We start from the raw sequence: 110,161 nt of genomic DNA, 5'->3' as shown, positions 1-110,161 counted from the left end.
CATGGGCCGGGACGTGCGGCCTGTCAAGCAGGTGCAGTTTGGCACCAAAGCCGGGCAGAATCGCGCCGGTAACCGCCTAGCGCCGGGGTGAGTCGGCAGCGAAGCGCGTTGCGGCAGGCTCTATTCGGCGGCTCAGCGGCGGGTGCGGAGGTAGTCGACGACCATCTGCACGGCCTGCGCTTCGCGATCCTGGATCAGCGCGAACTGGCTGAGGTCCTTGCCGAAAACCACCGACAGCGTCTGCATGTTCGAGACATAGAAATAGCACAGCGAGATAATCGAGATGTAGAGCTGCATCGGGTCCACATCGGTGCGGAACGTGCCCTCGGCATGGCCCCGCTTCACGATCTCCTGCAGCTCGCCGACGATGGGCGAGCGGATCTCGTCGAGATTCTTGATCTGCTTGACGAATTTGGCGTTCTGCAGGTTTTCCACAGACAGCAGCCGCGGGAACCACGGGTTGGCGAGGAAGTGCCGGAATGTAAACCGGATAACCCGGTCGATAGCTTCTACCGGATCATACTGGCTGATGCGCAGCTCGCGCTCGCCGCGGCGGATTTCCTGGTAGGCGTCGAGCAGAACGGCCTGATACAGAGCCTCTTTATTCCCGAAATAGTGGTAGAGCAGCCGCTTATTGGCCTTGGCGCGGTCGGCAATGGCATCGACCCGGGCGCCGTTGAAGCCTTCTTCGCAGAACTCGTCGCGCGCCGCCTTGAGGATCGAGGCCTTGGTCTTTTCGGCATCGCGCGGACGCACCGGTGCCGGCGTGGCGGCGCGCCGCCGAACCTTCACCGCTGCCACCTCGCTCGCCATCGATCCTACTCCCCGCGCCGTTGCGGTTGTGCTGTCCAGTGTAACAGGACGGTTCATCAGCCGCGTTGGGCCGAGACGAAAATCATGCTTTCGTTCAAGCTCCGACGGCCGCTCTTGACGGTCCATCCTAGCGACGTGTATCTAAGTAACCAAGCAGTTACAAACATAGCGAATTGCGGCAAGCAGGAGGAGCGAGGGATGGCCGAGCGTCGGCTGGGACTGATCATGCACGGCGTGACGGGCCGTATGGGGTATAACCAGCACCTGGTGCGCTCGATCCTCGCCATTCGCGAGCAGGGCGGGGTGGTGCTGTCGAACGGCGACCGGCTGGTGGTCGACCCGATCATCGTCGGGCGTGATCGCGAGAAGATCCAGCGGCTCGCCGAAAAGCACCACATCAAGCGCTGGTCGACCGACCTCGACGAGGTGCTTTCCGACACCGAGGACGAAGTGTTCTTCGATGCCGGCACGACCCAGATGCGAGCCGAGCTGTTGAGCCGGGCGATCGACGCGGGCAAGCACGTCTATTGCGAAAAGCCGGTCTCCGACGACCTCGAGTCCGCTGTCGCTTTGGCAAAGAAGGCGAAGGCCTCGGGCGTCAAGCATGGCGTGGTGCAGGACAAGCTGTTCCTGCCGGGGCTGCTGAAGCTCAAGATGCTGAAGGACGCCGGGTTCTTCGGCCGGATCCTCTCGGTGCGCGGCGAGTTCGGCTATTGGGTGTTCGAGGGCGATTGGGGCCAGCCGGCGCAGCGCCCGAGCTGGAACTACCGCAAAGCCGATGGCGGCGGCATCATCCTCGATATGCTGTGCCACTGGCGCTATGTGCTGGATAACCTGTTCGGCGAAGTCGAGGCGGTAAGCTGCCTTGGCGCCACGCATATTCCGTCCCGAGTAGATGAGCGCGGCAACACCTACACCGCCGATGCGGACGACGCGGCCTATGCGACGTTCCAGCTCAAGGGCGGCGTCGTCGCCCACATCAATTCGAGCTGGGACGTGCGGGTGCGCCGCGACGATCTCGTCACCTTCCAGGTCGATGGCACGCACGGCTCGGCCGTCGCGGGCCTCCACAAATGCTTCAGCCAGCACCGGGTGAATACGCCCAAGCCGGTGTGGAACCCCGACCAGCCGCAGACCATCGATTTCTTCCAGAACTGGGAAGAGGTGCCCGACAATTGGCCGGCGCAGAACGGCTTCAAGGCGCAGTGGGAAATGTTCCTGAAGCACGTCGCCGAAGACGCCCCCTGGCCCTATGGCCTCGAGGCTGGCGCCAAGGGCGTGCAGCTGGCCATGCTCGGGCTGCAAAGCTGGAAAGAACGGCGCTGGCTGGATGTGCCGGCGCTGGGGATTTGAGGGATGAGCATCGCGTTTGCCGCGCCCCCCTCCCCAACCCTCCCCGCGAGGGGGAAGGTGCCGATCGAGCTTGTGGCACGAATCCGGCCGAGTGAACTGCTGGGCACCTCCCCCCTTGCGGGGGAGGTTGGGAGGGGGGTAGCCCCACGAGCCGAGTTTGAAGGAGGCGAGCGTGCCTGAGCTCATTCTTCCGATGTCCACCCGTACGCTCGAAACCTACCGCCTGACCGGCACGCCGATCCCGTTCGAAAAACACGCTGCCAGTGATTTTCCGCGCATCGCCTATGCCGCGGCGCATGTGGTGGCCGATCCGCTGGCCGCGAACGATCCCTGGCTGACGCCGGCCATCGACTGGGACACGACGCTGAAATTCCGCCACCGGCTGTGGGATCTCGGGCTCGGCGTGGCCGAAGCCATGGATACGGCGCAGCGCGGCATGGGGCTCACCTGGAGCGATGCGCAGGAGTTGATCCGCCGGGCTCAGGCCGAGGCGCGCGGCCGGTCCGACGCGCTGATCGCCTATGGCGCCGGCACCGATCACCTGGCGCCAGGTCCCGATGTCACCATCGACGACGTGATCCGCGCCTATGAGGAGCAGGTGGGGTTCGTCGAAGCCGAGGGCGGCCGGATCATCCTGATGGCGTCGCGCGCCCTCAAGGTGGCGGCGAAATCGCCCGATGACTATGCCCGGGTCTATGGTCGGATCCTCGGCCAGGTGAAGCAGCCGGTGATCCTCCACTGGCTGGGCGAAATGTTCGACCCGGCTCTCGAGGGCTATTGGGGCAAGGCCGACCACAACGCGGCGATGGATGTCTGCCTCGAGGTGATCGCCGCACATGCCGACAAGGTTGATGGCATCAAGATCTCGCTCTTGAGCAAAGAGAAAGAGATCGCCATGCGCCGCCGGCTGCCTGCGGGCGTGCGGATGTATACCGGCGACGATTTCAACTATGCCGAGCTGATCGCCGGCGACGAGCTAGGCCATTCCGACGCGCTGCTTGGCATTTTCGACGCCATCGCTCCGGCCGCCTCGGCGGCGCTGGCGGCATTGGGGCGCGGCAGCGACAACGAGTTCTTCGAGCTCCTCGAGCCCACCGTGCCGCTCAGCCGGCACATCTTTGCGGCGCCGACCCGCTTCTACAAGACCGGCGTGGTGTTCCTCGCCTATCTCAACGGGCTGCAGGAACATTTCGCCATGATCGGCGGCCAGCAATCGACCCGCTCGCTGCAGCATTTGAGTGAGCTGTTCCGGCTGGCCGACAAGGCACGGGTGCTGGCTGACCCTGGGTTGGCGGTAGAACGGATGAAGCGGGTGCTGGCTGTGCATGGGGTGGTTTGAGGTGGTGCTGACTGAGAGAGACGGCGCCCTCCCAACCTCCCCCACAAGGGGGGAGGTGCCGCCCTGTGGGTTTGGCGCGATCGTGCCCCAGCCTCGACTCTTCACCTCCCCCTTCATGGGGGAGGCCGGGAGGGGGCCGTCTCTATCGGCTTTGCCCTTCTGATGGCCCAGCAACTCTCCATGAACCTCGCGACCCTGCGCAACGGTTCAAGCTTTGCGCAGATGGTCGACGATTGTCTCCGGCATGGCGTCACCGCCATTTCGCCGTGGCGCGATCAGGTGGCCGCTGTCGGGCTCACTGAGGCCGCCAGCATCGTCAGGGCCAATGGCCTGCGCGTCACCGGGCTCTGTCGCGGTGGTATGTTTCCGGCGGAAACCGCCGCGGGGCGGCAGGCCAATATCGACGACAACCTCCGCGCCATCGACGAGGCGGCGGCGCTCGGCGCCGATTGCCTGGTGCTGGTGGTGGGCGGCTTGCCCGGCTCGTCGCGCGACCTGCCGGGGGCCCGGCAGATGGTGACGGACGGCATCGCGGCGATGCTGCCGCATGCTCGCGCCGCCGGCGTGCCGCTCGCCATCGAGCCGCTGCACCCGATGTATGCGGCCGACCGGGCGTGCGTGAACACCATCGACCAGGCGCTCGACATCGCGGCCGAACTGGGTGAGGGGGTCGGCGTCGCCATCGACGTCTATCACGTCTGGTGGGACCCCAACCTTGCCGCCGCCATCGCCCGGGCCGGACGCGAAGGGCGAATCTTTGCCCACCACATCTGCGACTGGCTGGTGCGGACCACCGACATGCTGCTCGATCGCGGCATGATGGGCGACGGCGTCATCGATCTCCCCGCTATCCGCGCCATGATCGAGGCCGCCGGCTACCACGGTCCGCAGGAAGTCGAGATCTTCAGCCGCGACAACTGGTGGAAGCGGCCGGGAGACGAGGTGGTGCGGGTGTGTGTGGAGCGGCTGAATACCGTGTGTTGAGGGGCCGGGGCTTGTGGCCCACCCCACCCAGCTCCGCTACGGCTCCGCCTAGCTGCGCTACCCTCCCCTCGGGGCGACCACTTGTCGTCCCCATGATGGGGAGGGATTAAGGGTGGGGTGGGGCAGCCCGCTCGAAAGGATGCTTCCACCCAAAGCATCGCTTGCACCTCGCGGCTCAGCCGCTAATCTCCCGGCAAAAATCCGAGGAGACTCCATGCATATCCTGATCATCGGGGCGGCCGGCATGATCGGCCGCAAGCTTACGTCTGCGCTGCTCAAGTCGGGGCAGGTGGGCGGCAAGGCCATCAGCAAGTTCACGCTCACCGACGTGGTCGAGCCGGCGAAGATCGATTTCAACGGCGACGTGGCGACGGTGGTCTCCGACGTCTCCTTGCCGGGTGAAGCGAGCAAGCTGATCGCCTCGCGTCCCGACCTGATCTTCCACCTCGCGGCGATCGTTTCGGGCGAGGCCGAGGCGGATTTCGACAAGGGCTATCGCATCAACATGGATGGCATGCGGTTCCTGCTCGAAGCCATCCGCCAGGAAGGGCTCAAGGCGCCATACCTGCCGCGCCTCGTCTTCACCTCGTCGATCGCAGTGTTCGGCGCGCCGTTCCCGGAAGCCATCGGCGACGAGTTCTTCAACACCCCGCTCACCAGCTACGGCACGCAGAAGGCGATCTGCGAACTCCTGCTCAACGACTATTCCCGCAAGGGCTTTGTCGACGGCGTCGGCATTCGGCTGCCCACCATCACCATCCGGCCGGGTAAGCCCAATGCGGCAGCCTCGGGGTTCTTCTCCAATATCCTGCGCGAGCCGCTGGTTGGGCAGGAGGCGGTGCTGCCGGTGTCGAAGGACGTGCGCCACTGGTTCGCCAGCCCACGCGCCGCGATCGGTTTCCTGACCCATGCCGCCGAGCTCGATACGACGAAGCTCGGCTGGCGCCGGACCCTTTCGGTGCCGGGGCTCTCGACCACGGTGGGCGAGGAGATCGAGGCGCTGCGCCGGGTGGCCGGCGACAAGGCGGTGAACCTGATCAAGGATGTGCCGGACCCCAAGATCATCTCGATGGTGGCGGGCTGGCCGCGCAATTTCGACGCCAAGCGGGCGATTGGGTTGGGGTTCAAGGCCGAGCAGAGCTTTGACGAGATCATCCGGATCCACATTGAGGATGAGCTGGGCGGCAAGATCGGGGGGTAGGGGAGCTGGGCCTACCCCCAACCCAGCTTCGCTACGGGGCCGTTGGCCCTAGCTACGCTACCCTCCCCACAAGGGGGAGGGAGGGGTTTTGTGTCCGCTGAACTCTCAGTCGGCAGCCACTTGCCTCAGCCGGGTACCTTGAGCGGTTTCGGGGTCAGGCCGCGATAGCGGGCGGTGCGCAGCTCATTGATGTAGTACTCGAGGTCGGGCATGCCCGAGATCTCGGCCTGCCGGATGGAGGCCTCGATATCGTAGGGCAGGCGAGCGAGGCTGACCGTCCAAGGCGCCGGCTCGGCGCCGTCGAAGCGACCCTCGAGAATGGCGTAGCAGGCAAGAGGGACGTCGAGCGGGTTGCCGACGCTGCCGGCGTTGAACAGGCATTTATGCGCGAAGGTCTTCACATAGGCAGTGTGGACGTCGCCATAGCCGACGATGTCGGGCAGCGGCCCGTGGCCGGTGAAGTCGGTGTTGTCGAACATCTGGAGGTGGTCGTCGCGGCTGTCATACTGGCGCACCCGATGGTTGATGCCGCGCGCCGAGGCGTGGAACAGCCGCACACTTCGGCCGCTGAGGCGAAAATCGAGCGTTTCCGGCAGGTCGCGGAGGTAAGCGAGTCGCTCGGGGCCCAATTGCCGGCGATGCCAGATGGAGATGGCATCTGCGTCACCATCGGCCAGCCCGGCATCCCAGTTGCCCTTGACGGTTGTGACGCAGACCCGGCGCGAAATGTCGATCACTTCGGCGCCGCTGGGCCCCTTGCCGGCGAGGTCGCCGAGCCCGTAGATCCGCGTGATGCCGCGCGCCTCGATGTCGGCCAGCACCGCCCCGAGCGCCGGCAGGTTGCCGTGGATATCGGAGATGATGGCGATACGGTCGAGCGCCGGCGCTTTCATGCCTCGGGCTTCACCTTGCCGGCGGCGAGATAGGCGGCTTCCACCAGAGCGAAGGTCTTGAGGTTGTCCTCGGCGCTGGTAGCGGCTGGGCGGCCGGCGCGCAGGGCTTCGAGCATATGGCGGTTGGTGGCGAGCACGCTTTCCTGCGCCACATGCCAGGGTCGCTCGGCCCAGGGCAGCACTTCCGGGCCCTCGTCGAGCACTTCCATCCGGCCATTGATGGTGACTTCGACCTTGTTGCCGATGCGCGAGACGATGGCGCCTTTGTCGCCCTCCACCTCGATCAGCGTTTCGGGGAAACTGTCGGGCAGGCGGCGCGAGCCATAGGTGCACTCGACCACCGAGACGCCGCCGGAGCTGTGGCGCAGCAGCATGGTGGCGGTGTCCTCGCCCTTGGCCTTGGGGTTGCGACGCTGCAACTCGGCGGTCGAATGCTCGACCTCGCCGAGCAGCACCCGCGCCACATCGAGCACGTGGACGCCCAGGTCGATCAGTACGAAACGCTGCTGTTCGGCGAGATAGGGCTGGCCGGCATAGATGTCGTAGCCGGTACGGAAGCTGACGCGCGCCCAGGTCGGCGTGCCGATGGCGCCGGAGCGGACGATTTCGGCGATACGGCGCAGCGGCTTCTGGAAGCGGAAGTTCTCGTGTACGGCGAGGAAGATGTTGGCGGCCTTCGCAGCCGCCACCATTTCACGCACCTCAGCAATATCCTGGCCGAACGGCTTCTGGATGACGGTCGGCACCTGGTGGCTCAGCGCCAGTTTCACCAGCGGCAGGTGGCTCTGCATCTGCGTTGCGATATCGACCAGCCCGAGCTGCTCGGCGCGGAACATCACAGCAGCATCGGTGTACCAGCGGGGCACGCCGAAGCGCTCGGCGGCGGCGCGGGCCCGCTCGGCATCGACATCGCAGACGGCGACGATATCGACGCCTTCGGGTTTGAGGTCCTGCCAGGCATGGAGATGGTTCTGCGCGAAGAAGCCGCAGCCGATCATTCCCAGCGCGATGCGCTCAGCCATTGCCGCCTCCAGCGGTTACTTGGGCGGCAGCCACTGCTTGGGGATCTTGCACACCATGGTGTAGGCGGGGTCGTAGACGTTGCCGACCTCGTAGCGCACCACCTGGCCCATCAGGTGGCTGGCGGCGGTCTTACTGAGCCCGTACTCGGTGCAGAGCCAGTTGAACATGTCATTGGTGGCGTGCTGCAGCGCCTGGTCGAGCGGCCGGGCATTGCCGACCGAGAAGATTTCGGTAGCGCTCTCGCCGCGCGGCCACACCAGCTTCCGGCCCTTTTCGACGGTCAGCCGCACTTCGACCTCGTAGCTGGTCTCGATGCCGGTGCCGACGATCTCGCCATCGCCCTGCACGGCGTGGCAATCGCCGAGAAAGAACAGCGCGCCGTCGACCGCCACCGGGAACCAAACCGTCGCGCCCGGGCCGAAGCCGCGATAATCCATGTTGCCGCCATTCTCGGCGCTGGTGGCGGTGGAAAAGGCCTGGCCGAGGCTCGGCGCCACGCCGAAGCAGCCGATCATCGGCTCGAGCGGCAGCACGAAATGCTCGAGCCCCTTGACCGGCGGCTGCAGCTGGGCGGTGCCGGCCTGCCGGTCGATCGACCAGGTGACGGTCTCGCGCGAGGGCAGGTCGCGCACCGATTCCGGATCGACGACGTTCCCCGCCAGCGACGAGCGGGTCCAACCGGTGGCGCGGTTCGGTGTCATGCGGAGGATTTCGACCTTCAGCGCGTCACCCGGCGCGGCGCCCTCGATGAAGATCGGCCCATTCATCGGGTTCGGCCCGGGCTGGCGCTGCACCCCATCCTTATCGAAGCCCCAGGCATCGAGCGTCTCGGTGATCACGATATCGCCCGAGGCGATGGTGAAGGCAGGGGGGCGCGTGCCCAGCACATTGTGCCACTCGGTGGCAACAAAGCGATGCGTGGTCATTGGGGTGGTTCCTCCTCGGCGCATAGGGGTAGCGGGAGCGGGGAGGGTTGTCACTTACCCATCAGCAGGATCGGGCATGACCCACCGGCCGTCATCCCGGCGAACGCCGGGACCCACCGCTCGGAGGGTGGGGCGAGCACGGACCGCTCCGGTCTTTCACGGCAAGGTCGGAGGGATCGCGCGCGTTGAGAAGTCGGAGCACTGGGTCCCGGCATTCGCCGGGATGACGGCCGGGGGAGGAGGAGGGTTCGAGAATCTCCGGATAAATTCCCCCGTAAGGGGGGCGATGTGGCCCCGCCGGTGATCCCTCACAACCCCGCCAGCCACTCCGCATATTCGGCCTCGTGCCGCCCCTCGAAATTCGCCATCCCCGGCTTGGTCAGCACGCCGCGACGGGGTGGGATGAAGGAGTGGATGCGGCGCTTGGGGTGTTCGCGCCAGTTGACGTTGACCGCGGCGAATTTGGGGAAGAACTCGAGTTCGTCATAGGGCAGGTGGTCGTGGATCCACCAGCCGAGCGCTTCCCAGCGGCCGGTGGCCTCGTAGTATGGGATCAGCGCATGGACGATGATGCAGGCGGTGGCGCCGATGCCGCCCAGGGCGTCGCGGCGGTCCCAGATATGGCCGCCGAAATTGGTCTCGTTGCGCCCGCAATTGAGGTCATGCTCGTTGCCGAACTGGTTGACCGCGGGCGAGCGATAGGCCGAGCGGATCGAGATGCGGCCGAAGCGCGCCAGCAGCGGTTCGAGGCACGCCTCGCAGAGGCGTTTGCCGGCTGCGATGGCGAGGTCGGGATCATCGGGAATATTGGGGATACCATAGAAACTGGCGATCTCCGAATAGAGGAAGTCGCGCATGAAGAAGTTCTGGCTGAGCCGCACCCGGCCCAGTTCCTCGAGGCCCTTCATGCTCTGGGGTTTTCGCATCCTCAATATCCTGCGGTCTGTTCGACTGATGATACTGTGCGCTATCAATGGTTTGGCGGACCACCCGTTTCCAACAGGAGTTACGAGAATGCTGAAGCTAGTCGCCGCTGCCCTGTTCGCCGGCTTGCTCGGGGCGCTGCCCGCCATGGCGCAGACCGGGGCCGAAGTCGATGACGCCATCACCACCGACCTCGGCGATGCGGCGCCCTATCACACCGCGTTCGACGCCATTCACCAGGCGGTCGCCGACGACAACGCCGCCGGGGTGGCCGAGTGGGTGTCCTACCCGATTACCGTCAGCGTCGGCGGCAAGGCGCTGACCATCAACGATGCCGCTCAGTTCGAGACCGAGTACGAGACGATCATCACTGGCGACATCAAGGACGCGATCCTGACGCAGCAGTGGGAAGCGCTGTTCGTCAATGCCGATGGTGTCATGTACGGCAATGGGCAGGTCTGGCTGAACGGCATCTGCAAGGATGACGCCTGCGCCGAATTCGACGTGAAGATCATCACCATCCAGTCAACCGCCGATCTCACCCCGAAGGCCAACTAGCCCACGGGGCGATTCGTCTGCTCTAGTGTCCTCCGTGGGAAGCCCTTCAGGGCAACCGCGGGGGACGTCATGCTGCTGCAGATCATCTTTTATGTCGCGATCACCGCTGAAGCGATGACCGCCGCGCTGGCGGCGGGGCGCCGCAAGATGGATTGGTTCGGCGTCTGCGTGCTGGCCTGCGTCACGGCGCTGGGCGGCGGCACGGCGCGCGACCTGGTGCTGGGGCATTACCCGCTGATCTGGGTCGAGAACCCGTATCTGCTGATCATCTGCTGCGCCGCGGCGTTTATCACCATTGCGCTGGCCCGTTACATGGCGGCGCTGCGCTGGCCGTTCCTGCTGCTCGATGCGCTGGGGCTCGCCGCCTTCACCATCATCGGCTGCAATGTGGCGCTGGAAATGGGCCAGCAGCCGATCATCGTGGTGGTGGCGGGGATGATCACCGGCATTGCCGGCGGCATCATGCGCGATATCCTCTGCAACGAGGTGCCGCTGGTGTTCTCGTCCGAGCTCTACGCCACCGTCGCCATCATTTCGGGTACGCTCTACTATCTGGGCCGCGCCATGGAGGTGCCACACGATATGCTGGTGCTGGGTACCATCGCCATCGGCTTTGCGGTGCGCGTCGCGGCGATCGTGTGGAAGCTCGAAATGCCGAAATTCGTCTACGACAAGGAGCTACGCTGATGGCTCGCCCACAACGCCTGCAGCTGTCGCGCCAGGCCGGCTTCAACCTCCAGGTGATTTCGCAGGCGCTCAACGGCTTGCCGGCGAAGCTGATCACCCGGCCGGGGCGGTGGGGCAACCCGTTCACCATCGACGACACGGCGAAGCGCTATGGGCTCGACCATGCGGCAGCGCAGGCCAAGGCGGTGGAGCTTTGCGGGCAGTGGCTCACTGGCACGCTCGATCCGGCTTTGTCGCCGGGGGCGCCGCCGGAGCGGGCTGTCATCCGGGCTGAACTCAGGGGATATAACCTTGCCTGCTGGTGCAAGGCGGGGACGCCCTGTCACGCAGACACATTGATCGAACTGGCGAACGGATAGGCTGATGGCACGGATAAACTACCTCACGAGCATCGAGTTCGGCGCGGGCGCCCTCTCAACCCTTGCCGAAACGGTGGAGGAGTTCCGGCTCAACCGGCCGCTGCTGGTCGCCGATCGCGGCATCCTCGCGGCGGGGCTGGTGGCCGAGGCGCTGGCGCGTCTGCCGGCCGAGACACCGGTGTTCCTCGATACCCCACCCAACCCCACCGAGGGGGCGGTGATCGCGGCGCTCGAACAATATCGGGGCGAAGGCTGCGACGGGATCGTCGCCATCGGCGGCGGCTCGCCGATCGATCTCGCCAAGGGGGTGGCACTGCTCGCCACCCACCCCGGGCCGCTCGAACAATATGCGATGATCTATGGCGGGCTCGAACGGATCGGCGCCAAGGTGGCGCCGCTGATCGCGGTGCCGACCACGGCGGGCACCGGTGCCGAAGTCGGGCGGGCGGCGCTGCTGACGCTCGACGATGGGCGAAAGCTCGGTTTCATCTCGCCGTACTTGATCCCGAAGCGGGCGATCTGCGACCCGGCGCTGACCTATGGCCTGCCGGCGGTCCTGACCGCCGCCACCGGGCTCGATGCGCTCAGCCATTGCATCGAGACGCTCTGCTCGCCGCGGGTCAACCCGCCGGCCGAGGCGATTGCACTGGATGGGGCAGGGCGGATCTGGCGGCATCTCGAAACCGCCTGTCGCGATGGTCGCAACGCCACGGCCCGCTCGGAGATGATGATGGGCGCCCTGATGGGCGGGCTCGCCTTCCAGAAGGGGCTGGGCGCGGTGCATGCGCTGAGCCACGCGCTGGGCGGCCTCAAGGATGTTTCCCTGCACCACGGCACGCTCAACGCCATCCTGATGCCGCCGGTGCTGCGCTTCAACGGCCCGGAGATCGGCGAGAAGCTGGGGCGGCTGAAGGCCGCGATGGGCTTCCCGCCGGCCGCGGACCTGGCGCGCGAACTCGATACGCTCAACCGCCGTCTCGGCATCCCCGAGGGGCTACGCGGGCTCGGGGTGCGCGAAGATCACTTCGACTGGGTGATCGAGCGGGCGCTGGCTGACCACAGCCACGCGACCAACCCGCGCCTGGCGACGGCCGAGGACTATCGGCAGCTGCTGGAAGCGGCGATGGATTGAGGGGGAGGGGAGCGAGAGCAGCGGTCTGGGTGATCAGCGAACGCTCCACCAACTCGGTGTCATCCCAGCGAAAGCTGGGAACCATCTATCAGCTGGTGCGGGCGGTGAGTTGGGTCCCAGCTTTCGCTGGGATGACACCGGATGAGGGGGCACGTTAGTGCCCTCCACGGTCCTCTAACACACCGTCCAAGCCCTCACTCGTCCGCAAACAGATCCGCGTGTTCTTCCGCCAGCTTGGGCAGTGACGGCGCCAGTTCGTTGAGATGCAGGCGCATCATGCTCACGGCGCCGTCTACGTCGTTGCGCTCGAGCGCGTCGACCACGGCGGTGTGCTGGGCGATCACCTGCGGGCGCGGGGTGGCCTGGGGGAAGCCGAGGAAGCGGACGCGGTCGAGCTGCGCCTTGAGGCTGACGATGTGGCGCCAGGCGTGCTCGACCCCGCCATGCGCGGCGATGGCGCAGTGGAAATCGTCGTCGAGCCGCATGAAATCGATCAGCTTGCCGGCGAGCGCCACCCGCTGCTCGGCCACCAGCTCGCGCAGTTCGGCGATGCCCGACGGCTTGATCCGTTCGGCGGCCTTGCGGATTACCGCCAGCTCGATAGCTTCGCGGATGAAGCGGGAGTTCTGCACCTCGCGGATCGAGATCAGCTTAACGAAAGTGCCGCGCTGCGGCCGCACCTCGACGAGGCCGGCTTCCGCCAGCTTGATGAAGGCCTCACGCACCGGTTGGCGCGACACGCCCATATAGCGGGCGAGCTCGGCCTCCGAGAGCAGGTGCCCGGGCCTGAGCTGCAGCTGCACGATGGCATTGCGGACCGTATCGTAGACCCGCTGGCTCATCGAAAGCTGCCGCGTTCCGGCGATGACGGGCTGGTTTACCAGCTCCAGTTCAATGGTCATGTTGACTCCCCCAACGCTGCCATACTAGCACCGGTTGGCGCGGTTGGAAGCGCTAGAGCATTTCGCCGTTTCATTGAACGGCGAAATGTTCGAAGCCGGTAAGTAATCGCGCTTTCGAGGCGGAAAAGTCGCAGAACTTTCCCCCTCCTGGCGCTGTTGGAGAAGCCAAATGAGGCAGACGTGGCGCTGGTTCGGTCCGGCGGACCTGGCAAGCATCGATGACATCGTGCAGGCCGGCGCTGAGGGGGTGGTGACGGCGCTGCACCACGTGCCCAACGGGGTGGTGTGGAGCGCCGAGGAAATCGGCAAGCGCCAGCAGCAGATCAGGCAGCGCAAGGACGGCACGCCCTCCGGCATCGCCTGGGACGTGATCGAAAGCCTGCCGGTGTCCGAGGACATCAAGAAGCAGAAGGGCGCCTGGCGCGAGCATATCGCCAACTACCAGCAGAGCCTCCGTCACGTCGCGGCGGCGGGCCTCAGGACCGTCTGCTACAATTTCATGCCGGTGCTCGACTGGACCCGCACGGACCTGCGCTACCAGGTGGCGCATGGCGGCACCTGCATGCGCTTCGACATCAACGATTTCGCGGTGTTCGAAATCCACATCCTCAAGCGAGCCGGGGCGACCGAGAGCTTTGCACCCGAGGTGGTCGCCGAGGCAGCGCGCCGGTTTGCCGGGATGGATGACGCGGCGCAGCAGCAGCTGTCGCGCAACGTGACGATGGGCCTGCCCGGTTCGACCGAAAGCATGACGCTCGATGATGTCAGGGCGCACCTCGCCGAATATCAGGGGATCTCGCCCGATCAGCTCCGCCGGCACTTCGTCGATTTCCTTTCGGAAGTCGTGCCGGTGGCCGAGGAGGTCGGGGTGCGGCTCTGCTGCCACCCGGACGATCCGCCGTTCCCGCTGCTCGGCCTGCCGCGCATCATGTCGACGGCCGCCGACTACCGGCACATTCTCGATGCGGTCGACAGCCCGGCCAATGGCATGACCTTCTGCTCGGGGTCGCTCGGGGCGCGCCCCGACAACGACCTGCCGGCGATGATGCAGGAGTTCGGGCCGAAGGTGCATTTCCTGCATCTCAGGAACGTGCGCCGCGAGAGCGACGCCATTTCGGGGTCGTTCTACGAGGACGAGCACCTGGCCGGGAGTACCGACATGGTGCCGCTGATCGCCGCGATCCTCACCGAGGAAGCACGGCGCAAGCGCGAGGGCCGCGAGGACGCGCAGATTCCGATGCGCCCCGACCACGGGCAGGACATTCTCGATGATCTCGGCCGCCGGGCCCAGCCGGGCTACCCGACCATCGGCCGGCTGAAGGGCCTCGCGGAGCTGCGCGGCGTGATGACGGCGCTGGCACATCGCGAGTTCGGGCTCGGCCTCTGATGGCGCCGATCCGCTTCGGTCTCGTCGGCGGCGGCTGGCGCGCCGAATTCTTCACGCGCATCGCCCGCGAACTGCCGGAGCGGTTCCAACTGGTCGGCGTGGTGCAGCGCGACCCCGCCAAGGCGGCGGCATTCGGGGCGCAATGGGGCGCGCCGGCCTTCGCGAGCTATGCGGAGCTGGCGGCGGCGGGCCCGGACTTCGTGGTGCTGTCAGTCAAGGCGGAGGCGCATCTCGCCATCCTCACCGAGCTGCACCGGCTTGGCCTCGCGGTGCTGTGCGAAACGCCGGCGGCGCTCGACCTCGAGACCATGATCGCGATCTGGCGGCTGGTGGAGCAGGGCTTTCGGCTGCATATCGCCGAGCAATACCTGTTCCAGCCGCTGCACGCGGCGCGGCTGCAGGTGATCGCCAATGGCGGGCTCGGCCGGGTCAGCCTCGCCCGCGTTTCGGCGGCGCATGGCTATCATGGCGTCAGCCTGATGCGGCAGTTCCTCGGCATCGGTTTCGAGGAGGCGGTTATCCGGGGCAAGCTGTTCGAGGCGCGGGCGCTCGAAGGGCCGAACCGCTTCAGCTGGCCCGACAGCGAACGCTTCGTCACCACGAAGCAGACGTTGGGCGAGTTCGATTTTGGCGACAGGCTGGGGCTGTTCGATTTCACCGACGTGCAGTACCGCTCGCCCGTGCATTCGCATCGCGTCGTCATCCGCGGCGACCGTGGCGAGATCGCCGACCTCGAGGCGCGGGTGATGCCGGTCTATGGCCAGCCGCTGACCAAAATCTTCACCCGCAGTGAATCCGGCCGCTACGGGAACCTGTTCGGTTACGCGCTCGAAGCGATGCTGTGCGGCGACGAGGTGGTGTGGACCATGCCGTACCCCAATGCCCGGCTGATGGACGACGAGATCGCCATCGCCGTGGCGATGGAACGGATGGGGGCGTTGGCGCGCGGACGGGGTGAGGGGCCGTACCCCTATGCCGAGGGCGCGCAGGACCAGTATCTGTCGCTGCTGATGCATGAGGCAGCGAGGAGCGGCGAAACGGTGCGGAGCAGCCGGCAGCCCTGGGCGGGGTAGGGTACGGCCCGTGCAGAGTGCGTCCCCTCTCCCCCCTGGGGAGAGGGTCAGGGTGAGGGGCGCCAAGCACACCGAAAGAGCCACCGCTGGGTGACGGACCATGCTTGGTCTTGTGCGCTTGGCGCCCCTCACCCCAGCCCTCTCCCCAGAGGGGCGAGGGGGCGCAGACTGCGGGCCGCGGGGCTTACCCCTCAGGCAATCCCGTCTCGTTGCGAATGAACGCCGCCACCTTGCGGAGGTCCTGACCTTCGCCGCCCTCGGTGTATTGCCGCGACCTCAGCGCCAACTGAATCTTCCGCCCGTCGGTCAGCGTCAACCAAAGCACGTCGTGACGCGGCCGCTCGGCGTGGTCTTCGGCCACCTTGAGCGCCGCGACCTCCTCGAAGCCCAGCTCGAGCACGACATCCTTGCCGCGGTCGTGTTTCTGCTCGGAGCGGATGCGGCGGGTCTTGGGGTCGAAGGCGGTGACGATGCTGGTGGTATGAGGCCTCAGATACAGCACCGCTGCGGCAATGACGGGGGCGGCGATGCAGATGGCGGCCGAGACCAGGCGAAAGGTCGGATCGGGGATCTGCTGCTCGAGCATGAAATAGAGCAGCGCTGACACCACAACGGACCCCGCGAGCCACATGGCCCGCGGCGGTTGCTGGTGGGTGGCATAAAGGGTCAGCGCGCCGTTGTTGCGCCTCAGGTCGATCATCTAGTCCTCGAGCAGGTAGGCGCCCTTGCGGCCGCTGAGCGGTGTCTTGCCGACGATCTTCATGATGCCGGCGCCGCGCGGCGCATATTTGGCCATGGCGCGCGACAGCACCAGACCATCGGTGCCGGCAAGGATCGGGGTGCGGGCCATGAAGGCTTCGGGCCCGTCGAGCGCGATCAGGTCGGCGACCGGCTGGCCCTTCGTGACCCGTTCGCCGAGCTCGGCGCGATAGGCGACGAGGCCGGGGCGGTCGGCCCTGACGATCTCGGTAGCATCGAAGGGCGTCGCTTCCGAAAGCGGGGCAGGGCGCGCGCCCGGATCGGCGTCGATCAGGTTGCGCTCGCACAGAAAACCCCATAGCCGACGCGCATCGTCGGCGCCGAAGTGATCGAACACGTCGGCCTGGCCGCGATATTCGAGCGTCGCGGTGGCGCTCGCCATCGGCACGGGCTTGCCCGGATTGGCCAAAGCCACCTTGCGGTAGAGCTGCGGAAGCACCTCGTCGAAGGAGCCGCCGCCGCTGTCGGCGGCGGTCAGCGTCGCCGCGGCGCCAATCCAGTCGGCAAGATCCTGCAGTTCGGGCATCAGCTCGGGCGAGGTGAAGATGTGGACCAGCGAGTCGTCGTCGCAGTGGAGATCGAAGACGAACTCGGCATCGTGGGCCTCCTTCAACACCAGCAGGCGCAACTGCTCGTTGGCGCTGCGCGGCTGCTGCGCGTCGATCCAGTTGGCGACGGCCTTGCGGATCAGGTTGACGTTGAAGCGCTCGTCGTCGGACAGCCGGCCGTTCAGCTGCGAACGGATCGCGGCGAACAGGTCGGGCCAGCGGCGGTTGAAGTTGATGCCGGTATTGGCGTCGTAGCGGCCGATATGGCGCCGCAGCGAGAAACTCGCCATGCCGAGCGGGTTGACCAGCGGCATCACGGTGAAGCGGGCGCGCAGCAGCCCCTGGTCATCGGCCTGGCGCAGCATCGGCAACAGGTGATGCAGCACCATGGTGCCGGGGTGTTCGTCGGCGTGCAAAGCCGCCTGCAGGTGGACCTTCTCGGGCGCATCCCCGGGGCCGATGACGTAATAGGTGAACTCGGTCACCGCGCCGGGCGTATCGCCCCTGAGCGGTACGACCTTTCTCTCGAATGCCATAACTACCCCCGGATCCAGCGCGGCGAGAATCGGATCGCCGGCGCTTGCGGCAGGTGTCGCATGAGATGGCGATAGACGCGCCCGAAAACGAAGAAAATGATCATCGAGACGCCGAGGAAATAGAGCCCCGCCACCGGGAAGTGGAGGAAGGCGTTGTAGTCCTTTTCGAACAGCTCGCCGGCCTTGTTCATCAGGTCCTTCTGGTCGTTGATCACCGGCAGGGTGAAGTAGACCAGGGCGGTGGTGTGGAACAGCACCACCACTTCGTTGGTGTAGGCCGGCCAGGCGATGCGGATGACATTGGGCCAGGTGACGGCGCGGAACAGCTGCAGGCGGTTCATGCCGAAGGCGCGGGCCGCTTCGATCTCGCCCTTGGGCACGTTCTGCATGGCGCCGTGGAGGATGTTGGCGGTGTAGGCGGTGGTGTTGAGCACCAGCACGGCCGGCCCGAGGATCAGCGGGTTGAGCACGATCCAGTCGATGCCGAGCGGCTTCCACAGACTGAGGTTGAAGGCCAGCGCCAGCGAGTAGAACATGAACAGCTGGATGAAGAAGGGCGAGCCGCGAAAGGCGTAGATGAAACCGCGGCTGAGGCTCGAGACCAGCCCGCTGGACGAGCCCTTGCCGAGCGCTACGAAGATCGCCAGCACGAAGCCGATGGGGATCGAGGCCGCGGCGAAATAGATGTTGAACAGCGCCGGCTTGGCGAGGATCACCAGATCGTTGGCGATGGCGGTGATGAGCTCCATCAGCTTGCCCCCGCCGTGGCCATGCCGCGTCCGGCCCAGCGCTGCAGCGCGGTGAACAGCTTTTCCGAGAGGAAGGTCAGGAGGATGTAGAAGATCAGCAGCACGAGGTAATAGCCCCAGCGCCAGTCGGGGTGGACGAGCCCGGCCGAGCGGGTGAAGTTCGGCGATCCCAACCGATCGGCCCACAGCACGATGTCGGAGATCTGCAGCAGCGACAGCAGCGAGGTCGCCTTGATCAGCAGCATCCAGATGTTGGAGAGGCCGGGCAGGGCATAGGCCCACATCTGCCGGATATGGACCCGCAGCAGCACCTGCAGCGGGCTCATGCCATAGGCGCGAGCCGCCTCGAGCTGGCCACGTGGCACCGAGTTCATGGCGCCCGAGATGACGTTGCCGGCAAAGGCGCCATAAACGATGCCGAGCGAGACGCCGGCGAGGATCAGGTACTCGAAGCTGCCGAAGATCAGGTTGGCGTCCGGGCAGAGCGGCCAGCGGCCCAGCGCCAGCTCAGCCGGCGTGCACACCGCCTGGGCGCGGATCCATTCCACCGCCTGCTCGAAAGCCAGCGGGAAGAACAGGAAGAACAGCACGTCCGGGATGCCGGGCAGCGAGTTGGTATAGGCCTTGCCGAGCAGGCGGAAGCCGGCGAAGCGCGAGTTGCGGCCGGCGGCCGAGAGCACGCCGAGCCCCAGCGCCACGGCCGCGCCGATGGCGCCGGCGGCCAGCGTATACTGCACGCTCGCATACCAGCTCAGATGCTTGCCGTTGGTGAAGTAGCCCAGCCAGAACAGCACGTCCTGGCCGAGGACGTCCCGGAGCCATTGCGGCAGAAGATCGACCATAGGGGTCCTGTAAAGCAACAGGGGCGGGAAAACCCGCCCCCGCCGTTATGTGAGGGTTCAGCCGCCGGCGAAGATCGGGCCCGGCGCCTTGTCCGGGAACCACTTGATGATCAGCGCGTCGAGCGAGCCGTCCTGCTTCATTGCATCAATGACGCCGGTGACCTTGTCGCGCAGCTCGGTATCGGCCTTGCGCACGCCGGCGCCGACGCCGCCACCCAGCATCACTTCGGGACCCACCACCTCGATGGCGCCACCCGAACCGGCGACGATCTCGGAGATATAGGAGCTGTCGGCGAGCACCACGTCGACATTGCCGGCATTGAGGTCGGCCAGCGCCTGGTCGGCGGTCTCGAACGACTTGATGGTGTTGGTGCTGCCAAAGGTGGTCTCGGCGTAGCCGGCCTGGATGGTGCCGCCCTGCACGCCGATATTCTTGCCGCTGAGCGCGTCGAAATCGAGCTTGGTGCCGGTGCGCACCATGTAGTGCGACGGATCGGGCGGGAAGTAGTTGGCGGTGAAGTCGATAGACTGCTTGCGCTCATCGGTGATCGACATGCCGGCCATGATCAGGTCGTAGTTGCCGGCGACGAGGTTGGGGATGATCGAATCCCACTCGTTGACCTGGAAGGCGCATTCGAGCGCGGCGCGCTTGCAGATCTCGTTACCGAGATCGATTTCGAAGCCGGCGGGCTTGCCGGCTTCGTCGAGGAAGTTCCACGGCGCATAGGCGCCTTCGGTGGCAATGCGGATGGCCTGTGCATTGGCGCCGGTCGCGAACATGGCGAGGGCTGCCGCCGCTGCCGCCAGAACGAGCTTGTTCATAGTCTCTCCTGTCACACCGCCGGTCTTGGCCGGCGTTCTGGCCGGTCCCACCACCGGCTGATTGGGTTGTGCCGCCCGACGGGCGGCACATGAAGCGCAACGCTAGCGCTTTTTACCGTTCGGTCAATCGTTTGCGAATTGTTGCAATCGGGGGTGCGCACCGCACTCTCAGTGATCCTCCCCCGCCACGCGGGGGAGGATCATGGAGAGGCCGGCGAAAAGTCTCAGTCACCCGTGGCCGGCGGCGCTGAGGAACTGCTTGAGGCGGGGCGAGCGGGTGTTGCCGAACACCTCGGCCGCGGTGCCTTCTTCCTCGATCTTGCCCTGGTGCAGGAAGACGACGCGGTCGGCGATGGTCTTGGCGAACTGCATGTCGTGGGTGACGAGGATCATGGTGCGGCCTTCGTCGGCCAGCAGCTTGATGACCCGCAGCACTTCCACTTCGAGCTCGGGGTCGAGCGCCGAGGTCGGCTCGTCGAACAGCATGACCTTGGGGTTGATGCACAGCGCCCGGGCGATGGCGGCGCGCTGCTGCTGGCCGCCGGAGAGCTGGCTGGGGTAGCTGCCGGCTTTCTCGCGGATGCCGACCTTGGCCAGCATTTCCAGCGCCTCGGCCTGGACTTCGGCCTTGTCGCGCTTCTGCACCTTGAGCGGCGCCTCCATGACATTGCCCAGAATGGTCATGTGGCTCCACAGGTTGAACGACTGGAACACCATGCCGAGCTCGGAGCGGATGCGGCGGATCTGCTGCTCGTCGGCGGGCTTCCGATGCGGCGGCGTGCCGGTGAGCGCAATCTCCTCACCGCCGACCTTCACCGTACCGCTCTCGGGCACTTCGAGCATGTTGATGCAGCGGAGCAGGGTGGATTTGCCCGAGCCGGACGAGCCGATCAGCGCCACCACCTCGCCCTGGCGGGCGGTGAGCGAAACACCCTTCAGCACCTCGAGCGGACCGTAGGACTTATGGAGATCGGAGATTTCGACGACGGGCGGAGAGAGGGGGTTCTGCATCCGCCGCAACAAACCCAATGCCGCGCCTCGTGGCAAGAGTTTTGCGGAACCCCTCGTCCGAAGAGGCGTTAGTCCCGTAGCGGCCACCGGTTACGGCGGCTCGTTTCCTCAGTAAGCGAGAAGGAGATTGCAAATGAATTGGAACCAGATGGAAGGCAACTGGGAGCAGTTCAAGGGCAAGGTCCAGACCCAGTGGGGCAAGCTGACCGACAATGACCTCGACATCATCAAGGGCAACCGCAAACAGCTCAGCGGCAAGATCCAGGAACGCTATGGCAAGGCCCAGGAAGAGGCCGAGCGCGAAGTCGACGACTGGTTCGACCGCCTGCACTAAGCGGTTCGGACAGCTATGAAAACTGAGCCCCGCTTCGGCGGGGCTTTTTGATTGAGGGGAGGGAAGGAGGGAGGGGGTGGTGCGGTCAGCACCGAGCGTCCCTCACCACCCCCACCCCCAACCCCTCTCCTCCTAGCGGACGCGTAGCGCCGCGGGGGGAGGGGAGCTAGCGCCCCTTATCCCTCTCCTCAAGCGTGCCGAATGCCCGCACCTCGACCGGCGCCCGGCACGCAACCGCTGCCCGCTTGCCCCAATCCAGCGCGGCGTCCATGTCGGGCAGCTCCAGCACCCAGAAGCCGCCGATGTGTTCCTTGGTCTCGATATAGGGACCGTCCGTGACCAGCAGGCCGCCATCCGGCTTGCGGCGCACGGCCTTGGCATCCCTGGTGCGACCGAGACCGCCGACGAACCTCACGATGCCGGCCGCCTGCATGTCGACGTTGAGGTCGGCGATGTCGCGACGCGTTTCGTCGCTCTCGGAGTTCGGTTCGAAATCATCGGAATGGTGGATGGCGACGAGGTACTGGGTCATGGCTCTCTCCTCAGGCGGCGCGGACGTTCACCTCTAATCGAACCAGGCGGGCGGGATTCGACAGAGCCCCGCGAAATTGTCTGACGGTGCGCGCAAAAGCTAGCGGCCCCGCCCACTCGGACGGAGCCGCTGCCACCTCAGACCGCGGACCCGGCTAGGGACGGTCCGAGTTGCTCGCGCGGAGCGTAGGGCCGCTACGACGCGCGCCGGAACAGGCCGATGATCAGGGAGATCACCAGGAAGGCGAGGAACAGGAAGAACAGGATCTGCGCGATGCCCGATGCGGCGCCGGCAATACCGCCGAAGCCAAGGACGCCGGCGACCAGCGCGATGACCAGGAAGAGCAGTGCGTATTGCAACATTCTTGTTACTCCATTGATCTCTCGGAGGAGTAACGACCGGGCGTGGGATGGGTTCCCGGGTGTCCGGGATGGAACAACGCATACTTTGCTGCAAGCCCACGGAAGGCACCACATACTGGGTGTCATCCCAGCGAAAGCTGGGACCCAAGCATCCATTTGTGTAGAGGCGAGTTGGGTCCCAGCTTTCGCTGGGATGACACCGGGGTGGTGGGACCACCCTGCGCAACGCCTGCTCTTGGCGGACAAAAGGAGCTTTTTGCGAACAAAAAAGAGCCGGGCAGAGCCCGGCCCAAATCCGGAGGGGCGTCCGGAGTTCCGTCAGGCCGCGGCGCGCGAGCCTTCGTCGAAGAACAGCGCCTGGCTGATCAGCGCCCGCACCATGTCGGGATTGAACGGCTTGGTGACGAGGAAGGTCGGTTCCGGCCGCTCGCCGGTCAACAGCCGCTCCGGGAAGGCGGTGATGAAGATCACCGGGATCGGATGAGCATGCAGGATATCGTTGACCGCATCGATGCCGGAGGAGCCGTCGGCGAGCTGGATATCGGCGAGGATCATGCGCGGCTGGGTCTTGTGATAGAGCGCTACCGCTTCCTTGTGGGTGCGGGCGATACCGACGACGCGATGGCCGAGGCCTTCGACCATCTGCTCAATATCCATGGCGATCAGCGGTTCGTCCTCGATGATCAGGATATCGGTCGCCACCTGGCGCGAGATATCGGCCGAGGCCTGCGCGAGGAGATCTGCGAACTCGGCTGAGGAGACATCGAGGATTTCGGCGGCCTCATCGTGGCTGAAGCCCTCGACGGCTACCAGAAGGAAGGCCTGCCGCGGACGGGGAGCAAGGTTCGCGAGGTTGGCCGCGGCCCGCGTTTCCCAGGGGAAACTCGAGCTCGGCTCCGGCACGCGAATGGCCGAGCTGGAGAACAGCGCCGAATAGAGCCGGTAGAGCGCAATCCGGTCGTTGGTGGATTCGGGGAAGATGCTGAGATCGGCGATCAAAGCCTCGAGGGTTGCGGCGACATAGGCATCGCCAGAAGTCTGCGAGCCGGTGACGGCGCGCGAGAACCGGCGCAAATACGGTAGATGCGGTGCGATCCGCGTGGAAAGGGACATCGATAATCTACTCCCGTGACGCTATTAGAGCTTACCATGCTGAAGAACGGGGATGCGGAAAACTTGGTTCCAGCATGTTCGGAACTTTTTTTGCCACCGCGCATTTAGTTTGCCGCGGCTGGAGTATGGGGCGTCAGATCCTGCTGTGGGGCGAAGGGTTTATGCGAGACAAAACAACAATGAATGATTTGAGCATGCTACGGCGGCGCCGCGACGATGGACTGGGGCCAAATTCCGACATCGGTAACAAGCTTCGAGCGCTCTATGGAGCGGTACAGGGCGAAGAAATCCCATCCAAGCTGATCGACCTGCTCGAGCAGCTCGACGCGGTGGAAAAGCAGTCCAAGCCCGCGAAGGGTAAATAGCGCCATGGAAGCCGAGAAGCCGAGCTTCAAGCGAGAGCTGCTGTCTACACTCCCCAGTTTGCGCGCCTTTGCTGTGTCGCTCTCCGGGCGGCACGACAAGGCCGACGACCTGGTGCAGGACACGGTGATGAAAGCCTGGGCGAAGCAGGACAGCTTCGAAATGGGCACCAATATGAAGGCGTGGCTTTTCACCATCCTTCGCAACGAGTTCTACAGCCAGATGCGCAAGCGTGGCCGCGAGGTGCAGGACAGCGACGGCGCCTTCACCGAGCGCATGGCGGTGCATCCCTCGCAATATGGCATCATGGACCTGGGCGATTTCCGCCGGGCGCTCGACCAGCTGCCCGACGACCAGCGTGAGGCGATCATCCTGATTGGTGCGTCCGGCTTCTCTTACGAAGAGGCGGCCGAGATCTGCAAATGCGCCATCGGCACGATGAAGAGCCGGGTCAGCCGGGCTCGCACCAAGCTGCAGGAACTGCTCCAGGTGACCGGCGAAGGCGATTATGGGCCGGACGCGGTGTCGGCGCAGGTCACCACCATTCCCCGGTTCACCTAGAGCGCGTGGCGCTGCCTGGCGGCAGCGCAGGCCGCCAGCAAGGCGGTGGTGTCGAACGGTTTGGCGAGCGGGGTCGCGCCGGTGAACATTGCCTGGACCGCCTGGTCAGCTGAGGTCACCACCACCGGAACGCGCGCGGCGCGCAGTGCGGCGCAGAGCGCCACGGCGTCGGCGTGGCCGAACCGCGCCTCGATCACCGCCAGGGTAAAGCCGGAGAGGTCGAGAGCGCGCGCGGCGTCTGCGTCGCCCGTGATGGTGACGTGGGCGGCGCCGGCGGCGCGCAGCGTCTGTTCGATATCGGCGGCGACGAGATACTCCTCCTCAACGACGAGGGCATGCAATCCGTGCATTGGTGGTTCCATGACGCAGTGGTGGCCGACATCGATCATGGCCGGCTCGCCGCGGTCATTTAACAAAGACATGCGCCGGGGAAGTTTGGCCGGTTTCGGCAGTTGCGTTCCCACGGCGTTGCGGCATGCTGCCGGAACCATTCAGCCGTGAGCACCGCCCTGGCCACAGTTGCCCATGCCCGCCGTATCCCCTGTGAAGCATGCCCCCTTCGGGAGAACGAGCACTTTCGCGACTTCACGCCGGAGGAGCTGAAGTTCGTTTCGAGCTTCAAGCGCGGCGAACTGGTGAGCGAACCCGCTTCCGCCATCCTGTCCGAGGGCGCGCATAGCGCGCAGCTGTTCACGCTGCTGTCGGGCTGGGCCTTCCGTTTCAAGACGCTGGAGGACGGGCGCCGGCAGATCCTCAACTACCTGTTGCCCGGCGACCTTGTCGGGCTGCAGGGCTCGGTGATTGGCGAGATGGAGCACTCGGTCGAGTCACTATCGCCGGTGGTGCTGTGCGTGTTCCAGCGCGATACCCTGCCGACGCTGTTCGAGAACCATCCCGGCCTCGCCTTCGACATCACCTGGCTCGCCTCGCGCGAGGAGCGGATGCTCGATGAGAACCTGTTGAGCGTCGGGCGTCGCAGCGCCATGGAGCGGGCCGCCTACCTGATCGCCTTCCTCTACCAGCGTTCTGAGCAGGTAGGGCAGGGCAAGGCCTCGAAACACTTGATCCCGATCACCCAGCAGCACGTGGCCGACACGTTGGGGCTGTCGATCGTCCACACCAACAAGACGCTGCGCAAACTCGCCGAGCGCCAGCTGATCCGCTGGCATGACCGGGCTTGCGAGGTGCTCGACCCCGAGGCCTTGGCCGATATCGCCGGCTGGGGCGGCCTCACCGACCGGAAGCGGCCGCTGATATGACGGGGCCCAATTGTTGCCACCGCCCGGGGCTAGGCGTGCGACATCTCATCTGGTCCGGGGGGCAAAGCCGGACTGTCCAGCACCATCCCCGGATGAGGGCGGCGTCTTGATGCTTGATGTCAGCAGCCAGTCCGTCGACACGGCCCCGCCGCGGCGCGGCCTCGTGCGGCGGGTCGCCATCATGGCGTCGCTGACGCTGGTGCTGGTGGCGGTGGCAGCGTCGCTCTACATGGTGCGCACGGTCGATAGCCAGCTTGCCGATATCGCCAAGACCTACGAGATCCGGCGGCAGGCGCGCGAACTGATGCTGTCGGTGGTCGATGCCGAAACCGGGCAGCGCGGCTACCTGATCACCCGGGACGAGGCCTATCTCAACCCCTACAATACCGCCGTCGGCAACCTGAGCCAGACCTACCAGAACTTGTTGGCGCTGATCGGCGACAACCCGACACAGCTCCAGCGCATCGAAGCCCTGGTGCCCGATCTCGATGCCAAGCGCGCCGAGATGGCCCGCACCATCGAACTGATGTCGTCGGGCCAGAGTGCCGAGGCGCTGGCATTGCTCCGCTCCGATACCGGGCTCGAGCTGATGGAGCGGATCCGCAGCGTGGTGCGGCAGGTGATCGGCGAGGAAGACGACAAGCTGATCGAGCGCAACGGCCGGATGGAACTTTACCGGCAGTTGCTGATTGCCACCATTCTCGCCGCCCTCGCGGCCGCGGCCATCCTCACCTATTCACTGCTGTCGCGCACGCAGCGCAAGGTCGCGGCGCTGGCGCAGCAGCAGAACCGGCTGAGGACCGCGAACGAGGAGCTCGAGGCGCATGTGCGGGAGCGGACGGCCGAGGTCGAGGAGGCGCGCGGCCATGCTGAGCGCGAACGGGCCCGGCTCGAGACGCTGCTGCAGGATACCAACCACCGGATCGGCAACTCGTTGGCGACGGTATCGTCGCTGCTCGGCCTGCAACTGGCACGGACCTCGTCGGACGAGGTGCGCAATGCGCTGGAGGCGGCGCAGCTCAGGGTACAGGCGATCGCCTCGGGACACCGGCGACTGCGGCTCGGGCCCGACCTCGAGACCACCGATGCGGCTGAGTTCCTCGCCGATGTGATCGACGACCTCGCAGCTGCCATGCCGCCGGACAAGGCCGTAACGTTCGAAAAGCACCTTGAAGCAATGATCATCCCGGCGCGCGATGCGACGACGCTGGGCATCGTGGTCAGCGAGCTGGTCACCAATGCGCTGAAGCATGCCTTCGCCGAGGGCCAGGCGGGCACGGTGCATATTCGCTTCGAACGCGGCCAGGATGGGGTCACCGCGCTCACCGTCGAAGATGACGGGCGCGGCATCGGCGCCAATAGCGGGCAGGACGGGCTGGGCGCGCTGATCGTCAAGCAGCTGGCGCGGCAGTTCGGCGGGACAGAGCCAGAATACCGGGCGCGCGAGGGTGGCGGCACGGCGATCACGGTGAAGCTGCCGCGGCTGGACAGGTCGGCGGGGTAGGGTACTGGCGGTGCGAGGATCCTCCCCCGCCACGCTGGGGAGATCACGGAGAGTACGGTGCACCAGCGGCGGAACCCGCTGCCCCGTCGCGCCGTTCCGCTCGTCACGGGTTAATCCCAGGGGGGCTGCATGCATTTCGTCGGGGTGTTCAACAAAGACGGCGGCACCTTCCGCACCATGGACATGGTGGCGTTCGCCGCCACTGCGGAGCGGATCTTTGCCGAGCACAGCCAATCGATCGAATGCCGGGTGGTCGATGGCGACCAGCTGAGCGCGGAACTCGAGCGCGCCGCGGCCGACCCCACCTCCGAGGTGGTGCTGGCGGGCGGCGGCGACGGCACCATTTCGGCGGCCGCGGGCATCTGTTTTGCCCACGAGATGGCGCTGGCGGTGCTGCCGGCAGGCACGATGAACCTGTTTGCCCGCTCGCTCGGCGTGCCGCTGCAGCTCGAAGCGGCGCTCGGGGCCATCGCTCGGGGGCAGGTTGCGGCGGTCGATATCGCCACCGCCAATGGCCGGCCGTTCGTCCACCAGTTCTCGGTCGGGCTCCACTCGCGGCTGGTCCGGATCCGCAACGAGCTCACCTATCACAGCCGCTGGGGCAAGATGCTGGCGAGCCTTCGCGCGATCGGGCTGGCGCTGTCGCGCCCACTGGTGTTCGAGGCCGAGATCAGCACCCGGCAGGGCACGGACCGGCGTAAGGCGACGGCGATCGCCGTCTCCAACAATGTGCTGGGGGAGGGCCATGTGCCCTATGCCGAGGCGGTCGATCGCGGCGTGCTCGGGGTCTATGTGGTCAAGCCCATGCCGCCGGCCGAGCTGGCGCGGCTGGCTTTGTCGCTGGCCTTCGGCAACTGGAAGGCGCATCCGCTGGTCTCGGAGCGCGAGGTGGCGCAGGTGAGCCTCCGCTTCCCCCACCGCAAGGCCTCGGCGCTGGCGGTGATCGATGGCGAGCTGATCCCGCTCGAACGGCAGGTGGATTTGCGGATCCATGCCGGCGGGCTGAAGGTGGTGCTGCCGGTGGTGGAGGTAGCGGGGGAGCGGGAGGATCCGCAGATCGAGGCGGTTTAGCTCACCGGCGGTGCCACATCGCCCCCTCGCCCCTCCTGGGGGCGCGAGAGGCGCCCCCGGGGGGAGAGGGCGGCAGTGAGGCCGACGGCCTCGTTGCGGGGTGAGGGGTGCCAGGCGCCCTGAAACAAGCCTCCACATCGCAGCCGCTCACCCGGTGTGCTTGGCTACCCCTCACCCTGACCCTCTCCCCAGAGGGGAGAGGGGACGCGCGCTGCACCCACAGTGTCAAAACGCAATCACCCCGCCGCGGAAACCCGGGCGGGGTGAGCAATCTACTCAAACTGTTGCAGTCAGAGGCTAGCCGCCCCTGCTTCCACCGGTTCCTGGCCGAGCTTGCGCAGGGCGTTCTCGATGGTTTTCAGGTCTTCGCCGTCGTCGCCGTCGACCGGGGTCATGCCCTCTGTGGCGCTGCGCTCCTTGGAGAGCGAGTCCGCTTCGAGCTGACGCAGGATGGTGATCTTCTCAGCATCCGCGATGTGGTCGTCGGTCAGAATGGTCACGATCTTCCGTTTGATGTGGGTCATAGCTCACACTCCTGGAAATCTTCTTTGGCCCACCTGCAGAAACTACAGGTGCATCAGATAACGCGGCCCGTCAGACGGGGTTCCCGACAAATGTGGCGATGTGATCAGTCCGGATCATGGCCATTACTATGGCCGTGCGAACTGCCGGACTTGCTCAGCAGATAGGCCGCGGCGAGTGCGCCGCCGATGGGGATGCCGACCTTCTTCATCAGGTCGGATTTCAGCACCAGCGGCAGGGCGGTGAGCGCCGCGGTGGTGACCAGAGCGGTCTTTTCGGCAGCATTGCGCCGTTGCGCGGCGTGCTTTTTGGCGACGCTGTCGGTGATGACGATGGCCGCATAGAGCCCGAGCGCGATAACCGATGCGCCGGCGGCGATCAGCAGCGGCGCGACGATGGGGCCCCACATCAGGGTGAACCAGGCATTGAGCGCCACCAGCCCGAAGACCAGCGCGATCAAGGCAAAGAGCGCCACGGCCGACCAGGCCATGGCGTTGTTCTTGAAATGCTCGAGCAACTCGTCGACCTCGATCCCGAGGACCGACGCCGCCAAAGCGAGGAGGTGCATAGGGGCTACCTCGAAACGACGGCGAGAACGAAGCCCAGCGCAATTGCGCCGGCGACAGCGGTCAGCGGCTTTTCGCGGATGGTGTCCTTGATCTGCTTTTCGAGCTGGCCGAACTCGTCCTGCACGTCCTCGATAGCGCTCTGGCCAGAGTTGGCCAGGTTTTTCACCTCGCGCTTGGCAAGTTTCTGCGCGTCGTGAACCTTGTCCTCGGCGAGGCTGGCCAGCGTTGCGGCAATCGACTTGAGGTCGGATTGCAACTGCTGCACCTGGGCCGAGAGATCGTCCTCGCGGCTCTGGCTCTGGCGCGCCGCAGCGCGGCGCGGGCCATTGGCGGCGCGGCGCGCCGGTGCCTTGGCGGCTGCGGCGGTACGATTGGGGGCCATGTCGGTGGTGGATGCCATGATGGTCGCTCCTCATGTGATGGGGGTTCAACGCGCGGTTGGCGCTTGAGTTCCGAACCCCTTGATTTCTGGGGCTATCGGGCGATTGGTGCCCACAAAGAGTGCACCCCAGTCCGGGGGCGAACTGGGGTGCGATGGCGAGCCGCAAGGGGGCGACCTTGGCTCGCGAAGCTCGTCAGAATACGCGCATCAACACGAGGATGATGACGATGACGAGCACGACGCCAAGAATACCGGAGGGGTAAGCTCCCCAGGAGCGGGAGTAGGGCCAGGCCGGTATGGCGCCGATCAACAGCAGGATCAGCAGAATGATGATGATCGTGCTCAAGGTCATAGGCTGGGTCTCCTAGAGGACTGACAGGAGGAGGGTGGCGGCTACGGCGAGAATACCTGCAGCAGGGACGATCGCTGCGAGGACTGCTCCGTAGTGCGTACGCCCATCATATCCTTCGGGGATCCAAACGACGGCCGTGCGGGCGGCATGTTCGAGGTTGGCGATCTCAAGTCGGGTCATCGCTCTCGTTCCTTTTTCATGGTGCTACCGGAGGGAGGGCCGGTAGACACGCCGCCTCGTTGGCGCGTCAGCCAAATAACGAGGGCCCCCAGAATTGGTTCCGGGGCGGGGTGAAAAGTGTGGGAAGGGGCGTTGGTGGTGCAGCATCCTCCCCCGCGTGGCGGGGGAGGGGGACCGCCGAAGGCGGTGGAGGGGGCGGCCAAACCAACCGGCGACTCTTGCCCCCCGCGTGGCGGGGGAGGGGGACCGCCGAAGGCGGTGGAGGGGGAAGCAAGAGTCGCCGGTTGGTTTGGCCGCCCCCTCCACCAGCTTCGCTGGTCCCCCTCCCCCGCCACGCGGGGGAGGATTGCGGAGAGCCCGGTGCCTAAAGCGCTACTCCACCCGCACCACGTCCACGGATTGCTTGGCCGTATGGCCGCCGCTGGTGCGCAGCACGCCGACGATCGGGGAGATGTCGGAATAGTCGCGGCCGTGGCCGATGGTGATGTGGTCGGGGCCGGCCAGCATGGCGTTGGTGGGGTCGAACTCGAGCCAGCCCGAATGCTGGCCGCACCAGACGCGTACCCAGGCATGCATGGCGTCGGCGCCCTCGAGACGCGGCTTGCCCTTGGGCGGAATGGTGCGCAGGAACCCCGAGACATAGCCGGCGGGGATGCCGAGGCCACGCAGCCCCGCGATCATCACATGGGCGAAATCCTGGCAGACGCCGCGCTTCAGCGCAAACGCCTCGACCGGGCCGGTATCGACCTTGGTGGCGTCCTTGTCGTAGCTGAAGTCACGATGGATGCGCAGGCAAAGATCCATGGCCGTGGCGTAGACCGATTGGTCGCCGGCAGCCGAACTTCGGGCATAATCGGTGATCTCAAGGGCGAGCGGGATACGCGGCGAGGCGGAAAGAAAATGCTGCGGCGAATCCGGCGCCACCGACCAGAGCGTCGCCAGTTCCTGCTTCAATCCGCCGAGGGTAGGGGAGAGATCGACCGGGCGCGCCAGATCCTCGACCTGCACCCTGGCGCTCAGCCGCACATCGAGATGATCGTGCCGGCCGGCATAGGCGATGGTGGTGACGAGGTTGCCGAAATAGTCGGCGAAGGTGGTTTCCTGCTCGGGCCTGGGTTCGAACGACAGCGATGAGGCGATGACCCGCTGCGCATTGGGTATGGAGATCGGGGCGACGCGGACCAGGTGGCGGTCGCCATGCACCGAGGCCTTGTAGTCGTAGTGCAGTTCGAGCCGGACGTCGTAGAGCACGGCCCGCCTCCTCAGACGAAATAGGCGTCGGCAATGAGCCCGGCGAGATTGCCGATCTCGATGCCCAGCCGGTTGATTTTCGACGTCGTCATGTCCTCGGGCTCGGTGACGCGGAGCTCGGTATCGAGCGTCAATGCTGCCTTCGCCGCCATCGACAAATGCCCGTCCTCGAGGCCGCCGGGCAGTTGCTCGAGCTGCTGGTAGAGTTCGGCGATCTGGAAGCGCACCGAGCGCGGGTTGAGCGGATCGAGCACCAGGAGATCGACATAGGAGTTGACCCCGGCGCTCACCGCATAGCGGCGGCGATGCGTCATGACACTGTCGCCGACTTCGAGCAGCAAGTCGAGCGCCCCCTCGGGCGCGCCCTTGCGCGTACACCAGGCGACGCTGTGGGCGATCTGGATGCCGCGCTCGAGCCGGCGGCCGATCTCGAGGAAGCGCCAGCCGGCAAAGCGGTACATGTTTTCATGCACGAGGCCGGAAAAGCCGGCGAGCTTGCGCAGCAGCACCGTCATGGCGCGGGTCGCATCGTCGCCGGGCAGCACGCGCTGCGAGAAGCTTCTGGCGGTCTTGCGTAAATCGGTCAGAGCCAGCCAACCATCGGGCGAGAAGCGGTCGCGGATCTGGCTGGCGCTGTGCACGGCGCTGTCGATGGCGGCGAGCAGGCCCGGTGGCAGCGGCACCTCGGCATCGACGCCGATGCCATCGAGATAGGCCCGGGTATCTTTGAGGATCGCCTGGTCGGTGTTGGAGATCTCGGCCAGCCGTGCGTTGTAGGCGCGAAGTATCCGCACCATGGCCTCGCAGCGTTCGGCATAGCGGCCGAGCCAGATCAGGTTGTCGGCAGCCCGGCTCGGCAGGCTCCCCGAGGACATGCGGACCAGCTTTTCGCCTTCGGTCGGCAGCAGCGTGACGCGCTCGACGGGTTGCTTGCTGACCACCCAGACGTCGGCCGCCTGGCCGCCGCGCTGCATGGCGATGGCGGTTGAATCCTGGGTCGAGCCGACCCGGGCGAAGCCGCCGGGCATCACCGTCCAGCCATCGCGGGTGCGGGCAGCATAGACGCGCAGCGTCATCGGCCGCGGCTCAAGCTTGCCGCCGACATAGACCGGGGCAGTGGAGAGCTGCACCTGCTCCTGGCCGACAAAGCGGCCGCCTTCGGCCTCGAGCCGGGCGCGCAGCGCCTGCCGCTCGGCCTCGGGCAACGCGCCGCCGACCACGGTGCCGCGCTGATCCTCGATGGCGAGGCCGGTGGCAAAGGCCGAGCCGACCATCATGGTGTCGAAATTGTCGATGACGTGCTGCCGTTCGGCCGCACCGCCGCACCACCAGGTGGCGATCGAGGGCAGCTCGAGCTCGCGCCCGGTCAGCGCCCGGCAGAGGTTGGGCATGAAGGCCGAAAAGGCGCGGGTCTCGAGGATGCCGGTGCCCAGCGCGTTGACCATCGAGATGGTGCCCTGGCGCAGCGCTTCAGTGAGGCCGGGCGTGCCGATATGGCTGTCGTAGCGCAACTCCAGCGGATCGACGAAGCTCGCATCCATGCGCCGCCACAGGACGCTGATCGGCTGCAGGCCGGAGACGGTGCGCACCATCACCTGGCCGTTGTCGACCACCAGGTCCTCGCCCTCGAGCAGGGTGAAGCCGAGATAGCGGGCGATATAGGCGTGCTCGAAATAGGTCTCGTTGTGCTGGCCCGGCGTCAGGATGCCGACCCTGCCATCGGTGGCGATGCCGGTCAGCGCATCGCGGAAGCCGCGAAAGAACCCGGCGAGCCGATGCACATGCATCTCGCCATAGATATCGGAGAGGGCGCGGGTGGTGGCGACGCGGTTCTCGACGGCAAAGCCGGCGCCTGACGGCGCCTGGGTGCGATCGCCCAGCACCCACCAGCCGCCATCCGGGCCGCGGCCGAGCTCAAAGGCGCAGAAATGCAGGAAATGGCCGCTGGCCGGCCGCACCCCGACCATCGGCCGCAAGAACTCGTCGTTGCGAGCGATCAGTTCGGGCGGCAGCAGGCCACGTTGCACCAACGTGTTGGTGCCGTAGATGTCGGCAACGATGGTTTCGAGCAGCTCGGCGCGCTGCGTCAGGCCGTGCGTGATGGTGAGCCACTCGCTCTCATCGAGGATCAGCGGCACATGCGCCAGCGGCCAGGCGCGCTCCTTGCCCTCGGCGCCATCATATTTGCGATAGTAGACGCCGGCATCGCGCAGATACTGGTCGGCGCGCTCGAAGCGCCCGCCGAGTTCCTCATGCCCGAGCTCTTCGAGCGCCGAAATCAGCGGCGCCCAGCTCGGGCGGATCTGCCCCGCGGCGTCGATCATTTCGTCCGGAACACCCGGCAACAGCTTGTAGTCGGCAACAAGGCTCGGCGCCCCGCGCTTCCTGACCTGCCGTTGATTCCGCTTATCCATGGGGAAATAGCGCTAGCGGATGCGGGTGGAATGGCAAGGGGGAATTGGCGGGAATGGGTAAGATTGGGGGAGAGTGTGCTGACTGAAGCAGACGGCCCCCTCCCGGCCTCCCCCATGAAGGGGGAGGTGAAGAGTCGAGGCTGTCGCTCGATCGTGCCATGTGAACCGGCGAGGCACCTCCCCCTTCATGGGGGAGGATGGGAGGGGGCCGTCTCTCTCAGTCAGCGCCTACACCGGCACCCGCAAATCCAGCGTCAGCGGGAATTCCGCCGAGCGTTCCTCGGTCGGCGGCACGAACGCCCCCGGTGTATGGCCGCTCGGTACGAACCGAGCGAGGCGCCGTGCCTCCGCTTCGTTGCCGTTGACCGGGAACGTCTCGTAATTGCGGCCGCCCGGGTGGGCCGTATGGTAGGTGCAGCCGCCGATCGAGCGGGCTGACCAGGTGTCGTAGATATCGAAATGCAGCGGCGCGTTGACCGGCAGCACCGGGTGCATGCCCGAGGCGGGGTGCCAGGCCTTGTAGCGAACGCCGGCCACGGCGACGCCGGCATCGCCGGTTGGGGTCAGCGGCACGGCGCGGCCATTAGCCGTGACCTGATAGCGGCCGGGGTTGAGGCCTTCGAGCTTTACTTGAAGGCGTTCAACCGATGAATCAACGAAGCGTACGGTGCCGCCGATGGCGCCTTGCTCGCCCATCACATGCCAGGGCTCGAGCGCCTGGTTGAGGGTGAGCTTCATGCCCTCAACCTCCACCTCGCCGCAGAACGGGAAGCGGAATTCGAGCTGCGCCGCGAACCATTCGGGGTCGAGGTCGAAGCCGTTGTCCCTGAGGTCGCCGAGCACATCGAGGAAATCGGCCCAGACGAAGTGCGGCAGCATGAAGCGATCATGCAGCGTCGTGCCCCAGCGGGTGAACTTACCCTGCTTGGGCGCCTTCCAGAAGCGGGCGATCAGGGCGCGGACCAGCAATTGCTGCGCGAGGTTCATCCTGGCATTGGGCGGCATCTCGAAGCCGCGGAACTCGACCAGCCCGAGCCGGCCGGTCGGGCCATCGGGCGAATAGAGCTTGTCGATGCAGATTTCCGAGCGGTGCGTGTTGCCGGTGACATCGACGAGCAGGTTGCGGAACAGCCGGTCGACCAGCCAGGGGCGCGGCGCCGGGCCGTCGTCCGGCGCCGGTACCTGCTTCATGGCGATTTCGAGCTCATAGAGGCTGTCGTGCCGGGCCTCGTCGAGGCGCGGCGCCTGCGAGGTGGGGCCGATGAACAGCCCGGAGAACAGGTAGCTCAGCGCCGGATGCTGCTGCCAGTGGAGGATCAGGCTCTTGAGGAGATCGGGGCGGCGGAGGAACGGCGAATCCCCCGGGGTCGAACCGCCGACCACCACGTGGTTGCCGCCGCCGGTGCCGGTATGCTTGCCGTCGATCATGAACTTGTCGGCGCCGAGCCGGGCCTGCCGCGCTTCTTCGTAGACGGCGGTGGTGGTGGCGACGCACTCCTCCCAGCTCGAAGCCGGGTGGATGTTCACTTCGATGACGCCGGGGTCGGGCGCGACGCGGATGACGTTGAGGCGGGGGTCGTAAGGCGGCGCATAACCCTCGACATGGATGGGGAGGCCGAGGGTTTTCGCCGCTTCCTCGGAGGCGGCGATCAGCTCGAGATAATCCTCGACTGTCGAAACCGGCGGCAGGAAGACGCAGAGCCGGCCTTCGCGCAGCTCCACGGTGATGGCGGTGCGCACGGTCGAGTCGATCTCGTCCAGCACCTGCTCGGTGATCTCCTGGGAGATCGTCGGGTCGGCAGTGAAGGTCGAAGGCTGGGCGTGGTGGCCGATGCGGACCTCTACAGGCTGCTGTAGCAGCTCCTCGACGTCGGGCAGCTCGAGCACCGCGATCAGCGGATCACGCGGCACCACATGCGGATAGGCGGTGGGCGCCACATGCTTCAGCGAACTCAGCGGCAGGCGGTAGCCGACCGGCGAGTCGCCGGCGGCGAGGAACAGTTTTCCACGACGCGTCCGCCATTTCTCGGTAATCCAGCGGTTGTTGCGGTCGGGCAGGGCGTTCCAGCGCTGCACCGGCAGCACATAGCCGGTGGGGTTGTTCAGCCCGTTGTCGAACACCCGCGCCATGCGGGCCCGCGCCTCGGGGTCGGCGAGCTCGGAATTGGCCGGGTCGACATTGGGCGGCAGGCGAGCTTCCTTCACCAGCCAATCGCCCGGATCCTCATAGGCGGCGTCGATGGTTTCGGTGCCGACACCGAGATTGGCGGCGATTTCGGCGAGCAGGCGCTGGTCGTCGCCGGGCTTGGCTTCGGTGGGCACACCCTCATGGGCGAACAGTGTCTCGTCGCGCCACACCGGCTGGTTGTCGCGGCGCCAGTAGAGCGAGAAGGTCCAGCGCGGCAGTGTTTCGCCCGGGTACCACTTGCCCTGGCCGTAATGCAGCAGACCGCCGGGCGCGAAGCGTTCACGCAGCCGCCGGATCAGCGCATCGGCCTTGGCCCGCTTGGTCGGGCCGACCGCATCGGCATTCCACTCGCCGGCCTCGAAATCGTCGATCGAGACGAACGTCGGCTCGCCCCCCATGGTGAGGCGGACATCGCTCGCCACCAGCTCTTCGTCGACCCTTTTGCCGACCGCGTTGAGCCGATCCCAGCTCTGGTCGGAGAACGGCATGGTGATGCGCGGGTGCTCGGCGACGCGGCTCACCTTCATGTCGAAGGCGAATTCGACATTGGCGAAGCTGGTGAAGCCGGAGATCGGCGCGGCGTTGCGATAATGCGGGGTGGCAGCGAGCGGCACGTGGCTCTCGCCGGCCAGGAGCCCGGAGGTGGGGTCGAGCCCGACCCAGCCGGCGCCGGGCAGATAGACTTCGCACCAGGCGTGGAGGTCGGTGAAATCGTGGTCGGTGCCCGCCGGCCCGTCGAGCGAGACGAGATCGGGCTTCAGCTGGATCAGGTAGCCCGAGACGAAGCGCGCGGCGAGGCCGAGATGGCGCAGCGCCTGCACCAGCAGCCAACTTGAATCGCGGCACGAGCCCTGGGCGCGGGTCAGCGTTTCCTCGGGTTCGAGCACGCCGGTTTCGAGCCGGACGATGTAGCCGATCTCGCGCTGCACCCGGGCATTGAGCGCGGTGATGAAATTGACCGTGTTCATCGGCGTGCGGTCGACGCCGCGCAGGAACTCGGTGAGCAGCGGGCCCGCCGGCTGCGGCTTCATGTAGATGGAGAGATCGTCGCGCAGCTCTTCGGGATATTCGAACGGCCAGGTCTCGGCCCGCTCCTCGACGAAGAAATCGAACGGGTTGTAGACCGTCATGTCGGCGACGAGATCGACCTCGATCTTCAGCTCGGTGACCGGCTCCGGGAAAACGTGGCGGCTGAGGTAATTGCCGTAGGGGTCCTGCTGCAGGTTGACGAAGTGGTTCGCCGGCGAGACCCGCAGCGAATGGCTCAGCACCTTGGTCTTTGATTGCGGGGCGGGCTGGAGCCGGATGATCTGGGGCTGGAGGACGACCGGACGGTCGTATTTGTAGTGCGTCAGGTGATAGATCGCGGCTTTGATCGACATACGGTCGGACGCTCGCTACTGAGGCACAGAAACTTCCCGACACGACGATAGCATAGAAGCGCGGCGCGGCTAGCCTTCGTAACAGGCAGGGGAAAACATGACGGAGCAGAGCGCGTGATCCGGGCGTTCGGGCGGGCGGTGGTGACGGTAGCGGTGGTGATCTACACGCTGCTCGATGAGCTGCTGTTCCCGCTGTTTCGGCCGCTGATCGCGTGGCTCAGCGCGTTGCGGCTGTTCCAGCGGCTCGGCGAATGGCTCGGCCGGCTGCCGCCCTATGCGGCGCTGGTGGCGCTGGGCGTGCCGTTCGTGGTGATCGAGCCGATGAAGGTGGTCGCCATCTGGTGGGCCGGCACCGGCCACGTCATCACCGGTACCATCGGGCTATTGCTGGCGCATGCGCTGTCGCTGCTGGTGGTCGAGCGGATCTTTCATGCGGTGTACCAGCCGCTGATGCGGATCGAGTGGTTCGCGCGGCTGCTGGGCTGGATGTTCAAGCTGCGTGACCGGGCCATCGCGTGGGCGAAATCGACCGCGGCCTGGCAGGCGGCGGCGGGTTGGGTGCGCGGCGTGCGGGAGTGGGTGCGGGGGGTATTCAAGTCGTTCAGGTGATGGCTGCCACCGCGCCTTCACCAAACTCGGTGTCATCCCAGCGAAAGCTGGGACCCATCCATCAGCTGGCACGGGAGGCGAGTTGGGTCCCAGCTTTCGCTGGGATGACAGCGGTGGGGTGGGGAGTTAAGTGGTCTTCCGACCTGAACCTACCGCTTCTTCTTGCCCTTGATCTCCTCGCGCATGGCGGTGCGCGATTCCAACAGGAACTCTTCGATTTCCTCGAGGCTGGCGGAGAAATCGTAGCCGGCATTGCCGAAGACGATCTCGAAGGTGTCGTCGTCGCGCAGCATGTAGCCGCCATGCGCCTCGATCTTGGGGTTGCGCTTTTCTGCCACCAGCAGGCTCACGCCGAACGGCCGGCCGATGCGGCGGACGCGGCGTTCGATGGCGGCGAGGGTGTTGGCGCGGCTGCCCATGATTTTGCCTCCGAAGCTCGAGTTTTGCCCACCCATAGCGATTGAGCGGCCCCGCTGCCAATGCTTTAGTGCGACATGGCTTTCACCCTGAGGCAGCTACAGTATTTCATCTCGGTCGCCGAGGAGGGGACAGTGTCGGGGGCGGCGCAATCGCTGTCGATCAGCCAGTCGGCGGTGACCGATGCGATCAAGGAGCTGGAATCCGATCTCGGGGTGACGTTGTTCGAGCGGCATCGGCGCGGGCTGACCATTACCCATAAGGGGCACCAGTTCTACCGCCACGCGGCCCGCATCCTCGCCAGCGTCTCGGATGCGCGGCGCAGTTTCGGCGAGGCAGAGGCGCCGGCCGGCGGCAACTTGCAGCTGGGGGTGACGTCACTGGTGGCCGGCTATGTGCTGTCGGATCTCCTCGCGCGCTACCGGCGGGCCTATCCCAACGTCAATGTCACGGCGATCGAGGATAATGGTGACTATCTCGAACACCTGCTGATCGGCGGCGAGCTCGACGTGGCGGTGATGGTGATCTCCAACCTACGCGACCGCGTGGCGCTGCAGGCCGAGATCTTCGAGACCTCGCCCTATCGGCTGTGGCTGCCGCTCGGGCACCGACTGGCCGGCGCCGACATCATCTCGGTTTCCGATATCGTGCCGGAGCCCCTGATCATGCTGACGGTGGATGAGACCGAGGAGAATACCGGAAAGCTCCTCGCCGCCTTCAGCGCCCGGCCCAATGTGGCGTTCCGCACTCGCTCGGTCGAGGCAGTGCGCAGCCTCGTCGCCACCGGCGCCGGCATCGCGCTGCTGCCGGACCTGGTCTATCGACCGTGGTCGCTGGAAGGCGACCGGATCGAAAGCCGCGACATCTCGGGGGCGCTGCCGGTGGTGCAGGTGGGGATGGTCTGGCGCCGCGGCAGCCAGCTGACCCAGGCGGCGCGCGATTTCATCGGGCTGGCGCAGCAGCAGCACCCATCGCGGGGCAGGGCGGCGCAGGAGCGGTGAGGTGATGGCGCCACCCGCAGCCTGGAGCTGGCAACCTCGTCCCTTCTCCCCTCAGGGGAGAAGGTGGCCGAAGGCCGGTTGAGGGGTGAAGCGGCGCCAAACGCGCTCGTTGAGAAGCTGAACCCCTCACCCTAGTTCCGCTGCGGACCTCACGGTCCTAGCTGCACTACCCTCTCCCCTGAGGGAGAGGGGTGGGCACGTCCGGTGGCAGAGCTATCGGAAAATCCGATAACTCCCCCCGGACGAATACATTTGCGCATAGCAAAGCGCTCGATAAGCTCCCAATCAAGGGCATGATGCGCATTTGGGAGCGCTGCCCGAGCAGGGAGAAATCGATGAAATCCATCCTCAAGACGTGTACGGCCTTGACCATGGTTGCGACCTTCACCGGTCAGGTGGCTGCGCAGGAGATGCTGCAGTCGCTCGGCGCGGGGGAGGGCGAAGTTTCGATCGTCGCCTGGGCCGGTTACATCGAGCGCGGTGAGACCGACCCGAACTATGACTGGGTCACCAAGTTCGAAGCCGATAGCGGCTGCAAGGTGACGGTGAAGACCGCCAACACCTCGGACGAAATGGTGGCGCTGATGAACGAAGGCGGCTTCGACCTCGTCACCGCCTCGGGCGATGCCTCACTGCGGCTGATCGCCGGCAAGCGCGTACAACCGATCAACACGGCGCTGATCCCGTCATGGTCGACGATCGATCCGCGCATCGAGAGCGCCGCCTGGCATACCGTCGATGGCACCCATTACGGCACGCCCTATGTCTGGGGCGCCAACGTGCTGATGTACAATACCGAGGTGTTTGGCGATAAGCCGCCGACCAGCTGGAACGTGGTGTTCGAAGAGACGACGCTGCCCGACGGCAAGTCGAACAAGGGGCGCGTCCAGGCTTATGACGGCCCGATCTACGTGGCCGACGCGGCGCTTTACCTGATGAAGCACAAGCCGGAGCTGGGGATCACCGACCCCTATGCGCTGAACGAGGATCAGTACAAGGCGGCGCTCGACCTGCTGCGGGTGCAGCGCACCTTGGTCGGCCGCTACTGGCACGATGCGTTCATCCAGATGGACGACTTCAAGAACGAAGGCGTCGTTGCCTCCTCGTCCTGGCCGTTCATGGTCAACGTGCTGAAGGCCGAAGGCGCCAAGGTGGCGTCGACCTTCCCGGAAGAAGGCATCACCGGCTGGGCCGATACGACGATGCTGCACGCCGAGAGCGCGCATCCCAACTGCGCCTATATGTGGATGGAGCATTCGCTCTCGCCCAAGGTGCAGGGCGATGTGTCGGCCTGGTTCGGCACGGTGCCGTCGGTGCCGGCCGCCTGCAAGGGCAATGAGCTCCTCACCGATGAGGGCTGCGCCACCAACGGCTACGAGAACTTCGACAAGATCCGCTTCTGGCGGACCCCGACCGCCAAGTGCGAGGCGGGTGAGTGCGTGCCGTATTACCGCTGGGTCAGCGACTACGTCGGGGTTATCGGCGGCCGCTAGGGGGCTCTAGTCGGCCCGGGGGAAAAGCGCGCTGCGCTGTTCCCTCATCCCGCGACGGTCACTCCCGCGACGGCGGAGCCCAGCGCAACCTCGCGTCCACAGCGAGTGGGTTTCCGCCGTTGCGGGGGTGACACCAAGGGGATTTGCCGTGAGGCAAATCCTCCGATCCCGGCGATTTGCCAACGGCAAATCGCCGGCCCTAGGGGAATTTTTGCCGCTCGCGGCAAAATTCTCCCGACATCCCGGGGATTTGCCTTTGCAAATCCTCCGGTTGATCCCCGCGGATCTTTCGCCGTTATCTGAGACGGTGAAGCTCCCCGGTTGACGCAAAGGCTCCCTGACGCATGACCTCGGCCGTGTCCCTGCAAACCGTTTCCCGCCATTTCGGCGCGGTGAGAGCTCTCGACGAGGTCGATCTCGAGGTCGGGGAAGGGGAGTTCTTCGCCATGCTCGGCCCCTCGGGCTCGGGCAAGACCACCTGCTTGCGGTTGATCGCCGGCTTCGAGCAGCCGACGCTGGGGCAGATCCGGATTTTCGGCGACGCGGTGGAGGGCGTGCCGCCCTATCGGCGCAACGTCAACACGGTGTTCCAGGATTACGCGCTGTTCCCGCACATGAACGTGCGCGAGAATGTTGAATTCTCGCTGATGCTGAAGAGGGTCGACAAGGCGACGCGGGCTCGCGAGGCCGAGGCGGCGCTGGAGCTGGTGAAGCTCGGCGGCTATGGCGACCGGCGGCCCGGCCAGCTCTCGGGCGGTCAGCGACAACGGGTGGCGCTGGCCCGCGCCATCGTCAACCGGCCCAAGGTGCTGCTGCTCGACGAGCCGCTCGGGGCGCTCGATCTGAAGCTGCGCGAGCAGATGCAGGAAGAGCTGAAGGCGCTGCAGAAGACGCTCGGCATCACCTTCATCTTCGTCACCCACGACCAGGGCGAAGCGCTGTCGATGGCCGACCGAGTGGCGGTGTTCGATTTCGGCAAGCTGGTGCAGGTGGGGACGCCCGAAGAAATCTATACCAAGCCCAATTCGCGCTTCGTCGCCGATTTCGTCGGCTCCTCCAATGTGCTGGCGCCGGAGTTCGTCGAAACCATTGCCGGCGAGCGGCGCTGGGCCTCGCTCAGGCCGGAGGCGATCCACCTGCTCCGCAGCGAGGGCGGCCATTCGGCGCTCACCGGTACGGTGGTGTCGCGCTCGTATCTCGGCGCCACGACGCGGCTCGGCATCGAACTCGGCGGTACGCTGCTCCATGCGGTGGTGCCCTCCGGCACTGACGTGCCCGCCGATGGGGCCCGGGTAACCATCGGCTTTGCCCGCGAGGCGTTGCATCTGATGGAGGACGCGGGGTGAGCGCGATCGCCGCGAGCAGTTCCAGCGCGATCCTCCCGAACCAGCGCGGCTGGCTCGGGGCGCTCAGCGACCGCTTCTGGCGGCAGCCGAAGCTGTTCGTCTTCCTGTTGCTGCTGCCGGCGCTGCTCTGGCTCGGTATCGTCTATGTCGGCTCGCTGTTCGCGCTCCTGCTGCAGAGCTTTTTCTCGATCGACGAGTTCTCCGGGCTGATCAATTACGAGTTCACGCTCAAGACCTACGCTGAGCTGCTGAGGCCGCAGAACCTCGACGTGATCCTCCGCACGGTGAGCATGGCGGCAGCGGTGACGCTGGCCTCGGCGCTGATCGCCTTTCCCATCGCCTATATGGCGGCGCGCTATGCGCGGGGGAAATGGAAGGCGCTGTTCTATCTGGGCATCATGCTGCCGCTGTGGGCCAGCTACCTCGTGAAGGTCTATGCCTGGAAACTGATCCTCGCCAAGGAGGGCATCCTCAACTGGGTGTTCGAGCAGCTGCACCTGACCTGGCTGCTGGACGCCTGGCTCAGCCTGCCGGTGATCGGCGGCAACTCGCTGTCGATCAGCTATACCGGCACGTTCCTCGTCTTCCTCTATGTCTGGATGCCCTACATGATCCTGCCGATCCAGGCGGCGATCGAGCGGGTGCCGACGAACCTGCTAGACGCCTCGTCCGATCTGGGCGCGACGCCGATGCAGACGTTCTGGAGGGTGATCTTCCCGCTGGCGCTGCCGGGGATCGTCGCCGGCTCGATCTTCACCTTCTCGCTGACGCTGGGCGATTACATCATCCCGCAGATCATCGGCACCTCGGCCTTCTTCATCGGCCAGGCGGTCTACGCGCACCAGGGCACGGCCGGGAACATCCCGCTGGCCGCCGCCTTCACCGTGGTGCCGATCGTCATCATGGGGCTCTACCTGTGGATGGCCAAGCGCATGGGGGCGTTCGATGCGCTTTGAGCCTCAGGCATCCGGGCTCCCCGCCCCCCTCCCCAACCCTCCCGGGGGACGCGGTAGCGCCCCGAAGGGGGAGGGTGCCCATCGAGGCTTGCCTTCCTATTTTGCCACACGCACCGGCCGGCACCTCCCCCTAGACGGGGGAGGTTGGGAGGGGGTGAGCCCCACGCTCGATGTCGGAGGCCATGATGCGCTCTGACACCCCCCGCGCCCCCTGGGGGCTGAAGCTCGCTGCCGGCGCCGGGCTGTTCTTCATGCTGGCGCCGATCGCGCTGATCTTTCTTTATGCCTTCTCCTCGGAGGAGCGGACCTATCAGTGGCCGCCGCCGGGGCTGACGCTGAAGTGGTTTGCCGTGACCTGGAACCGGCCCGACGTGTGGCAGGCGCTGACCCTGTCGGTGCAGGTGGCGGCCATTTCGACCGCCATCGCGCTGGTGTTGGGAACGCTCTGCGCCGCGGCCGTTTCAGGCACCCGGTTCTTCGGGCGCGAGACGATTTCGCTGCTGGTGATCCTGCCGATTGCGTTGCCCGGCATCATCACCGGCATATCGCTCCGTTCAGCGTTCAGCCTGATGGAGATCCCGTTCTCGTTCTGGACGATTGTGCTGGGGCACGCGACCTTCTGCATCGTCGTCGTCTACAATAATGCGGTGGCGCGCTTCCGGCGCACCTCGGGCTCGATGATCGAGGCGGCGATGGACCTCGGCGCCGACAAGTTCCAGACTTTCCGCCACGTCATCCTGCCCAATATCGGCACGGCACTGCTCGCCGGCGGCATGCTGGCCTTTGCGCTCAGCTTCGACGAAGTGATCGTCACCACCTTTACCGCCGGCCAGCAGCAGACGCTGCCGATCTGGATGCTCGAGGAACTGGTGCGGCCGCGGCAGCGCCCGGTGACCAATGTGGTCGCCATGGTGGTGGTGATCGTGACGCTGCTGCCGATCCTGCTGGCGTTCTATTTCAGCCGCGGCGGGGATCAGACGGTGGCGGGGATGGGGAAGTGATGCTGGCTGCAGTTCACCTGGCCACCCCCCTCCCAACCTCCCCCACAAGGGGGGAGGTGCCGATCGGGGCTTTGGCAGGTCTCTTGCCACCCTCACCGACCCACACCTCCCCCCTTGTGGGGGAGGATGGGAGGGGGGTGGCCACGTGCACTGAAAGTCGAGTTATGGGAGAGAGAAAATGCACACCGAAATGCTGATCGGCTCGCGCTTCGAGGCGGGGACGGAAACCGAGGAGCAGGTGCTCAATCCCAGAACCGGGGAGCTGATCCGCGGCATTCCCGAGGCCTCGCTCACGCAGATCGATGCCGCCGTGCTCGCCGCGGAGAAAGCCTTCGCCAGCTGGTCGCGGACGACGCCGGGGCAGCGCTCGAATTACCTGCTCAAGATCGCGCAGGCGATCGAGGACGATGCCGATGGCTTTGCGGCGCTCGAGGCGCTGAACTGCGGCAAGCCGATCAATGCGGTCAAGAACGACGAGATCCCGGCGATCGTCGATTGCTGGCGCTTCTTTGCCGGGGCGGTGCGCAATATGCAGGGCTCGATCGCGGGGGAATACCTGCCGGGCCACACCTCGATGGTGCGGCGCGACCCGATCGGCATCGTCGGCTCGATCGCGCCGTGGAATTACCCGCTGATGATGATGGCGTGGAAGCTGGCGCCGGCCATCGCCGGCGGCAATACGGTGGTCTACAAGCCATCAGAGCAGACGCCGCTGACGGCGCTGAAGCTCGCGAAAGTCTTTGCTGAGGTGCTGCCCGAGGGCGTGGTCAACGTTATCCTGGGGCGCGGCGACAGCGTCGGCAACGCGCTGATCAACCACCCCAAGATCAACATGATCTCGATCACCGGCGACGTCGCCACCGGCAAGAAGGTGCTGCAGGCGGCGGCCAAATCGGTGAAGCGCACGCATCTCGAACTCGGCGGCAAGGCGCCGGTGATCGTCTATGACGATGCCGACCTCGAGGCGGTGGTGAGCGGGCTCAAGGCCTTCGGCTACTACAATGCCGGGCAGGATTGCACGGCGGCCTGCCGGATCTATGCCGGCCCGAAAATCCACGACAGGCTGGTGGCCGACTTGAGCTCGGCGGTCAACTCGATCCAGTACAACCAGGCCGACGATACGCTCAACGAGATCGGGCCGCTGATCTCGAAGCGCCAGCGCGACCGGGTGGCGAGCTTCGTCGAGCGGGCGTCGGAACTGCCGCATATCAAGATCACTGCAGGTGGCCATGTGTCGGGCGACCGGGGCTTTTTCTACGAGCCGACGGTGATCGCCGGGGCGCTGCAGGCTGATGAGATCGTGCGGCGCGAAGTGTTCGGGCCGGTGGTGTCGGTCACCCGCTTCACCGACCCCGAGGATGCCATCGCCTGGGCCAATGACAGCGACTATGGCCTCGCCTCATCGGTGTGGACCAAGGATGTGTCGAAGGCGATGCAGACGGCGGCGCGGCTGCAATATGGGTGCACGTGGATCAATACCCATTTCATGCTGGTCAACGAGATGCCGCATGGCGGGCTGAAGCAGTCGGGCTATGGCAAGGACATGTCCGTCTATGCGCTCGAGGACTATACGGCGGTCCGGCATGTGATGATTAATCACGGGTAGGCTTGGCGTATCGTCAGCCGGTGTGCTTGGCACCCCTCACCCTGACCCTCTCCCCAGAAGGGAGAGGGGACGCACTTTGCACCGGCAGTGCCCCTATCGCCCCCTCGCCCCTCCAAGGGGGCGCAATAGCGCCCTCCGGGGGGAGAGGGCGGCGGATGAGGCCGAAAGGCCTCACCGCGGGGTGAGGGGCGCCAAGCACACCGGTGCGGCTAAGCCGCCGCCACTCCGCTGGCGAGGTGCGAGCGGATGTCCAGTTCCGTGCTTTTGAGGTGCGCGCGCATGGCGTCGACGGCGGCGCGTTGGTCGCCGGCGCGGATGGCGTCGAGGATGGCCTGGTGGGCTTCGACGGTTTCGACGCGGCCGGCGCCGCGCAGGGTCTGGCCGCGCCGGCTCATTACGAAGCTTTCGCGTAACGGTTTGGCCATGGCTTCGAAGATGAAGGCGATGACGCGGTTGCCGCTCGCCATGGCGATGGCCTCGTGGAACTGCAGGTCGCTTTCGTGGAAACGCGCCTCGGCCTCGGGGTTTTCGCCGTCGGCTGCCTCGGCTGCCGAGGCGCGCATGTCGCGCATGGCGCTGTCGATGGCCTGGATGCCGGCTCGGCTGGCGCGCTTCGCAGCGAGGCCCGATGACAGCGATTCCATCGCCATGCGCAGTTCGATCAGGTCGAACAGCCCCTTGGGATCGTTGCGGACGATCGAGACGAGCAGCGCCGCGAACACCGAACTGTCGGGCTCGCGCACCACGGCGCGGCGGCCGCGGCCGATATGCAGGAGGCCTCGCCCGACCAGCATTTTCACCGCTTCGCGCACCGTCAGGCGGCTGACCTCGAAGCGGCTGGCAATATCGGCTTCGCTCGGAATGCTGGCGCCCGGGGAGAGCTCGCCGAGGATGATCTCGGTCAGCTCGTTGGCCACCCTCTCGGCCGCCGTCAGTGGGTAATCCTCCGGGCCGGCGTTCACGTCGCTACGGGCCATTCCCCTCACACCTATCTGATATGTTATACGGCACCGACGCGAACTTTGTCGTCTGTCCGGTGCTCTCCTCAACGCCGAATTGTAATGCAGACATAGCAATTTGAGCAAGGATGAAAGCTCGGCGAACACGCCTTCGGCAGCCGTTCGGCGGACATCTTTACAGCGATATCTGATTACTCTAGGTTCCGCCGGCGCGTTGGAGGACGCGCGAAATGCCCCGGCTACGGGGCGTTTGGGAGGCGTCGCCACCGGGTGCCCGGTACGGCAACGAAGACCGGCGCAGCAATGAGCTGCGATGGTTGGTTCCCTTCACCTTTCCTCCCCGCGGGCGGCACGTCCCGATCGCGGTTCCGTCACCAAGGTTTACCCGGGAGGAAACCAGTGAAAGCCTTGAAGCTTCTTATGACCGCCGTCACCGTTGGCGCCATCGCGCTCTCCGGCCAGGCGTTTGCCCAGGACAAGGGCGCCATCGGCATTGCGATGCCGACCAAGTCGTCGCTCCGTTGGATCTCGGACGGTGACTCGCTGAAGGCCGCCCTCGAGGCCAAGGGCTACAGCGTCGACCTGCAATATGCCGAGGACGATATCCCGAACCAGCTCGCTCAGATCGAGAACATGGTGACCAAGGGCGTGAAGGCCCTGGTGATCGCGTCGATCGACGGCACGACGCTCAGTGCCGTGCTGCAGCAGGCTGCCGACTCGGGCATCAAGGTCATCGCCTATGACCGCCTGATCCGCGAAAGCGCCAATGTCGACTACTACACCACCTTCGACAACTTCCAGGTCGGCGTGCTGCAGGCCAACTCGCTGGTCAAGGGCCTGAAGGAGCGGTTCCCGAGCACCAAGCCGTGGAACGTCGAACTGTTCGGCGGCTCGCCCGACGACAACAACGCCTTCTTCTTCTACGACGGCGCGATGAGCGTCATCCAGCCGCTGATCGACTCGGGCGACGTGGTGATCAAGTCCGGCCAGACCGGCATGGACAAGGTCGGCACGCTCCGTTGGGACGGCGCCGTGGCGCAGGCCCGCATGGACAACATCCTTTCGGCCAACTACTCGGACGGCAGCCGAGTCGATGGCGTCCTGGCCCCCTATGACGGGCTGAGCCGCGGCATTATCTCGTCGCTGCGCGGCGTTGGTTACGGTTCGGCCGACCAGCCGTGGCCGATCATCACCGGGCAGGACGCCGAAGTCCCGTCGGTGAAGGCGATCATCGCCGGCGAGCAGTACTCGACCGTGTTCAAGGATACCCGCGAACTGGCCGCGACCACTGCCGCGCTCGTCGACACTGTCGTCGGCGGCGGTACGCCGGAAGGACTCGACACCAAGACCTATGACAATGGCGTCAAGGTCGTGCCGTCGATCCTGCTCGTCCCGCATGACGTCGATGCCACCAACTACAAGGCTCTGGTCGTCGACTCGGGCTACATCAAGGAATCCGACCTCCAGTAAGGTCGAAGCCTTCGGAAGGGCCTCGCTGAGCAGCGGGGCCCTTTCGGCATTCTATCCCCTCAAGTAAACTTCGCCCCACAAGTAAATCCGGCCCCGCGGCGCCATCTGGCGACCGGGACCAACCAGAAGGCCGCCCATGACCGACACGATCCCGGAGATGCGCGACACGATCTTGCCGATGCGTGACACGATCCTGCAGATGCGTGACATCACCAAGACCTTTCCTGGTGTGAAGGCGCTGCAGAACGTCAACCTGGACGTCAAGGCCGGCGAAATTCACGCCATCGTCGGCGAGAACGGCGCCGGCAAATCGACGCTGATGAAGGTGCTTTCCGGCGTCTACCCACATGGCTCCTATGAGGGCCAGATCATCTATAATGGCGAGGAATGCGCCTTCCGCTCGATCCGCGACAGCGAGCACAAGGGCATCGTCATCATCCACCAGGAGCTGGCGCTGGTGCCGCTCTTGTCGATTGCCGAGAACATCTATCTCGGCAACGAGCGCGCCAAAGCCGGCATCGTCGATTGGGACGAGACGCGTGAAGGCGCCCGCGCCGTGCTGCGCAAGGTCGGGCTCAACGAAGACCCCGATACGCTGGTCACCAATATCGGCACCGGCAAGCAGCAGCTGGTCGAGATCGCCAAGGCGCTCAGCAAAGAAGTGAAGCTGCTAATCCTCGACGAGCCGACCGCCAGCCTTTCGGAAAAGGACAGCGAGGCGCTGCTCAACCTGCTGCTCGGCTTCAAGGCGCAGGGCATTTCCTGCATCCTGATCTCGCACAAGCTCAACGAGGTCTCGAAGGTTTCCGACCGGATCACGGTAATCCGCGACGGCCACACCATCGAGACGCTCGACAAGGCCGATATTACCGAGGACCGGATCATCACCTCGATGGTCGGCCGCCCGCTCGAGGATCGCTACCCGGCCCGCGCGCCTCAGATCGGCGAGGTGGTGTTCGAGGTGAAGAACTGGTCGGTCTACCACCCGCAGCACCGCGACCGGCAGGTGATCAAGGGCATCGACCTCAACGTCCGGAAGGGCGAAGTGGTGGGGATCGCCGGGTTGATGGGCTCGGGCCGCACCGAATTCGCGATGAGCCTGTTCGGTAAATCCTACGGCGTGAAGGTCAGCGGCGAGGTGCTGCTGCACGGCAAGAAGGTCGATACCTCGACGGTCGAAAAGGCCGTGTCGCACGGCATCGCCTACGCCACCGAGGATCGGAAGACCTTCGGGCTCAACCTCATCGACCACATCAAGCACAACACCACGCTTGCCAACCTCTGGGGCGTGTCGCGCTGGGGCGTCATCGACGACCTCGCCGAGCTCGACGTGGCGAACGACTATCGCAAGAAGACCAATATCCGGTCGTCGAGCGTCTACCAGACGGTGGGGAACCTGTCGGGCGGCAACCAGCAGAAAGTGGTGCTGTCCAAGTGGCTGTTCGCCAACCCCGAAGTGCTGATCCTCGATGAGCCGACCCGCGGCATCGATGTCGGCGCCAAGTACGAAATCTACAGCATCATCAACCAGCTCGCCGCGCAGGGCAAAGCCATCCTCGTCATCTCCTCGGAGATGCCGGAACTGCTCGGCATCACCGACCGCGTCTACGTGATGAACGAGGGCCGGCTGGTCGGCGAAATGCCGACCGCCGAGGCGAGCCAGGAAAAGATCATGCGCGCCATCGTGCGCGCCGAAGGGAAAGTTGCATCATGACGACCGAAACCGCACCGCAGGCTGCAACCCCGGCAGAAGCCGCTGCGCCGCTTTCGATCTGGGGCGCGCTGCAAGCGAACCTCCGCGAATACGGCCTGCTGCTGGTGCTGATCCTGATCATGCTGTTCTTCCAGTGGACGACGGGCGGCGTGCTGTTCAAGCCGCTGAACCTCACCAATATCGTCCTGCAGAACAGCTACATCATCGTGATGGCGCTGGGCATGCTGCTGGTGATCGTCGCCGGCCATATCGACCTCAGCGTCGGCTCGGTGTCGGGCTTTATCGGCGCGCTGGCGGCCATGCTGATGATCGGCTGGAAGTTCCCGCCGGAGCTGGCCTTCCTCGCCAACCCGATCGTTGCCGGCCTCATCTGCCTCGTGGTCGGGGCGGCGATCGGCGCGGCGCAAGGCTACCTGATCGCCTATTACCGCATCCCGAGCTTCATCGTGACGCTGGCCGGCATGCTGATCTTCAAGGGCCTGTCGCTGTCCATTCTCGCCGGCCAGTCGGTCGGCCCGTTCCCGGCCGAGTTCCAGCTGCTGTCGGCGGGGTTCATCCCCGACTTCATCGGGGCGATCACCCTCGTGCCGGCCAGCCAGGGCGTGCAGCCGCTGGTGCTGCACGGGGCGACGCTCGCCATCGGCATCGTCGCCGTAGTCGGCATGATCCTGCTGTCGATCCGCACCCGGGCCCGCCGCACGGCGCGCGGCTATGAGAGCGAGCCGTTCGCGCTGTTTGCCGCAAAGAACATCGTCATCGCGGCGCTGGTGCTGTTCTTCACTTACATGCTGGCGTCCTACAAAGGCCTGCCGAACGTCCTGGTGGTGATGGGCATCCTGATCGCCGGCTTCGTCTTTCTCACCAAGCGGCTGACCTTCGGCCGCCGTATCTATGCCATCGGCGGCAACCCCAAGGCGGCGGCGCTGTCGGGCATCAAGACCGAGCGGCTGACCTTCTACATCTTCGCCATCATGGGAGCGCTCGCGGCGCTCGCCGGCATGATCTACGCCGCCCGCCTCAACTCGGCGACGCCGAAGGCGGGGCAGGGGCTCGAGCTCGACGTGATCGCCGCGGTGTTCATCGGCGGCGCCTCGGCGCTGGGCGGCGTCGGCCAGGTCGCCGGCGCGGTGATCGGCGCCTTCATCATGGGTGTCCTGAACAACGGCATGTCGATCATGGGCATCAACATCGACCTGCAGCAGATGATCAAGGGCGTGGTGCTGCTGGCCGCGGTGTTCTTCGACTTGTACAACAAGAACAAGGCCTGATCGCCGAGGGGGCCAGAACCCCCTCTCTGGCGAAAACTAAGGACTTAGCTGCGCTAGGCCCAAGTTTTCGCTTTCTCCCCCGCCAAGGGGGAGAGTCCCGACTGACGCTCCGATGCGAATGGAAGCCACCGATCATCTCCCCCCTTGTGGGGGAGAAAGCGATTTCTTGGGCTTAGCGTTTGCTAAGCCTTAGAAATCGCAAGAGAGGGGATCCTGGAGGGCACGATGGTTCAGGCGATCTCCCCTCCCCAGTCACTGTTGGACGCTGCAACATTTTCCCGCTTCCCGCCCTAGCGAGCCGCGGCCAGTTATGGTTTTGTCCGCCGCGCATTGTAACGTTGCAACGAGGATATTTCGCATGGCTCTCTCCATCGAGCAGCGGCTGGACCGGATCAGGGTGCGGCTGGATGAGCTCACCTGGTGGCGGGAGCGCGAGACACTGCCGGTGGGCGGCTGGACGCTGAACGGCAAGCCGATCGAAGTCGGAGCGCCATGGCCGAGCCGTGACGGCGTGCAGAGCTTTGCTGCCGGCGTTTCGGTGCCCTCGAGCTGGCCGATTGCCGAGACGCGGCTGTTCCTCGACCTCGGCGGTGAGGCGCTGGCGACGCTGATCTATGGCGACGACAATGTCGGTTTCGGCAACGACCCGTATCACAAGGAATTCCCGGTGCGGGCGCATGATTTCCGCATCGAGGCGGAAGCGGTGGCGCGGCTGCCGTTCGGCGAACCGGTGCGCAAACCGCATCTGAACGACGCCAGACTCTACTGGCTCGATGGCGCGGTCGACGCGTTCCGCCTGCGCTTGAGCCAAGTGCATGAAGCGGCCAGCGAGCTCGACGGGCACGAGGTGGTGCCGCACCTGGTCGCCGCAGCGGAAGAGGCCTTTTACGCGCTCGAATGGCCGTCGGGCACCGAGGATTATGTCGCGCGCTTTGCGCCGCAGCGCGGCCAGCAGAAGATCTGGCAATTGCCGCCGCTGAAGGACAACCCGGCGCCGCTCAGCGAAGCGCAGCGCCAGAGCGTCATCAAGGCGGACCTGAAGCTGATCGAGCGGCTGCGCGAACTCAAGCAGCGCTTCCCGCAACAGGGCGAGATCGCCCTCACCGGGCATGCGCATATCGATCTCGCCTGGCTCTGGCCCTATGCCGAGACCCGCCGCAAGATGCGCCGTACCTTCTCGACGGCGGTGACGCTGATGGAGGGGAGCAACGAGTACCTGGCGCAATCGGGTTTCCGCTTCAACCAGTCGACGGCGCATTACTACGCGCAGATCGAGGAAGACGATCCGGCGCTGTTCCAGAAGATCAAGGCGAAGGTGGCGGCCGGCGGCTGGGAGACGGTCGGCGGCATGTGGGTCGAGCCCGACACCAATATGCCCACCGGCGAGAGCCTGACGCGGCAGATCCTCTACGGGCAGCGCTATTTCCAGCAGAAGTTCGGGGTCAAGCACCGGGTGTGCTGGCTGCCCGACTGCTTCGGCTTTTCGGGCGGGCTACCGCAGCTGTTGAAACAAGGCGGTATCGACTCGTTCTTCACCATCAAGGTGAACTGGAACGACACCAATACCATCCCGGCCGACCTGTTCTGGTGGGAGGGGATCGATGGCTCGCGGGTGTTGACCCACACCTTCAACAACCCCTGGCACGGCTATAATGGGGCAGTGAACCCGCTCAGCATTCTGAAGACCTGGCGTAACTTCATGCAGAAGCCGCAGCACCAGACTTCGCTGCTCGCCGTGGGCTATGGCGATGGCGGCGGCGGGGTCACGCCGGAATATGTCGAGCGCGAAATGCAGCTGCGGGATTTCCCGGTGCTGCCCAAGGCGCGCTGGAGCCGGGTCGAGGATTTCTTCGCCGCGGCGCACGAGACCGGCAAGCAGACAGAACTGCCGGTGTGGCAGGGCGACATTTATCTGGAACTGCACCGCGCGACGCTCACCACGCAGAGCGCCACCAAGAAGGCGCACCGGCAGGCTGAGCGCGCGCTGATCACCGCCGAAACGCTGGCCTCGCTGGCAGCGCTGCTCGGTGGCGAGCAGCCGGAGAGCCTCGAGCATATCTGGCGCGTGGTGCTGAAGAACGAGTTCCACGACATCCTGCCCGGCTCCTCGATCGCCGAGGTCTACGAGGATGCCGAGCGCGAGCTGAACGACGCGGTCGGCCGGGCGCTGGCGCGTCAGCAGATGGCGATGTCGGTGATCGTCAACCGCATCCCGAACGGCGATGTGCATGACGCGGTGATCGTGGTGAACCCCTCGCTCAGCCGCCGGCCAGTGCGGGTGACGCTGTCGGACGGCACGCATTTCTCGAGCTCCGACGTGATGGCGCCGCTCGGCATCAAGGTGTTCACCCGCTCGACGCTCGAGCCGCTGGCGGGCCTGTCGGTGAGCGAGAGCCACCTCGAGAACGCGCATATCCGCGCCACGATCGGGCTCGATGGCACCGTCACCAGCCTCATCCACAAGGCGACCGGGCGCGAGGCGCTTGCCGGCCGCGGCAACCAGCTCTGGGTCTATCCGGCCGATAAGCCGCGCGACTGGGATGCCTGGGACATCGAAGAGGATTACGCCAAGAAAGGCATCGAGCTGAACCGGCCCGAAAGCATCAAGGTGGTCGAGGATACGCCGGCGCGCGTCGCGATCCGCATCGTCCGCCGCTTCCGCGCCTCGACGGTGACGCAGACCTACAGCCTCGACGCCAACGGGGTGCGTCTCGATATCGCGACCGAGATCGACTGGCACGATCGGCATTGCCTGTTGAGGACACAGACGCCGGTGGCGGTGCGCGCCGCCCATGCCACGTTCGAGCACGCCAACGGGGTGGTGCAGCGCACCACGCACAACAATACCAGCTGGGACCAGGCGCAGTTCGAAGTGCCGGGCCATCGCTTCCTCGATATGAGCGAGCCGGGTTTCGGCGTGGCGCTGCTCAACGACGCCAAGTACGGGCACAGCGCCAAGGGCAACGTGCTGGGCCTCAGTCTCGTGCGCTCGCCGGTCTATCCGGACCCACTGGCCGATGAAGGCGGGCAGCGCTTCACCTATGCGCTCTATCCGCATGCCGGCGAATGGCACGAGGGCCGGGTGCGCGAGGAAGCCGAGGACCTGAACCAGCCGATGCTGGCCGCCGTCGCCAGCGGCGTCGCCGCGGTGCATTATGAACCGATCGGGATCGACGGCATTCCGGCAGCGCTGTCGGGGCTGAAGCCGGCCGAGGACGGCAATGGGCTGGTGCTGCGGGTGTATGAGCCCTCGGGCCGGCGCGGCGATTTCGCCGTGGAGGTGCCGGAGGGGTGGAAGCTCAGCGAGAGCCTCAACATTCTCGAGGAGCCGATGGCGCGTGGCGAGGGTGCGGGGCTACGGCCGTTCGAGGTGAGGAGTTGGCGGGTTTCGCGGGGGTAGGGGCTGGAGCGTGGGGCCCACCCCCACCCAGCTTCGCTACGGCGGCTCCGCCTAGCTGCGCTACCCTCCCCACAAGGGGGAGGGAGACGAAAGAACCGAAGCCTTGCAGTCGGATCTCCCTCCCCTTGATGGGGAGGGATTAAGGGTGGGGTGGGGCCGCTTGCGTTGGCTGACCCGACTGATAGAGACGGCCCCCTCCCATCCTCCCCCATAAAGGGGGAGGTGCCCTTTCGGTGTGTTTGGCACGATCGCAGACAGAGCCTCGACTCTTCACCTCCCCCATTATGGGGGAGGATGGGAGGGGCCGTCTGCCTGCAGTCGGCCCGCCTCAGCCCCGCTCCACCGGCGCGTCGGCCCGACCGCCCCACTCCGTCCACGACCCGTCATAGACCGCGACATCCTTCGCCCCGGCTATCGCCAGCGCCAGGGCCACCGTCGAGGCGGTCACCCCAGAACCGCAGCTGGTGACGATCGGCCTGGTCACATCGACACCGGCCTTCGCGAACAGTGCCTGCAACTCCGCCGCTGACTTAAGCTGCCCGTTCGCCGTCACGTCGCCGGCCGGCACGCTCAGGCTGCCGGGAATGTGGCCGGAGGCGAGGCCGGGGCGGGGTTCCGGGGCTTCGCCGCGGAAGCGGTCGCCGGGGCGGGCGTCGACGATGGTCCTGGCCTTCGAGCTGGTCAGCCCCAGCACGGCGTCGAAATCCTGCACCAGCGCCGGCTGGTAGTGCGGCACGAAAGTTCGGGGTGCCGGCTGCTCCTCGCCCGAGGCGGTCGGTCGGCCCTCGGCGCGCCATTTCGGGCCGCCGCCATCGAGTACGCGCACGTCCCTGGCGCCCATGGCGCGGAAGCTCCACCAGACGCGCGGCGCGGCGAAGACGCCGGCTTCGTCGTAGACGACGATGGTGTCGGTGTCGGCGATGCCGAGTTTGCCCACCGCCTCGGCAAAGGCCGCCGGGGTCGGCAGCATGTGGGGCAGGGTGGTGGTCTTGTCGGCGATATCGTCGATGCCGAAGAACACCGCGCCGGGCAGGTGGCTCTTGAGGTATTCGGCGCGCCCGCTGCGGTTGGCGGCCGGCATGTACCAGCTGGCATCGACGAGGACGACATTGGCGTCATCGATGTGGTCGGCAAGCCAGTCGGTGGTGACGAGTGGGGTGGTCATGGGTGCTCCGCGATTTGCGGGGCACCTTAGTGCAGGATGGCGCGCGGGTGAATCGGCTTGCGGGTCAAAGTGTTGCTGGTTGGGGGGAGGGGGGAGAAGGATTTTGCGCATGCCGCTGACGCGGCCGCATTTGTGGCAGGTTCTCTCCCACCCACCGGCTGTCATCCCAGCGAAAGCTGGGACCCATTTCTCCGCTGGTGCCGACCTGCGGGTTGGGTCCCAGCTTTCGCTGGGATGACATCGAGTTTGGGGGAGGTGCGGTGGTTGGCTGGCAGCAGGGGCGGTGCCCCCTACCGCTCCAGCACGAGCACGTCGCTCGAGGCGATGCCGATGCGCACTGGCGCTCCGTGCGCCGGGGGTGGGGTGCGTTGGTCGTTGAAGGTGTCGAGGTTCACCGCGTTGTCGCCGAGGTCGACCTTCAGGCGGATCACCGAGCCGAGGAAGCTGACTTCAGCGACCTTGCCATCGAGCACGATATCGCGCGTCGCGCCGTTGGCGAGCGACACCGCTTCGGGCCGCATAGTCAGGGCTACGGCTTCACCGTTGCGTGCAGAAGCGGGCAAAGCCGGGATGGTGACGGTGGTGCCGCCCAGTGTCACGGTCTTGGCGCCGGCGTCGGCGACGGTGGCATTAAGGGTATTGAGCGTGCCGACGAAGGTCGCGACGAACCTGGTCTGCGGCCGGTTGTAGATCTCGAACGGCTGGCCGAACTGCTCGACATTACCGGTGTTGAGCACGACGATCCGGTCGGAGATCGACAGCGCCTCTTCCTGGTCGTGCGTCACGAACACCGTGGTGATCCCCAGTTCGCGCTGGATCTGGCGGATCTGCTCGCGCAGCGAGACGCGGATCTTGGCATCGAGCGCGGAGAGCGGCTCGTCGAGCAGCAGCATGCGGGGGCTGGGGGCGAGCGCGCGCGCCAGCGCCACGCGCTGCTGCTGGCCGCCCGACAGTTCGAACGGATAGCGCTTGCCGTAGCCGGAAAGGCCGATCAGCTGCAGCATCTCCTCGGTCCGGGCTTCGCGCTGCGGCTTTGGCATGCCGGCGATTTTCAGCCCGAAGCCGATATTGTCGGCGACGTTCATGTTGGGGAACAGCGCATAGGCCTGGAACACCATGCCGATCTTGCGCTGGTTGGGCGCGAGGCCGGAAATGTCCTTGCCCTCGACCAGAATGCGGCCCGAATCCGGACGCTCGAAGCCGGCAATCATCCGCAAGATGGTGGTCTTGCCGCAGCCCGACGGGCCGAGCAGGCTGACGAACTCGCCCTTGTTGAACGAGAGGTCGACGCCCTTGACGACCTGGTTGCCGCCGAAGGCCTTGACCAGCTTGTCGATGCGCAGAAATTCTTCGGCCATGGTCTAGTCCCTACGGGCGGTTTTGGGGGCGAAACGCGCCAGCAGCTGGATCATGCCCATGGCGCCCCAGGTGATGACGAATGAAATGACGGCGAGCGCGGCAGGCTCGAACGCCCGGTTGGCGCCGACATTCTGCATGTAGACACCGAACACCTGCCGGTTGAGGAGGCTCGCGATGGTGAACTCGCCGATGACAATGGCGAGGGTCAGGAAAGCGCCCGACAGCACCGCGACGATGATGTTGGGAAAGATCACCTTGGCGATGATGGTCGCCTGGTTGGCGCCGAGGATATTGGCGGCTTCGGTGAGGGTCTGCACATCGATGGTGCGCAGCCCCGTATCGACCGCCCGATACATGTAGGGCAGGGCCAGCGCCACATAGGCCAGCGTCAACAGGATATCGGTGCCGAGGTTGGTGCCGAGCAGCGGCAGCGGCGATGAGGTGTTGTACATGCGGATATAGCCGAACACCAAAATGATGGCCGGGATCACCAGCGGCAACAGGGTGATGAACTCGATGATCGGCCTGAGGTGCGGGGCGCGCAGCCGCACGTAATAGGCGGCGGGCACGACGATCAGCAGGCCGGCGAGAATGGCGCAGACGCCGACGATCAGCGAGTAGCTGAACGAGGCCTGGAAGCGCCCATCGGAGAACACCGAGGTATAGGCATCGAAGGTGTAGCCCTCGCGGCGGATGCGCAGCGAGAACTCGAAGGTGGCGAGCAGCGGCACGATGAAATAGGCCGCGCCGAAGGCGAAGATGAGCCAGCTCCAGAGCTTGGCTGGCTTCATTTGAGCCACCTCTCGGCGCGGGTGCGGATCACCAGGTAGACGATGTTGGCGAGCGCGGTGATGACGATCATGCCGAGCGCCAGGGCGGCGCCGAGACCGGGGTTGTGCAGCACGTCGCCGCGGATCTGCGCATAGAGCAGGATCGGCACGATGTTGAGCGACGAACCGGTGAGCGCGTAGGCGGTGGCAATCGCGCCGAACGCGTTGGCGAACAGCAGCGACAAGGTGCCGAGGAGGTTCGGCCACAGCACCGGCAGCCCGATATAGCGCCAGAACTGGCCATTGGTGGCGCCCAGCGTCGCGGCGGCCTCGCCCCATTCCTTCTTCAGCCCATCGATCGCCGGCGCGATGATCAGGATCATCAGCGGGATCTGGAAGTAGAGATAGGTGATGGTGAGGCCCCAGAAACTCAAAAGGTTGAAGCCGGATTTGTAGAGGTCGAACCCGGCGAACTTCAGCAGCACGGTGACCAGCCCGAGCCGGCCGAGCGTCGCGAGGAAGGCGAAGGACAGCGGGATGCCGGCGAACTGCGAGGCGACGCCGGAAAAGGTCATCACCGCCGAGCGGATGCCGGAGGGGAGCTTGCCCCGGATGATGGCCAGCGCAATGGCGAGCCCGATGGCGGCGCCAAGCACGGCCGACGTCACCGAAACCCGGATCGAAATCCAGAACGAGGCAGCGATCTGCGGCGTCGCCAGATCCATGACGTTCTGCAGGGTGAAATTGCCTTGCGGGTCCTGGAAGGCGCCGACCACGAGGCCGAGCGTCGGGATCAACAGGAACAGCAAAGCGAAGATGATGAACGGCGCGATGGCGATGATGTCGCCGAGGCGGAGCCTCAAAAAGAACCGGAACGGGTTACCACCGACGCGCACGGCCGGCCCGGTGGAAACCGGGCCGGCCGAGGTGTCAGCCGCAGAGCTGACATTGGTCATGTTACTGGACGTTGGCGCCGACGACGGCGTCCCACTGGCCGGTGATCACTTCCTTGGCGGCAGCCTGCTCGTCGAGGGTCGGGAACACGGCCTTGGCATAGGCCTCGGCCGGCGGCAGCTTGTCGAGCAGCTCCTGCGGGATCGAGCCCTTGGCAGCGAGATCGTTGAAGCGGATCGGGTGGCAATAGCCAGCCAGCCAGCCGAGCTGACCTTCGTCGGAGTAGAGGTATTCCATCCACAGCTTGGCCGCGTTCGGATGCGGCGCGAAAGCCGAGATCGCCTGGATGTAGACGCCGGCGACGACGCTGTCGGACGGCACGACCACTTCGGCCTTGGGGTTGCCGGCAAAGCCATCGCGCCAGGCCAGAGCATTGTAGTCCCACGCCACGACGATCGGGGTGGTGCCCTGGGCGGTGGAAGCGGCCTTGCCGATCACCGGCACGAAGTTGCCGGATTTGTTGAGCTCGGCGAAGTAGGCGAGACCAGCGTCGGCCGCGGCCTTGGCATCGGCAGCACCGGTCGAGAGGCCGGCGCCATAGACGCCCTGGATGGCCTGGTTGGCAGCGCGCGGATCACCGGCCAGCGCCACGGCGTTGGCATAGTCGGCGCCCTTGAGGTCGGCCCACGAGGTCGGGACCTTCGAGACGAGGTCGGTGTTCACGAGGAACGACAGCACGCCGTAGTAATCGCCGTACCAGTAGCCTTCAGCGTCCTTGGCCGAATCCGGGATCGAATCCCAGGTCGAGACCTTGTACGGCTGGATCAGGCCTTCGGCCTTGGCCGAGGGGCCAAAGCTGAGACCGACGTCGATCACATCAGGGGCCTGCGGGCCGGTATTGCCCTTGTTGGCCTTGATAGCTTCGATTTCATCGGCCGAGCCGGCATCGGGGTTCAGCTCGTTGATGGTGATGCCCGGATACTTGGCCTTGAAGGCCTCGATCACGGCGCCATAGCCGCACCAGTCGTGCGGCAGGGCGATAGTGGTCAGTTGTCCCTCAGTTTTCGCGGCTTCGTACAGCGCGGCGAGGTCGGTCTGCGCCGAAACGGTGAAGGTCGAAGCGGCGAGTGCCGCGACCGATACCGAAGCGACGAGCGCATTCTTGACGATCATTCTCAAGTCTCCCTGGAATTTTGGCTTCTTGTCCTGACTCGGGAGGAGCCCCTAAAGCCGCGCTTCACCTATTTTGGCCGTGTGACAGCCACGTGACACCCCCAAGGTGCGCCGTGGCAGGCGAGGCGATCCATTGCCCCGACAAAGTCAGGCGGCGCAGGCGAGACGGCGTTCGGACCCCCTCCGAAGTCAATTGTGACAATTGTGACAGTGCCCGTTTTGCTTGGGCGAGTCGAGATGGGGGCAGGAAAGCCAGATTAGAGCCGTTCCAAGCTGGGTCGATATTTCTTGAAGCCGACTATCCACTTTGATAGTCGGCGCTACCAACGGGCCCGCGCAGGCCTGCTCCAGGAGATTTCAGTAATGAAGATCAGCACGCTTGCCCTCTCGATCGGCATGGCGGCGATGGGCGCCGGCCTTGCCAATGCCGCCGAACCCAGCGCCGATGCCATCCTCAAGACCTACGCCGATATCGCGCTCGCCGGTTACGAGGATGCGCTCGCGACCGCCAAGGCGCTCGACGCCGCCACCGACACGCTGATCGCCAACCCGAGCGAAGAGACGCTGACCGCGGCGCGCGAAGCCTGGCGGGCGTCGCGTCCGTCGTACCAGCAGACCGAGGCGTTCCGCTTCGGCAACCCGGTTGTCGATGAGTGGGAAGGCAAGGTGAATGCCTGGCCGCTGGATGAAGGCCTGATCGACTATGTCGATGCCTCTTATGGTACCGAGAGCGACGAGAACGGGCTCTACACCGCCAACATCATTGCCAACTCAAAGATCACCATCGACGGCACCGAAGTCGATGCGGCGGAGATCACCCCGGCGTTTTTGCAGGATACGCTGCAGGAAGCCGGCGGTATCGAAGCGAACGTCGCGACCGGCTACCACGCCATCGAGTTCCTGCTCTGGGGCCAGGATCTCCACGGCACGGAAGCCGGGGCCGGTGAGCGGCCGTTCACCGACTATTCGACCGAGGCTAATGCCAAGCGGCGCGGCCAGTATCTCGATGCGGCGACCGACCTCCTCGTCACCGATCTCGAGGAAATGGTCGCCAACTGGCAGGAAGGCGGCGCGGCGCGCACCGCACTGGCGGGGCAGGGGCTCGCCACCATTCTCACCGGCATGGGGTCGCTGTCGTTCGGCGAGCTGGCAGGCGAGCGCATGAAGCTCGGCCTCCTGCTGCACGATCCGGAAGAGGAGCATGACTGCTTCTCGGACAACACCTATATCTCGCATCTCAACGACGCGATCGGCATCCAGAACGTTTACCTGGGCAAATACACCCGGGTTGATGGCTCGGTGGTCGAAGGCCCCTCGATCTCGGAGCTGATTGCCTCGAAGGACGCCACCGTCGACACCGAGCTCAAGGCGCTGCTGGCCGACACCGTCGCCAAGATGGAGCTGATGAAGACCCGCGGCGACACCGTCGAAAAATACGACCAGATGATCGCCGAGGGGAACACCGAAGGTAACGCGGTTGTGCAGGCGGCGATCGATGGCCTGATCGCGCAGACCCGTGGTATCGAGCGCGCCGTGGCGCTGCTGGAGCTGGGCGACACGGTGACCATCGAGCAGTCCGACAGCCTGACCAACCCGGACGCCGTGTTCCAGTAGGCGAGTCTTCGTAGGCCTGGGTTTTCCAGAGCTTTGTCGGCGTCGCGGGTTGCCAGAATCCGCGATGCTGCGTTTCATCCCGGTCCATGGCCGGGAAGCCAAGAGTGCGAGACATGCACAAGCGCTTGACCGTTTTCCTGGTCATAACCCTTATCGCGGGTCTCGCCGTCGCCAGCGACGGCGGGACCCGTTCCGATTTGACGCCGAGGGATCTGCAGCGGGTCCAGGCGGTCACTGCCCCCACTACGGATTTCACCAAGCCCGAGAATTTCGAGCAGCTGCCGGGCGGGGCCGGCACGGTGAAGAAGCGCGTCAACCAGGACATCTTCTCGTTCTCGTCGGCCAATATCAGCTTCGAGCAGGAAGCCGAGTTCAAGCTCGGCAACGCGCTGTTCCGCAAGCTCTGGGTGTCGGCGCCGGCCTCGACCGAGGCGTCGGATGGGTTGGGGCCGCTGTTCAATGCGCGCGGCTGCCAGAACTGCCATTTGAAGGACGGGCGTGGCCATACGCCGTCGGGCAATGGCGACGATGCTGTATCGATGTTCCTGCGCCTCTCCATCCCGCCGCGCCACGATGCCGACCATGCGGCGCTGCTCGCCGGCGCCAAGGTGATCGAGGAGCCGACCTATGGCGGCCAGTTGCAGGATTTTGCCATCCAGGGGATCAAGCCCGAAGGCAAGATAGTGATCAGCTATACAGACGATCCGGTGAAGCTGGGTGACGGCACGATCGTGACGCTGCGCCGTCCGAGCTATTCGGTCGCCGACCTCGCCTATGGCGCGATGGCCGACGATGTGCTGCTCAGCCCGCGCGTCGCGCCGCAGATGATCGGACTGGGGCTGCTTGAGCAGGTGCCGCAGGAGGATATCCTTAAGAAGGTCGACCCCGACGATCGCGACGGCGACGGCATTTCGGGCCGGCCCAACATGGTGCTCGATGCGGAGAGCGGGCAGCGCGCGCTTGGCCGCTTCGGCTGGAAGGCCGGCGCCGCCAGCATCCGGGCGCAATCGGCCGATGCCTTTGCCGGCGATATCGGCATTTCGACACCGCTGGTGATGAAGCCGCATGGCGATTGCAGCACGGCAGAGGCCGAGTGCCTGGCGGCGCCGACCGGCGAACAGCAGCGGCTCGGCCCGTCCGAGGCGCCCGATCCGGTGCTCGACCTCGTCACCTTCTACTCGCAGAACCTGGGCGTGCCCCAACGCCGAAACGTCGGCGACGCCGACGTGCTGCGCGGCAAGCAGGCGTTCTATGCCGCCAATTGCACCGCCTGCCACACGCCAAAGTATGTGACCTCGCGCCAGGCGCCGATCGAGGCGCACAAGTTCCAGCTGATCTGGCCCTATACCGACCTGCTGCTGCACGACATGGGCGAGGGCCTTGCCGACAACCGCCCCGAGGGCGATGCCGACGGCTATGAGTGGAAGACCCCGCCGCTATGGGGGATCGGGCTCACCGAGACCGTCTCCGGTCACACCGAGTTTTTGCATGACGGGCGGGCGCGCAACCTCACCGAGGCGATCCTCTGGCATGGCGGCGAGGCGCAGAAATCGCGCGATGCGTTCGCAAACATGCCGAAATCCGAGCGCGATGATCTGATCGCCTTCCTGGAGTCGCTGTGATGCGTCTGTTGCTTGCCGTTGTCCTGGCGCTGAGCCTGACGCCTGCGCTGGCGCAGGAACAAAAGCTCACGGCGGAGCAGGTGGTGTCGCTGGCGATCACCGAGGCGATCCGCCCCGGTTTCGCCCAGTATGCCGAGACGGCGGCGACGCTCGAGCGCGACGTCGCGGGCCTCTGCGGCGGGCCATCCGAAGCGAGCCTCGACGTTGCCCGCACCCAGTTCAAGGCCGCCGTTATCGCCTGGTCGCGGGTCGAGCTCTATCGGCTCGGGCCGCTGATGGTGGAGAACCGCTACGACAAGATCCTGTTCTGGCCCGATCGCAAGGGCATCGCGCTGAGGCAGGTGCAAGGCGTGCTCGCCGATGCCGACCCCGATGCGGCGGACCCGGCAAAGCTCGGCAGCAAAAGCGTCGCCATGCAGGGACTGGGGGCGCTCGAATTCCTGCTGTTCGGCACCGGCGCCGAACAGTTGAACAGTGCCGAAGGCGATTTCCGCTGCCGCTATGCTCACGCCATCACGATGCTGCAGGCCGAGACTGCGGCAGCCTTGTCGGCCGAGTGGAACGACCCTGCGGGCATCTCGAAGCGGCTGCTCGAGCCGTCCGAAGCCGATCCCGACTATCGCGGTTTCCGCGAGGTGGCCGAGGCGCTGACCGGGCTTCTGGCGCACGGCACCGAGGCGATCCGCGACCAGCGGTTGCTGCCGTTCCTCGGCCGCGACGGCGCGGCGCCGAAGCCGAAATCGGCGCTGTTCTGGCGCTCGGGCATGACGGTGCCCTCGATCAACGCCAATTTCGAGGGCTTGCGCGCTTTGCTCGAGAAATCGCGCATCGCCGAGGCGACGACGGCGGAGAACCTCTGGGTGTCGAACAGCGCCAGTTTCGAGTTCGGCAATGCCGAGCGTGCCGGCAAGGTGGTGACCGATCCCGTCGAGCAGGCGCTGGCCGACCCCAGGCAGAAAAAGGCGCTCGACTACCTGGTGATCGTCACCCAGTCGCTCGACACCATTCTGGGCGAGAACCTCGCGGCAGCGCTCGGCCTGTCGGTCGGCTTCTCGTCACTCGACGGAGACTGATGATGTGGCAGCGGCGGGCATTTTTGAAGGCAGCGGGCGTTGGCTTTGCCGCCGCGCTGCTGCCGCGGCGTGCCGAAGCGCTGGAGCGAGCCGAACTGATCTTCGCCTCGTCGATCCAGAAGCGCGAAGGCGGCTTCGGTGCGGCGCTGGTGAACGAGGCGGGGTCGGTGATCTCGACCGTCGAGCTGCCGGATCGCGGGCACGACATCACCTTTTCGCCGACCACCGGTCAGGGGGTGGTGTTCGCCCGCCAGCCCGGCACCTTCGCGGTGATCTTCGACCCCCATGGCGGGGCACAGCCGCAGACGCTGACCAGCATCGAGGGCCGGCATTTCTTCGGGCACGGGGCGTTCTCGCCCGACGGCAAGCTGCTCTATGCGACCGAGAATGATTTCGACAATGCGCGTGGGGTGATCGGCATTTATGACGTCGCCGGCGGCTACAAGCGGATCGGCGAGTTCGACACCTTTGGCACCGGCCCGCACGAGATGCTGCTGATGCCGGATGGCGAGACCTTCGTCGTCGCCAATGGCGGGATCGAGACGCACCCCGATTACGGGCGGACCGAGCTCAACCTCGACAGCATGGATCCCTCGATCGCCTTCGTCGACCGGCGCTCGGGCAAGCTGATCGGGAAATTGCGGCTCGATGGCGGGCTGCACCAGCTGTCGATCCGCCACATGGCGTTCGACCACAAGGGCCGCGTCTGGTTCGGCTGCCAGTTCCGCGGACCCTCGGCCGATCGGCCGCAACTGGTCGGCTATGCCACCCGCGACGGCGAGATCCGACTGATCGAGCTGCCCGACGCGACGCTCGGGGAATTGCGCAACTATATTGGCTCGGTCGCTGCCTCAGCCGATGGCGGGCTGATCGGCGTCTCCTCGCCCGAAGGCAACACGATCCTCGCCATCGACCCCGATACGGCGACGGTTGTCGCCAGCCTCGGGCTCGAAAACGGCTGCGGCATCGCGCCGGACAGTGTCGGGCTCGTGGCTTCGAGCGGAGAAGGGGCGCTGGGCGGGCTCGCCGGCTCGCCGGCGCCGCTCACGACGTTCGAACTGAACTTTGACAATCATCTGCGGTTGCTGAAGGCGGTTTGAGGGTGGGGATGTCGGTGCTGGAGGGCTCGACACGCTCCCAGACTCGATGTCATCCCAGCGAAAGCTGGGACCCATCTTACCGCCCGCGCCGGCCGATAGTTGGGTCCCAGCTTTCGCTGGGATGACAGCCGGATGGGGGGGAGAGGGAGTGCCCCCATTCTCTTTCGAAGAGATCGGCGCGGGCTCCGAGCCCTTCCTAAACCCCCGCCACCTTCCGCTCCACCCAGACCTGCCTCAACCCATCGTACGCCCAGTTGTACGCAAACGCGTAGGGCAGGAAGAACAGGAAGAAGCCGATATCGAGCAGGAAGGCCTCGAGCAGCGTGATGTTCAGCAGCCACGCCGCGAGCGGCACGCCGACCAACACCAGGCCGCCTTCGAAGCCGAGCGCGTGCAGCGCCCGGACGGCAAGGGTGCGCGGCACGCGCGCCACCGGCCACAGCCGGTCGAAGACCAGGTTGTAGACGACGTTCCAGCCCATGGCGGTGGTCGAGAGCAGGATGGCCAGGAGCCCGACATGGCTGAGCGGCCGGTCGAGCAGCCAGGCGGCAATCGGCGCGCAGACGAGCAGCGCGATGACCTCGAAGCCGACCGCGTGGCCGATGCGTTCGAGGAAGGACCGGTTCTGGAGTTGCATGGTGTTCTCACACTTCAACGTCTTGGTTTGTCGCGCTTTCGAACTGGAAAGCGCTCCCTGATGTGAGCTGGACCTAGCATCGATTTTTCAGGTATACCAAGATAGGTACCATCGAGAATATCGATAGATGCAATATTCCCCCGAAGCCATGGAGGCCTTCGCCGCGGCGGCGGCGCTCGGCTCGTTCTCGGCCGCTGCCCGGCAGCTGCACAAGAGCCAGTCGACCATCAGCGCGGCGATCGCCAATCTCGAGGCCGATCTCGACCTGACGCTGTTCGACCGGTCGAGCCGCCTGCCGGTGCTGACGGCGGCGGGGCGGCGGGTGCTGGCGCATGTGCAGGAGATTCTGGCTGCCGGTGACCGGCTCGAGGCTTTGAGCTTGCGGCTCTCCGACAAGGTCGAGCCGCGGCTGACCATTGTCCTCTCCGACACTTATGGGCAGAGCGACCATCTCGAGCTGATGCAGGAGTTCGAGCGACGTTATCGCGATATCGAGCTCGAATGCCTGATCGCCGAGGGGCCCGATGTCATCGATCTCTTACAAGCGGGCCGGGCGCATCTGGCGGTCACCGCGGCGGCGCCATCCTATCCCAGCGGCATCGCCTCGGCCCGGCTGGCCGAGCCGACCCGCATGGGGGTGTTTGTGGCGCGTGAGCACCCGCTGGCGACGGCTGGCAGCCCGAGCGCCGAGCAGCTCGCGGCGACGCGGCAGATTTACCTCAACAGCTATGTCGGCGGCGGCACCCGGCCGCTCGGGCTTGCCTGGTCGGCGCCGAGCTACCTGATGCTGCTGGAGCTGACACAACAGGGTTTCGGCTGGGCCGAACTGCCCGACTGGCTGGTACGCCAGTATGCCGGCGACACGCTGGCCGAGCTGACACCCCGCGGCTGGCCCCGGCTGCTGCCGGTCGATGCGTTGTGGTCACGGAGCTCGCCGCCAGGGCCGGCGGGGCAGTGGCTGCTGGATGGTTTGCTGAAGGAGACGCGGGGGTAGGGGGCGAGGGTTGATCCAGGCGGGGGATGAGGTGCGCCGGCCCTGCCACGCAACCAGCACCGCCTTCTGGCTAGTTGCCCAACCCTTCCAACCCCAATACCATGCCAACCAGGAAAACGTTTTCCCAATTCGACTTTGCACATTGAAATTCGCCGTAACCGGCGATCCGAGGGGGGATAGATTGAGATTGAAGCTTCTGGCTGTGCTGGGCGCGGCCGCAATGGTGTTTGCCAATTCGATGGCGCTGGCGGCGGGGATCGTCGAGTTCGGGTTGCAGGCGGAAAGCCCCACCTTGGGCCGGCCGATCCCCTATGCGGTCTACACGCCGTTTCCGGCGCCGGCCGAGGGGGAGCGCTGGCCGGTGGTTTACCTGCTGCACGGACTGACCGGGGCGGATGGCGACTGGTTCACCTGGGGCAATCTCGGTCCGATCCTCGACCGGGCACTGGCCGATGGCCGCATTCCGCCGCTGATGGTGGTGGCGCCGGGGGCAGGGGACAGCTGGTATGTCGACAACCCCGATGCCGGAGGGTTCGGGCTGATCGACACGGCCTTCGCCACCGACCTCGTCAAGGCGATCGATGCGAAGTACCCAACGGCCAGGTGCCGCGCCGGACGGGCGATCGGCGGGGTGTCGATGGGCGGGGTTGGCGCCGTGCTGCAGGCGATCAACCATCCGGATGTCTATGGCGCGGTGATGAGTTTTGCCGGGGCGCTGCACAAGCCGCTGGAGAAGAACGACCAGCGCAGCGGCTGGATCCCCGGGCTCTACCAGAACGTCTTCGGCGCGCCGTTCGACCGCGCCCGCTTCAACGCCGCCAACCCCTTCACATTGATGCCGAAACTCAGGCGCGCCGCCGACAAGCCGGCCTTCTACTTCGCCATCGGCGATGCCGATTTCCCCGACCTGATCCTCGCCTCGGCCGAGTATCACAACGGGCTGACGCAGCTCGGCATCGACACGACCCTGCGGGTGACTCACGGCCGGCATTACTGGGACACCTGGCAGCAGCAGATCGTCCCGGCGCTGGAATGGCTGGCGCCGAAGCTGGATGCGAACTGCGGGCGGTAGGGTATTACCTATGGCGGGCTGAGGGGCAGGAGGCGTCGATGCAGGAGTTCGTCTGGAGCGGCAGTGTCGATCCGTGCCTCGACGGGCCGCGCATCCACACGGCGGGTCGGGTCGCCATAGGGATTTGCGGCGGTAACGCCGCGTTCGGCGCAAAGAAGAACGAGGACGCGACTTTGGTGTGGGCCGGCGAGGATTGGGTTTTCGCCGTGATCCTCGATGCGCATGCCGGCTCGGAAAGCGCCGACGCGGTGCTCGAGCTGTTCGAGGCGGGGAGGCCGGAGCTGCTGGCGCTGATCGAGCGGCCGGAGCCGTCGCATATCGAGGTGCAGGCCGCGGTGACACGCCTGCTGCTCGGCGGGGCGGCGCAGATGGCGCGGGTGCGCGGCGAGACGGCGTGCCTCGTCTGCTATCAGCAAGGCGGCTACCTGATGTGGCTGTCGATCGGCGACAACCAGCTTTACCTGCTGCATCCCGAGCTGCAGCGGTTGGGGCAGTTCACCCTTACGGTGCGCAACTATTTCGAGTGGATCGGCGAGCGCAGCAGCCTGACGCTCGAGGTACCGTGCTTTTCCACCGGCATCCGGCAGTTGCGTCAGGGGATCAGCACCATCGCCATGGTGACGGACGGCCTGCTCGAGGTCGGCGATCGGCCGTTCGAGGATCCGGCGCGGGTCAGCCGCGAGTTGCTGTCACCGGCGGGGGTGTCGGGGGCGGTTTCCTCGATGCTGGCAGAGGTGCACCGGCTCGGCGGTACCGACAGCGCCACGGTGATTGCATGGCAGGTGGATAATCCGGGGATGGGGTTGATGCCGTCGGGGTGAGGTTCGCCTGGTGGCACAAGCCGGTGGCTGGGGGGCAGCCCGCACCGGCAGTGCGTGCAGCCGGAAGCAACACCTACTTCGGCGCCGGCCCTGTCGATTCCCGCAGCACCAGTTCCACCGGCCAGAGTTCGTGGATCGAGCCTGGGGGTTTGCCGTCCTGCATCTGCAGCAGGAGCTCGGCGATGCGGGCGCCGGCGGCGCGGATCGAGGAGCGGGTGGTCGACATGGAGGGGACCATGTTGTCGGCGTTGAGATAGGGGAAGACGTCGTCGTGGGCGATCATCGAGACGTCCTTGCCCAGCTCCAGCCCGGCCAGCCGGATGGCGCGGAACACCCCGAGCGCCGTCATCATCGAGCCGGCGAGGAAGGCCGTGGGGCGCGGGCGCCGCTCGAGGAAGGCCTGCGCCAGGCGGAAGCCGTTCTCGTCGGTGAAGCGGCCGCCGCCGATCAGCTGCGGATCGGGGGTCAGCCCGCGCGCCAGCATGGCGCTGCGGAAGCCGCGATCGCGGTGGATGGCGAAGGTCTGGTCCTCCGGGCCATTGATCATGGCGATGCGGGTATGCCCGAGGTCGAGCAGATGGCTGGTGGCGCGGCGGAAGGCGCCCTCGTTGTCGATATCGAGCCAGGCATGCGGGATCTTCACGTTGTCGGCGCGCCCGTGCATCAGGAACGGCATGCCGAGTTCGGTGAGCGCGGCGATGCGTTCGTCGTTCGGTGTCGGAGCCGAAAGCACCAGGGCGTCGACGCGCTTGCTGGCGACGAGACGGCGGAACACCGGTATTTCGTCGTCGGCGTCGATCGGCGTTACCACGATATCGATATCGTGCTGCGCCATGCGCTCGCTGATGCCGGAGAGAAATTCCGAGGTGTGCGGGCCGAAATGCAGCGAGCGCTGCAAGGGCAGGGTGACGCCGATGGCGCCGGAGCGGCCAGTGGCGAGGCGGCGGGCGCTGACATTGGCTCGATAGCCGAGCCGGCGCGCCGCCTCGCTGACGCGCTCGCGGGTCGCCTCGTTGACCTCCGGAAAGCCGTTCAAGGCACGACTGACCGTCGTCTGCGACAGCCCCAGCTCCGCGGCCAAGTCTTTGAGTTTCATCACCAAATTCGTCTGCGCCCGTCAACGGCGCGCGGTGGTGTTCCACTCGCGAACCAAGCCCCGAAGCGGAGCTTACAGCCGGACGCCCTCCTCACCAAGTGCCGCATTCAAAGCGATTTGGAAAGCAAACGCAAGGGGCACGGAAGCGGCGGGGTGGCACTAACATTTCTGACGTTCGTACCTCAGGCCGAAATGCAGTGGTTTGCGGACGTTAACAGGTGGCCTCACTCAAAGCATTGATATTGCACGATGATTCGGCTCGCCAATTGTGGCGTTAAGGAATGGATGGCGAATCTCGCTTGACAGTATTTCATGGCTCTGGCTAGTTTCGATCCAAAGCGCTTTGGATGACTTTTGCGGGGCGGATCGCCCTCGGTCCTGGCGTTTTGGTGGGAGGAACTGACTGCCGATCTGCGCCGCGAGGCGTCGATCGCGTTTGGCTGCCTCCCGGTCATGTCTGTCCTTTGGGAGGAAGAATAATGAGAATGAAGTCCCTGATCGCCGCCCTGCTCGCCAGCGCCACGCTCGGCGTCATGGCCGCGCAGGCCGCCGATCTCTCGATCGTTTCGGGCGACACCGGCAATGGTCTCGAGTTCCTGCGCTCGCAACTCGACCGCTTCGAGGCCGAGACCGGCAACAAGGTGACCGTGGTCCCGATGCCGTCCTCGACCACCGACCAGTTCGGCCAGTACAAGCTGTGGCTCGCTGCCGGCAACTCCGACATCGACGTCTACCAGACCGACGTGATCTGGGCGCCGCAACTGGCGGACCAGTTCCTCGACCTGACCGATGCGGCCAAGGACGTGGCGGCGAACCACTTCCCCTCGATCATCGAGTCGCAGACGGTGAACGGCAAGCTCGTCGCGCTGCCGGCCTTCACCGATGCTCCGGCGCTCTACTACCGCAAGGACCTGCTGGAAAAGTACGGCAAGACGCCGCCCAAGACCTGGGCCGAACTGACCGCCACGGCGCAGGAAATCCAGGACAAGGAGCGTGCTGCCGGCAACCCCGACATGCAGGGCTTCGTGTTCCAGGGCAACGCCTATGAAGGCCTGACCTGTAATGCGCTCGAGTGGGTGATGTCGAACGGCGGCGGCCAGATCGTCGAGCCCGATGGCACCATCTCGATCAACAACGAGAAGGCCGCTGCGGCCATCGATATGGTCAAGGGCTGGGTCGGCACGATCTCGCCGGCGGGCGTGCTCGCCTACCAGGAAGAAGAAAGCCGCGGCGTGTGGCAGCTCGGCAATGCCGTGTTCATGCGCAACTGGCCGTATGCCTATCAGCTCGGCAATGGCGACGACTCCGCCGTGAAGGGCAAGTTCGACGTGGTGCCGCTGCCGATGGGCGACGGCGAGGGTGCTCGTTCGGCCGCGACGCTTGGTGGCTGGAACGTTGCCGTGTCGAAGTACTCCAAGGCCCCGGAAGAGGCGATCAAGCTCGCCCTGTTCCTGTCGTCGACCGAAGTGCAGAAGGAACGCGCGATCAAGCAGTCCAACCTGCCGACGATCGTTTCGCTCTATGACGACGCCGATGTCGCGGCTGCTCAGCCGATCATCCCGAACTGGAAGGAAGTGTTCCAGAACGCGGTGCCGCGTCCTTCGGCTCCGACCAAGGTGAAGTACAACGAGGTGTCCTCGCTGTTCTGGTCGGCCGTGCACGACACGCTGTCGGGCAACGGTACCGGCGCCGAGAACCTCGAGCTGCTCGAAGCCAAGCTGACCGAGCTCAAGGGCGACGCCTGGTAAGCTTCAGCTGACGTTCGGCGCGGGCGGCCCCCTGGGTTGTCCGCGCCGCCTAGTTCTCTTCTGCAGCAGGGGAAGCGCGCCAGATGACTGTTGAAGCCACGGCAGGGCAAGCCGTCCGAACCCAGCCCAAGATCGAGTCCGAACTGCTGAAATCGCGCGTCGGCGCGGCGATGTGGTTCCTGCTCCCGATGCTTGCGGCGCTCGCCGTGGTGGCCGGGTGGCCGCTGCTTCGAACGATCTACTTCTCCTTGACCAATGCCTCGCTGACCAACCTCTATGAGGCTGAGTTCGTCGGCTTCAAGAATTACCTGAGCTGGACCACGCTGAAGAGCGGTCGCACCGTGTTCTCTGGCCTCCTGGTCGATCCGGCCTGGTGGAATGCGGTGGGCAATACGCTGCGCTTCGCCGTCATTTCGGTGACCCTCGAGACCGTGCTCGGTATGGTCGTGGCGCTGGTGCTCAACGCCGAATTCAAGGGCCGCGGCATCGTCCGCGCCGCCATCCTGATCCCCTGGGCCATCCCCACGATCGTCTCGGCCAAGATGTGGTCGTGGATGCTGAACGACCAGTTCGGCATCATCAACGACCTGTTCATGAAGCTGGGGCTGATCAGCCACAAGATCGCCTGGACCGCCAGCGCCGACACGGCGATGACCGCAGTGCTGATCGTCGATATCTGGAAGACCACGCCGTTCATGGCGCTGCTGATCCTCGCCGGCCTGCAGATGATCCCCAAGGACATCTACGAGGCGGCCGAGATCGATGGCGTGCATCCTGTGAAGGTGTTCTTCAAGGTGACGCTGCCGCTGGTGCGGCCGGCGCTGATGGTGGCGGTGATCTTCCGCCTGCTCGATGCGATGCGCATCTTCGACCTGATCTATGTGCTGACGCCCAACAGCGCGGCGACCAAGACCATGTCGGTGATCTCACGCGAGAACCTCTTCGACTTCGACAAGTTCGCCTACGGCTCGGCGCAATCGACCTTCCTGTTCCTGATGATCGCCGTGATGACGGGGCTCTATATCTGGCTGGGCAAGGTCCGGTTCGACGGGGGAGATCGCTGATGACTCTGGACCTCTGGCACATCACCAAGCGGGTAGCGTTCTACGCGCTGGTGATCTTCATCGTCGTGGTGTCGATTTTCCCGTTCTATTACGCGATCCTCACCAGCTTCAAATCCGGCACCGACCTGTTCCGGGTCAGCTACTGGCCGACCTCGCTCTCGCTCGACAACTACATCTCGGTGCTGACCACCGGCAGCTTCCCGCGGAACTTCCTGAACTCGGTGTTCGTCGCCTCGGTGACGGTGCTGGCGGCGTTGTTCCTCGCCGTTACCGCGTCCTTCGCCTTGAGCCGCGTACGGTTCCGGGGCAGGGGGCTCTTACTGATGACCATCCTCGCGGTCTCGATGTTCCCGCAGATCGCGGTGCTGGCGGGCCTATTCGAAGTGATCCGGTTCCTCGGCATCTACAACACGCCGTGGGCGCTGATCTTTTCCTACACGATCTTCACGCTGCCGTTCACCGTGTGGGTGCTCACCACCTTCATGCGGGACCTGCCGATCGAGATCGAAGAGGCGGCCATCGTCGATGGCGCGACCCCGTGGATCATCATCTGGCGCGTCTTCCTGCCGCTGCTCTGGCCGGCGCTGGTGACGACGGGCCTGCTCGCCTTCATCGCGGCCTGGAACGAGTTCCTGTTCGCCTTGACCTTCACCTCGTCGAACCTGACCCGTACCGTGCCGGTGGCCATTGCGCTGCTGTCGGGCGGCAGCCAGTTCGAAATCCCGTGGGGCAACATCATGGCGGCATCGGTGATCGTCACCGTCCCGCTGGTCGTCCTCGTCCTCATCTTCCAGCGCAAGATCATTTCCGGCCTGACCGCCGGCGGCGTAAAGGGCTAATTCCATGGCGCATATCGAACTCAAGAACATCAAGAAGTCCTTTGGCCTCGTCGATGTGATCAAGGGCGTCGATCTCGAGATCTTCTCGGGCGAGTTCATGGTCTTCGTCGGACCGTCCGGCTGCGGCAAGTCCACCTTGCTGCGCCTGATGGCCGGCCTCGAGGACATCACCTCGGGCGAAATGACGTTCGACGGCACGCTGGTGAACGCACTGGCGCCGTCGAAGCGCGGCATCGCCATGGTGTTCCAGTCCTACGCGCTCTACCCGCACATGACGGTGTACGAGAACATGGCGTTCGGCCTCGAACTGGCCAAGTCGAGCAAGGAAACGATCAAGGAGCGGGTGGAGAAGGCGGCCGAGCTCTTACAGATCACCCCGTACCTGAGCCGCCTTCCCAAGCAGCTGTCGGGCGGGCAGCGCCAGCGCGTCGCCATCGGCCGCGCCATCGTGCGCGACCCCAAAGTGTTCCTGTTCGACGAACCGCTGAGCAACCTCGACGCGGCCTTGCGCGTCGCCACCCGGCTGGAAATCGCCAAGCTGCATCACGCGATGAACAGCTCGACCATGGTCTACGTGACGCACGACCAGGTGGAAGCGATGACGCTGGCCGACCGCATCTGCGTCCTGCGCGATGGCCTCGTGGAGCAGGTGGGCACACCCCTCGAACTCTACGAGAACCCGCAATCGCTGTTCGTCGCCGGCTTTATCGGCTCGCCCAAGATGAACTTCCTCAATGGCGAGATCGCCTCGAAATTCGGCGCCAACACCATTGGGGTGCGCTCCGAGCATATCGAGATCGCCGACCGCGACGGCGCCTGGAAGGGGAAGGTCGTGCACTCTGAAAGCCTCGGCTCGGACAGCTATGTCTATGTCGATATCGGGGCGGGCGGCGATCCGATCATCGTGCGGCAGGAAGGCACCCATATGCACCAGCCGGACGCCGCGATCTCTATCGCGCCGATCCCCGGCAAGGTCTACCGCTTCGACAAGGCCGGCAAGCCGGTCAAGAACTGACAAAATTACCGCAGGCGTCGCGATTTTCGCTGCGCCTCGTTCGATTTTCGCCGCACTTGCTTGCCAATTGCAGGGCCGCAATGCAGTGAATCCCGCCGACGATCAAACCGCTTTGAGCGATAATTATCGAAGCCTGGGCCGGAGCCATTATCCGGCCCTTTCCACGATTACCAAGGAGACCCGCCATGCCGATCCGCGTCACCGTCTGGGGTGAGAATGTCCACGAGCAGAAGAACAAGGCCGTGGCCGAGAACTACCCCAAGGGTATGCACGGCCAGATCGCCGCGCTGATCGGCGAGGACAAGAACCTCGTCCCGACCACCGTGACCCTGCAGGATGCCGAGCATGGCATGACGGTCGAAAAGCTCGCCAACACCGACGTCCTCGTCTGGTGGGGCCATGCCGCGCATGGCGAAGTGAAGGACGAGATCGTCGAGCGCGTGGTGCAGCGCGTCTGGGAAGGCATGGGGCTGATCGTGCTCCACTCCGGCCACCACTCGAAGGTGTTCAAGCGCCTGATGGGCACGCCGGCGAACCTGCACTGGCGCGAAGCCGGTGAGCGCGAGCGCATCTGGGTGGTGAACCCGGGTCACCCGATCGCCAAGGGCCTCGGCCCCTATTTCGAGCTCGAGAACGAAGAGATGTACGGCGAGCCCTTCTCGGTGCCGGAGCCCTTGGAGACGGTGTTCGTCTCGTGGTTCCAGGGCGGCGAAGTGTTCCGCTCGGGCCTTACCTATCGTCGCGGCGCCGGCAACATCTTCTACTTCCGCCCGGGCCACGAAACCTACCCGACCTATCACGACGCCAATGTCGGCAAGGTGCTGCGCAACGCGGTGAATTGGGCGTACAACCCGGATAACCACGCGCATCTGCTCAAGGCGCCGAACACGCCGGTGGATAAGGCGATCGAACACATCGTCGAGCGCGGCGCCAAGCTGACGCACCACCCCAAGTGACGCTACGGTGATCTCTGCAGGGCCGCCTTCGGGCGGCCCTGATCCCGTCTCGACCTCCAACCCCCATAGAGCGATGCGCCTTCTTATTCTCGGTACCGGCCGGATGGCCAACAGCCACGCCAAAGCCTTCCAGACCATCGAAGGCGTAGAGATGGTCGGTGCCGTCGACACCATTGCGGAAAACCTCGCGACCTTCTGCGACACCTACGGCATCGCCAACCGGTTTGCCTCCCTCGACGATGCGCTGGCCTGGGGCGATTTCGACGCCGTCGACAACATCACCCCGGATTCGATCCACCACCCGACAACGTTGAAAGTGCTGGCTGCCGGCAAGCACGTGTTCTGCGAGAAACCGCTGGCGCCGAACTATGGGCTGGCCATGGAAATGGTCGAGGCGGCGGAAACATCCGGCCTGATCAACATGGTGAACCTCACCTACCGCAACGTCGCCGAGCTGCATAAGGCGCGCGAGATCATCGCCTCGGGCATGATCGGCGAGGTCAAGCATATCGAGGCGAGCTACCTGCAGCACTGGCTGGCTTTGCGCGATTTCAACGACGCGGCGAACCTCGCCGGCACCTGGCTGTGGCGATTGTCGAAGGGCCACGGCTCGAACGGCACGGTCGGCGATATCGGCATCCACATCCTCGATTTCACCACCTTCGCCATCGGCCAGCCGATCGTCGCGATGAACAGCCGGCTGCAGACCTTCCAGAAGGTGCCCGGCGACCGCATCGGGGAGTATGTGCTCGACGCCAATGACAGCTTCATCATTTCGGCCGAGTTCGCCAACGGCGCCATCGGCACCATCCATTCGTCGCGCTGGGCCTCGGGCCACTCGAACGACCAGCGGCTGCGCGTCTATGGCAACAAAGGCGGGCTCGAGCTGAGCCACGGCCACTGGGGCTCGCTGCTCCGGGTCTGTGCCGGCGAAGACGTTGCCACTTCGACCTGGCGCGAGGTGAAGGCCGAACCGGTGAAGACCAACTACCAGCGCTTTGTCGAGGCGGTGCGGACGGGGGTGCAGGCCGATCCGGATTTCCGCCACGCCGCCGGGCTGCAGAAGATCCTCGATCTGGCGCTCGTCGCCGATCTCGACCGCAAGGAACATCGGGTCTGACCCGACCGTAACGCATACGGGCGAAATCGCCCCATCTCGAAGGAATACCACTATGCGCATGCTCATCCTCGGCACCGGCGGCATGGCCGCTCAGCACGCCAAGCACTTTGCCGCTATCGAGGGGGTGACCCTGGTCGGCGGCGTCGACGTCGATCCGAACCGGCTCGAGAAGTTCAACTTGACGCACAACATCCCGAACGGCTTTGCCTCGCTCGATGCGGCGATCGCCTGGGGCGAGTTCGACGCGGTGGCCAATGTCACGCCGGATTCGATCCACCACGCCACCTCGATCGCGGCGCTGAAGGCCGGCAAGCACGTGTTCTGCGAAAAGCCGCTGGCGACCGACGCCACCAAGGCGTTCGAGATGGTCGACGTGGCTGAGGCATCCGGGCTGATCAACATGGTCAACCTGACCTACCGGAACGTGGCGCAGCTGCAGAAGGCCCGCGAGATCGTGCTGTCGGGCGCCATCGGCGCGGTCAAGCATGTCGAGTCGAGCTACCTGCAGAGCTGGCTGGTGTCGAAGGCCTGGGGCGACTGGCGCACCGAAAGCCAGTGGCTGTGGCGGCTGTCGCGGAAGCACGGCAGCAACGGCGTGCTCGGCGATATCGGCGTCCACATCCTCGATTTCGCCTCGTATGGCTCGGGCCTCGAGATCGAGCACGTGTTCGCGCGTTTGAAGACCTTCGACAAGGCCGAGGGCAACAAGATCGGCGAGTACGAACTCGACGCCAATGACAGCTTCACCATGGCGGTGGATTTCGACAATGGCGCGCTGGGCGTGATCCATGCCAGCCGCTGGGCCACCGGCCACATGAACGAGCTGCGCCTGCGCGTCTATGGCGAAAAGGGCGGCGTCGAAGTGCAGCACCGCCACGACGGCTCGCGCCTGCGCGTCTGCCTCGGCGACAATGTCGAGAGCGGCACCTGGGAAGAAATGGAGGTACCGCCGGTGCCGACCAACTACCAGCGCTTCGCCGAGGCAGTGAAGACCGGCACGATGCAGGAGCCAAGCTTCCGCCACGCCGCCGAGCTGCAGCGGGTGCTGGATCTCGCGACGGTCTCCGAGCAGCAGCGCAAGGAATTGCCGACGCACTGAGGTTTGCGCGGCATATCATTCGACAGGTCGGTGCCGGAAAGGACCCCCACCCCTGTCCCCTCCCCGCAAGGGGGACGACAAGAGGTCGCCCCGAGGGGAGGGAGACCAAAACACTGACGCCGGTTTGGGCGTCTCCTCCCCCCTTGCGGGGGGAGGGGACAGGGGTGGGGGTCCTCTTTTCCGCACCGCCCCGTCCTCACGGTCTCTGAGCAGGGAGCTGCGCCGCGGGGCGTGGCTCCCTTTGCTTTTGTGGGGCGGCGTGTAACGTCAGGCGGCTAATCGCGGGGGAGAGAGCGTGGCGCTGCCGGAGTTTCCTGTTGTCTCCGACGAGATGCTGCACGCCATTGCGGCGCAGCACGGCATTGCCGCCGGCTCGGTGGCGCCGATGGCGCAGGTCGGAATTTTCAACGCCATCTATGCGCTGGGCGACCGGCATGTGCTGCGCGTGCCGCGCCAGCATCAGCGGTTCGAAGGCACGGCGTTGAACGAGGCGATCGCGGTGCCGCTGGCGCGAGCGGCCGGGGTGCGGACGCCGGCTCTGCTGGTGTCCGATGCGACGCGGACGATCCTGCCGGTGGCCTACGGCATCTATGAGCGGGTCGAAGGCCGGGTGCTGGAGCGTAGCGTGGCCGACCCGGCGCTGGTTGCTGCCACCTGGCGCGAGCTGGGGCGCGACCTGGCGCGCCTTCATGCCGGGGTGGAGCCCTCAGCAGCGACGGAACTGCTGAGCTGGGACGACAAGACCGACCCGCGCCCGCTGCCCGCCGAGATTGCGCGGGCCGGCTATTTCGGGGTGGCGGAGGCGGACTGGCTGACGCGCTGGCTGGATCGGCTGGCGCCCTATGCGGAGGCGCCGGGCGAGGCGCGCTTCCTGCATGGCGACAGCCAGGCGAGCAACGTGATGGTTGGCGCCGACAGCCTCGACTATGTGGCGGTGCTCGATTGGGGCGCTTGCGAGTGGGGCGACGTAGCGCGTGACTTTGCCGGCGTGCCGCTGCGGGCGGTGCCGGCAATGCTCGAGGGCTACGGAGAAACCGGGCTGATCGACGACGGGCTGCGGCCGCGCATCGTCTGGCGGCACCTGCAGATTGCGCTGCATCAGCTGCGGGGCAGGCCGGTGCCGGATTACTCCTGGGGCGAGCGGCCGATCGGCATGCTGCTGGAGGTGCTGCGGTTCTTCGGCGAGCAGCGGGACGAGGCCTGGCGGGAGTGGGGACCGTAGGCCGGTGGGTCTCTCCGCCCCTCTCACCCACCGGCCGTCATCCCGGCGAACGCCGGGACCCACTGCTCTGAGGGCCGGTCTGGGCGCGGATCGTCGCCGGTCCATCTGAGATGGTTCGGGGTGTCCGGTGCGAGCGGAAGTGTCGGCGCACTGGGTCCCGGCGTTCGCCGGGATGACGACCGAGTGTAGGGGGAGGGGACAGGGGTGGGGGTCCACAGCCACCGGCCTATCGTGTCCGCCCCCCGCCCATTGCAACCCAACCGCCTCGGGTCCATTTATGTTCGCGAGGAATCGGAGGGGCTTATGGGCATTTTGGGCGCCATCATCATTGGGTTCATTACCGGGGTCATCGCCAAGCTGATCACCCCGGGGGATCCCAAGCCGCGCGGCTTCATCCTGACCACGGTGCTGGGCATTGTCGGGGCGTTGCTGGCGACCTGGCTGGGGCACGCGATTGGCTGGTACCAGTCGGGCGAGCCGGCCGGTTTTTTCGGCGCCATTGTCGGCTCGATCATCGTGCTGCTGATCTGGCGGCAGCTGGCCAACCCGCGCTGACGCCATGGACATTCCAACAATCGAAACCGAGCGGCTGATCCTTCGCGCTTATACGCCCGCCGACTTCGACGCCTTCGCCGCCATGTGGGCCGACCCCGACGTGGTGCATTTCATCGGCGGCCGGGTGTTTTCCCGCGAGCAGAGCTGGCAGCGCTTCCTGACCCGGGCGGGGGGCTGGCAGCATCTCGGTTTCGGCTTTTTCGCGACATTCGAGAAGGAATCCGGCCACCTGGTCGGCGAGGCGGGCTTTCACGAAGCACGTCGCATCATCGAGCCACCGCTCGAGGGGACGCTCGAAGCCGGCTGGGCGCTGATGCCTTCGGCGCAGGGCTGGGGCTATGCCACCGAGGCGATGCAGGCGGCGATCGGCTGGGCCGAGACGACCTTCCCTGGCCGCCGCATGACCTGCCTGATCAATGTCGACAACCTCGCCTCGATGCGGGTCGCCGGGCGCCTGGGTTTCAAGGAGTTCGCGCGGACAATTTATGGCGACGACAAGGTGGTGTTGTTCCAGCGGTAGGTCGTTTCCCGCCTAGCCCGCATGCTGCAGTCGGGATCCCTCCCCCGCAAGCGGGAGAGGGAGCGCCGACTGCACGTTTTGGTGCTTACGGCTTCGGCGTTTCCGTAGCTGGCGCCATTGCGGGAGCCTCCATCGCTGGGGCTTCCATAGCCGGAGTCTCGGCAGGTGCCGCTGCCGGAGCCTCGGTTGTGGCGGGCGCAGCCGCCGGCGCTTCAGCCGCGGGAGCCTCGGCCGGCGCAGGTTCAGCCGCCGGAGCCTCAGCGGGCGAAGCGTCGGTGATGCGGCCGTCGGTGTAGGGGGTGTAGTCGCCGCCCAACTTGGCGATGTAGTCGGCGACCACCTTCTCGAGCGGCGGGCCGAAGTCGTAGGCATTCACCGCCTTGGTGCCGAACAGCTCGTAGCCGTCGCCGCCGCCGCGCACATAGTTGTTGGTGACGAGGCCATAAGTCTTGGCCGGGTCGATCGGCACCCAGTTATCACCATCCTTGACCAGCACGTCGGAGATGCGCGAGCCGGCGGGCTTGGACTTGTCGAAGGTGTACTTGAGGCCGGCGACCTGCGGGAAGCGGCCGGCGACTTCCTCGATCTGGCTCACGCCGTTTTCCAGCGAGGCGACGAGGTCGGCGCCGGTAAGCTGGAAGGTGGCGAGGGTGTTGGAGAACGGCAGCACCGTCAGCACTTCACCCATGGTGATCTCGCCGGCATCGATCGACGCTCGCAGGCCACCCGAGTTGGCGATCGAAATGCTGACGCCCTGGTCGGCGACGCGGTCGAGCTGGGCATCGGCGACGAGGTTGCCCATCGAGCATTCCATGACGCGGCAGACATTGCGGTCGCCCTGGATAAGCTCGGTGGCGTTGCCGATGACTTCGGCCTTCAGCGCCTCGAGCGGCTTGCCGAGTTCGGCGACGCGATCGAGGAAGCCCTGGTCGGGGGTCACCGAAGCATCGAGCAGGATCGGCGCGCCAGTGGCGGAGATGACCTTGCCGGCATCGTCCCAGGTGACCTTCAGGTCGCCCAGCACCTTGCCGTACTGGCCGGCCTGGACGATCGGCACGTCGACGCCGTCGGGGTTCTTCACCAGGGTGGGGTAGGGGCCGGCTTCGCCTTCGCCGGTGCCGAGGAAGGTGTGGGTGTGGCCGCCGACGATCACGTCGATGCCGGAGACGTCCTTGGCCAGGTCCTGATCGACATTGTAGCCGATATGGCTGACGACGATGATCTTGTTGATCCCGGCCGCTTCCAGCGCGCCGACGGCGCCCTTCACATATTCGGTGACGCTCTCGAACGCGACGTTCGGGCCGGGCGAGGCGATATCGGGGGTATCTTCGGTGGTGGCGCCGATGACGCCAACCTTCTCACCGCCGATATTGAGGACGATCACGCCCTTGGGCAGGCCCTTGAGGTCGGCGTCCTTGGTGGTGTCGAAGTTGCCGCCGATGATGGGGAACTTGGCCGAAGCGATGAACTTGGCGAACTCGGCCGGGCCATCGTCGAACTCGTGGTTGCCGGTGGCGACCACGTCGAAGCCCATGTCGTTCATGAAGTCGGCGACGATCTCGGACTTGTACTGGGTGTAGAACAGCGAGCCCTGGAACTCGTCGCCGGCCGAGAACAGCACGCTGTTCTCGCCTGCCGCCGTGGCCTTGGCGCGCTCAGCGTCGATGGCGGTCTTCAGGCGCGCAATGCCGCCGAAGCACTCGCCCTTGGTTTCGCCCTCAGCGTTACAGGTCGAGTCGGTGCCGGTGATGGATTCGAAGCGCGAGTGGAAATCATTGATGTGGAGGATTTTGAGCGAGAACTCGGCCTGCGCCGCGCCGGTGAATCCGGCCGATAGCGCCAGCGCCGCGGCGCCGAACAACAGCTTCTTCATATCCCTGTTCCTTTGCGTGGAATCCGGTTGGTCCGGACTCTTCTCGCACTGCATTGCAACGTCGGTGTAACAAGCATCGGGCATGCCGCTGGCCGTCATCCGCAACCCCAGTGGAAGCGCAAGTTAACTATAGAACGGACGGGAGCGGAAGGGCGTGGAGCGACGCTTTTGGGCTTCCATGAGCGGCCGGTTCGGTTACTCTCCGCCCGCTTTCGATCGCCGGTTACCGCGTGATCGGACCGGAGAAGTCAGCAGCTTTTCCCGATCACGTTTTTTTAGGAGTCGACTATGCGCAGTGCCTTGATCGTCTGGGGTGGGTGGAACGGGCACGACCCCGAGGAATGCGCGGCAATCTACCGGCGCTGGCTGCATGAAGACGGCTATTCGGTGCGGGTCGAAACCGACCTCCAGGTGTTCGCCGATCCGGCAATCCACGAGCTCAGCCTGATCATTCCGATCTACACGATGAGCAAGATCGAGAAGGAACCGCTGGCGAATCTGGTCAAGGCCATCGAAGGCGGCGTTGGCCTTGCCGGCCACCATGGCGGGATGAGCGATGCGTTTCGCGACGCGGTCGATTACCAGTTCGTGGTCGGCGGGCAGTGGGTGGCGCACCCGGGCAACATCATCGACTACACGGTGGATGTAACGAAGCCCGAAGACCCGATCATGCAGGGGATCCCCGCCTCGTTCCCCTACACCTCCGAGCAGTATTACATGCACATGGACCCCTCGGTCGAAGTGCTGGCGACCACGACCTTTTCCGGCCAGCACGCGGCCTGGACCAAGGGCGTGGTAATGCCAGTGGTGTGGAAGCGGCTCTACGGCGCCGGCAAGGTGTTCCACTCGACGCTCGGCCACCAGGCCAAGGAGTTCGAGAACCCGCAGATGGCGACGATTCTTCGCCGGGGTATCAACTGGGCGGCGCGGGCTGAGGCTTAGGGGATAGCACCGCACTCTCAGTGATCCTCCCCCGCGTGGCGGGGGAGGATTACATAGAGGCCGGCGAACGGTAGTCCCTACCACCGCAGCGCAAAGCGGCCGATCAATGCCCCGATGATCGCCGTGGCGAGCACACCTGCGGTGTACCAGATGGCGATGAAGGGCATGCCGCTTTCGGTGCAGTGGAAGGCGTAGACCCAGACGCCGGCGCCGCCGGCGAACAGCCCGGCGGCGAAGCCGGCGAGGGTCGGGTTGGTCGGCGCGGCGCGGCGCATGGCGAGGATGACCGCGGCATAGATCGGGGCCGCGAGCGCGACGATGTAGAACGGGCAGCGCAAAGCGGTGTTGCCCATCACCAGGCGGCCCATCTGGTCGGGGCCCATCAGCACCAGTTGCAACAGGCCGCCGGCGCCGACCAGCAGCACGAGAATGGCGAGGCCGATCACCTGCCGGCGCAGTGTGCCGCCCGGTCGCGCCAGGTTGAGCGCGGCGATGCCGCCGATAATGGCAAAGCCCGCCGTATAGGCGAACTTGGTCCAGAACATCATGCTGCCGGGCGCTTCCATCATGTCGGACCTGGGGCCCAGCCAGGCGAGCATGATGATCGCCGACAGCACGATGCCGAGGCCGGCCCAGCCGAACAGGCGGACCTGCAGGGCGCGACGAGGGGTCGGCTTCAGGTCGGCGGTCAGCCGGTCGAGCAGCTCGTCACTCATCGGAGCGCCCTCCAAAGCGGTCGGCGAGCGATTTGAGCCCGCGGTGGATCGAGACCTTCACTGCCGATTCCGACATGCCGCTGCGCGCCGCGGCTTCGGCGATCGAGGCACCCTCCAGCCGCACCTGGCGGATCAGGTCGGCGCGGCGGGCGGGCAGGCTCGAGAGCACCGTATCGACATCCATGCGGGCGCTGGCGTCGCCGGTTTCGTCGCGGGCGAACAAAGCCGCATCGTCTTCCAGCGGCACGGTGGCGCGGACCTTGCTGCGGCGGAAATGGTCGATCAGCTTGTAGCGCGCGATGGCGTGCACCCAGGCGGTCAGCGGCTGGTTGCGGTCATAGGTCAGCCGTCGCGTGTGGATGGCCATCAGGGTTTCCTGCACCAGGTCGTCGCTGTTGGCGGCGAGCGCGGGGGTTAGGCGGCGCGCGAAATACGGCCGCAGGGTGCGGCGCAATTCCTCGAGCAGCATGCGATAGGCGCTCGCATCGCCGTCGAGCGCCTTCAGCATCAGCGCGCGAAGCCGCGCTTCCATGTCCGAGGTGACGCTCATTGAATCCTGAATTCGGCCGAGGTGCCGGAAAGGTTACACCCGGCCGCGCACTCTGTCGCGCTGTCACGAACGCGTGACGGCGGTAACCGTGCGCGTTTGGGCCGCGAACTCCTTCCCGTAACCGCCGCACGAGCGGCCAACGGGAGACTTTAGATGAAAGCCGTTCTTTCCGCCCTTGCCCTCGCCGCGACGCTGGGTTTTGCGGGCCATGCCGCCGCCGAGGATGCCATGGCGACGCCGATGGCTGCCGAACCGATGGCAGGCGACGCCATGGCTGCCGCGTCCGGCGACGCCATGGCTGCCGATCCCATGGCAATGACTCCGGAAGCGATGCTGAAGGCCTGCCTCGAGAAGGCAGGCATGGAAGCCGATGCGATGAAGAAGGACGAGGCGAGCAAGGCCTGCCACACGGCGCCGATGGCTGGCGATGCCATGAGCGGCGACGCCGTGTCCGCCACGCCCATGGCCGATGGCGCCATGGCTCCGGCGCAATAAACTATCCGTGATAAGCTGCAATCGCTCCCCGAACTGCCGTTCCTAAGGGCAGGCGGGGAGCGACGCCGGGAACCTTCGGGGGAATAAGTGACCGATCAGGCAATCGACAGAGTTGAGGTCGAACGAGAGGCGAAGCCGAAGGGGCCGCTGATCTATCGGCAGGCGATCCTGACCCGCGTCACCCATTGGGTGTGGGCGATCGCCATGTTCTTCCTGTTGCTCTCTGGCCTGCAGATCTGGAACGCCCATCCGGCGCTCTATATCGGCGCCCAGTCGGGCTTCGAGTTCAACAATGAGATCCTGAGGATCGGCGCGGAGAATACCGACGCCGGGCCGCGCGGCTTCACCACGGTGTTCGGGCAGAAGTTCGATACCACTGGAGTCCTCGGGATGAGCGAGCTCAGGGGGAACTCGAACTTCGTCGGTTTCCCCGGCTGGGCCACTATCCCGTCGTTCCGCGATCTCGCGACCGGCCGGGTGGTGCATTTCTTCTTTGCCTGGATCCTCGTCGGCGCGCTGGCCATCTGGCTGGTCTCGAGCCTTTTCAACGGGCACCTGTGGCGCGACGTGATCCTCAAGCCGCGCGATTTCCGTGAGCTGCCAAGGGACATCTGGGAGCATATCCGGTTCCGCTTCCACCATCGCCGAACCTATTCGCCGCTGCAGAAAGTCGCCTATTTCGGGGTGTTCTTCATCCTGTTCCCGCTGATCATCCTCACCGGGCTCGCCATGTCGCCGACGATGAATGCCGGCTGGCCATGGCTGGTCGAAGTGTTCGGCGGGCGGCAGACGGCGCGCACCATCCACTTCATCGTCATGGTGCTGCTGGTGCTGTTCTTCGTGGTGCACATCGCCATGGTGGTGCTGGCGGGACCGATCAACGAGCTGCGCTCGATGATCACGGGGTACTATCGCACCAGCCCCGGCACCGAGCCCGACGCGCCCAAGAAGGAGAAGTCGAAATGAGCCGATTGATCCTCAACCGCCGCCGGCTGCTCGGGCTCGGCGCGGCCTCCGCCGGCTCGCTGGTGCTGGCCGGCTGCGACCAGTTCGATTTCCTCGGGGCGCGCAACGACCCGGTGCGCAACTTCCTCGAGCGGGCCAATGAGCTGACCTACAGCGCGCAGCGGGCGCTGGTCGGCGAGCAGGCGCTAGCCAAGGAATTCTCCGAGAGCGAGATCCGCCAGGGGCAGCGCCCGAACGGCTCGACCGATCCGCGCAATATCGAGCTCTATCGCGATCTCGAGGCGAGCGGCTTTGCTGCCTATAAGCTCAGGATCATCGGGCTGGTGGAAACGCCGAAGGAATATTCGCTCGCCGAGTTGCAGAACATGCCGTCGCGCACCCAGATCACCCGGCACGACTGCGTCGAGGGCTGGAGCTGCATCGCCAAATGGACCGGCGTGCCGCTGAGCCGGCTGCTGGACGAGGCCAAGGTGCAGCCGACGGCGAAGTTCGTCGTCTACCACTGCTACGACCAGATGGGCGGCGGGCTTTCGGCGCCCGAGGCCTATTACACCAGCTCCGACCTGATCGACGCCTTCCACCCGCAGACCATCGCGGCGTTCGGCCTCAACGGCGGCGCGCTGCCGGTCGCCAATGGCGCGCCGGTCCGCATCCGGATCGAGCGGGCGCTCGGCTACAAGCAACCCAAATATGTCCACACCATCGAGCTGGTCGACAGCTTTGCCAAATTCGGCCTGGGGCAGGGCGGGTACTGGGAAGACCACGGCTATGATTGGTATGGGGGGATTTGAGCGCCGGTTCGAGGGCCGCAACGTTTCGGCGTTCAATGCGCGCCGAAACGTCAGGGAAGCGCTCTAGACCTCGGTCAGGACGACATCGCCGGTGACGATCCTGGCGCGAATCTCCAGGTAGTCGGCGCCATCTTTGGGTTGGCCGGCGCCATGCAGGCTCGAGCGGATATGGCCGGTGACGGTCGAGATGTCGGTCCAGACCGCAATACCGGCAGGCACTCCCACATGTGCGTCGCCGGAGGCGCCCTCGACCGTTACACGGCCACGGCGCGCCGTGCCTACCGTGAGGTCGCCCGAACCTGTCCGCAGCGTAACGTCAGTTCCGGCATCGCCCACCCTGATATCTCCCGACCCCGTCTTTACCGAGGTCGCGCCACGCGTGGTACCCAGTTGCACATCGCCCGAGCCGGTCGAAACCTCAACCACCGCACCCGACTGCGTCACCGACACATCGCCGGAACCGCTGCTTGCCTTCACGTCGTCCCGAGCGTTCTCGACACGGATGTCGCCCGAGCCGGTATCCAGCACCATTGGTTTGGTGGCGGTGTCGACAACCAGGTCGCCAGAGCCGCTCTTCAGATGCGTGAGCCCGACGCTGCCAACGACTGTGACATCGGCGCTGCCGGTACGGACGGCGACCTGACTATCGGCTGGCAAGGTAATAGCGACGTCGAGGCGGGTATCGCCACCGAAGAATCCGTCGTGCTGTTTTGGACCGATCACGGTGATCTGGTCGCCATCCTGGCTGACACGAACCTGGTCGGCGGCGTGGCCGAAAATCTCGACGATGGTCTCGATCGTTTCGGTGGCCACGAGCTTGACCGACCCCTTGGCGATCTCGGTGACAAGCCGCACCGGCAGACGAGTCTCGAAGCGATGCATGGTCATTCGTCTCTCCTGTTGTGGACTTTTGTGGACAGGCGGATCGGGGAGTTTGGTTAGATCCAGCCGGTCATGCGGCGGCCTCGCTTGCCGGAGGTTTCTCCGGCTGGGTCGGCGTTGCCGCTCGGCGGACCATCGCCGCGGGTCGCCGCGCGCACGGTGCCGACCAGCCAGTTGTTGAGCGATTGTCCCGAGCGCGCGGCCATTTCCTCGGCCTTCGCCTTCATCGTCTCCGGCATGCGCAGGGAGATGCGGGCGAGGTTGCCATCGTCATCGGCCTCATCGAGCGGTGGGCTGAAGCCGGGGTCATCGGCAAGCGGCAGCTGCAGGACGAAATCCAGCTCGCGGCCGTTGAGCCTGACCTCGACACTGCCGCTCGGCAGCTTGGCGGTAATCTCTGCGGCTGCCTGGCTGATGGCATCCATCAGCGCCAGCCGCACAGTGGGGCTCAAAGCGAACAGCAGGCGCTCTGTCGCCTCGCGCACCTCTGGGGCCGCCACGTCGGCAGCAGCAAGCAGGTCTCTTCGAAAGCCGTCGATGTGTGGTGTCAGGTCCATGGCGCAACAGATGACATCATAGTGACGTCATGTCAATGCGGATGTGACGTCATTGTGTGCGGTTGTGACGTCATATGGGGCCGGGATGGGGATTTGGCGCTGACTGATAGAGACGGCCCCCTCCCATCCTCCCCCACAAGGGGGAGGTGCCGCATCCAGTTTGAGGCACGATCCCGCCACGCACACGACTCTTCACCTCTCCCATCATGGGGGAGGCCGGGAGGGGGCCGTCTGCTTCAGTCAGCCTCGCCGCATAGCTCCCCTGCAGCTCATTTCGGCGAAATCCCTTGCTAATCCGGCACATATCGCCCATATGGCCAGCATTCGCCCCGCGCACCTGTCCCGTTTGTCGGGAAACACGCGCGATGACGGCGATGGACTTCTCTTCTTACTGGCCAAAAACGGTGAGCGGCGAAGTGCCCCGGAAATGTCCCCCGCAAGAGTAGCGGGAACACCGGGAGACAGCGCAACCGTGCGGCAATCCCGTCGCCATTGCATCTATTGATCACGCCGAGCCCGTAATGGCCTCCGGCGACCCACGCGCACCGATTGGCCCGGAGCGCGCCAATGAAAGTTTGACCATTGACCACTTCATTTTCCGAACTCGGCCTTTCAGCGCAGCTCGTCAGCGCGCTTACGGCAGCCGGGTTCACCACCCCGACCCCGATCCAGGCGAAAGCCATTCCGCCGCAGCTCGAGCGCCGTGACATCATGGGCATCGCCCAGACCGGCTCGGGCAAGACCGCGGCGTTCGGCCTGCCGATCCTTGCCGGCCTCGCCGAGCTCGGCGGCCGCGCCAACCCGATGACCACCCGCGCGCTGATCCTTGCACCGACCCGCGAACTGGCGGTGCAGATCGACGAAGTGCTGCATAAGCTGGCGGGCGCCAAGCTCTCGACCGTCCTGGTGCTCGGCGGTGCCTCGCGCGCCGGGCAGATCCAGAAGATCGCCCGCGGCGTCGACGTGGTGATCGCCACCCCGGGTCGCCTCAAGGACCTGGTCGACGACCGCAAGCTCAAGCTCACCGAGACCCGGTGGCTGGTGCTCGACGAAGCCGACCGCATGCTCGATATGGGCTTCATCAACGCCGTCAAGGAGATCGCCCGGGCCATCGGCCCGCGTCGCCAGACCGCGATGTTCTCGGCCACCATGGCGCCCGAGATTGCCGAGCTCGCCAAGGGCCTCTTGAACGATCCGGTGCGCGTCGAAGCGAACCCGGCGGCGCAGACCGTCGGCACCATCGACCAGCGGGTGATCCTCGCCGGTTCGAAGGAAAAGCGCGGCGTGCTCAACAAGCTGCTCGAGGACGAGAGCCTCAGCCGCGTCATCATCTTCTCGCGCACCAAGCATGGCGCCGACCGCGTGGCCAAGAACCTCGCCATCGATGGCCATGAGGCGGCGGCGATCCACGGCAACAAATCGAACAATGCCCGCCAGGCGGCGCTCAAGGGCTTTGCCAATGGTTCGGTGCGCATCCTCGTCGCTACCGATATCGCGGCGCGCGGCATCGACGTGCAGAACATCACGCACGTGATCAACTTCGAGCTGCCGGACGATCCGGAGAACTACGTGCACCGCATCGGCCGCACGGCGCGTAACGGCGCTTCGGGCTTTGCGATTACGCTGTGCGATGGCACCGAGCGCGGCAAGCTGCGCGATGTCGAGCGGCTGATCCGCAAGACCCTGCCGGTGACCGGCGAGCTCAAGGGCAATGGCGGCGAAGTGATCGACGCCGCGCAGGTTCGCGCCCAGCGCCAGCCGCCGCGCCCGCAGGCCCCGCGTCCGGATGGCCAGCGCAAGCACGCCAATGCCGGCCGGCATTTCTCGGGTGCGAAGAAAGCGGCAATCGTCGACGGCCGCAAGCGTAGCCATGGCGAAAGCCATGCTGCTCCCGCGAGCAACGGCCAGCCGCAGCGCGGCAACGCACAGCAAGTGCGTGGCGGTGCGGCCAAGGGCAGCAACATCTCGCAGAACGGCGGCGCGGCTCCGACCACGCCCGGCTGGTGGGAAAAGCCGACAGGGCAGGGCACGCCCGCGCTCAAGCAGCGCTGGAACAAGAAGCAGAAGGACGCCGGCCGGCAGCGCCGCACGGAAAGCGCGGCTGGGTAAGGCTGGATAGCGCCGCCTCGCATCTCCCCCTTGGCGGGGGAGAAAGGGGGGCGGGCCCGCCACTGTGTTATCCACGATCGTCTGACGAGGGGGTGGTCGGTGTTCCGATCGCTTCCCAACCACCGATGTCATCCCAGCGAAAGCTGGGACCCATCTATCGGCTGGCGCGGGCGGTGAGTTGGGTCCCAGCTTTCGCTGGGATGACACCTGGATGAGGAGGAGAGGTGGTGCCTCCCAGTACCCACAGCGATCAAAAAAGGGCGGCACAGTGGGTCGCCCTTTTTGCTTAGCGGATGCCCTTGATCCCGGGCACCAGGCTGACACTCGTCTCCGTCGACGGGGCGCTCATCGCCCCGTCCGGTGGTGGCCCGCTCGGGGGCTCGCCACCACCGGCAGCGCCGCTGAAGCCGGTGGCGGACTGGGCCGCGGGGTCGACGCCGACGATCATGGCGACGAGGTAGCGCTCCTCGAGTTCCTTCACATAGGCGAACGAAGCGCGGGTGGCCTGGCTCGCGATGTTGTCGTTGGCGTTGAGCACGTCGCGGTCGTGGCCATGCGCGGTGTAGGGCTCGACATTCTGGTAGATGAACTGGCTCAGCGCATCGGGGAAGAACAGCTGGCCGGTCAGGACGGTTTTCTCGTCGAGGAACACCTTGAAGTGGATGTGGGTGGTGCGGCCGGCATACCAGCCCGGATAGATGGTCTGGAATTCGACGATGCCGGTGGCGCCGGCGAATTGGGTGCCGCGCAGGAACGTCTGACCCGTGGTGTCGAGCCCGCCGGTCTGGTTGGCATAGCCCGAATAGAGCCCTTCGGCATTGCAGTGCCAGACATCGACACGCGCGCCCTCGATCGGCTTGCAGCTGCCATCGACGATCTGCAGCCGCACGGTGGTCGCGACGCCAGTTTGCGTGCCCTCCGTGATATCGGCGCGCTCGAGCTTGGGATCGAAATAATAGGGGCCCTCGGTCACTTCAGGGGTGAGCACGCAGACATCGGCGCCGGGCATCAGGCCGGTGGTTTCGGCGCTCGCTTCCTGGGCAAAGGCCTTCTGAGTCATCAGCGCGCCGCCGGCGGCGGTGACGGCGACGAGGCGCAGGGCGTCGCGGCGAGTTAACGGGCTGGGCATGGGGTCGTCTCCGCTTTCGGTACGAGCCCGATGTAGGAAGGGGTCGGGCGATCCCTGCGTTACAAGTTGGAGAACTGCATTAAGTCTTCGAAATGTGGCGGAACCGGACATTCCTGAACGGCAGATAAACGCCGGATTCCGGGAACGTTCAACCGCCGCGCCGCATTATTGCCCTCAAGATGAACCACCGGGCCCAAGGGTCCGACCGCCCAGGGGGCACAAATGCTGAAGCTCACTCTCGTTGCTCTGTTCGTGATGTCGATGGCGACGCTCACCATCGCTGCCTCCGCGCTGCCGGTTGAAACCGCGCCGGCCACCCAGCTCGCCGATCTCGGCTGAGGCGAAAAGTGGACCACGACCACCAGCACGGCCACCGGCCGGCCGGCATGAACAGCGGCACCCAGATCCTGCTGCTCGTCCTCTTCGCCACGGCGCTCGCTGTGCTGGCCTTCGCCGCCGCGAGTGTCGTGCTCGTCTAGAGCGCGCTTTACCATTCAACCCCGAGATGACACCTTCCCGCCGCTGGTCGGAAGGAGAGCGTCATGGTTGAAACGAAGGCGCCACATCTGACCCCGCAGAGCCTGGTCGGACAGCGCTTCGGTCGCGATGTGTTCGGCGGCATCCGGGTGGCGCTCATCGGCTATTGCCCGCCACCGTCGCGGCTCGAGGGCTACAGCCCGGAGCGGGTCAGCGACCAGCATTTCATCCATGTCAGCCCGGACAGCGTCCGCATCCTCCGCCACGGCGGCCAGCGCTACCTGTCGCTGGCGCATGTCTATGGCGGCCCGGTCTCGGCCTCGACAGTCGAAGAGCTGGCCTATTACGGGATCGAGGCGATCCTCGCCTATGGCCTTGCCGGCGGGCTCGGCACCAAAAATCTCAGGATGGGCGACTTCTACCTGGTCGAGGATGCCTTCGCGGCCGACGGCACGACGCGGCACTACACCAGCGATCCGGTGGTTGCCGCCGATGCCGGGCTCAAGGCGCTGATCCTCGAGCAGTGGCCGGATGCCATCACCGCAGTGCGCGCGGCGACCGGCGATGCCATCTATCGCGAGGACGACGCCATGCTCGAGGGGTTTCGGGTTGAGGGGTGCGACATCGTCAACCTCGATTCGAGCCACCTGTTCGCCGCCTCGCGCACCAATGCCGAAGGGCGGCGGATGCGGACCATCCAGTGCGGGGTGATTTCCGATGTGGTGAGTGCGGAGCCGGGCGCCGATTCGGAGAGTACGCTCTCGACCATGCTGTCGGGCGCCGGCGAGGGCTTCAACCCGCTTGAGCGGACCGGCGACATCGTCTCGTTCTACATCGAGCAGCTGGCACCGCGGCTCTGAGACGGATCACTGGCTTCCGGCGCACGATCTGTCACCCCGCTCGGTGTCATCCCTGCGAAAGCAGGGACCCATCTCGCCGCCCGCGCCCGTTGATAGTTGGGTCCCAGCTTTCGCTGGGATGACATCCGGTGGGAGGCGGGCTTTGTGCATAAGCAGATGAGCTTTGGCCCAGAGCTGCCTCAGCTCAGCGGGATGCCCTTCTTGCCCTTGTCTTTCTGGTAGGCGGCCGAGAGGTCGTTATAGGCGGCGTTGAGCTCGTCGACCCGGGCGACCAGCAGCTCGCGCGACGAGCGGTCGATGCCGGCCATCATCTGCTGGATATCGTGGCTCTCAAAGAACGCGTTCCTGCGGTTGTAGAGCGGCCGATCCTCGGGGACGAAATCGCGGTCCGGGTCGGGCACGGCATAGACTTCGCGGAGGATGCGGATGTCGTGCGGGATGCCGAAACTGTCGCGGGTGTCTTCGTAGCTGAACAGGTAATAGAAATTGTCGAAGCCCGACCAGGTGATGCCGGAGAGGCAGAGCGAGCAGGGCTCGTGCGTGGCCAGGAACAAGCAATCCTTGGGCGCCGGGCGCTCGGCGGCGGGCAGCTCGTAGAAGCGCTTGATGGCGTGCATTTCGCCATGCCAGAGCGGGTTCTCGGTCTCGTTATTGGTCTCGCCGACGACCAGCGACAGGTCGGACTTCCTGAGGATCGCTGCCCCGAACAGCTTGTTGCCGCCACCGACACCGCGCTTGGTCAGCGGCAGCAGGTCGAGCTCGATGACATCGAGCAGGCGGGAGATGAGGTCGGGCGTATGCATAGGGGGCTCCGGTTGGGTGGAGAGAGCCTGTCGGGAGGCGGGGGCGACGTCAACGGGGTTTGCGGTCGTGTGGGATGCTGAGGCGGAGCACGCTGGCCGTGCCTCTAGCGCCCCCTCGCCCCTCTGGGGAGAGGGATGGGGTGAGGGGCGCCAAGCGCGCGGGACCGACATCTGTCTTCCCTAGGAGCTGCTTATCCGGTGTGCTTGGGCCCCTCACCCTGACCCTCTCCCCAGAGGGGAGAGGGGACGCGAGGGGCACGGCCGGTGTAAGTGCCCCGCCTAGAACCGCGACTTGCCGAGGTTGGCGAGCTCGACCCCGCCAGCGTCCAGCAGGATCAGGTGATCCTTGTCGAGCCGCCAAAAGCGGGTGGCGGCGAGGGCGGCGAAGAAGCTGTCTTCCTGCTTGGTGGCTTCGTCGGAAACACAGGCCATGCGGGTTGCGGCCACGGCGCTGAAGATCAGCCGTTCAGCATTGACCTCGGCCTGGGCGAACCACGAGTTGCAGCCGCCGCGGCCGCCGGCGCGCATGTCGGAGGCGATGGAGAGTGAGGAGACGATGCCACGCGCTGCCGGCGCGCCGCCGATGGTTTCGGCCTGCCAGGTAATATCGAGGATCGGCGAGGGCGCCGGGGCGACGACCGGCTCGGGCGTCGGGACCGGTTCCTCCTGGGGCGCGATGTTGACGATGATGAGGATCGGGGTGGCCGGGGCCAGCGGGTCGAGGGCGTAGGGCTCGGCATTGCGGAACCACACGGCATCCGGGCCGGCGATTTCGGCGATCAGCGCGTAGCTGTGGCCGGAGACGATGACGGCGTCATCGAAGTTGAGGGTGAAGGTCAGCGGCACCTGGCCGGGGCTGGAGATCGGCGCCTTGGCGGAAACGCGTGGCTGGTCGGGCGTCGCGAGGTCGATCAGCGACACCGACAGTGTGCCGCCGGGCGGCAGTGCGATGCGTTCGCGATAGATTACATCGCCCTTCAGCGTCACCTTGGCGGCGAGCGCCGGGCTCGCCAGTGCCAGCAGCAGTGCCACCATCGCCACAACGATACGCATGTGATGCCTCCAACCCTCAGTCCGCCTTGCCAGACTATGCAGCAATTGCAACGCGGTTGCGACGCCCAAGCGCCAAGTCAGTAAAGAATTGAACCGGTCGCCACCACCAAATACGGCTCGGCAAAGAAGTATTCCTCCAGATTGTTGCCATCGCCGCCGCGGTCGATGATCAGGAAATCGGCGGTCTCGCGCAGCGGCGTGAGCACGGCATGCCAAGTGTTCATCGCCATATTGATGCCTTGGCCGGCCGCCGCGAGGAAGGCGCGTGGGGTGCCGGGGATACCGCCTTCATCCGGCGCGACGATGGAGAGGAACGGGCGCTGCGACAGCGGGTAGAAGGCCTGGCTTCCGAGCGGATGGCGCTCCACCATGTTCAGCGTCAGCGGCAGCTCATAGGGCTGGCCGCGAGCGATAGAGACCAGCGGGCGCGCATGCACGCCGCCGAGCTCAACCCGCGCCAGATCATGGTAGCGCTCGGTCATGCCGCCATTGATGGGATAGTGGTGCGCACCTTCGGTTTCGATCACCTGCCCGAAGGGGGCATAGGCCTCGCGCGTCAGCGGCTCGATAAGGATAGTCCGGCTGGCTGTCATTTCGACTCCCGTTTGCTGCCCTGGACCTTAGCCGATGTGACGCACCGGGGAAGCCTCACTGCCGGCTGGTGTTTCTCGGGTGAGTGCGCCATGTTCCCGGTGCGGCAATACTGAAAGCGATAATGGCAGAGTATCAGTTCAACAGTTTCGTCTTCCACGAGGACTTGCTTTCGGCACGAGACCTGGGGGGCAGGGAGGTCACCTTCACCCGGGCGGAACGAACGGTGCTCTCGACGTTCATGGCGCACCCGCAGCGGCTGCTGACGCGGAACGCGCTGCTCGATGCCATCTCGGGTGTCGGCTCGGATGCTTCCGACCGGAACGTCGATTTCCTGATCAACCGGCTGCGCGCCAAGCTGGGTGATCCAGCCCGTTCGCCGCGCTTCATCGCCACACGCTACGGCGAAGGCTATGTGTGGGTGGCGGAGCCTGCCCAGCCGGCCGATGCGCTGGTCGTGGTCGGGCCGGTGCATGGCAAGGCGCGGTCGGGCCGGTTCTCCGAGGTTGCCGGCGCCCTGCTCGGCGAACTGGTGCAACAGCTCGACGCGGCCACCTCGCCCGGCCAGGCGGTTCGGCTCGAAGAGACGTTCTCGGCGCGCAGTGCGACGAGGACGCGCTTCAACCTCGAGATCAGCTTTTTCCCACAAGCCGAGGCCCTGCAATGCGCGCTGGTGCTACGGCAGATGCCGGGTGGCGACGTGGTCGGGATGTCCCGGCTGGCAGTTGCCGAGGCGGGTGAGGTGGCAGGACTGGTGGCCGACGTGGTGCAGCAATATCGCTCGCTGATCTGGCACCGGCACGCCCTGGGGATGATGGATGCACCGGCCTCGGCGACACCGCCGCTTTATGTGGCGATGCACGATGCCGGGCGGCTGATCACCGCCGATACCCGCAGCTGGATCGAAAATGTCGACCAGGTGCGCGCCGCGCTGGCGGCCAACCCGGACGATCCGGTGGCGCGGCTGATGTGGGGGCTCAGCCTCTATGTGCAGGTGATCATGGGGAGCAATGGGCAGGGCCGACCGGAAGCCGAGCGGATCGCCGTCGAGGACGAGATCGAGGCGGCCGCGCTTGGTGCACTGCCGGGTGTTGCCGACAACCCGATGCTGAAACTGTCGGTGGCCAAGCTCCTGTTGTTCCTCGCGCGCGGGCACACGGCGATGGGAGAGCGGCTGGCCGAGGAGGCGTTCGAAGCCAGCACGGCGTTTGCCGCTTCGTTCGCCATTCTGGGGCAGGCGCGGCTGATGCGCGGCCGGCTGGCGGAGGGGATCGACCTGCTCGAACGTGCCGCCGAAATGGCCGAATATGGCACCGAGTTCTGGATCTATACCCTCGTGGTGCTGTGCGGCGGCAAGCTTGCGGCCGAGGATCGCAAAGGCCTCCGCGCCACGCTGCAGCAGTTGCACGAGGCTTCGCCGCAAACGCTGATCACGGTGGCGCCGTTCTGCGTTCCGGCAGATGAGCCGTTGTCCCCCCCGGGCCAGGCCTTCATCAGCAGCCTCGGGCCGGAGGGGGCGACCCGGACGCTCGAGTATATCTTCATGACCTCGGTCCGGCAGTACGAGGATCTGCGCCATCAGGGCAACGTGTTGCGCGCGTTGGCCCAGCGCCTGCAGCAGATCTACGGGGCGGATGTGGTGCCGTCGCACATCAGGGCGCTGCTGGAGCCTGCAGCAGGGGGCTGACGACCGCCGCCACCGGGGTCGTCAGCTGTGCGAGGTCGACCCGTGGACCTGCGCCCTGTGCACTGCAGGCCGTGAGGGTCACGAGCGCTGCCATTGCGGGGCCAGTGCCGACGCCGGGGCGTCGGGCTGGAGGCACTGTTGGCAACCGGTCGGCCATGGCGATCTCCCTGAGGCGAATTGCTTCGCGAGCAAACGCTAGGGGAGGACTGTTGCTGGATTATTTGCTGGCCGAAGCGTCGACCTTGATGGTGTTGGCAGCCGTGCCGCCGCCCATATAGACCGCCACCAGCTTCATCGGCACGGTGCCGGTATTGACGCCGTTGTGCGGCCAGTGGACCGCTTCGAGCACGGCTTCGCCGGTGCGGTAGACCTTCTTGCCCTTCGTGCCGTAATCGACGGTCAGCTCGCCCTCGAGGATATAGGCAAAGAGCGGCACTTCGTGCTCGTGCCAGCCGGTTTCACCACCCGGCGGCACGGTGACGATCGCCGAGGTGACGTTCGGCGTCCCCTCGGGATAGGCGAGCGGCGCGCCCAGCACGTCGCTGCCGCCCTGCACCAATGGGGTGAGCAGGTTCTGGTAGCTCTGCGGCGTCAGGTCTTCGGCCAGCGCCGGCGAGGCCAGCACGGCCAGTACGGCCAGCATTCTCAATCGTGTCATCTGAATCGCGTTCTCCCTGTCGCGAGGATGCCGGTGACGATGGCCGCCGCCGCCATCAGCCGCAAGCAATTTTCTGCGCCGCGGGCTGAACCAAGCGGCAAGGAAAACGTTGTGGCGCTCGGTACTTAGATCGTGTCGGCGGCACGCCGACACGCTCACGTAATGATGTTGGTCGCGCTTTCGGACGGAAAAGTCTCACAACTTTTCCTGAAAGCGCTTCGGGTTTGAGAATGCATAATCAGATTCATCTTGTATCCGCCGGCGCGTCCGATGCGCTCATCGAAACCCAATCGGCGGGGATCATCCAACCATGCCGACGCTATATCGAGGGGTGGCAACTGCGCGCCACCTACCTGGCCGAACAGCTCGCGCTGCACCCCAGGGGTTCCGACGCATACGAGCTCGCCGAGACACGCCTCGCCGAGCTGCGGGGTGAGATTGCGGCCAATCGGGACTATCTGGTGGTCGAGGCGAGCCGGCTGCCGCCCGACGACCTGGTCGACGCGACTCTGGATGAACTCGACGCGCTTCTCGCGAGCCTCAGCAGGGCGGCGTCAGCGAGCTCATAGTACCAGCTTGGCGTGCCGGTTGACGTCCTTGTAGAGCAGATAGCGGAAGCGGTTCGGGCCGGCGTAGCAGGCTTGCGGGCAGAACGCGCGCAGCCACATGAAATCGCCGGCTTCGACTTCGACCCAGTCGCGGTTGAGCCGGTACACTGCCTTGCCCTCGAGCACGTAGAGGCCGTGCTCCATGACATGGGTTTCCTCGAACGGGATCACCGCGCCGGGCTCGAGCGTCACGATGTTGACGTGCATGTCGTGACTGATATCGGTGGGGTCGACGAAGCGGGTGGTGCCCCAGCGGCTATCGGTGCCGGGCATCCAGATGATCGGCTCGTCCTGCTCATTGGCAACGAACGCAGCCGGCAGGTCGATGCCCTCGACCGCCTCGTAGCGCTTGCGCACCCAGTGAAAGCGCACGGGGGCGGTGGACTTGTTGTTGAGCGCCCAGCGCGTGCCGGGCGGCAGGAAGGCGTAGCCACCGGTCTTCAGCAGGTGGGTCTTGCCATCAAGGGTGAGCGTCGCCTGTCCCTCGACGACGAACAGCACACCCTCGGCGCCGGCATCGGGCTCCGGCTTGTCGCTACCGCCGCCGGGAAACACCTCGACGATGTACTGCGAGAAGGTCTCCGAGAAACCGGTCATCGGCCGGGCGATGACCCAGGCCCGGCTGTCCGTCCAGTGCGGCAGGTAGCTGGTCACGATGTCCCGCATGACGCCACGCGGAATCACCGCATAGGCCTCGGTGAACACGGCGCGGCCGGTGTGGAGGGCGGTCTGGTCGGGCAGGCCGGCAATCGGGCCGGCATAGGTGGTGGGGGCCATCGGACTTCAGTGAACGTGAGTGGTGAGTGCTCTTAGCGCGAAAGCCGATGCAGGCACAGTGGGTGTCAGCGCCGGCTGCCCTCGATGCGGAAGCGCTCGCGATAGCCTTCGGGCGTGGTGCCGAGGTGCTTGCGGAAGGCGCGCGACAGGGTGGCGGCGCTGCCCAGCCCAGCCCGCTCGGCGATGCGGGCCAGCGGCCAGCGCGTCGATTCCAAGAGCTGCTTGGCGCGATCGAGGCGGACCAGCTCGACATAGCGGGCCGGGGTCATGCCGGTTTCGAGGCGGAAGGTGCGGGCAAAGGTGCGCTCGCTCATGATGGCGCGATCGGCCAGCACGGCGACGCTGAGATCGGCCTCGGGGTTGCCGGCGATCCAGGTGACCAGCGATTGCAGCCCGTCGCCGGCGCTGGTCTGCGCCGCGAGGCTGCTGGAAAACTGCGATTGGCCACCGACGCGGCGCAGGTAGAGCACCAGCTCGCGCGCCGTCCGCAGCGCCACCTGCGGCCCGCAATCGTACTCGACGAAGGCGAGCGCCAGGTCGATGCCGGCGGTGACGCCGGCCGAGGTGAAGATGTGGCCATCGCCGACGAAGATCGCATCGGGCACCACCTCGGTGCGCGGCAGCAGGGTTTCGAGCAGGCGGGTAGAGGACCAGTGCGTGGTGGCGCGCCGCCCGTCGAGCAGGCCGGAGGCGCCGAGCAGGAACGCGCCGGTGCAGATGCTGGCGACGCGCCGGATGCCGGGGGCATGGGCGGCGAGCCAGGGGAGCAGGGCGGTGCCTTCCGCAGCGCGGCGCACCGGGCCTTCGGGGCCGCCGGAAATCAGCAGCGTATCGATATCGGGCCCGAGCGCCTCGAGCGGCAGAGTGCCGGCGAGCGACAGGCCGGAGCTCGAGGTGATGGTGCCGCCGGCCGGGCTCGCCACGATGATCTCATAGTGCAGCGGGTTGGCGGCGAGATCGGGCATGAAGTCGTTGGCCTTGGCGAACACTTCGGCGGGGCCCGTGACATCGAGCAACTGGAAGCCGTCGTAACCGACGATGGCGATACGGCTGATGGTGCTGTGGTTCGGGGGCAGGGGGACGGGTAGCGGCATGGGTTCATCCTAGTGCGCGACAGGGATGGTTGGAAACGCGGGTGAGAGGGCAGACGGTCCGCTGCCGACCACAGGCTCACCTCACCCGGTGGGTGGGGAGAGTTGCGCAGGACCCCCTACCGCCCGCCGCCAGCCCAGGGATACTCCATCACCAGTGCGACGATCTTCGCCGTCGGCAGGTCGTAGCGCGCCGCCACCATCGGCAGCTCGTTCTCGAGCGTCTGGGCCGGCGCTTCGGTGGGCGGCGGGGGCAGGATGCGGTCGACGCGGGCGCTTTCGCTGGGCTGGTCGGGGAGGATCAGCAGGCCGTGGCGGCTCCGAACCGGCGCGCCACCGGCGCCGAGAGTCACGACGCTCGCGAGGTTGGTGCGGGCATAGGCGTCGACGAGTAACCCCAGCGCTACCTCGTCGACGCCCTGCTCGAGCGGAATACCGACGGTTTCGCGCCGCCAGAAGGTCAGGGCGTTGCGAATGAAGGTCTTCTTGTGCTCGAGAGTGAGTTCGAACCCGGCCGAGCGATGCCGGGCATCCCAGCTGGCGACGCCAAGTTCTGCGGCAGTGCGCTCGGCGACGGCTCGCCCGCCGATGGCTTCGACCAAAGCCAGCATGATCGGGATGTTGGCGGTGATACCGGTGGAGGTGGCGACGCCATCGTCGACCACATAGCGACGATCGGGGACGAAAGTCATGGTCGGATGCTTCTGGCGCAGTTCGGCGACGGCGCTCCAGTGCCCGGTGGCGCGGCGGCCATCGAGCAGGCCGGCAAAGCCGATCATGCGCGAGCCGTTGCAGATCGAGATGATTTTGGCGCCCTTCTTATGCTGGGCGACCAGCCAGTCGGCGATGACCTGGTCGGTGCCGGGGTCCATGGCGGGAACGACGACGTAGTCGGCGCCTTCGGGGTGTTGGGCATCGAAATCGGCGATGGTCGCTTCCGGGGTGATCTTCGGGCCGGGGTAGAGCTGCACCGGCTCGGCGCGCTCGGCCACCACGGTGACCTCGGCGACGTCAGCCCGCTTCAGCACGCCATAGGCCGAAAAGAAGTCGGAGAGCTCGGTCGCCTGGTTCCAGGCGATGATGGCGATCACCGGCCGGTCGGTGGGGCGGGTCGGGCGCATCGCCGCGATGGTGGCGGCCTGCTCGTCCGCTGCTATCGGCTCGGCTGGCGCTGGGGCCGCGGTGGGCGCGCCGGGGGAGAGGAGGATCGGGGTAGCGATCAGCACCGCCAGCAGCAGCACGCCAATGCCTGCGAAGATCGTCCGCTTGCGCATCTTGCCCTCCAGTTGGACTCGAGGAGGCTAGCGGCCGGCAGACGACAATGGCCGCCAAATCAGCTGCAGTTCCTGCCAAAAGGGGCAGGGTGGGGGTAGGGCGGCACGCGCAGGCCTCGCAGTGATCCTCCCCCGCCACGCGGGGGAGGATCACGGCGCGGTCGCTGGCTTCGATGCCCGCACCGGGGTCAGCCCTCCAACCCCTGCTTCAGCTTCAGCAAACCCTGCGCCGCGTAGGCGGCGTAGCCGCCGATCCAGCGCTCGTGCAGCTGCTGAATGGGAATGGCGTTGAGGTGGTTCCAGCGTTCGCGGCCGTCGCGATGGGCGACCACCAGGTCGGCCTCCTCCAGCACCTTGAGGTGCTGCATCACCGTGCAGCGGTCGAGCTCGGGGAAGGCGTCGCAGAGCGCCCCGGTGGTCTGCGGATTATCCTTCAGCCGGTCGAGCATGTTGCGGCGCACCCGGTTCCCCAGGGCCTTGAAAATCCTGTCATTTTGGTCGTCGCTTGACATGTTATATTTTTATAACATAATGGCCGAAAAGACAAGCGATAAACGCCAAGGAGAGACGTCATGGATGTGAAGCTGAAAGTGTCGGGGCGGATCGCCAGGCCCGTGCACGAGGTGTTCGAGGCGGTGGCCGATCCGGCAAAACTCTCCGGCTTTTTCACCACCGGCGGCGCCAAGGGCCGGCTCACCACAGGCGCCACCGTGACCTGGGACTTCGCCGATTTCCCCGGCGCTTTTCCCGTGCAGGTGGTCGAAGTGGTCGACGACCAGCGGATCGTCCTCAAGTGGGGCGCCGTGGAAGGGACGGGCGCCAACCCGAGCGGCGATACCACCGTCACCATGAGCTTTGAGGCCCTCGAGGACGGCCGGACCCTCGTGACCATCACCGAGGCGGGCTGGACGGCAACGCAGCAGGGGCTCGATGCCTGTGTCGGTAATACCGAAGGCTGGACGGGCATGCTGTGCGCCATGAAGGTCTATCTCGAGCACGGCTTCAACCTGCGTGACGGCTTTTACAAATGACCAGCGAAATCCGCGGCGGCATCAACATCGCCATGAAGGTACCGACCCATCTCTATGCGGAAACGGTGGCGTTCTATCGCGACGTGCTGAAGCTCGAGCGGGTGCCGGAGCGGCAGGAGGTCGGCTTCCTGTTCGGGCCGAACCGGCTGTGGATCGACGAGGCGCCGGGGTTTTCGCAGAGCGAAGTCTGGCTTGAACTGTTCACGCCCGAATTTGCTCCCGCCGCAGCGCGGCTGAGCGCCGCGGGGGCGACCCGCAACGATGCCATCGAGCCCTTGGGCGAAGGGTTTCGCGGTGGCTGGTTCTTCAATCCGGCCGGGATCGTTCACATGGTGCGCGAGCCCGACGCCTGGTGAGCGGTTAAGCAAAACGGCCGGCGGTCGTCCAAGGCCAGCGCCGAGTGTCAGAAAAAGTTTAGGAATCGGGCGCAGATTCGGGCCATGGCAACGCAATCGCACCATAACCCGCGCCCCCTGATCGACCCGATCCAGCTGGAACAGGCCGGACGGGCGCTGCGCCAGTGGCTCGACCGCCTGCTCGGCCATGCCGAACCTCAGGTAAATACCGATATCGACTGGGAAGATGGCGAGCCGCACCACGAGCAGCGCGACGGAAGTTACCCGGGGCACTGAGCGATGGATTGGCTCCGCGACTTCCAACAGTCGTTCCGTGAGCCGGTCTATGGATTTCTTGCGACGTTCTGGCCCGTCCTCGCGGTCATCGCGCTGATCGGCCTCGGCTGGCTGGTCGGCAGCATGGTGACGCGCGCCCGTCGAGGTGGCAGCGACAGCAGCGGCAGTGGCGCATTCTCGTTTGGGGATTCCGACGGGGATGGCGGTGGCGGCGATGGTGGTGGTGGCGGCGACTGAGAGCGGCGCCACCCGTCTCCGCTCCCCTCCCCCTTGAGGGGAGGGGTTGGGGGTGGGGGTCCATCGGTGATCACAGAACCACCCCCACGCCCCACCCCTCCCCTCACGGGGGAGGGGAGCGACATCGAGTGGGTGGCGAGCGCTTCGCCCAAACGTTCCAACCCTCAGCCGAGCCCAGCCAATAAATCCTCCAGCCGGTCGTAATGGGCCACCGACTCGTCGTTCATCCCGGCCTTCACAAGCAGCTCGCGCACGTCGCCACTGGGGAATTCCGAGAGCACGTCGAGGGTGGTTGCCCCGGCGTCTTCGGTCAGCGCAGTGGTGACCAGCACCTCACCCGGGTCCCAATCTTCCCAGTGTTCGGTCTGCACGATGCGGCTGGGCGCCTCGAGGTCGCGGAACGTACCGTGCTGGCCGATCTCGCGCCCGTCGGGGCGGCGGGTGACGATGCGCCAGTCTCCGCCGACGCGGAGGTCGAGTTCGCAGCTGACCAGCTCGGCATACCAGCGTCGCAGCAGGGCAGGGGTGGTGAGCGCCGCGAACACCAGCTCGCGCGGCGCCTTGAATCGGCGGACCATGCGGATGGCGCGCTCACCCTCGAGGGTGATGTGCAGCGGTTCGCGGGTCATCTGGCCTTGCCCATGGCGAGGTAGCGGGCCCGCTCGTCCGGCGCATAATGTTCGAGCGCGTTGCGCAGCATGACGCGCGGCATCCGGGCTGCGTGCCTGTCGAGGAAGGCGTTGAGCGCCGGGCGGTTACCGTCGGCAGTGCGCAGCATCCAGCCTGCGGCCTTCTGCACCAGATCCTCGGGGTCATCGAGCAGCAGTTCGGCAATGGCGAAGGCGTCGTCGAGCTGGCCGCGGCGGATGAACGAGAAGGTGGCGAGGGTGGCGGTGCGCCGCTCCCATGGGTTCTCCGATTTCGCCAGCCGGTAGAGGATATCGCGCGGGCGATCGACGAGATGCGGGCCGATCACGTAGTAGGCGGCGAGATCGACGAGGTCCCAGTTGTTGATGCGGTCGTGGCGGCGCAGGTAGAGCTCGAACAGCTCCTCTTTGCGCTCCAGTGTGGTCTTTTTCGCCTGGTATTGCTTGGCCATGATGCTCATGGCGGCAGCGCGCGCCTCATGGATGTCGGACTCCATCAGGTTTTCGATCTCGGCAGGCGGGGTCAGTAGACACTGTTTGGCGAGGGCGAATACCTCGCCCATGCGCACGCCAATGAAAGTGTCGGCCGCGTCGTCATCGAAGTCGAAGTAGCGATGGTATTTCTTGCGCTCCTCGTCCGACCGCAGCTCCTGCAGTCGGGCGAGGATCGCTTTGGCAGTGAGTTCCATCTCTCCCCCTCAGAAGGTCTGGCCCATCTGATCCATAACCTGCTCGAGACCGAGCTGCGAGTAATCCATCATCTGCTTTGACGTGGTGGTGTGCTCGGTGATGGTGACCTCGGTGACATCGCCCTTCGGGGTCAGCGTCACCACGGTCGCGACGTCGCGCGGGAATTCCGCGGGCATGCCGACGCTGGTCGGGTCGATCGGGTTGCCGTCCTTGTCGGAGAGGTTCTGGACGTATTCGAGCCGCTCGTTGGGGATGACCTTGGTGTACTCCCAGCGCATCCACAGGTCGTGCCCCTCCGGCGAGCGCATCAGCACCACCGAATAACCGCCTTCGCGGACATCCATGCGGGCTTCCGGGCTGGTCCAGGGGCGCGGGCCCCACCACTTCATCACCTCGGCATCTTCGGTCCAAGCGCGCCAGGCGCGTTCGGGCGAGGCGTTGAAACTGCGGGTGACGACGACGTCGTGGGTGATGAGCTCGGGCACGTCGGACACTCCCTTGGTTTCGGCGCCGATGGCGGTGAACGCGCCGCGCCAGAAGTCGCGGAACTGGTTGGAGGCGATGTAATATTGCACCGACTGGGTGAACATCAGGCCGATCAGCCCGGTCGCTGGGTCGTTGGCCCAGCTTGTGCCATAGCCGCCATCCCAGCCGTAGCGGCCTGGGGTGGGCGAGATATCGTCGGGCGTGTCGTAGGTCAGCACGCCATAGCCCCAGCCGAGCTTGTCGAAGAAGCCGGGCATGAAGCCGGCGCCATCCTGCTGCTCCGGCGTCAGCTGGTTGCGGGTCATCTCGGCCACCGAGGCTTCGCTGAGGAGGCGGGTGCCCTGGTACTCGCCCCGGTTCAGCAGCATGCGGGCGAAGGCGAGGTAGTCATCGAGCGTCGAGACGAGCCCGCCGGCGGCCGAGGGGAAGCTCGGCGGCTTGCTCCAGATGCCCCCGACCGGATCCTCCAGAAACTGCTCGTTGGTGGCGAAGTTCACCGAATAGGCGGGCTGGAAGCGGTCGAGCTTTTCTGCCGGCACGAAGAAGCCGGTATCGACCATCCCGAGCGGGGTGAAGATGCGGCTCGCGAGGAAGTCTTCGAGTGGCATGCCGGAGGCGCGGGCGATCAGCACGCCGAGCAGGAGCGAACCGGTATTGTACATCCAGGTCTCGCCCGGCTGGTGCATCAGCGGCAGCTCGGCGAACTTGGCCATCCACTCATCCGGCGTCCATGGCGTCGCCGGCACCGGGGGGCCATTGGTCAGCTGGCGCGCATCGATCGCCTGCTGGATCGGCAAAGTCGGGTCGAACAGCACGCCGAAGCCGAGCGTGAAATTCATCAGGTCGCGCACTAGGATGGGGCGGCTTGCCGGCACCGTATCGGTGATCGGGCCTTTGAGGTCCTTCAGCACCTGGCGGTTGGCGAGTTCGGGCAGCAGCCGATCGACCGGTTCGTCGAGGCGGAGCTTCTTGTCCTCGACCAGCATCATCACTGCCGCCGTGCCGACGGCCTTGCCGACCGAGGCGATGCGGAAAATCGTGTCGCGACGCATCGGCACGCCGCCCTCATAGGCGGTATTCCCTGCGGTATCGACGATCACCTCGTCGCCCTTGGCGAGCAGCCAGACGGCGCCGGGCATGTCGCCCTTCTTGATCGAGGCTTCGATCTTGCCCTTGAGCGTGGCGAGGGCGGCAGGATCGAACGTCGCCTGCTGGCCGAGGGCGGGGATGGCCGAGGCCAGCACCAGCGAGCTGACAGTGAGGAGGAAGGTTCGGCGGCGCATTGCGGGTCTCCAGGTTTGCGGCAAGCCGCTCCCGGCCGCGCGCCGGGGGGCGCACGGGGGAAGGCGTTGCGATGTGGGTTTTCGGGAGGGCGCCGGCTTAGCTGCCGGCGTAGGCCTTCTGGATGTCGGCCACGATGATCTTCTTCATCTGCAGCATGGCCTGCATGGCCCGGCCGGCGCCGGCACGGTCACTGCCGGCCAGGGCTTCGCCGAGCTGCTTGGGGACGATCTGCCAGCTGAGGCCGAATTTGTCCTTCACCCAGCCGCACTGGCTCTCCTCGCCGCCATCGGCGGTGAAGGTGTCCCAGTAGTGGTCGACCTCCCGCTGGCCGTCGCAATCGATGGTGAAGGAGATCGCCTCGGTGAACTTGAAGATCGGGCCGCCGTTCAGCGCCATGAACTCCTGGTCCTTGAGGCGGAAGGTGATGGTGATGATGCGGCCGTCCGGATAGTGGTCGACCTTGCGGATTTCGCCGTCCTTGAAGGTCTCGATGTAGAACTTGACCATCTCTTCGATGCGGTCGTCGATCCACAGGCAGGGCATGATCTTGGGCATTTGAGGTCTCCTTGGTTGGGTTGAGTTCTCCCTGTCCGTGAAGCGGAACGCTTCACCGGCGGGGTGGTCGCAGTGGCAGTCGAAGCTTCAGGGGCAGGTATGCCCCTTGGGGTTAGTAAGCCGGCATATCAGCCAGCAATTCTTCCAGGCGCTTGAAGCCCATCTCCATGCCCTCGGCCATCGGGGTGGCCCGGGCGCCGTCGCGGGCTTCCTTATTGGCGTAGAGGATGGTCACCACCGAGGTGGTGATGCCATTGGCTTCAGTGATGCGGTTGGTGACGATGGTCTGCCCGCCGGTCCAATCCATGTCGTAGATCTCGTTGGTCTTGATCCAGTCGGGGCGGGTGATTTCGAGCACCTCGCCGGACGAACCCATCTCGAAGCCGCCGGGTCCCGTGGTGACGAAGCGCCACTTGCCGCCGACGCGCGCATCGAACTCGCAGGTGACGAACACCCAGTCGGCCGGCCCGAGCCAGCGACGGATCAGCGCCGGGATGGTCCAGCAGTCGAACACCAGGTCGGCTGACGCCTTGAAGGTGCGGGTGACGACGATCTCGCGATCGGAGGGCAGGGTGATGGTCAAAGGCGGCTGCATGGGGCGTCTCCTCTGGTCTTCTTGTGGTTCAGTTCTTCTTGTCGGTCAGTTTTTCTTGTTTCCTTGGGGGGCGAAGCGCTGCAACTCGTCGAGCAGGGTGTCGAGCCGCTGGTAGCTCTGCTCCCAGAACTTACGATAGTTCTCGAGCCAGCCGACCGCATCGGCCAGCGGCAGCGCCTCGATCTTCACCGGGCGCCGCTGCGCATCCTTGCCGCGTGAGACGAGGCCAGCATTCTCCAGCACCTTGATGTGCTTGGAAATGGCCGGCTGGCTCATCTCGAACGGCGCCGCCAGCTCGTTCACCGACGCATCGCCCTCGGCCAGCCGCGCCAGGATCGCCCGCCGGGTCGGATCGGCGAGGGCGGCAAAGGTGAGATCGAGCTGGTGCTGGTTGGGCTGCATTTCATAACCTGTTCGCTATATAACGAGATGGTTATGATTGATGTCGTGGGGGATGTCAAGCGGGGTGTGCGTGAGCATGACGATAGGCCGGTGCGGGCTGACCCCCACCCTTGATCCCTCCCCGCAAGGGGGAGGGAGACGCAGACTACGATGCCAGTGTGAGGGTCTCCCTCCCCCTTGCGGGGAGGGGACAGGGGTGGGGGTCAGCCCGCACCGGACAGGCGGTCCGTCTCAGCCCAGAATCTGCCCAATGCGCAGTTCTGCGATCCGCTCCACCTGCCGGCAGGCGGTGGCGAACTCGGTGTCCCGATCGTTGGCGAGGCGCTTTTCGAACGCTGCCATGATCTGGGCCTTGGTGTTGTCGCGCACCGCGATGATGAAGGGGAAGCCGAACTTCTCGACATAGGCGGCGTTCATCTTGCCGAAGCTCGTCCGCTCGGCATCGGTGAGCGCATCGAGCCCGGCCGAGGCCTGCTCGGACTCGGATTCCGAGGTGAGGCGCTTGGCCGCCGCGAGCTTGCCGGCGAGGTCGGGGTGGGCGATGAGGACGGCCAGCCGCTCGGCGCTCGTCGCGGCACGGAACACCTGGCTCATCAGGGCATGAAGGCCGGTGGCCGTATCGTGGGCCGGGCCCATTTCGCGCTTGTGGGCGCGCTCGGCCACCCATTCGGAGTGCTCGAACACATTGCCGAACAGCTGGGTGAAATCGTCGAGCGCCAGCTCCGACGGAACGATCTCCGGCTTCACGTAGGGGTGGGTCTGCAGCCAGTGCTCGGCGATATCGATCCGCTTGGCGATCCAGACCTTGTCCTTCTCCATAATGTACTCGACGAAACGCTTGAGCCCGGCAAAGCGCCCGGGCATGCCGACCAGCCGGCAATGCAGCCCCAGCGACATCATCTTGGGTGCGCCGGCTTCGCCCTCGGCGTAGAGCACGTCGAACGTGTCTTTCAGCAGCTGGAAATATTCCTCGCCATTGGCGAAGCCCGACGCGGTGGTGAAGCGCATGTCGTTGGTGGCGAGCGAATAGGGGATGATCAGCTGCGGGCTGCCGAAATGCTCGCGGTAATAGGGCAGGTCGTCGTCATAGGTGTCGGAGACATAGGTGAAGCCGCCTTCCTCGCTGGCGAGATCGACGGTGTTCACTGAGGTGCGGCCGCAATACCAGCCGGTGGGGCGGGCGCCAGTGACCTCGGTGTGCATCCTGATCGCGGCGTGCAGATCCTCGCGCTCGTGCTCGATGTCGTAATCCTTGTAGTCGATCCACTTGAGCCCGTGGCTGGCGATCTCCCAGTCGGCGTCGAGCATGGCCTTGACCTGCTCGGGCGAGCGCTGCAGCGCGGTGGCGACTCCATAGACGGTGACCGGCAGGTTCAGGCCGGTGAACAGCCGATGCAGGCGCCAGAAGCCGGCGCGGGCGCCGTACTCATACATCGACTCGACATTCCAGTGGCGCTTGCCCGGCCACGGCACGGCGCCGATCACATCGACGAGGAAGGCCTCGGACGCCGCATCGCCATGCAGGATGTTGTTCTCGCCGCCTTCCTCGTAGTTGAGGACGAACTGCACCGCGATATGCGCGCCGCCGGGCCATTGCGCATCCGGCGGATTCGGGCCGTAGCCCTGCAGGTTCCGGGGATAACGCATCATGGGCACCTCTTGGTTGGTTCCCGATTTATCACGAGCGCCATGCCGCGATGCAAGGGCGGCAAAAGTGGACCAGTTGGTAAAAAACTGCCGGGCACCCCCTTGGAACGGAGGCGAATATGCTCAATAGTCGGGCAATCCAAGGGTTATGCCTCAACGGCAAGCGGGAGCCGCGGGGGCGATCCGGCGCGCAGGGTGAAGGGACTAGACTATGGCGGGTTCAGCACGCCTGACGACGCACGTACTCGATACGACGCATGGCAAGCCAGCAGCCGGCATGCGGCTCGACTTGCTTATGGTCCATGGCGACCATACGCACCATATATGGTCCGGACACACCAATGCCGATGGGCGGGTGGACCAACCGCTGCTGGAAGGCGACCGCTTCCACCTGGGCAGCTATGAGCTGATCTTCCATGTGGGGCAGTATTTCGAGCGGATCGGCGTCAACCTCGAGAACCCGTTCCTCGACACGGTGCCGGTGCGGTTCACGATAAGCGAGGCGGCGCATTACCACGTGCCGCTGCTCGTCTCGCCGTACGGATATTCGACTTACCGGGGAAGCTGATGACCGAAATCCGGAGCCAGCTGCGCTTCATCCTCAACGACCAGGACGTCGTGCTGGACGAGATTTCGGCGACCCGTACGCTGCTCGATTTCCTTCGCCTCGACCGGCGTATGACCGGCTCGAAGGAAGGCTGCGCCGAGGGCGATTGCGGCGCCTGCACGGTGCTGGTCGGTCGAGTGACTTCGGGCGAGCTGGTTTACGAATCCGTCAATGCCTGCATCTGCTTCGTCGGATCGCTTGATGCAACGCATGTGGTGACGGTCGAGCACCTCTCGGCCGCCAATGGGCCGCTGCACCCGGTGCAGCAGGCGATGGTCGAGCACCACGGCAGCCAGTGCGGCTTCTGCACCCCGGGCATCGTGATGTCCCTCTACGGCATGTGGATGCAGAACGCCGACCCCTCGGTGAGCGATATCGAGGTGGCGCTGCAGGGGAACCTCTGCCGCTGCACCGGCTACTCCCCGATCATCAAGGCCGGCCAGTCGATCTCGGCCTATGGCACGGTGGTGGCCGATCCGCTGGTGATCGAGCGGCAGGCGATCAAGGCGCGGCTCGAGGCGCTGCGCGATG

Annotated in this window: 112 protein-coding genes (1 of these 112 cut by a window edge); 59 read left to right on the top strand and 53 right to left on the bottom strand. The window is 65.6% G+C overall.

Annotated elements, in window-relative coordinates:
• Window positions 1–132: 132 nt before the first annotated feature.
• Window positions 133–813 carry a TetR/AcrR family transcriptional regulator gene (locus tag ASC89_RS21140; RefSeq protein ID WP_056001474.1) on the bottom strand — a complete coding sequence of 227 codons (681 nt, stop codon included), beginning with the start codon at window positions 811–813 and terminating at the stop codon, window positions 133–135.
• Between the two features lie 198 nt (window positions 814–1,011).
• Between ASC89_RS21140 and ASC89_RS21135 the strand changes: the two genes are divergently transcribed.
• The 4 genes from ASC89_RS21135 to denD all read left to right on the top strand — a co-directional run bounded on the left by ASC89_RS21135 (window position 1,012) and on the right by denD (window position 5,690).
• Window positions 1,012–2,166, top strand: coding sequence for a Gfo/Idh/MocA family protein (locus ASC89_RS21135; protein ID WP_056001471.1), 1,155 nt, complete (start codon window positions 1,012–1,014; stop codon window positions 2,164–2,166).
• Between the two features lie 193 nt (window positions 2,167–2,359).
• A complete protein-coding gene (locus ASC89_RS21130) occupies window positions 2,360–3,505 on the top strand; it encodes a dihydrodipicolinate synthase family protein (RefSeq protein ID WP_056001469.1) in 1,146 nt (381 codons plus the stop codon).
• Window positions 3,506–3,667: 162 nt separating this feature from the next.
• Window positions 3,668–4,489 carry a sugar phosphate isomerase/epimerase gene (locus ASC89_RS21125; RefSeq protein ID WP_056001466.1) on the top strand — a complete coding sequence of 274 codons (822 nt, stop codon included), beginning with the start codon at window positions 3,668–3,670 and terminating at the stop codon, window positions 4,487–4,489.
• Window positions 4,490–4,703: 214 nt separating this feature from the next.
• Window positions 4,704–5,690, top strand: a complete 987-nt coding sequence (denD, locus tag ASC89_RS21120; RefSeq protein WP_056001463.1) for a D-erythronate dehydrogenase — start codon at window positions 4,704–4,706, stop codon at window positions 5,688–5,690.
• A gap of 125 nt (window positions 5,691–5,815) precedes the next feature.
• Here the strand turns inward: denD and ASC89_RS21115 are convergent, their stop codons facing one another.
• The 4 genes from ASC89_RS21115 to ASC89_RS21100 form a co-directional block, all read right to left on the bottom strand.
• On the bottom strand, window positions 5,816–6,583 hold the full coding sequence (locus ASC89_RS21115; RefSeq protein WP_056001460.1) for a metallophosphoesterase: 768 nt from the start codon (window positions 6,581–6,583) through the stop codon (window positions 5,816–5,818).
• Window positions 6,580–7,605 (bottom strand): Gfo/Idh/MocA family protein, encoded by a 1,026-nt coding sequence (locus ASC89_RS21110; protein ID WP_056001457.1) that lies wholly within the window; start codon window positions 7,603–7,605, stop codon window positions 6,580–6,582. The genes ASC89_RS21115 and ASC89_RS21110 overlap by 4 nt, the downstream gene beginning before the upstream one ends.
• A 15-nt stretch (window positions 7,606–7,620) precedes the next feature.
• On the bottom strand, window positions 7,621–8,532 hold the full coding sequence (locus tag ASC89_RS21105; RefSeq protein WP_056001455.1) for an acetamidase/formamidase family protein: 912 nt from the start codon (window positions 8,530–8,532) through the stop codon (window positions 7,621–7,623).
• Window positions 8,533–8,840: 308 nt separating this feature from the next.
• Complete coding sequence (locus tag ASC89_RS21100) at window positions 8,841–9,458, bottom strand: hypothetical protein (protein WP_056001452.1); 618 nt, start codon at window positions 9,456–9,458, stop codon at window positions 8,841–8,843.
• A gap of 88 nt (window positions 9,459–9,546) precedes the next feature.
• On the opposite strand from ASC89_RS21100, the gene ASC89_RS21095 reads away from it, so the two are divergent.
• From ASC89_RS21095 to ASC89_RS21080, 4 genes are all read left to right on the top strand, one after another.
• On the top strand, window positions 9,547–10,014 hold the full coding sequence (locus ASC89_RS21095) for a hypothetical protein (protein WP_056001449.1): 468 nt from the start codon (window positions 9,547–9,549) through the stop codon (window positions 10,012–10,014).
• 69 nt (window positions 10,015–10,083) lie between these two features.
• Window positions 10,084–10,701 (top strand): trimeric intracellular cation channel family protein, encoded by a 618-nt coding sequence (locus ASC89_RS21090; RefSeq protein ID WP_055881132.1) that lies wholly within the window; start codon window positions 10,084–10,086, stop codon window positions 10,699–10,701.
• A complete protein-coding gene (locus ASC89_RS21085) occupies window positions 10,701–11,060 on the top strand; it encodes a DUF4326 domain-containing protein (RefSeq protein ID WP_056001446.1) in 360 nt (119 codons plus the stop codon). Before ASC89_RS21090 ends, ASC89_RS21085 begins: the two co-directional genes overlap by 1 nt.
• A gap of 4 nt (window positions 11,061–11,064) precedes the next feature.
• Window positions 11,065–12,192 (top strand): iron-containing alcohol dehydrogenase, encoded by a 1,128-nt coding sequence (locus ASC89_RS21080; protein WP_056001443.1) that lies wholly within the window; start codon window positions 11,065–11,067, stop codon window positions 12,190–12,192.
• Between the two features lie 194 nt (window positions 12,193–12,386).
• Here ASC89_RS21080 and ASC89_RS21075 read toward each other — a convergent pair whose 3' ends face one another.
• Window positions 12,387–13,094, bottom strand: coding sequence for a GntR family transcriptional regulator (locus ASC89_RS21075; protein WP_055881123.1), 708 nt, complete (start codon window positions 13,092–13,094; stop codon window positions 12,387–12,389).
• Window positions 13,095–13,263: 169 nt separating this feature from the next.
• Between ASC89_RS21075 and uxuA the strand changes: the two genes are divergently transcribed.
• Window positions 13,264–14,481 carry a mannonate dehydratase gene (gene uxuA / locus ASC89_RS21070; protein WP_056001440.1) on the top strand — a complete coding sequence of 406 codons (1,218 nt, stop codon included), beginning with the start codon at window positions 13,264–13,266 and terminating at the stop codon, window positions 14,479–14,481.
• Entirely contained in the window at window positions 14,481–15,554 is a 1,074-nt protein-coding gene (locus ASC89_RS21065; protein ID WP_055881118.1) for a Gfo/Idh/MocA family protein, read from the top strand. The genes uxuA and ASC89_RS21065 overlap by 1 nt, the downstream gene beginning before the upstream one ends.
• A gap of 184 nt (window positions 15,555–15,738) precedes the next feature.
• Here ASC89_RS21065 and ASC89_RS21060 read toward each other — a convergent pair whose 3' ends face one another.
• The 6 genes from ASC89_RS21060 to ASC89_RS21035 form a co-directional block, all read right to left on the bottom strand.
• The gene (locus tag ASC89_RS21060) at window positions 15,739–16,254 is read right to left on the bottom strand and encodes a hypothetical protein (RefSeq protein ID WP_056001437.1); all 516 of its coding nucleotides are present in this window, start codon (window positions 16,252–16,254) and stop codon (window positions 15,739–15,741) included.
• Window positions 16,255–17,397 (bottom strand): succinylglutamate desuccinylase/aspartoacylase family protein, encoded by a 1,143-nt coding sequence (locus ASC89_RS21055; protein ID WP_056001434.1) that lies wholly within the window; start codon window positions 17,395–17,397, stop codon window positions 16,255–16,257.
• A gap of 2 nt (window positions 17,398–17,399) precedes the next feature.
• The gene (locus ASC89_RS21050) at window positions 17,400–18,146 is read right to left on the bottom strand and encodes an ABC transporter permease subunit (protein ID WP_055881110.1); all 747 of its coding nucleotides are present in this window, start codon (window positions 18,144–18,146) and stop codon (window positions 17,400–17,402) included.
• Window positions 18,146–18,988 (bottom strand): ABC transporter permease subunit, encoded by an 843-nt coding sequence (locus ASC89_RS21045; protein WP_055881107.1) that lies wholly within the window; start codon window positions 18,986–18,988, stop codon window positions 18,146–18,148. The genes ASC89_RS21050 and ASC89_RS21045 overlap by 1 nt, the downstream gene beginning before the upstream one ends.
• Window positions 18,989–19,045: 57 nt before the next feature.
• A complete protein-coding gene (locus ASC89_RS21040; protein ID WP_055881105.1) occupies window positions 19,046–19,810 on the bottom strand; it encodes a transporter substrate-binding domain-containing protein in 765 nt (254 codons plus the stop codon).
• Between the two features lie 228 nt (window positions 19,811–20,038).
• Window positions 20,039–20,821: an ABC transporter ATP-binding protein gene (locus tag ASC89_RS21035; protein ID WP_056001431.1), complete on the bottom strand. Its 783-nt coding sequence runs from the start codon at window positions 20,819–20,821 to the stop codon at window positions 20,039–20,041.
• Window positions 20,822–20,954: 133 nt separating this feature from the next.
• Here ASC89_RS21035 and ASC89_RS21030 point away from each other — a divergent pair, with 133 nt between their 5' ends.
• A complete protein-coding gene (locus ASC89_RS21030) occupies window positions 20,955–21,155 on the top strand; it encodes a CsbD family protein (protein WP_055881100.1) in 201 nt (66 codons plus the stop codon).
• 166 nt (window positions 21,156–21,321) lie between these two features.
• Here the strand turns inward: ASC89_RS21030 and ASC89_RS21025 are convergent, their stop codons facing one another.
• The 3 genes from ASC89_RS21025 to ASC89_RS21020 form a co-directional block, all read right to left on the bottom strand.
• Window positions 21,322–21,687: a YciI family protein gene (locus ASC89_RS21025; protein WP_056001425.1), complete on the bottom strand. Its 366-nt coding sequence runs from the start codon at window positions 21,685–21,687 to the stop codon at window positions 21,322–21,324.
• A 194-nt stretch (window positions 21,688–21,881) separates the two neighbouring features.
• On the bottom strand, window positions 21,882–22,049 hold the full coding sequence (locus ASC89_RS28245) for a DUF1328 domain-containing protein (RefSeq protein ID WP_082528208.1): 168 nt from the start codon (window positions 22,047–22,049) through the stop codon (window positions 21,882–21,884).
• 318 nt (window positions 22,050–22,367) lie between these two features.
• Window positions 22,368–23,162 carry a response regulator gene (locus ASC89_RS21020; protein ID WP_056001422.1) on the bottom strand — a complete coding sequence of 265 codons (795 nt, stop codon included), beginning with the start codon at window positions 23,160–23,162 and terminating at the stop codon, window positions 22,368–22,370.
• A 74-nt stretch (window positions 23,163–23,236) separates the two neighbouring features.
• Between ASC89_RS21020 and ASC89_RS21015 the strand changes: the two genes are divergently transcribed.
• Both ASC89_RS21015 and ASC89_RS21010 read left to right on the top strand, forming a co-directional pair.
• Window positions 23,237–23,527 carry a NepR family anti-sigma factor gene (locus tag ASC89_RS21015; RefSeq protein WP_407065077.1) on the top strand — a complete coding sequence of 97 codons (291 nt, stop codon included), beginning with the start codon at window positions 23,237–23,239 and terminating at the stop codon, window positions 23,525–23,527.
• 4 nt (window positions 23,528–23,531) lie between these two features.
• Window positions 23,532–24,086: an RNA polymerase sigma factor gene (locus ASC89_RS21010; RefSeq protein ID WP_055881092.1), complete on the top strand. Its 555-nt coding sequence runs from the start codon at window positions 23,532–23,534 to the stop codon at window positions 24,084–24,086.
• On the opposite strand, the gene ASC89_RS21005 is transcribed toward ASC89_RS21010, so the two are convergent.
• Window positions 24,083–24,436, bottom strand: a complete 354-nt coding sequence (locus tag ASC89_RS21005) for a hypothetical protein (protein WP_056001419.1) — start codon at window positions 24,434–24,436, stop codon at window positions 24,083–24,085. The genes ASC89_RS21010 and ASC89_RS21005 overlap by 4 nt on opposite strands.
• Before the next feature lie 147 nt (window positions 24,437–24,583).
• Between ASC89_RS21005 and ASC89_RS21000 the strand changes: the two genes are divergently transcribed.
• From ASC89_RS21000 to ASC89_RS29150, 3 genes are all read left to right on the top strand, one after another.
• Complete coding sequence (locus tag ASC89_RS21000; protein ID WP_055881088.1) at window positions 24,584–25,345, top strand: Crp/Fnr family transcriptional regulator; 762 nt, start codon at window positions 24,584–24,586, stop codon at window positions 25,343–25,345.
• A gap of 109 nt (window positions 25,346–25,454) precedes the next feature.
• Window positions 25,455–26,849 carry a sensor histidine kinase gene (locus tag ASC89_RS20995; protein WP_055881085.1) on the top strand — a complete coding sequence of 465 codons (1,395 nt, stop codon included), beginning with the start codon at window positions 25,455–25,457 and terminating at the stop codon, window positions 26,847–26,849.
• A gap of 129 nt (window positions 26,850–26,978) precedes the next feature.
• Window positions 26,979–27,920, top strand: coding sequence for a diacylglycerol kinase family protein (locus ASC89_RS29150; RefSeq protein ID WP_055881082.1), 942 nt, complete (start codon window positions 26,979–26,981; stop codon window positions 27,918–27,920).
• Between the two features lie 290 nt (window positions 27,921–28,210).
• On the opposite strand, the gene ASC89_RS20985 is transcribed toward ASC89_RS29150, so the two are convergent.
• The 7 genes from ASC89_RS20985 to ASC89_RS20960 form a co-directional block, all read right to left on the bottom strand.
• Window positions 28,211–28,444 (bottom strand): hypothetical protein, encoded by a 234-nt coding sequence (locus tag ASC89_RS20985; protein WP_055881079.1) that lies wholly within the window; start codon window positions 28,442–28,444, stop codon window positions 28,211–28,213.
• 104 nt (window positions 28,445–28,548) lie between these two features.
• A complete protein-coding gene (locus ASC89_RS20980) occupies window positions 28,549–29,010 on the bottom strand; it encodes a hypothetical protein (protein WP_055881076.1) in 462 nt (153 codons plus the stop codon).
• A 5-nt stretch (window positions 29,011–29,015) separates the two neighbouring features.
• Window positions 29,016–29,411 (bottom strand): YqjD family protein, encoded by a 396-nt coding sequence (locus tag ASC89_RS20975; RefSeq protein WP_055881073.1) that lies wholly within the window; start codon window positions 29,409–29,411, stop codon window positions 29,016–29,018.
• Window positions 29,412–29,586: 175 nt separating this feature from the next.
• A complete protein-coding gene (locus ASC89_RS28240) occupies window positions 29,587–29,745 on the bottom strand; it encodes a DUF3309 family protein (protein WP_082434138.1) in 159 nt (52 codons plus the stop codon).
• A 552-nt stretch (window positions 29,746–30,297) separates the two neighbouring features.
• On the bottom strand, window positions 30,298–31,176 hold the full coding sequence (locus ASC89_RS20970; RefSeq protein ID WP_055881071.1) for a transglutaminase family protein: 879 nt from the start codon (window positions 31,174–31,176) through the stop codon (window positions 30,298–30,300).
• Window positions 31,177–31,187: 11 nt separating this feature from the next.
• Window positions 31,188–33,590 (bottom strand): circularly permuted type 2 ATP-grasp protein, encoded by a 2,403-nt coding sequence (locus ASC89_RS20965; protein ID WP_055881068.1) that lies wholly within the window; start codon window positions 33,588–33,590, stop codon window positions 31,188–31,190.
• A 228-nt stretch (window positions 33,591–33,818) separates the two neighbouring features.
• Window positions 33,819–37,160: a DUF2126 domain-containing protein gene (locus ASC89_RS20960; RefSeq protein WP_056001416.1), complete on the bottom strand. Its 3,342-nt coding sequence runs from the start codon at window positions 37,158–37,160 to the stop codon at window positions 33,819–33,821.
• 114 nt (window positions 37,161–37,274) lie between these two features.
• Between ASC89_RS20960 and ASC89_RS20955 the strand changes: the two genes are divergently transcribed.
• A complete protein-coding gene (locus ASC89_RS20955) occupies window positions 37,275–37,769 on the top strand; it encodes a hypothetical protein (protein ID WP_056001413.1) in 495 nt (164 codons plus the stop codon).
• A 149-nt stretch (window positions 37,770–37,918) separates the two neighbouring features.
• Here the strand turns inward: ASC89_RS20955 and ASC89_RS20950 are convergent, their stop codons facing one another.
• Window positions 37,919–38,188: a hypothetical protein gene (locus ASC89_RS20950; RefSeq protein ID WP_056001410.1), complete on the bottom strand. Its 270-nt coding sequence runs from the start codon at window positions 38,186–38,188 to the stop codon at window positions 37,919–37,921.
• A gap of 75 nt (window positions 38,189–38,263) precedes the next feature.
• On the opposite strand from ASC89_RS20950, the gene ASC89_RS20945 reads away from it, so the two are divergent.
• The 6 genes from ASC89_RS20945 to ASC89_RS20920 all read left to right on the top strand — a co-directional run bounded on the left by ASC89_RS20945 (window position 38,264) and on the right by ASC89_RS20920 (window position 45,589).
• A complete protein-coding gene (locus ASC89_RS20945) occupies window positions 38,264–39,187 on the top strand; it encodes a LysR substrate-binding domain-containing protein (protein ID WP_055881060.1) in 924 nt (307 codons plus the stop codon).
• Window positions 39,188–39,522: 335 nt separating this feature from the next.
• The gene (locus tag ASC89_RS20940; RefSeq protein ID WP_056001407.1) at window positions 39,523–40,680 is read left to right on the top strand and encodes an ABC transporter substrate-binding protein; all 1,158 of its coding nucleotides are present in this window, start codon (window positions 39,523–39,525) and stop codon (window positions 40,678–40,680) included.
• A 344-nt stretch (window positions 40,681–41,024) separates the two neighbouring features.
• Window positions 41,025–42,026: an ABC transporter ATP-binding protein gene (locus ASC89_RS20935; protein ID WP_056001404.1), complete on the top strand. Its 1,002-nt coding sequence runs from the start codon at window positions 41,025–41,027 to the stop codon at window positions 42,024–42,026.
• Window positions 42,023–42,982, top strand: coding sequence for an ABC transporter permease (locus tag ASC89_RS20930; RefSeq protein ID WP_056001401.1), 960 nt, complete (start codon window positions 42,023–42,025; stop codon window positions 42,980–42,982). Before ASC89_RS20935 ends, ASC89_RS20930 begins: the two co-directional genes overlap by 4 nt.
• Before the next feature lie 185 nt (window positions 42,983–43,167).
• A complete protein-coding gene (locus tag ASC89_RS20925; protein WP_055881313.1) occupies window positions 43,168–43,983 on the top strand; it encodes an ABC transporter permease in 816 nt (271 codons plus the stop codon).
• A 178-nt stretch (window positions 43,984–44,161) separates the two neighbouring features.
• Window positions 44,162–45,589: a gamma-aminobutyraldehyde dehydrogenase gene (locus tag ASC89_RS20920; RefSeq protein ID WP_056001399.1), complete on the top strand. Its 1,428-nt coding sequence runs from the start codon at window positions 44,162–44,164 to the stop codon at window positions 45,587–45,589.
• A gap of 209 nt (window positions 45,590–45,798) precedes the next feature.
• Here ASC89_RS20920 and ASC89_RS20915 read toward each other — a convergent pair whose 3' ends face one another.
• A complete protein-coding gene (locus tag ASC89_RS20915; protein WP_055881048.1) occupies window positions 45,799–46,566 on the bottom strand; it encodes a FadR/GntR family transcriptional regulator in 768 nt (255 codons plus the stop codon).
• Window positions 46,567–46,947: 381 nt separating this feature from the next.
• Here ASC89_RS20915 and chvE point away from each other — a divergent pair, with 381 nt between their 5' ends.
• The 4 genes from chvE to ASC89_RS20895 all read left to right on the top strand — a co-directional run bounded on the left by chvE (window position 46,948) and on the right by ASC89_RS20895 (window position 54,400).
• On the top strand, window positions 46,948–48,018 hold the full coding sequence (chvE, locus tag ASC89_RS20910; protein ID WP_055881045.1) for a multiple monosaccharide ABC transporter substrate-binding protein: 1,071 nt from the start codon (window positions 46,948–46,950) through the stop codon (window positions 48,016–48,018).
• A gap of 178 nt (window positions 48,019–48,196) precedes the next feature.
• On the top strand, window positions 48,197–49,732 hold the full coding sequence (gene mmsA, locus ASC89_RS20905) for a multiple monosaccharide ABC transporter ATP-binding protein (protein ID WP_056001983.1): 1,536 nt from the start codon (window positions 48,197–48,199) through the stop codon (window positions 49,730–49,732).
• Window positions 49,729–51,000, top strand: coding sequence for a multiple monosaccharide ABC transporter permease (gene mmsB, locus ASC89_RS20900; RefSeq protein WP_056001395.1), 1,272 nt, complete (start codon window positions 49,729–49,731; stop codon window positions 50,998–51,000). The genes mmsA and mmsB overlap by 4 nt, the downstream gene beginning before the upstream one ends.
• Window positions 51,001–51,358: 358 nt before the next feature.
• Window positions 51,359–54,400 carry a glycoside hydrolase family 38 C-terminal domain-containing protein gene (locus ASC89_RS20895; RefSeq protein ID WP_056001391.1) on the top strand — a complete coding sequence of 1,014 codons (3,042 nt, stop codon included), beginning with the start codon at window positions 51,359–51,361 and terminating at the stop codon, window positions 54,398–54,400.
• A gap of 328 nt (window positions 54,401–54,728) precedes the next feature.
• On the opposite strand, the gene sseA is transcribed toward ASC89_RS20895, so the two are convergent.
• From sseA to ASC89_RS20870, 5 genes are all read right to left on the bottom strand, one after another.
• The gene (gene sseA, locus ASC89_RS20890) at window positions 54,729–55,565 is read right to left on the bottom strand and encodes a 3-mercaptopyruvate sulfurtransferase (RefSeq protein ID WP_056001388.1); all 837 of its coding nucleotides are present in this window, start codon (window positions 55,563–55,565) and stop codon (window positions 54,729–54,731) included.
• Window positions 55,566–55,855: 290 nt separating this feature from the next.
• Entirely contained in the window at window positions 55,856–56,923 is a 1,068-nt protein-coding gene (locus ASC89_RS20885; protein ID WP_055881034.1) for an ABC transporter ATP-binding protein, read from the bottom strand.
• 3 nt (window positions 56,924–56,926) lie between these two features.
• Entirely contained in the window at window positions 56,927–57,715 is a 789-nt protein-coding gene (locus ASC89_RS20880) for an ABC transporter permease (RefSeq protein WP_055881032.1), read from the bottom strand.
• Complete coding sequence (locus ASC89_RS20875) at window positions 57,712–58,650, bottom strand: ABC transporter permease subunit (protein ID WP_156384701.1); 939 nt, start codon at window positions 58,648–58,650, stop codon at window positions 57,712–57,714. The genes ASC89_RS20880 and ASC89_RS20875 overlap by 4 nt, the downstream gene beginning before the upstream one ends.
• A 1-nt stretch (window position 58,651) precedes the next feature.
• On the bottom strand, window positions 58,652–59,761 hold the full coding sequence (locus ASC89_RS20870; protein WP_055881030.1) for an ABC transporter substrate-binding protein: 1,110 nt from the start codon (window positions 59,759–59,761) through the stop codon (window positions 58,652–58,654).
• A 363-nt stretch (window positions 59,762–60,124) separates the two neighbouring features.
• Between ASC89_RS20870 and ASC89_RS20865 the strand changes: the two genes are divergently transcribed.
• From ASC89_RS20865 to ASC89_RS20850, 4 genes are all read left to right on the top strand, one after another.
• Window positions 60,125–61,375 carry an imelysin family protein gene (locus ASC89_RS20865; protein WP_056001385.1) on the top strand — a complete coding sequence of 417 codons (1,251 nt, stop codon included), beginning with the start codon at window positions 60,125–60,127 and terminating at the stop codon, window positions 61,373–61,375.
• Window positions 61,376–61,488: 113 nt separating this feature from the next.
• Complete coding sequence (locus tag ASC89_RS20860; RefSeq protein WP_056001382.1) at window positions 61,489–62,997, top strand: di-heme oxidoredictase family protein; 1,509 nt, start codon at window positions 61,489–61,491, stop codon at window positions 62,995–62,997.
• On the top strand, window positions 62,997–64,070 hold the full coding sequence (locus ASC89_RS20855) for an imelysin family protein (protein WP_056001379.1): 1,074 nt from the start codon (window positions 62,997–62,999) through the stop codon (window positions 64,068–64,070). Before ASC89_RS20860 ends, ASC89_RS20855 begins: the two co-directional genes overlap by 1 nt.
• A 2-nt stretch (window positions 64,071–64,072) precedes the next feature.
• On the top strand, window positions 64,073–65,170 hold the full coding sequence (locus ASC89_RS20850) for a DUF1513 domain-containing protein (RefSeq protein ID WP_244488509.1): 1,098 nt from the start codon (window positions 64,073–64,075) through the stop codon (window positions 65,168–65,170).
• Window positions 65,171–65,366: 196 nt separating this feature from the next.
• On the opposite strand, the gene ASC89_RS20845 is transcribed toward ASC89_RS20850, so the two are convergent.
• Window positions 65,367–65,807 (bottom strand): multidrug/biocide efflux PACE transporter, encoded by a 441-nt coding sequence (locus ASC89_RS20845; RefSeq protein WP_056001373.1) that lies wholly within the window; start codon window positions 65,805–65,807, stop codon window positions 65,367–65,369.
• Window positions 65,808–65,934: 127 nt separating this feature from the next.
• Here ASC89_RS20845 and ASC89_RS20840 point away from each other — a divergent pair, with 127 nt between their 5' ends.
• From ASC89_RS20840 to ASC89_RS20830, 3 genes are all read left to right on the top strand, one after another.
• A complete protein-coding gene (locus tag ASC89_RS20840) occupies window positions 65,935–66,801 on the top strand; it encodes a LysR family transcriptional regulator (protein WP_056001370.1) in 867 nt (288 codons plus the stop codon).
• A gap of 187 nt (window positions 66,802–66,988) precedes the next feature.
• Complete coding sequence (locus tag ASC89_RS20835) at window positions 66,989–67,873, top strand: alpha/beta hydrolase family protein (protein ID WP_056001367.1); 885 nt, start codon at window positions 66,989–66,991, stop codon at window positions 67,871–67,873.
• Window positions 67,874–67,911: 38 nt separating this feature from the next.
• The gene (locus ASC89_RS20830) at window positions 67,912–68,694 is read left to right on the top strand and encodes a protein phosphatase 2C domain-containing protein (RefSeq protein ID WP_056001364.1); all 783 of its coding nucleotides are present in this window, start codon (window positions 67,912–67,914) and stop codon (window positions 68,692–68,694) included.
• A 73-nt stretch (window positions 68,695–68,767) separates the two neighbouring features.
• Here ASC89_RS20830 and ASC89_RS20825 read toward each other — a convergent pair whose 3' ends face one another.
• Window positions 68,768–69,790 carry a substrate-binding domain-containing protein gene (locus ASC89_RS20825; protein ID WP_055881001.1) on the bottom strand — a complete coding sequence of 341 codons (1,023 nt, stop codon included), beginning with the start codon at window positions 69,788–69,790 and terminating at the stop codon, window positions 68,768–68,770.
• Between the two features lie 485 nt (window positions 69,791–70,275).
• Between ASC89_RS20825 and ASC89_RS20820 the strand changes: the two genes are divergently transcribed.
• The 10 genes from ASC89_RS20820 (at window position 70,276) to ASC89_RS20775 (ending at window position 79,928) form a co-directional block, all read left to right on the top strand.
• Window positions 70,276–71,538, top strand: coding sequence for an ABC transporter substrate-binding protein (locus ASC89_RS20820; RefSeq protein ID WP_156384734.1), 1,263 nt, complete (start codon window positions 70,276–70,278; stop codon window positions 71,536–71,538).
• Between the two features lie 170 nt (window positions 71,539–71,708).
• Window positions 71,709–72,602 carry a carbohydrate ABC transporter permease gene (locus ASC89_RS20815; protein ID WP_244488521.1) on the top strand — a complete coding sequence of 298 codons (894 nt, stop codon included), beginning with the start codon at window positions 71,709–71,711 and terminating at the stop codon, window positions 72,600–72,602.
• Window positions 72,602–73,441, top strand: coding sequence for a carbohydrate ABC transporter permease (locus ASC89_RS20810; protein ID WP_056001356.1), 840 nt, complete (start codon window positions 72,602–72,604; stop codon window positions 73,439–73,441). Before ASC89_RS20815 ends, ASC89_RS20810 begins: the two co-directional genes overlap by 1 nt.
• A gap of 4 nt (window positions 73,442–73,445) precedes the next feature.
• Window positions 73,446–74,456 (top strand): ABC transporter ATP-binding protein, encoded by a 1,011-nt coding sequence (locus ASC89_RS20805; RefSeq protein WP_056001354.1) that lies wholly within the window; start codon window positions 73,446–73,448, stop codon window positions 74,454–74,456.
• Window positions 74,457–74,641: 185 nt separating this feature from the next.
• Window positions 74,642–75,412: a ThuA domain-containing protein gene (locus tag ASC89_RS20800; protein ID WP_055880985.1), complete on the top strand. Its 771-nt coding sequence runs from the start codon at window positions 74,642–74,644 to the stop codon at window positions 75,410–75,412.
• Between the two features lie 73 nt (window positions 75,413–75,485).
• Window positions 75,486–76,532 (top strand): Gfo/Idh/MocA family protein, encoded by a 1,047-nt coding sequence (locus ASC89_RS20795; protein ID WP_056001351.1) that lies wholly within the window; start codon window positions 75,486–75,488, stop codon window positions 76,530–76,532.
• 52 nt (window positions 76,533–76,584) lie between these two features.
• Complete coding sequence (locus tag ASC89_RS20790) at window positions 76,585–77,631, top strand: Gfo/Idh/MocA family protein (protein WP_056001348.1); 1,047 nt, start codon at window positions 76,585–76,587, stop codon at window positions 77,629–77,631.
• 295 nt (window positions 77,632–77,926) lie between these two features.
• Window positions 77,927–78,853 (top strand): phosphotransferase family protein, encoded by a 927-nt coding sequence (locus ASC89_RS20785; protein WP_056001345.1) that lies wholly within the window; start codon window positions 77,927–77,929, stop codon window positions 78,851–78,853.
• A gap of 303 nt (window positions 78,854–79,156) precedes the next feature.
• Window positions 79,157–79,408 carry a GlsB/YeaQ/YmgE family stress response membrane protein gene (locus ASC89_RS20780; RefSeq protein ID WP_055880977.1) on the top strand — a complete coding sequence of 84 codons (252 nt, stop codon included), beginning with the start codon at window positions 79,157–79,159 and terminating at the stop codon, window positions 79,406–79,408.
• Window positions 79,409–79,412: 4 nt separating this feature from the next.
• Window positions 79,413–79,928, top strand: coding sequence for a GNAT family N-acetyltransferase (locus ASC89_RS20775; protein ID WP_056001342.1), 516 nt, complete (start codon window positions 79,413–79,415; stop codon window positions 79,926–79,928).
• A gap of 85 nt (window positions 79,929–80,013) precedes the next feature.
• Here the strand turns inward: ASC89_RS20775 and ASC89_RS20770 are convergent, their stop codons facing one another.
• Window positions 80,014–81,801 carry a bifunctional UDP-sugar hydrolase/5'-nucleotidase gene (locus ASC89_RS20770; RefSeq protein WP_082533500.1) on the bottom strand — a complete coding sequence of 596 codons (1,788 nt, stop codon included), beginning with the start codon at window positions 81,799–81,801 and terminating at the stop codon, window positions 80,014–80,016.
• A 288-nt stretch (window positions 81,802–82,089) separates the two neighbouring features.
• Between ASC89_RS20770 and ASC89_RS20765 the strand changes: the two genes are divergently transcribed.
• Complete coding sequence (locus ASC89_RS20765; protein WP_056001339.1) at window positions 82,090–82,743, top strand: ThuA domain-containing protein; 654 nt, start codon at window positions 82,090–82,092, stop codon at window positions 82,741–82,743.
• A gap of 77 nt (window positions 82,744–82,820) precedes the next feature.
• Here ASC89_RS20765 and ASC89_RS20760 read toward each other — a convergent pair whose 3' ends face one another.
• Together ASC89_RS20760 and ASC89_RS20755 are read right to left on the bottom strand one after the other, a co-directional pair.
• Window positions 82,821–83,459 (bottom strand): NrsF family protein, encoded by a 639-nt coding sequence (locus tag ASC89_RS20760; protein WP_056001336.1) that lies wholly within the window; start codon window positions 83,457–83,459, stop codon window positions 82,821–82,823.
• Entirely contained in the window at window positions 83,452–84,009 is a 558-nt protein-coding gene (locus ASC89_RS20755; protein WP_055880967.1) for a sigma-70 family RNA polymerase sigma factor, read from the bottom strand. Before ASC89_RS20755 ends, ASC89_RS20760 begins: the two co-directional genes overlap by 8 nt.
• A gap of 153 nt (window positions 84,010–84,162) precedes the next feature.
• On the opposite strand from ASC89_RS20755, the gene ASC89_RS20750 reads away from it, so the two are divergent.
• The 3 genes from ASC89_RS20750 (at window position 84,163) to ASC89_RS20740 (ending at window position 86,261) form a co-directional block, all read left to right on the top strand.
• Window positions 84,163–84,504: a hypothetical protein gene (locus ASC89_RS20750; protein ID WP_056001330.1), complete on the top strand. Its 342-nt coding sequence runs from the start codon at window positions 84,163–84,165 to the stop codon at window positions 84,502–84,504.
• 87 nt (window positions 84,505–84,591) lie between these two features.
• Entirely contained in the window at window positions 84,592–85,470 is an 879-nt protein-coding gene (locus tag ASC89_RS20745; RefSeq protein WP_082528203.1) for a cytochrome b/b6 domain-containing protein, read from the top strand.
• The gene (locus tag ASC89_RS20740) at window positions 85,467–86,261 is read left to right on the top strand and encodes a molybdopterin-dependent oxidoreductase (RefSeq protein ID WP_056001325.1); all 795 of its coding nucleotides are present in this window, start codon (window positions 85,467–85,469) and stop codon (window positions 86,259–86,261) included. Before ASC89_RS20745 ends, ASC89_RS20740 begins: the two co-directional genes overlap by 4 nt.
• A gap of 63 nt (window positions 86,262–86,324) precedes the next feature.
• Here ASC89_RS20740 and ASC89_RS20735 read toward each other — a convergent pair whose 3' ends face one another.
• Together ASC89_RS20735 and ASC89_RS20730 are read right to left on the bottom strand one after the other, a co-directional pair.
• Window positions 86,325–87,149: a DUF4097 family beta strand repeat-containing protein gene (locus tag ASC89_RS20735; protein WP_056001321.1), complete on the bottom strand. Its 825-nt coding sequence runs from the start codon at window positions 87,147–87,149 to the stop codon at window positions 86,325–86,327.
• Between the two features lie 50 nt (window positions 87,150–87,199).
• Window positions 87,200–87,700 (bottom strand): hypothetical protein, encoded by a 501-nt coding sequence (locus ASC89_RS20730; RefSeq protein ID WP_056001317.1) that lies wholly within the window; start codon window positions 87,698–87,700, stop codon window positions 87,200–87,202.
• A gap of 582 nt (window positions 87,701–88,282) precedes the next feature.
• Here ASC89_RS20730 and ASC89_RS20725 point away from each other — a divergent pair.
• Window positions 88,283–89,809: a DEAD/DEAH box helicase gene (locus ASC89_RS20725; protein ID WP_082533499.1), complete on the top strand. Its 1,527-nt coding sequence runs from the start codon at window positions 88,283–88,285 to the stop codon at window positions 89,807–89,809.
• Window positions 89,810–90,095: 286 nt separating this feature from the next.
• Here ASC89_RS20725 and ASC89_RS20720 read toward each other — a convergent pair whose 3' ends face one another.
• A complete protein-coding gene (locus tag ASC89_RS20720) occupies window positions 90,096–90,938 on the bottom strand; it encodes an intradiol ring-cleavage dioxygenase (protein WP_082533498.1) in 843 nt (280 codons plus the stop codon).
• Between the two features lie 347 nt (window positions 90,939–91,285).
• Here ASC89_RS20720 and ASC89_RS29145 point away from each other — a divergent pair, with 347 nt between their 5' ends.
• Both ASC89_RS29145 and ASC89_RS20715 read left to right on the top strand, forming a co-directional pair.
• Window positions 91,286–91,417, top strand: a complete 132-nt coding sequence (locus ASC89_RS29145) for a hypothetical protein (protein ID WP_274532718.1) — start codon at window positions 91,286–91,288, stop codon at window positions 91,415–91,417.
• A gap of 63 nt (window positions 91,418–91,480) precedes the next feature.
• Window positions 91,481–92,275 (top strand): hypothetical protein, encoded by a 795-nt coding sequence (locus ASC89_RS20715; RefSeq protein ID WP_056001314.1) that lies wholly within the window; start codon window positions 91,481–91,483, stop codon window positions 92,273–92,275.
• Window positions 92,276–92,454: 179 nt separating this feature from the next.
• Here the strand turns inward: ASC89_RS20715 and ASC89_RS20710 are convergent, their stop codons facing one another.
• From ASC89_RS20710 to ASC89_RS20700, 3 genes are all read right to left on the bottom strand, one after another.
• Entirely contained in the window at window positions 92,455–93,078 is a 624-nt protein-coding gene (locus tag ASC89_RS20710; RefSeq protein ID WP_055880953.1) for a nucleoside deaminase, read from the bottom strand.
• A gap of 279 nt (window positions 93,079–93,357) precedes the next feature.
• A complete protein-coding gene (locus ASC89_RS20705) occupies window positions 93,358–94,131 on the bottom strand; it encodes an META domain-containing protein (protein ID WP_056001311.1) in 774 nt (257 codons plus the stop codon).
• A gap of 77 nt (window positions 94,132–94,208) precedes the next feature.
• Window positions 94,209–94,724 carry an ureidoglycolate lyase gene (locus ASC89_RS20700; RefSeq protein WP_055880948.1) on the bottom strand — a complete coding sequence of 172 codons (516 nt, stop codon included), beginning with the start codon at window positions 94,722–94,724 and terminating at the stop codon, window positions 94,209–94,211.
• Window positions 94,725–94,846: 122 nt separating this feature from the next.
• On the opposite strand from ASC89_RS20700, the gene ASC89_RS20695 reads away from it, so the two are divergent.
• The gene (locus tag ASC89_RS20695) at window positions 94,847–96,409 is read left to right on the top strand and encodes a helix-turn-helix domain-containing protein (RefSeq protein WP_055880945.1); all 1,563 of its coding nucleotides are present in this window, start codon (window positions 94,847–94,849) and stop codon (window positions 96,407–96,409) included.
• A gap of 217 nt (window positions 96,410–96,626) precedes the next feature.
• Here the strand turns inward: ASC89_RS20695 and ASC89_RS20690 are convergent, their stop codons facing one another.
• Complete coding sequence (locus ASC89_RS20690) at window positions 96,627–97,067, bottom strand: cupin domain-containing protein (protein ID WP_082528200.1); 441 nt, start codon at window positions 97,065–97,067, stop codon at window positions 96,627–96,629.
• A gap of 230 nt (window positions 97,068–97,297) precedes the next feature.
• Here ASC89_RS20690 and ASC89_RS20685 point away from each other — a divergent pair, with 230 nt between their 5' ends.
• Window positions 97,298–97,636 carry a hypothetical protein gene (locus ASC89_RS20685; RefSeq protein WP_055880939.1) on the top strand — a complete coding sequence of 113 codons (339 nt, stop codon included), beginning with the start codon at window positions 97,298–97,300 and terminating at the stop codon, window positions 97,634–97,636.
• Here ASC89_RS20685 and ASC89_RS20680 read toward each other — a convergent pair.
• The 4 genes from ASC89_RS20680 to ASC89_RS20665 form a co-directional block, all read right to left on the bottom strand.
• Window positions 97,631–98,452, bottom strand: a complete 822-nt coding sequence (locus tag ASC89_RS20680) for a bifunctional allantoicase/(S)-ureidoglycine aminohydrolase (protein ID WP_055880937.1) — start codon at window positions 98,450–98,452, stop codon at window positions 97,631–97,633. The genes ASC89_RS20685 and ASC89_RS20680 overlap by 6 nt on opposite strands.
• A 65-nt stretch (window positions 98,453–98,517) precedes the next feature.
• Window positions 98,518–99,546 carry a GlxA family transcriptional regulator gene (locus tag ASC89_RS20675; protein ID WP_055880934.1) on the bottom strand — a complete coding sequence of 343 codons (1,029 nt, stop codon included), beginning with the start codon at window positions 99,544–99,546 and terminating at the stop codon, window positions 98,518–98,520.
• 116 nt (window positions 99,547–99,662) lie between these two features.
• Window positions 99,663–100,817, bottom strand: coding sequence for a DJ-1/PfpI family protein (locus ASC89_RS20670; RefSeq protein ID WP_055880932.1), 1,155 nt, complete (start codon window positions 100,815–100,817; stop codon window positions 99,663–99,665).
• Between the two features lie 188 nt (window positions 100,818–101,005).
• A complete protein-coding gene (locus tag ASC89_RS20665; RefSeq protein ID WP_056001308.1) occupies window positions 101,006–101,329 on the bottom strand; it encodes a helix-turn-helix transcriptional regulator in 324 nt (107 codons plus the stop codon).
• 60 nt (window positions 101,330–101,389) lie between these two features.
• Here ASC89_RS20665 and ASC89_RS20660 point away from each other — a divergent pair, with 60 nt between their 5' ends.
• The 4 genes from ASC89_RS20660 (at window position 101,390) to ASC89_RS20645 (ending at window position 102,717) form a co-directional block, all read left to right on the top strand.
• Complete coding sequence (locus ASC89_RS20660) at window positions 101,390–101,848, top strand: SRPBCC domain-containing protein (RefSeq protein WP_056001305.1); 459 nt, start codon at window positions 101,390–101,392, stop codon at window positions 101,846–101,848.
• Window positions 101,845–102,204 carry a VOC family protein gene (locus ASC89_RS20655; RefSeq protein WP_055880923.1) on the top strand — a complete coding sequence of 120 codons (360 nt, stop codon included), beginning with the start codon at window positions 101,845–101,847 and terminating at the stop codon, window positions 102,202–102,204. The genes ASC89_RS20660 and ASC89_RS20655 overlap by 4 nt, the downstream gene beginning before the upstream one ends.
• An 84-nt stretch (window positions 102,205–102,288) precedes the next feature.
• On the top strand, window positions 102,289–102,480 hold the full coding sequence (locus ASC89_RS20650) for a hypothetical protein (RefSeq protein ID WP_056001302.1): 192 nt from the start codon (window positions 102,289–102,291) through the stop codon (window positions 102,478–102,480).
• 3 nt (window positions 102,481–102,483) lie between these two features.
• Window positions 102,484–102,717, top strand: coding sequence for a hypothetical protein (locus tag ASC89_RS20645; RefSeq protein WP_056001300.1), 234 nt, complete (start codon window positions 102,484–102,486; stop codon window positions 102,715–102,717).
• Between the two features lie 164 nt (window positions 102,718–102,881).
• Here the strand turns inward: ASC89_RS20645 and ASC89_RS20640 are convergent, their stop codons facing one another.
• The 7 genes from ASC89_RS20640 to puuE all read right to left on the bottom strand — a co-directional run bounded on the left by ASC89_RS20640 (window position 102,882) and on the right by puuE (window position 109,023).
• A complete protein-coding gene (locus ASC89_RS20640) occupies window positions 102,882–103,346 on the bottom strand; it encodes an SRPBCC domain-containing protein (protein WP_056001297.1) in 465 nt (154 codons plus the stop codon).
• Window positions 103,343–104,053, bottom strand: coding sequence for a DNA alkylation repair protein (locus ASC89_RS20635; protein WP_055880912.1), 711 nt, complete (start codon window positions 104,051–104,053; stop codon window positions 103,343–103,345). Before ASC89_RS20635 ends, ASC89_RS20640 begins: the two co-directional genes overlap by 4 nt.
• Before the next feature lie 9 nt (window positions 104,054–104,062).
• Window positions 104,063–105,823, bottom strand: coding sequence for a serine hydrolase (locus ASC89_RS20630; RefSeq protein ID WP_162247974.1), 1,761 nt, complete (start codon window positions 105,821–105,823; stop codon window positions 104,063–104,065).
• Window positions 105,824–105,920: 97 nt separating this feature from the next.
• The gene (locus tag ASC89_RS20625) at window positions 105,921–106,379 is read right to left on the bottom strand and encodes a VOC family protein (protein WP_055880909.1); all 459 of its coding nucleotides are present in this window, start codon (window positions 106,377–106,379) and stop codon (window positions 105,921–105,923) included.
• A 112-nt stretch (window positions 106,380–106,491) separates the two neighbouring features.
• Window positions 106,492–106,974, bottom strand: coding sequence for an SRPBCC family protein (locus ASC89_RS20620; RefSeq protein ID WP_055880906.1), 483 nt, complete (start codon window positions 106,972–106,974; stop codon window positions 106,492–106,494).
• A gap of 45 nt (window positions 106,975–107,019) precedes the next feature.
• The gene (locus ASC89_RS20615) at window positions 107,020–107,376 is read right to left on the bottom strand and encodes a helix-turn-helix transcriptional regulator (protein ID WP_055880904.1); all 357 of its coding nucleotides are present in this window, start codon (window positions 107,374–107,376) and stop codon (window positions 107,020–107,022) included.
• A 231-nt stretch (window positions 107,377–107,607) separates the two neighbouring features.
• Window positions 107,608–109,023 (bottom strand): allantoinase PuuE, encoded by a 1,416-nt coding sequence (gene puuE, locus ASC89_RS20610; protein ID WP_156384732.1) that lies wholly within the window; start codon window positions 109,021–109,023, stop codon window positions 107,608–107,610.
• A gap of 211 nt (window positions 109,024–109,234) precedes the next feature.
• Here puuE and uraH point away from each other — a divergent pair, with 211 nt between their 5' ends.
• Both uraH and xdhA read left to right on the top strand, forming a co-directional pair.
• The gene (gene uraH, locus ASC89_RS20605; RefSeq protein WP_055880898.1) at window positions 109,235–109,591 is read left to right on the top strand and encodes a hydroxyisourate hydrolase; all 357 of its coding nucleotides are present in this window, start codon (window positions 109,235–109,237) and stop codon (window positions 109,589–109,591) included.
• Window positions 109,591–110,161 carry the beginning of a xanthine dehydrogenase small subunit gene (gene xdhA / locus ASC89_RS20600; protein ID WP_055880897.1) on the top strand. Its footprint extends 893 nt past the window's final position, so 571 of the gene's 1,464 nt are visible here — the first part of the coding sequence; it begins with the start codon at window positions 109,591–109,593; its stop codon lies beyond the right edge, outside the window. Before uraH ends, xdhA begins: the two co-directional genes overlap by 1 nt.

The sequence above is a fragment of the Devosia sp. Root413D1 genome (genome assembly GCF_001425235.1).
GTDB lineage: Bacteria > Pseudomonadota > Alphaproteobacteria > Rhizobiales > Devosiaceae > Devosia_A.
Note: the sequence above shows the minus strand (reverse complement) of the source record. Positions and strands in the feature narration are given on the sequence as shown.

Excerpts from the sequence above, each read along its gene's own strand:
- ASC89_RS21140 (WP_056001474.1), bottom strand. The coding sequence starts at position 813 with ATGGCGAGCGAGGTGGCAGCGGTGAAGGTTCGGCGGCGCGCCGCCACG.
- ASC89_RS21135 (WP_056001471.1), top strand. The coding sequence starts at position 1,012 with ATGGCCGAGCGTCGGCTGGGACTGATCATGCACGGCGTGACGGGCCGT.
- ASC89_RS21130 (WP_056001469.1), top strand. The coding sequence starts at position 2,360 with ATGTCCACCCGTACGCTCGAAACCTACCGCCTGACCGGCACGCCGATC.
- ASC89_RS21125 (WP_056001466.1), top strand. The coding sequence starts at position 3,668 with ATGGCCCAGCAACTCTCCATGAACCTCGCGACCCTGCGCAACGGTTCA.
- denD (WP_056001463.1), top strand. The coding sequence starts at position 4,704 with ATGCATATCCTGATCATCGGGGCGGCCGGCATGATCGGCCGCAAGCTT.
- ASC89_RS21115 (WP_056001460.1), bottom strand. The coding sequence starts at position 6,583 with ATGAAAGCGCCGGCGCTCGACCGTATCGCCATCATCTCCGATATCCAC.
- ASC89_RS21110 (WP_056001457.1), bottom strand. The coding sequence starts at position 7,605 with ATGGCTGAGCGCATCGCGCTGGGAATGATCGGCTGCGGCTTCTTCGCG.
- ASC89_RS21105 (WP_056001455.1), bottom strand. The coding sequence starts at position 8,532 with ATGACCACGCATCGCTTTGTTGCCACCGAGTGGCACAATGTGCTGGGC.
- ASC89_RS21100 (WP_056001452.1), bottom strand. The coding sequence starts at position 9,458 with ATGCGAAAACCCCAGAGCATGAAGGGCCTCGAGGAACTGGGCCGGGTG.
- ASC89_RS21095 (WP_056001449.1), top strand. The coding sequence starts at position 9,547 with ATGCTGAAGCTAGTCGCCGCTGCCCTGTTCGCCGGCTTGCTCGGGGCG.
- ASC89_RS21090 (WP_055881132.1), top strand. The coding sequence starts at position 10,084 with ATGCTGCTGCAGATCATCTTTTATGTCGCGATCACCGCTGAAGCGATG.
- ASC89_RS21085 (WP_056001446.1), top strand. The coding sequence starts at position 10,701 with ATGGCTCGCCCACAACGCCTGCAGCTGTCGCGCCAGGCCGGCTTCAAC.
- ASC89_RS21080 (WP_056001443.1), top strand. The coding sequence starts at position 11,065 with ATGGCACGGATAAACTACCTCACGAGCATCGAGTTCGGCGCGGGCGCC.
- ASC89_RS21075 (WP_055881123.1), bottom strand. The coding sequence starts at position 13,094 with ATGACCATTGAACTGGAGCTGGTAAACCAGCCCGTCATCGCCGGAACG.
- uxuA (WP_056001440.1), top strand. The coding sequence starts at position 13,264 with ATGAGGCAGACGTGGCGCTGGTTCGGTCCGGCGGACCTGGCAAGCATC.
- ASC89_RS21065 (WP_055881118.1), top strand. The coding sequence starts at position 14,481 with ATGGCGCCGATCCGCTTCGGTCTCGTCGGCGGCGGCTGGCGCGCCGAA.
- ASC89_RS21060 (WP_056001437.1), bottom strand. The coding sequence starts at position 16,254 with ATGATCGACCTGAGGCGCAACAACGGCGCGCTGACCCTTTATGCCACC.
- ASC89_RS21055 (WP_056001434.1), bottom strand. The coding sequence starts at position 17,397 with ATGGCATTCGAGAGAAAGGTCGTACCGCTCAGGGGCGATACGCCCGGC.
- ASC89_RS21050 (WP_055881110.1), bottom strand. The coding sequence starts at position 18,146 with ATGGAGCTCATCACCGCCATCGCCAACGATCTGGTGATCCTCGCCAAG.
- ASC89_RS21045 (WP_055881107.1), bottom strand. The coding sequence starts at position 18,988 with ATGGTCGATCTTCTGCCGCAATGGCTCCGGGACGTCCTCGGCCAGGAC.
- ASC89_RS21040 (WP_055881105.1), bottom strand. The coding sequence starts at position 19,810 with ATGAACAAGCTCGTTCTGGCGGCAGCGGCGGCAGCCCTCGCCATGTTC.
- ASC89_RS21035 (WP_056001431.1), bottom strand. The coding sequence starts at position 20,821 with ATGCAGAACCCCCTCTCTCCGCCCGTCGTCGAAATCTCCGATCTCCAT.
- ASC89_RS21030 (WP_055881100.1), top strand. The coding sequence starts at position 20,955 with ATGAATTGGAACCAGATGGAAGGCAACTGGGAGCAGTTCAAGGGCAAG.
- ASC89_RS21025 (WP_056001425.1), bottom strand. The coding sequence starts at position 21,687 with ATGACCCAGTACCTCGTCGCCATCCACCATTCCGATGATTTCGAACCG.
- ASC89_RS28245 (WP_082528208.1), bottom strand. The coding sequence starts at position 22,049 with ATGTTGCAATACGCACTGCTCTTCCTGGTCATCGCGCTGGTCGCCGGC.
- ASC89_RS21020 (WP_056001422.1), bottom strand. The coding sequence starts at position 23,162 with ATGTCCCTTTCCACGCGGATCGCACCGCATCTACCGTATTTGCGCCGG.
- ASC89_RS21015 (WP_407065077.1), top strand. The coding sequence starts at position 23,237 with ATGTTCGGAACTTTTTTTGCCACCGCGCATTTAGTTTGCCGCGGCTGG.
- ASC89_RS21010 (WP_055881092.1), top strand. The coding sequence starts at position 23,532 with ATGGAAGCCGAGAAGCCGAGCTTCAAGCGAGAGCTGCTGTCTACACTC.
- ASC89_RS21005 (WP_056001419.1), bottom strand. The coding sequence starts at position 24,436 with ATGCACGGATTGCATGCCCTCGTCGTTGAGGAGGAGTATCTCGTCGCC.
- ASC89_RS20995 (WP_055881085.1), top strand. The coding sequence starts at position 25,455 with ATGCTTGATGTCAGCAGCCAGTCCGTCGACACGGCCCCGCCGCGGCGC.
- ASC89_RS29150 (WP_055881082.1), top strand. The coding sequence starts at position 26,979 with ATGCATTTCGTCGGGGTGTTCAACAAAGACGGCGGCACCTTCCGCACC.
- ASC89_RS20985 (WP_055881079.1), bottom strand. The coding sequence starts at position 28,444 with ATGACCCACATCAAACGGAAGATCGTGACCATTCTGACCGACGACCAC.
- ASC89_RS20980 (WP_055881076.1), bottom strand. The coding sequence starts at position 29,010 with ATGCACCTCCTCGCTTTGGCGGCGTCGGTCCTCGGGATCGAGGTCGAC.
- ASC89_RS20975 (WP_055881073.1), bottom strand. The coding sequence starts at position 29,411 with ATGGCATCCACCACCGACATGGCCCCCAATCGTACCGCCGCAGCCGCC.
- ASC89_RS28240 (WP_082434138.1), bottom strand. The coding sequence starts at position 29,745 with ATGACCTTGAGCACGATCATCATCATTCTGCTGATCCTGCTGTTGATC.
- ASC89_RS20965 (WP_055881068.1), bottom strand. The coding sequence starts at position 33,590 with ATGGATAAGCGGAATCAACGGCAGGTCAGGAAGCGCGGGGCGCCGAGC.
- ASC89_RS20960 (WP_056001416.1), bottom strand. The coding sequence starts at position 37,160 with ATGTCGATCAAAGCCGCGATCTATCACCTGACGCACTACAAATACGAC.
- ASC89_RS20950 (WP_056001410.1), bottom strand. The coding sequence starts at position 38,188 with ATGGGCAGCCGCGCCAACACCCTCGCCGCCATCGAACGCCGCGTCCGC.
- ASC89_RS20945 (WP_055881060.1), top strand. The coding sequence starts at position 38,264 with ATGGCTTTCACCCTGAGGCAGCTACAGTATTTCATCTCGGTCGCCGAG.
- ASC89_RS20940 (WP_056001407.1), top strand. The coding sequence starts at position 39,523 with ATGAAATCCATCCTCAAGACGTGTACGGCCTTGACCATGGTTGCGACC.
- ASC89_RS20935 (WP_056001404.1), top strand. The coding sequence starts at position 41,025 with ATGACCTCGGCCGTGTCCCTGCAAACCGTTTCCCGCCATTTCGGCGCG.
- ASC89_RS20925 (WP_055881313.1), top strand. The coding sequence starts at position 43,168 with ATGCGCTCTGACACCCCCCGCGCCCCCTGGGGGCTGAAGCTCGCTGCC.
- ASC89_RS20920 (WP_056001399.1), top strand. The coding sequence starts at position 44,162 with ATGCACACCGAAATGCTGATCGGCTCGCGCTTCGAGGCGGGGACGGAA.
- ASC89_RS20915 (WP_055881048.1), bottom strand. The coding sequence starts at position 46,566 with ATGGCCCGTAGCGACGTGAACGCCGGCCCGGAGGATTACCCACTGACG.
- mmsA (WP_056001983.1), top strand. The coding sequence starts at position 48,197 with ATGCGTGACACGATCCTGCAGATGCGTGACATCACCAAGACCTTTCCT.
- mmsB (WP_056001395.1), top strand. The coding sequence starts at position 49,729 with ATGACGACCGAAACCGCACCGCAGGCTGCAACCCCGGCAGAAGCCGCT.
- ASC89_RS20895 (WP_056001391.1), top strand. The coding sequence starts at position 51,359 with ATGGCTCTCTCCATCGAGCAGCGGCTGGACCGGATCAGGGTGCGGCTG.
- sseA (WP_056001388.1), bottom strand. The coding sequence starts at position 55,565 with ATGACCACCCCACTCGTCACCACCGACTGGCTTGCCGACCACATCGAT.
- ASC89_RS20885 (WP_055881034.1), bottom strand. The coding sequence starts at position 56,923 with ATGGCCGAAGAATTTCTGCGCATCGACAAGCTGGTCAAGGCCTTCGGC.
- ASC89_RS20880 (WP_055881032.1), bottom strand. The coding sequence starts at position 57,715 with ATGAAGCCAGCCAAGCTCTGGAGCTGGCTCATCTTCGCCTTCGGCGCG.
- ASC89_RS20875 (WP_156384701.1), bottom strand. The coding sequence starts at position 58,650 with ATGACCAATGTCAGCTCTGCGGCTGACACCTCGGCCGGCCCGGTTTCC.
- ASC89_RS20870 (WP_055881030.1), bottom strand. The coding sequence starts at position 59,761 with ATGATCGTCAAGAATGCGCTCGTCGCTTCGGTATCGGTCGCGGCACTC.
- ASC89_RS20865 (WP_056001385.1), top strand. The coding sequence starts at position 60,125 with ATGAAGATCAGCACGCTTGCCCTCTCGATCGGCATGGCGGCGATGGGC.
- ASC89_RS20860 (WP_056001382.1), top strand. The coding sequence starts at position 61,489 with ATGCACAAGCGCTTGACCGTTTTCCTGGTCATAACCCTTATCGCGGGT.
- ASC89_RS20855 (WP_056001379.1), top strand. The coding sequence starts at position 62,997 with ATGCGTCTGTTGCTTGCCGTTGTCCTGGCGCTGAGCCTGACGCCTGCG.
- ASC89_RS20850 (WP_244488509.1), top strand. The coding sequence starts at position 64,073 with ATGTGGCAGCGGCGGGCATTTTTGAAGGCAGCGGGCGTTGGCTTTGCC.
- ASC89_RS20845 (WP_056001373.1), bottom strand. The coding sequence starts at position 65,807 with ATGCAACTCCAGAACCGGTCCTTCCTCGAACGCATCGGCCACGCGGTC.
- ASC89_RS20840 (WP_056001370.1), top strand. The coding sequence starts at position 65,935 with ATGCAATATTCCCCCGAAGCCATGGAGGCCTTCGCCGCGGCGGCGGCG.
- ASC89_RS20830 (WP_056001364.1), top strand. The coding sequence starts at position 67,912 with ATGCAGGAGTTCGTCTGGAGCGGCAGTGTCGATCCGTGCCTCGACGGG.
- ASC89_RS20825 (WP_055881001.1), bottom strand. The coding sequence starts at position 69,790 with ATGAAACTCAAAGACTTGGCCGCGGAGCTGGGGCTGTCGCAGACGACG.
- ASC89_RS20820 (WP_156384734.1), top strand. The coding sequence starts at position 70,276 with ATGAAGTCCCTGATCGCCGCCCTGCTCGCCAGCGCCACGCTCGGCGTC.
- ASC89_RS20815 (WP_244488521.1), top strand. The coding sequence starts at position 71,709 with ATGTGGTTCCTGCTCCCGATGCTTGCGGCGCTCGCCGTGGTGGCCGGG.
- ASC89_RS20810 (WP_056001356.1), top strand. The coding sequence starts at position 72,602 with ATGACTCTGGACCTCTGGCACATCACCAAGCGGGTAGCGTTCTACGCG.
- ASC89_RS20805 (WP_056001354.1), top strand. The coding sequence starts at position 73,446 with ATGGCGCATATCGAACTCAAGAACATCAAGAAGTCCTTTGGCCTCGTC.
- ASC89_RS20800 (WP_055880985.1), top strand. The coding sequence starts at position 74,642 with ATGCCGATCCGCGTCACCGTCTGGGGTGAGAATGTCCACGAGCAGAAG.
- ASC89_RS20795 (WP_056001351.1), top strand. The coding sequence starts at position 75,486 with ATGCGCCTTCTTATTCTCGGTACCGGCCGGATGGCCAACAGCCACGCC.
- ASC89_RS20790 (WP_056001348.1), top strand. The coding sequence starts at position 76,585 with ATGCGCATGCTCATCCTCGGCACCGGCGGCATGGCCGCTCAGCACGCC.
- ASC89_RS20780 (WP_055880977.1), top strand. The coding sequence starts at position 79,157 with ATGGGCATTTTGGGCGCCATCATCATTGGGTTCATTACCGGGGTCATC.
- ASC89_RS20775 (WP_056001342.1), top strand. The coding sequence starts at position 79,413 with ATGGACATTCCAACAATCGAAACCGAGCGGCTGATCCTTCGCGCTTAT.
- ASC89_RS20770 (WP_082533500.1), bottom strand. The coding sequence starts at position 81,801 with ATGAAGAAGCTGTTGTTCGGCGCCGCGGCGCTGGCGCTATCGGCCGGA.
- ASC89_RS20765 (WP_056001339.1), top strand. The coding sequence starts at position 82,090 with ATGCGCAGTGCCTTGATCGTCTGGGGTGGGTGGAACGGGCACGACCCC.
- ASC89_RS20760 (WP_056001336.1), bottom strand. The coding sequence starts at position 83,459 with ATGAGTGACGAGCTGCTCGACCGGCTGACCGCCGACCTGAAGCCGACC.
- ASC89_RS20755 (WP_055880967.1), bottom strand. The coding sequence starts at position 84,009 with ATGAGCGTCACCTCGGACATGGAAGCGCGGCTTCGCGCGCTGATGCTG.
- ASC89_RS20750 (WP_056001330.1), top strand. The coding sequence starts at position 84,163 with ATGAAAGCCGTTCTTTCCGCCCTTGCCCTCGCCGCGACGCTGGGTTTT.
- ASC89_RS20740 (WP_056001325.1), top strand. The coding sequence starts at position 85,467 with ATGAGCCGATTGATCCTCAACCGCCGCCGGCTGCTCGGGCTCGGCGCG.
- ASC89_RS20735 (WP_056001321.1), bottom strand. The coding sequence starts at position 87,149 with ATGACCATGCATCGCTTCGAGACTCGTCTGCCGGTGCGGCTTGTCACC.
- ASC89_RS20730 (WP_056001317.1), bottom strand. The coding sequence starts at position 87,700 with ATGGACCTGACACCACACATCGACGGCTTTCGAAGAGACCTGCTTGCT.
- ASC89_RS20720 (WP_082533498.1), bottom strand. The coding sequence starts at position 90,938 with ATGCCCAGCCCGTTAACTCGCCGCGACGCCCTGCGCCTCGTCGCCGTC.
- ASC89_RS20715 (WP_056001314.1), top strand. The coding sequence starts at position 91,481 with ATGGTTGAAACGAAGGCGCCACATCTGACCCCGCAGAGCCTGGTCGGA.
- ASC89_RS20710 (WP_055880953.1), bottom strand. The coding sequence starts at position 93,078 with ATGCATACGCCCGACCTCATCTCCCGCCTGCTCGATGTCATCGAGCTC.
- ASC89_RS20705 (WP_056001311.1), bottom strand. The coding sequence starts at position 94,131 with ATGCGTATCGTTGTGGCGATGGTGGCACTGCTGCTGGCACTGGCGAGC.
- ASC89_RS20700 (WP_055880948.1), bottom strand. The coding sequence starts at position 94,724 with ATGACAGCCAGCCGGACTATCCTTATCGAGCCGCTGACGCGCGAGGCC.
- ASC89_RS20695 (WP_055880945.1), top strand. The coding sequence starts at position 94,847 with ATGGCAGAGTATCAGTTCAACAGTTTCGTCTTCCACGAGGACTTGCTT.
- ASC89_RS20690 (WP_082528200.1), bottom strand. The coding sequence starts at position 97,067 with ATGACACGATTGAGAATGCTGGCCGTACTGGCCGTGCTGGCCTCGCCG.
- ASC89_RS20685 (WP_055880939.1), top strand. The coding sequence starts at position 97,298 with ATGCATAATCAGATTCATCTTGTATCCGCCGGCGCGTCCGATGCGCTC.
- ASC89_RS20680 (WP_055880937.1), bottom strand. The coding sequence starts at position 98,452 with ATGGCCCCCACCACCTATGCCGGCCCGATTGCCGGCCTGCCCGACCAG.
- ASC89_RS20675 (WP_055880934.1), bottom strand. The coding sequence starts at position 99,546 with ATGCCGCTACCCGTCCCCCTGCCCCCGAACCACAGCACCATCAGCCGT.
- ASC89_RS20670 (WP_055880932.1), bottom strand. The coding sequence starts at position 100,817 with ATGCGCAAGCGGACGATCTTCGCAGGCATTGGCGTGCTGCTGCTGGCG.
- ASC89_RS20665 (WP_056001308.1), bottom strand. The coding sequence starts at position 101,329 with ATGTCAAGCGACGACCAAAATGACAGGATTTTCAAGGCCCTGGGGAAC.
- ASC89_RS20660 (WP_056001305.1), top strand. The coding sequence starts at position 101,390 with ATGGATGTGAAGCTGAAAGTGTCGGGGCGGATCGCCAGGCCCGTGCAC.
- ASC89_RS20655 (WP_055880923.1), top strand. The coding sequence starts at position 101,845 with ATGACCAGCGAAATCCGCGGCGGCATCAACATCGCCATGAAGGTACCG.
- ASC89_RS20650 (WP_056001302.1), top strand. The coding sequence starts at position 102,289 with ATGGCAACGCAATCGCACCATAACCCGCGCCCCCTGATCGACCCGATC.
- ASC89_RS20645 (WP_056001300.1), top strand. The coding sequence starts at position 102,484 with ATGGATTGGCTCCGCGACTTCCAACAGTCGTTCCGTGAGCCGGTCTAT.
- ASC89_RS20640 (WP_056001297.1), bottom strand. The coding sequence starts at position 103,346 with ATGACCCGCGAACCGCTGCACATCACCCTCGAGGGTGAGCGCGCCATC.
- ASC89_RS20635 (WP_055880912.1), bottom strand. The coding sequence starts at position 104,053 with ATGGAACTCACTGCCAAAGCGATCCTCGCCCGACTGCAGGAGCTGCGG.
- ASC89_RS20630 (WP_162247974.1), bottom strand. The coding sequence starts at position 105,823 with ATGCGCCGCCGAACCTTCCTCCTCACTGTCAGCTCGCTGGTGCTGGCC.
- ASC89_RS20625 (WP_055880909.1), bottom strand. The coding sequence starts at position 106,379 with ATGCCCAAGATCATGCCCTGCCTGTGGATCGACGACCGCATCGAAGAG.
- ASC89_RS20620 (WP_055880906.1), bottom strand. The coding sequence starts at position 106,974 with ATGCAGCCGCCTTTGACCATCACCCTGCCCTCCGATCGCGAGATCGTC.
- ASC89_RS20615 (WP_055880904.1), bottom strand. The coding sequence starts at position 107,376 with ATGCAGCCCAACCAGCACCAGCTCGATCTCACCTTTGCCGCCCTCGCC.
- puuE (WP_156384732.1), bottom strand. The coding sequence starts at position 109,023 with ATGCGTTATCCCCGGAACCTGCAGGGCTACGGCCCGAATCCGCCGGAT.
- uraH (WP_055880898.1), top strand. The coding sequence starts at position 109,235 with ATGGCGGGTTCAGCACGCCTGACGACGCACGTACTCGATACGACGCAT.